The sequence below is a fragment of the Curvibacter delicatus NBRC 14919 genome, from assembly GCF_001592265.1.
Classification (GTDB): domain Bacteria; phylum Pseudomonadota; class Gammaproteobacteria; order Burkholderiales; family Burkholderiaceae_C; genus Hylemonella; species Hylemonella delicata.
This window is the reverse complement of record NZ_BCWP01000011.1, coordinates 1-98399: the sequence shown is the minus strand read 5'-3', so window position 1 is coordinate 98399 and position 98399 is coordinate 1. Positions and strand designations below refer to the sequence as shown.

The window sequence follows — 98399 nt, the reverse complement described above, 5'->3', positions numbered from 1 at the left end:
ACCAGATTCACCGCGTTGCTGGCGGTGATCTGCACGTTGCCGGCATTCGCATTACCCGCACCGGTGGTGACCAGCGTACCGGCGGAGGTGCTGGTGACGCTGGCGCCCGACAGCGTGATGCCGCCGGCCTGTGCCGTCACGGCAGCACCGAGGGCCAGCGTGCCCGCGCCGCTGGCGTCGGCATCCGCCTTCAGGTTGATGGCGCCAGTACCGGCCGTCGTCAAGGCGGCATTGATGTTGATGTTGTTGTTGGCCTCGAAGCTGACGCTTTTGCCGGCGGTCGCGGTAAACGCATTGCTGAGCGTGATGTCGTTGGTGGCCTGCAGCGTGATGTTGCCGGCCACGGCGTTCAGGGTGGCGACCGAGACCGTCTGCGTGCTGCCCGCTTGGGCGGCAAAAGTGCTGACATCGGCATAGGTGGCCGCCCCGGCGCTGCTGACGACGATGTTCAGCGGGTCGAGCAGCAAGGTGCCGGCCTGGCCCTGCGCGGCACTCAGGTCGGCCGCGCCCTCGAAGGCCAGCGACTGCTTGCCCGAGACTTCGACGAAACCGCCGTTGCCGCCCTCGGCGCCACCGCTGGCCTTGACCGTGCCATAGAAGCCGGTGGCCTGGTCCGACCAGACCACCACCTTGCCGCCATTGCCCGTGCTCGTGGCACTGGCGTCGATGACGGCATCGGGCGCCACCAGCGTCAGCGTGGCGTTCTGCTCCGACCCCCGACCCTGGTAGTTGCCGCCCACCAGCACGGTGCCGCCACCGGCCTGGCCGCTGGCGTCGATGCGGGCGCCGCTGTCCAACAGTACCGTGTCACCCAGCACCTGGATGGTGCCGCCTTGCTGATCCGGTGCCGTGCCGCTGGCATCCAGCGTGCCGGCCACGCGGGTGACGCCGCTGGCGCCACCGCTGAGGACGATGAGACCGTTGCGTTCAGTGGCCGACGTGGCCCGGATCACACCGCTGTGGTTCACCACTGTAGCCAGGGCGTCGCCCAGGGCGCTGGCCGCCATCACCACTTGGCCGCCCTCGGCCACGATCACGCCGCTGTTGGATGCGGCGGCCTTGACGGCTGCCGCGTCGACGGAGAACTTCACCAGCCCGCTGCCCGACGGGTCGAGCGTGATGCGCGAGCCGGCGCCCAAGGCGACCGAGCCCGCATGGGCCGTGATGCTGCCGGTGTTGCTCACCTGTGTGCCCAGCAACGCCACATAACCACCGCGTGCGGCCTGCAGACTGCCATGGTTGACCACGCTGCCCGCGCCGCTGCCACTGAAGACGTAACGGCCAGCAGAAAAATCTTCGTTGCTGATGGCCAGGCTGGAGGCCACCAGCCCGCCCACATTGACCTGCGCCGTCGGTGCAAACATCACGCCGGCGGGGTTGATCAGGAACACCTGGCCGTTGGCAGTGAGCGAGCCATAGATCGCCGTCGGATCCTGGCCGATGATGCGGTTGAGCGCCACAGCGGCGCTGTTCGGCTGTGCGAACTGGACCGACTGCCCGGCCCCGATGTTGAAGCTCTGCCAGTTCAGGATGGCCTTCTGGCTGCCCTGCGTAATCACCATGGACTGGGCATTCGGCGTGCTGGCGCTGGCTTGGCCGGAGACCACCTCCATGCCGTTGGGCAGCGCCAGGCTCTGGCCGGCATAAGGACTCAGCAGGGCCAGCAGCAGGCGCGGCAACCAACGCCCGGTGCGAATGCGGTAGGTGGCTGTCAGCCTGCGCGACAGCCGCACCACCACCGAGCGAACCGTGGTCGCTCGTCGCTGCTTCGTCGTCGAAGTCTGCCGGGTTGTTGCCATCGTCATCATGCCTAGAGCCACTTCTGAGCCGTCACCCAGACGCGCGGCGTCTGGTCGGCGTCGCCGGTGGTCGGCGCCGCCTGGGTGGTGCGCCAAGCCAGGTGGGCGCTGACGCGGAACTTGTTGCTGCGACCGGCCAGCACGCCGATGCCGGCAGCGCCCAGCACCTGAAGATTGCTGGCCGTTGACAGGCCGGCAGGATCCTGATGAAACTGGATGACGCCATGGTCGTAAAACAGCACCAGGCTGAGTGGTGCGCCGGCCAGCGCCACTGTGGCTGGCAGCTGATGCCGGTATTCCAGGTTGATGAGCGTGCCGCTGTCACCCACACCTTCACCGACCGGGTAACCACGCACACCGTTGGGCCCGCCGAGCGACATTTTTTCGGCCGAAGCCAGGTTCTTGCCGGCCTGTTGGCTCTGCAAATTCAAGTGCAGGCTCACCTCGCGGCTTAGGTAATCAATGCGCTGGTATTCCAGGTTGAGCTTGTCAAAGCTGCCACTGGCGCGCTCACCACCACTGCCTTGGTCGATGGCCTGCGTGCCGGCATCCATGCCCAGACGACCGGCCGTCCAGGTCAGCGCATAACTGTTGAAACTGCTGCTGCCGATCAGCGCGCCGACATGGTTACCCAACAGACCCAGTCGCGTCGCCACGATCTGTCGCTCGCTGTTGTTGTAGGGTGTGTTGACCAGGTCCTCAAAGCGTTTGTGTTCCAGCCCGATGACGCCGTAAACATTGTGCTGTCGTGCCCGTACCAAGGGATGAGTCAGCGACAGTCCGGTGATGTCGGCCTTGCCGCTGGCACCTAGCGCCGCAAACTGCCGTCCGAGTGCATAGCTGGTGTGTGCCGCGTTGACAGCCAGTCGCGTCCCGGCGGCGCCCACAGGCACCATGTAACCCAGGCGGTAAAGCTGACTGTTGCCGGCCTCCCCCTGCTGCAGACGCGCATTGAACACATCACCGCGCCCGAGGGCGTTGCTGACATTGAGGTCAACATGCAGCTGCGTGGCGGCCACCGAGCCGGAACCGTGGTTGTTGGCGCCGACGACGGCATCTACCTGCGTGCCGAGGGAACGCACCGTCACCGTCACATCCGCCTCACCCAGCTTCTCACCCGGTTCGACGCTGGCGCTGGCCTCCATGCCCGCCAGGTCACGCAGCAGCAGTACCGGTTTGTCCAGCAGGTACTCGGTGATCAGCATGCCCGGACGCAGGTTGTGCGCAAGCACCCGCCGGGCGTAGGACGCCGAGCCTTGCGTCTCGTCCAGCTGGACCCGCACCCGGCCAACCCGGGCCTCGATCACGGCAAAGGTCACCTCGCCACCGTTGGCCTGCAGCGCCTGCTCAGGCAGGTAGACCTCGGTCAGCAGATAACCTTGCTCGCGGTAGTACTTGCCGAGCCGGTTGGCCAGCTCATTCAGCCCTGTGAACGTGGTGGGCTGTCCCATGGCATCTGTCAGCAGGCCTGCCAGATGGGCTTGGTCGAAGACGGTGTTGCCGACAAAACGGAAGGCCCGCGGCGTGATTCGCAGCGGCACCGCCGCGAGCGGTGCCGACGGAAGCGGCGGCAGGACGATCGCAGGCGAGCCCGGCGCCGGCAACTGGGGCAGCTGGCTTTGTGGCTCCTGCAGGGAGCCAGCATCCGGCCTTGGCGCTTGCTGCGCCAAAGCTTCTGCCCTTCCCAACATGATCAGCGCAAGCAGCATGCCGCGCCGCAACAACGACGAACCCGTGTACTTCAAACCGGCCTTATGGTGTTTTTGATGCCAGTGTTTTGACTTGTAGGCATCAAAATGGCATATGGGCGCCTTGATGACGCCACGTATCCGCTTCCCCTGACCCCCGAATTGTCCGCTTTTCCTTGCAGATCATGGAGGTTTTGCTATCAACTTGTGAGCTATTCACAACGTGTTTGAAGCAAGTCAAATCTTAATGGGGTCATTTTTGCACTTGATCTCATATTTACCAATTTAAGATCACTGCCGACCCAATGCGCAAACGGCGAAGACTCGCCTGTTTGTTGCCATGAAGTCACTTCGGCCCGCAGGCGCCATCAATTGTGGACAATCATCATCCACCGACTTCTTTTCCTGATCGCGCGAACACCATGTCCTCGCCCCCATACCTGCAGCGCCGCCGGCAGCTTGCCAGCCAGCTCGGCCCTGATGCCGTGGCCATCGTGCCCACAGCGTCCGAACACCTGCGCAACCGCGACAGCGAGTTCCTGTTCCGCTTCGACAGCTACTTCCATTACCTGAGCGGTTTTGGCGAACCCAATGCCTGGCTGGTCATCACCAGCGACGGCCATACCACGCTGTTCTGCCAGCCGAAAGACCTGGAGCGCGAGATCTGGGACGGCATCCGCCTCGGCCCCGAGGCCGCGCCGGTAGCGCTTGGCGTGGACGCGGCCTTTGCCGTGACGGAGCTGGAGCAGCGCCTGCCGAAACTGCTGGAGAACAAGGCCACGGTCTGGTACCCGTTCGCAACCCACCAGGGGCTGGAGGGTCGCATCGACGGCTGGTTGAAATCGGTGCGCGCGCGTGCGCGCTTTGGCGCACAGTGCCCCGACACCCAGCGCGACCTGTGCAGCCTTCTGGACGAAATGCGCCTGATCAAGGATGCCCATGAGCAGGCCACCATGCGCCGTGCCGCGCAGATCAGCGCCGGCGCGCACATCCGCGCCATGCAGCTGTCGGCGCGCATGCTGCGCCAAGGCGAGGATGTGCGCGAGTACCACCTCGACGCCGAGCTGCTGCACGAGTTCCGCCGCCACGGTTCGCAGTATCCGGCCTATGGCTCCATCGTCGCCGCGGGCGCCAATGCCTGCGTGCTGCATTACCGCGCCGACGACGCGCCGATCCGCGACGGCGAGCTGGTACTGATTGACGCCGGCTGCGAACTCGACGGCTACGCCAGCGACATCACGCGCACTTTTCCGGCCAACGGCAAGTTCAGCGGACCGCAGCGCGCGCTGTATGACCTGGTGCTGGCGTCCCAGAACGCCGCGACGGCAGCCACCAAGCCGGGCGCCCGCTTCACCGACCCGCACGAGGCGGCCGTCAAGGTGCTGACGCAAGGCATGCTGGACCTCGGCCTGCTCGACAGGAACCAGGTCGGCACGCTGGATGACGCAATCCACCACCGCCACTACTTCGCCCACTACATGCACCGCACCAGCCATTGGCTGGGCATGGATGTGCACGACTGTGGCAGCTATGTCGAACCCTCCGAGCTCGGCGAGGTGAGCTCGCGGCACGATCCGCTCTCGGGCGAGGTCATCCAGAACCGCCCCAGCCGCATCCTGCGGCCCGGCATGGTGCTGACCCTGGAGCCCGGCCTTTATGTGCGACCGAGCGACCATATCCCCCGCGAGTTCTGGAACATCGGCATCCGCATCGAGGACGACGCCATCGTCACCGGCAACGGCTGTGAACTCATCTCACGCGATGTACCGGTCGATGCCGACGACATTGAAGCCCTGATGCGCCACTGACATGAAGCCCATGCCCTACCTCTCCTCCCTTCGCGCCTTGTGGTTCACCGCCTGCCTGCTGCTTGGCAGCCAGGTCCACGCGCAAGCCCCGCTGGTGATGGCCATCAGCGAGGGCACCTCCGGCGGCCTCGATCACGCCCAGGTCATTGCCAAGTACCAGGGCCTGGCCAATGTGATTGGCGGCGCGCTCAAGCTCAAGGTCAACGTGGTGTTCGCGCGCGAGTTTTCTTCCCTGGAGTCCGGGATGAAAAGCGGTCGTTTCGACTTCGTGATGGCTCGGCCGAGCGACTATCCGGCGCGGGCCATGCGCGACGATGGCTACAGTTATGTCGCTAGTGCCAAGCCGGACGGGCATTGCCTGATCATTGTGCCCAAGAACTCCGCCATCACCCAGCTCAACATGGCCCACGGCAAACGCTTTGCCATGCCGGAGCAGGTCTCTTACATGTCCCGTTTCTGTCGTGCCGAGCTGCGGGACCGGGGCTTCGACATGGCGCGCGAAAAAGTCCAGTACGTGCGTGAACAGGCAGCGGTCGGCTTCTACCTGGAGAACCAGTTCGCCGATGTCGGCGCCATTGCCTCCTATTCCGGCCTGGCCAAGAAGATGGAGAAAGACGGCTTTCGCCTGCTGCACAAGAGCGTGGCTCAGCCTTATTTCCCCTTGGTGGCCAACCGCACCATTCGCCCGGAGCAGATCAAGGCCATCCAAAAGGAGCTGTTGGCCCTGTCCTCCAGCGCCGAGGGCGAGGAGATTCTCAAACGCATCGGTATCGACAGTTTTGATACCGGGGCGCTGCAAAGCATGGCCGAACTCCTGAAATGGCTTGAGAAATAGCCAGGCGGCTTCGCCAAGGTATTCCCCCGCGCGCAGCACACCCAGAGCGGCACCTATCTGCCCGTTTGACAAAAGCAATTGGCTTTTTTGATAGTTAAAAACTACCATTGATCCCGTTCACATTGCTTTCGAATGAGGTTCATCATGGCCAACTTTGCCCTCGCCAACCTGGCAACGCTCAAGAAAACGGCAAGCTATTACGTCGTCCACATCACGGTGGCGGCTGTCGTGGCCTATTCGATCACCGGCGACCTGCTCATGGCGTTCACGCTGAGCCTGCTGGAGCCCACTGTGCAAGCCGTGGCGTTCTTCTGCCACGAAAAAGCCTGGGAACGCTGGGGCAGCAACAGGCCAAGGCCTCAAGCCGCAGCGGCATCTGGGTTGATGTGAGCCCGGCTCGCCCGCCTTGGGTTCATTCGTGCGTAAAAGTAAAAGGCGAGCGACCCGTTTGCACGGATTGCCTGCGTCGACCCGACACTTTCGAGGTCTACAATGCCAAGCCTTACAGAAGCTGACGGATTGGCTCACGGTTTGCTTTTTCCGCCAACCTGGTTGCAGCAGGAGACGATGCATGTCCAACACGACCCCGAAGTCGAACGATAAACGTGATGAGTTGCGCCGCGCCGCACTCGAGTACCACGAGTTCCCCACCCCCGGCAAGATTGCCATCGCGGCCACCAAGCAGCTGGTCAACCAGCATGACCTGGCCCTGGCCTATTCACCCGGTGTTGCCGCGCCCTGCGAGGAAATCACCCGGGATCCGGGCGCAGCCTTCAAGTACACCAGCCGTGGCAACCTGGTTGCCGTGATCACCAACGGCACCGCCGTGCTGGGCCTGGGCGACATCGGCCCGCTGGCTGCCAAGCCGGTGATGGAGGGCAAGGGCGTCCTGTTCAAGAAGTTCGCCGGCATCGATGTCTTCGACATCGAGATCAATGAGAAACAGGACCTGGACAAGCTGGTCGACATCATTGCCTCGCTGGAACCCACCTTCGGCGGCATCAACCTGGAAGACATCAAGGCGCCGGACTGCTTCTACATTGAGCGCAAGCTGCGCGAGCGCATGAAGATTCCGGTCTTCCACGACGATCAGCATGGCACCGCCATCGTGGTGGCGGCCGGCCTGCTCAACGGCCTGAAGGTCGTTGGCAAGGACCTGAAGAAGGTCAAGCTGGTCACCTCCGGCGCCGGCGCCGCTGCACTGGCCTGCCTGGGCCTGCTGGTCAAGCTGGGCATGCCGCGCGAAAACATCTTCGTCACCGACCTGGCCGGCGTGGTCTATGAAGGCCGCACCGAACTGATGGACGATGACAAGCGCCAGTTTGCCCAGAAGACGGAGGCACGCAAGCTGGCCGAGGTCATCGAGGGCGCCGACATCTTCCTCGGCCTGTCCGCCGGCGGCGTGCTCAAGGCCGACATGGTCAAGAAGATGGCGGCCAAGCCGATCATCTTCGCGCTGGCCAATCCGAACCCGGAAATTTCGCCGGAAGACGTCAAGGCGGTGCGTGATGACGCCATCATGGCCACCGGCCGGACCGACTACCCGAACCAGGTCAACAACGTCCTGTGTTTCCCCTATATCTTCCGCGGTGCACTGGATGCGGGCGCGTCCACCATCACTGATGAGATGGAAATTGCCGCCGTGAAGGCCATGGCCGAACTGGCACAGGCCGAACAAAGCGACGTGGTGGCGGCGGCTTATGCCGGGGAAAAGCTGGCTTTCGGTCCGGAGTACCTGATCCCGAAACCGTTCGACCCGCGCCTGATGATCATGATCGCACCGGCCGTGGCCCAGGCCGCCGCGGACAGTGGCGTGGCACAGCGTCCGATCAAGGACATGGACGCCTACCGCGAAAAACTGCAGAGTTTTGTCTACGCGTCCGGCACGATGATGAAGCCGATCTTCACCGCGGCCAAAAAAGCCACCAAGAAGCGCGTGGCCTATGCCGAGGGCGAAGAGGAACGCGTGCTGCGCGCTGCCCAGATCGTGGTCGACGAGAACCTGGCGCGCCCGACCTTGATCGGCCGCCCCGCCATCATTGCCCAGCGCATCGAGAAGTTCGGCCTGCGCCTGAAAGAGGGCCAGGACTATGACGTGGTGAATGTCGAGCAGGATCACCGCTACCGCGATTTCTGGCAGACCTACCATCGCCTGACCGAGCGCAAGGGCGTGACCATCCCGATCGCCAAGATCGAGATGCGCCGCCGCCTGTCGCTGATCGGCGCCATGCTGCTGCACAAAGGCGATGTGGATGGCCTGATCTGCGGCACCTGGGGCACCAACCCGATGCACCTGAACTACATCGATCAGGTGATCGGCAAGCGCGCCGGTGTCCATACCTACGCCTGCATGAACGGGCTGCTGCTGCCGGACCACCAGCTGTTCATCGTCGATACCCACGTCAACTACGACCCCACCGCCGAACAGCTGGCGGAGATCACCATCATGGCGGCCGAAGAAATGATGCGTTTCGGCATGCGCCCGAAGGCGGCGCTGCTGAGCCACTCGAACTTCGGCAGCAGCAACCAGCCCAGCGCGGTCAAGATGCGGCAGACGTTGGACCTGCTGCGCATCCAGGCCCCCTGGCTGGAAGCCGATGGCGAAATGCACGGCGACGTCGCTCTGGATGAGGTTGCACGGGCCGCGCTCATGCCCAACAGCCCCCTGGCCGGCAAGGCCAATCTGCTGGTCATGCCAAACATTGACGCCGCCAATATTGCCTACAACCTGCTCAAGACCGGTGCCGGCGGCAACATTGCCATCGGCCCGGTGTTGCTGGGTGCGGCCAAGCCGGTGCACATCCTGACGGCCAGCACCACGGTGCGTCGCATCGTGAACATGACCGCCCTGACGGTGGCCGACGCCAACGCCGCCCGTTGACCGTAAAAGGGCTAGTTGGCACCAACTAGCCCCTCTTTTTCATTTGTAAGAGGCTGCTCAAAACTTGAGCAGCCTCTTGCTTTTTGGAGCCCGATCTGCGACACTTACCGTCTTGAACTTTTCGGGTTTACCCGAAAGTAATGACAGGCTTTATTTCATGGCGCATAGCACAGGCTTCAAGTTAGTACTTACTGGCTTTTTGCTTGCGGCAGCTTTGGGGGGCCATCTAGCGCAAGCCAAAGGCCCCGCAACAGCTGATGCAGCCGTGACGGTGGCGCTGGCGGAATTACCCCGCCAGGGTGTGGAAACCTACCACCTGATTCATCAGGGGGGACCGTTTCCATACGAGAAGGATGGCTCCGTTTTTGGTAACCGTGAGCGCTTGCTACCAGCCAGCAAACGCGGCTATTACCGGGAATACACCGTCCCGACGAGGGGCTCGCGCGATCGGGGGATCCAACGGATTGTGTGCGGCGGCGCACCCAGGACACCTGATGCCTGTTATTACACGGCCGATCACTATGCGAGTTTTCGCCGGATCGTGCCGTAGTCAGAAGATTTGTGTTTTTCAAGAAAGTGACGCGGGGATGGAAACACCACTTCGTACTGTTAGAACCAACATCGTCCAGTCGATCCGGGCCTTCCGGGTCCAGGATTTGCAGGAAGCCGCCCAGGCCCTGGGCCACCACTTCCTCTATGCCAACTTGGCAAACGCCCAGTCCAAGCAGGACGTTCTCGACCTGATTGCCCAGCAGTTCATGCTGGCTGTCAATGTCGGCAAAAACTTCGATGCCCTGTACGACTGTATGACGGACCCGCTGCACAAGTCGGGCCCGCAGCCGGGCTTCATTGCCGTGCTGGAGCACATTCCGGCGAACGCCAAGTTCGACAAGGAAGCGCGCGAGCAGCTGCTCGACATCTTCCGCGACGCGGCCGATTACTGGAGCGACCGGAAGATTCCATTCAGGTGCTTCTATTCTTTTCTGTAGCCCGTTCTGCACAAACCAGCCAAGCAGAACGGGCGAACGAGGCTAACGCAGAAGGCGTGAAAAACGAAACCGTGGCCCCGGGCATTGACCTGGGTGAAGAGGGCGGCGAAAAAATGCCGACCGACAAACTGCTGGACGTATCGCCTTTGGCGTTGCGCATGAGCAGTCCCTTCAACGCGGGTTACTGGCTCGCGGCAGCGTAACAAGCTCCCCCTGAGCCGCGCCTACGGCGCGTCACCCCCCCAAGGGGGCGGTGCTGGCGGACCGGCAGAGCCGGATCCGCGGCGCCCCCGATTTAAGCCACTGCCAGCGCAGTGGCTTTTTTCATGCTGGCACGGTTTGCGCCAGGGCCACGTACTCGGCTACCGGCACTTCCTCGGCGCGGCGTTGCAGGTCGAAATTGCCGCTTTGGCCTTTCTCCTCCAACCAGCGGCCTAGTGTGTGACGCAGCAGCTTGCGGCGCTGGCTGAAAGCCACTTGCACGATCTCTTCCAGCCGCCGCACGTCCAGTTGCGGCGGCTCGGCGTAGGGCACCATGCGCACCACGGCACTGTCCACACGTGGCGGCGGATCAAAACTCTCCGGCGGTACGAACAGCACGTTCTCCATGGCATAGCGCCATTGCAGCATCACGCTGAGACGACCGTAGTCGGATGTCGCCGGCGCCGCCACCATGCGGTCAATCACTTCCTTTTGTAACATGAAGTGCTGGTCTTCCACCGCTGCCACATGGTCGAGCAGATGGAACAGGATGGGCGTGGAAATGTTGTAGGGCAGGTTGCCGACCACGCGCAGTTTCGCCGTGCCGTGCGCCTGGGCCAGTTGCGTGAAATCAACACGCAACACATCGGACTCGACCACGTCAAGCTGGGCGTGGGCACGCAGGCGCGCCGCCAGATCACGATCAAGCTCGATCACGATCAGGCGCCCCAGTCGCTCGACCAGCGGCTGCGTCAATGCCGCCAGGCCCGGACCAATCTCGACCATCACCTGGCCGGGACGCGGATCGATGGCACGCACAATGCCGTCGATGATGGCACCGTCGGACAGGAAGTGCTGCCCGAAACGTTTACGGGGAATATGTTTCATTGCAACGAGAACAAGGCCATGCCAGGCATAGAAGCCATGCTCACTGGGGTGGCTCGCGCATTTCGACGTAGGCACGTGCACGGATGTCGCGAACCCAGTTCTCGTAGGCTTCACCGAGTTTCTTCTCACGCAGCATGTTGCGGACCATTTCGCGTTGCTCGCGTTCGCTCAAGGTCGTGTTGCGCCGTTCCATCAACTGGATCAGGTGCACGCCGAAACGGGAAATCAAGGGCTCGCTGATCTGGCCAGGCGCCAACCGGTTCATGACCGCTTCAAACTCGGGTACAAACTGGCCCGGATAGGCCCAACCCAGGTCGCCACCCTGCTCCGCGCTGCCATCCTGGGAATTTTCGCGTGCCAGCGTAGCGAAATCGGTCTGCCCGGTCTGGATGCGACGGCGGAAATCATTGAGCTTGTCGCGCGCAGCCGCCTCACTCAGCTGTGCGCCCGGGCGCAGCAGGATATGGCGCGCCCGGCTTTGGGTGATCACCATCGGCGGCAAACCGGCATTGCGCTTCTCCACCAGCTTGAGAATGTGAAAGCCAGCGCCGGAACGCACCAGCCCCGAGATACCGCCGACCGCCAACGATCGTGTGGCATCCAGAAACAGCGGGGGGTAACGGTCTGCCGGTCGCAGACCGAGCTGGCCACCGTTCGTGCGATCGGCCGCATCGGACAGTTCACGCGCCAGTGTCCCGAAATCCTCACCGGCACGTGCCCGCTCCAGCGCCCGCTGAGCCTTGGCCTGCAAAGCCGCCACCTGGGTTTCGCTGGCGTTATCGGGCACCGCCACCAGCAGTTGCGCGATATTGATCAACTGATTCGCCGGCGCATTGCTGTTGGCCTGTTGCTCTTGCAGATACTGCTCCACCTCCAGATCGCTGACCCGCACCCGGGGTTCAACCTCACGTTCACGCAAACGAGTGAGCAGAAGCTGGTTGCGCAACTGGTCGCGAAACTGCTTGGGATCGATGCCGTCCTGGGCAATACGACGGCGCAGCTCCTCCACGCTCAGCTGATTTTGCAGTGCCACACTCTGCTCGGCCTGATCGACCGACGGCTCATCGACCTTGATGCCCGACTCACGCGCCAGCTGCAGCTGCGCTTTCTCGTTGATCAGACGTTCCAGCACCTGACGCGTGAGTTCCCGTGTGTCGGGCGGCACCTGGCGTTGCTGTGCATACTGCTGCTGCACACGCTGGACCTCGACTGCCACATCATGGTTGGTGATGGGTTCAGAGTTGACCACCGTGACAATGAAGTCAGCTTGACGGATGGCGCCCTGGGCTGCAGCAGGTACGGCACTCACCGTTGGCGCCGGTCGTGCAGCTGGCCGCAGCGCCTGCGCCTGAACCGGCAGGGCGGCGAAAATCAACAGACAGGCCGCACTCAGGGCCGAGACTCGAAGAATCATGATGGGTCAATCGTAATTGCTGAAACGGCTGGGGGAGCCGATCTGCTCACGCAGATTCTGGTACCGGGGAATATTTCTCACCAGTGTGGACATGGGGTCGATACCCACCCGGGAAAAACCGACGAACTCCAGTTGGAACATGATGCGTTCGTTGGTAGTCACCAGGCCTGTTTGCAGTCGTTCCAACACAATGCGCCCGAGCCAGCAGCCACCATCGTACTCAAAACCGACGATGGAATCGACCAGTTTCTTGTCCTGCTGGCTGTAGTTCAACCGGCCAACGCTGTACCAGCGGCCAGGTCCCTGGCCTTGGCCCTTGCCAAGATCCTGCCCTTTGTCACCCCAGAGATTGTTGAGCGGCCATTGCCAGCCGACATCGATCAGTTCGCTGACATCGCGCTGAAAGCGATAGGCCATGTTGAGCACGCGGTAGTTGCCGGGATGGTAACGCGCGCCAATTGTGGAGCGGATCGACTTCTCGCTGCTGGGGTTGTACTGAACGGTCGAATCAAACAGCCAGCGCTGATCCCAGTTAAAACCCGCCCCCAGCAGGATATCGCTCAGGCGCTCCTTGGCCGGTGTCCCGCCAGGCAAGGTGACAATCTGATCCGCGAAACGATAGCGCTGAGCAATGCCGAAACGTGCCGTTTCAGCGCCCGTTTCCGGATCCAGCAGACGCGTGGTGACGCCGGCGGTGAGCAGGTTGTTGTCCGAGATGCGATCATGGCCCACAAACGCGTTCTCGGTATAGATGCTGGCAAAGTTGAAGTCGTTGGCACCCGAATCGTAGTTGGGCAGGTAGCTCTGATCCACATAGGGCGTGTTCACATAGAACAGACGCGGCTCAAGGGTTTGGCGGAAAGCGCGCCCGAGGTAGCTGGCATCACGCTCGAACACCAAACCGCTGTCAAGGCTGAACGTCGGCACTGTGCGCGTGGCGGTGCTAGCCCCCGAGGTCAACATCGTGTCGAATTTATAAGAGGTCGAATGCAGTTGCAGCTTGGGGGTGATGAACCCCGCCGCACTGAGCCACGGCCGGCTGATCTGGCCCAGCAACACGGTACGCTGGCTGTTGGGTTGCCCGGTGAGTCGCCGGTCCGCCTCGAAAGCGGTGTAGTCACCGTCCAGAGAGACCTCGAAACCACCCGCATCCAGTTGCGCGTAACGCGCCGCCAGTTGCGGCAACCGATCATACGGTGGCGTAATCGGTGAGTCGGGGTCTTGCAACGTCTGCCACTTAAGCGTACGCAGAGTAGTACTGAAAAATCCGCGGCTCCAGCCGAGCGTGACATCATTGGGCAGCAACCGCTGCGTCAGCGACGTTGCCGCACGTGGAAAGTCACGCCAGTAGTTGTCGTCACTGACGCGATTCAGATTCAGGTTGATGCCGACACCGCCAATCAATGGAAGACCTAAGCCACCGGTGTGTGTGTAGGAATATCCCCAACGGTCGCTGTCGCGCAGTTTGTCACCTGGTAAGTAGTCAACACGCAGGCGCCCAGTGTAGGCAGGCTCCAGATAACGGAATTCACCCCCCATGTTGATGCCGCGCTTCAGCATGACCGTGGGATAGAGCGTCGCATCGCGGTTCGGCGCGATGTTCCAGTAATACGGTACCGTGAGCTCCGTGCCGCTGGTGCTGTCCACCCCATAAATAGGGGCCAGGAAGCCGGACTTGCGTTTCTCGCTCAGAGAAAAACTGACCGAAGGCACGGACAGGAATGTGACGCCTTTGAAGCTCAGTTTTGCATCTTCGGCTTCACCGACCTCTTCCTCGTTGTCGATGCGCAGCGTTGCAGCCCGCATCAGCCAGTCCGGCATCCAACTCGGTCCGGGCTTGCGCTGACAGGTCGTAAAGGTGGCATTCCGGATCACGGCCCGGCTTTCGTCCAGAAAGTCGGCGCGCTCCGCCTGACCATGCCCGCCGTTGCCCAGAAATTGGTAATCCGGCTGCGTAAAGAACCCTTCGAAGGCATCGACCTTGAGCTCCATCTGCGGGCCCTCGAACACACTGCCCCCGCGGTTGATGCGCACATTGCCGCGGGCCTTGGCCCGATCGTCGGGCTGGTAATACTCCAGCCGGTCGGCCCGGATCACGGTATCGCCGCGCCGCAGCTCCACGCGGCCTTCGGCGGTCATGTCCAGGTCCGGGCGGCCGCTCAGAAGGTCACTGAAGAGAAAGGTCGGCAAGCTGCTGCGCTGGGCCGACGGAATCTGCTCCTGCAGCCGGGGACTGCTGCGCAACTGGATGGACTCGTTCTGGGCAGGTGCCGTCTCCTGCGCCTGCACCAGGCCGGCCTGCAGCAAAGCCGCCGCCAGCAAGGCCAGCGGCGGCAACATGGTGCGGGGACCGGAGGTGGAGCAGGGCGCCCTGAGATTCAAATCACGCATCGGTCAACGTATCGGTGCATCGGGCGCATCGGGTATTCGGCAAATCGGAAAAGTCGGGCTTTGGCATGGACAGGCTTTGTAGAATGGATTATCCATGACCCCAACCGAAGCGCGCCCTGGCGCCACCCCCATGTCCGAAACCGCCATAACCTGGACGTCTCCCGAGCGCGAGACCGCCTTCCACCAATGGCTCGACACCCAGGCGGCACCCCAGCAGCTCCAGCCGGCCACACTGCGGCCGGCCTCGGCCGATGCCAGTTTCCGCCGTTATTTCCGCATTGACGCCGCCGAGGGCACCCGCATCATCATGGATGCGCCGCCCGAAAAGGAAAACTGCCACCCCTTTGTGCATGTCGCCGGCCTGATGCAAGAGGCCGGCCTGAACGTGCCGCAGATCCTGGCCTGGAACGAAGCGCAGGGCTTCATGTTGCTGTCCGACTTGGGCGGCCAGACCATGATGCAGGTGATCGATCGGGACCATGCCGCCGCCAATCTGCCTCTTTACCTGCAGGCGGTTGATGCCCTGGTCGCCTGGCAAAAAGCCTCCCGGCCCGGCGTGCTGCCTCCGTATGACGCGGCACTGTTGCGGCGTGAACTGGAACTCTTTCCCGACTGGTACCTGGCACGCCACCGCGGCGTGGCGGTGGAAGACAAGCTGCGGCAGACCCTCGATGCGATGTTTGCGCTCATCATCGAACGCAACCTGGCCTGGCCCAGTGTCTATGTGCACCGTGACTTCATGCCCAGGAACTTGATGATTCCCGCTGACGCCGGCGAACAGCGTCTGGGTGGAACACCGGAAACACGCCTGGGTGTGCTGGACTTCCAGGACGCCGTCTACGGCCCCATCACCTACGACATCGCCAGCCTGATGCGCGACGCCTTCCTGAGCTGGGATGAGGAGTTCGTGCTCGACGTCACCATCCGCTACTGGCAGAAAGCGCGCTCCGCGGGCCTGCCCGTGGGCGACGACTTCGGCGAGTTCTACCGTGGTGTCGAATGGATGGGCCTGCAGCGCCACCTCAAGGTGGCCGGCATCTTTGCCCGCCTCACCTTGCGCGACGGCAAGCCGCAATACCTGGCCGATGCGCCGCGTTTCATCCAGTACATCCGCGCCACCTGCGCGCGTTACATCGAACTCAAGCCGCTGCTGCGGCTGGTGGACGAGGTCGAAGGCATCACCGAGGCCAGCGGCTACGCCTTTGGCCGGGTTTAAGCAAAAACAACACCAAACCCTTGTCAAATATGCGCCAACCGCTCCTGAATTCATAGCAAATGCCGCGTTTCCACTGCCCCATGCCGCTGGCCAGCGGCGTCTTGCTCGAGCTGCCCGCCGGTGCGGCGCGCCATGTGCAGGTGCTGCGCCTGCAGCCGGGCACGGCCATCACGCTTTTCAACGGCGAAGGCGGTGAGTTCGAAGCCACCATCACGCGCATGGGACGCAGCGATGTGCAGGTGCAGGTCGGTGCCCACACCCCCGTGGAGCGGGAGACCGAGCGTGTCGTGCACCTGGCGCTCGGCGTGCCGGCCAACGAACGCATGGACTGGCTGGTGGAAAAAGCCACCGAACTCGGTGTCGCCAGCATCCAGCCACTGCTGGCCGAACGCAGCGTGCTCAAACTCAAAGGCGAGCGCGCCGAGAAGAAGCGCGCGCACTGGCAGGGCATTGCGGTGGCGGCCTGCGAACAGTGCGGCCGCAACCGCGTGCCCGAGGTGCGCGAGAGCCTGGCCTTGCCGGACTGGATCCGGACGCTGGGCCCCGGCGCCCGGTTCTTGCTGTCCCTGCAAGACGGCACCCAACCTCTGCAGCAAGCACTGGCTGCCGTAGACCCAGGGCCAGTGACCTTTCTCTCCGGCCCCGAAGGAGGCCTCACTGCGGCCGAAGAAGCCGCCGCCCTGGCGTGTGGTTTTGTGCCCGTCACGCTGGGCTCGCGCACGCTGCGGGCCGAAACCGCACCGCTCGCCGCGCTGGCGACGCTTACACTGGGCGCATGAACCGTCCTCTGCTGCTGCTGGCCATCTGCCAGGGCCTGTTTCTCACCAACAACGTGGTCTTCATCGCCATCAACGGCCTGGTCGGCCTGAGTCTGGCGCCACTGGGCTGGATGGCCACGCTGCCAGTGATGGGTTATGTGGTCGGCGGCGCCTTGAGCACCGGCCTGGTGGCGCGCACCCAGGCCCGCTACGGGCGGCAGGCCTCGTTCCAGATCGGCCTGGTGGTCGCACTGCTGTCAGCCCTGCTGTGCGCCTGGGCCGCCTGGCGCCATGATTTCTGGCTGCTGGTCGTGGCCACCGTGGTGGCCGGCTACTACAGCGCCAATGGCCAGCTCTACCGTTTTGCTGCCGCCGAACTGGCCGCGCCGGCCTACCGCGAAAAGGCGGTGTCGCTGGTGCTGGCCGGCGGCCTGATCGGCGCCATCATCGGCCCGAACCTGGCCAAGTACACCCGCAACCTGCTGACCACCCCTTTTGCCGGCGCCTACCTGGCGCTGGCCGCTGTGGCCGTGCTGGCCATGGGACTGATGGCCTTCGTGCGCTTTCCGGCTGTGCCGGCGGCACAAAAGAGCAGTGCCGGCGGGCGCCCCCTGCGCGAGATCGTGCGCCAGCCGCTGTTTTTTGTTGCCGCCGTCGGCGCGGCACTGGGTTATGGCGTGATGAACCTGCTGATGGCCGCCACACCGCTGGCCATGCAGGTGTGCGGTTTTCCCTTCGACGATGCGGCGCTGGTGCTGCAGTGGCACGTGATCGGCATGTTCGCACCGGGTTTTTTCACCGGCCACCTGATCAAGCGCTTCGGCACCCTGACCATCATGGGTGTTGGCGTACTGCTGAACGCGCTGTGCATCGCGATTGCGCTCACCGGTGTCGATCTGCACCAGTTCCTGGTCGCGCTCTTTCTGCTCGGGGTCGGCTGGAATTTCCTCTTCACCGGCAGCACCACGCTGGCGCTGCAGGCCTACCGCCCGGAGGAGAAAGACCGCGCGCAGGCCGCCATCAACTTCAGCGTGTTCGCCGTGATGGCGCTCACGTCGTTTGCTTCCGGCGCCCTGGTCACCACCCAGGGCTGGCAGCTGCTGAACCTCGGCTCACTGCTGCCGGTGGCACTCACCGGGGCGGCGCTGTTGTGGCTGGCGCTGCGGCGGCAGGCCGTGGCGCGAGGCTGAGGGAGTCCCGGCTCAAAAGCGGGCATCCAGCCAGCGCTTGAGCTGTTCGAACACCGGCTCACGTTCCAGCTCGTTGAAGATCTCGTGATAGGCCTGCTCAAAACAATGTGAGGTCACCACCCCGGCGGGGGCCGCGGCGGCAAAGTCGCGGCTGCCGGTCGGGCTGACCAGGTGGTCGTCCCCGGCATACAGCAACAGCGTCGGCACGCGCCATTGCGCGGCCAGCGCGCGGGTGGCACGCCCCGCCTCGACGATGAAATGCGCCAGCCGGCCCGAGATGCGGTCGTGGATCAATGGGTCCTGCTGGTAGGCGCGCACCACCGCCGCGTCGTGTGAAATCAGCCGGGGATCGAGGCCGTTGCGCACACACAGGTCGGGGACCAGGCGCGGCAGCACCGCGAGCAGCAGTTTCTGCCAGAAGCCCAGGCCCGGATCGAGCGCCGGCGAAGACAGCACCAGGCCCTCGACGGATCTTGGCTGGAGGGACACGAAACGCGCCGCCACCAGCCCGCCCAGACTGTGGCCCAGCAGGATCAGCGGCGTGGCCGGGTCCATGCGCGCACGGGTGCTTTCCAGCACATCGGCCAGATCGTCAAGCAAGCGCTGCTCATGCGGCAGGCTGCCGCGCACGCCGCTGGATTCGCCGTGGCCGTATTGGTCGTAACCCCGCACCGCAAAGCCCCAGTCATTGAGGCGCCGCGCCACGTGGTCATAGCGTCCGGCGTGCTCGGCCAAGCCGTGCACCAGCAGCACGACGCCGCGCAGATGGCGGCCATAAGCCAACGGCCAGTCCTGGATGGCGATGTTCTCGCCATCGCTGGCGACAAAGGTGGAGAGGGTGGATTCCGTCAAGCTTCGGCGCCTCAAGGCATCTGGGCGATCACCTGCGCCACCGCCGCCGTCAGCTTGCGGGCGTACGGCACGTGCAGAAACTCATTCGGGCCATGGGCATTGCTCTTGGGACCGAGCACGCCACAGACCATCATCTGCGCCTTCGGGAAGCCCTTGGACAGCATGTTCATCAGCGGAATGGTGCCGCCCTGTCCGATATAGCCGCAAGCAGCGCCGAAGTAGTTACGAGAGGCCGCCGTCAGCGCCTGCTCGAACCACGGCGTGGTTTCCGGGGCGTTCCAGCCGGTGGCTGAACTCAGGCCCTCGAAGGTCACGCGCGCCTGGTAGGGAGCGTTGTCCTCCAGCACGGCCTTGAGTTCCTGCACGGCTTGTGCGGCATCAACCAGCGGCGGCAAACGCAAGGACAGCTTGAACGCGGTGTAGGGCCGCAGCACATTGCCGGCATTCTGCAGATCCGGCAAGCCTTCCGCACCGGTCACGCTCAGCGTCGGCGCCCAGGTACGCGCCAGCAGGGCCTGCAGCGGGTCGGTGGTCATGGGCAGGGCCACGCGCGCATCGCCCCCGCAGTCGTAGTGCACCCAGGGGAAACGCCGGTACAGCTCCTCGCCCAGGATGGCCGCCGTGGCCTGCGCCTGGGCCAGGCGCTCAGCCGGCACCTCGCAGTGAAAACTCTGCGGCAGCAGGCGGCCGCTGGCGCTGTCCTCCAGCCGGTCCAACACGTGGCGCATGATGCGAAAGCTCGAGGGCACCACGCCGCTGGCGTCACCCGAGTGCACGCCTTCGCTCAGGATCTCCACTTTCAGCACGCCGCTGGCCATGCCGCGCAGGCTGGTCGTCAGCCAGAGCTGGTCGTAGTTGCCGGCACCGGAGTCGAGGCAGATCACCAGCCCGACATCACCCAGGCGGTTGTTGCCCGGCGCGCGCAGGGCATCGATATAAGGCAACAGGTCGTAAGAGCCGCTTTCCTCGCAGGTTTCGATCAGACCGACGATGCGCGGGTGCGCCACCTTCTGGCTTTTCAACGCCGCAATGGCGGCAATGCTGGCATAGACGGCGTAGCCGTCATCAGCGCCACCGCGACCATAGAGCTTGCCGTCCTCGTATTTCGGTGTCCAGGGGCCGAGGTCCTTGCGCCAGCCGCTGAATTCGGGTTGTTTGTCGAGATGGCCGTACATCAGCACCGTCTGGCTCGACACGGTTTGCGCACCTTCGCCCGTGGAGGCCGGCACTTCGAAAAACAGCACCGGTGTGCGCCCGGCCAGCCGGATCACGTCCAGCGTCAGCCCCTCGATCTTCTGCGCCTCGACCCAGGCGGCCGCGCTGCGCACCACGGTGTCGATGTAACCGTGCTCGGCCCATGACGGGTCGAACATCGGCGACTTGGCCGGGATGGTGATGTAGTCACTCAGCTGGCGGACGATGTCGCCATCCCAGGCCTGGCTGACCTCTTCCAGTACTCGCGTGCTGTCCAGCACGAATTGCGCAACTCGGTCATTCATTCCGACACTCCTCAGGAAGCGCGGAACACCTCCACCGCCCCGACCAGGCGCTGTGCCTGATCCTTCAGGCTTTCCGCTGCAGCTGCCGATTGTTCCACCAAAGCTGCATTTTGCTGCGTCATCTGGTCGAGCACATTGATCGCGCTGTTGACCTCGCCGATGCCGCTGCTTTGCTCGGTTGAGGCGGCCGTGATCTCGCCAATGATGTCGCTCACGCGGCGCACCGAACCGACGATCTCGTCCATCGTGCTGCCGGCGTCCTGCACCAGGCGCGAACCCGATGCCACCTTCTCCACCGAAGCGCCGATGAGCGCCTTGATCTCCTTGGCGGCCTCCGCGCTGCGGCCCGCGAGCGAACGTACCTCGCTGGCCACCACGGCAAAACCGCGGCCTTGCTCGCCAGCACGGGCTGCTTCCACCGCCGCATTGAGCGCCAGGATGTTGGTCTGGAAGGCGATGCCGTCGATCACGCCGATGATGTCATTGATCTTCTTCGAGCTGTGGTTGATCTCGTCCATGGTGACGACAACCTGGCCGACCACCTCGCCACCGCGGGCTGCTACTTCAGCGGCAGTGGCCGCCAGCTGGTTCGCCTGGCGCGCTGCATCGGCCGATTGCCGCACATTGCTGGTGAGTTCTTCCATGCTGGAAGCGGTGCGCTGCAGGTTGCTGGCGGTCTGCTCGGTACGCTGGCTCAGGTCCTGGTTGCCGGTAGCGATTTCGCTGCACGCCGTTTCAATGCTGTTGGTCGAGGCACGCACCGCCGAGACGGCCGAGTCCATCCGGGCCAGTGCCGCCTTGAGCGACAGCGCAGCCGGGGTATTGACCTCGATCTGGGCCACGTTGAGCGAAATGCCGTCGGGCCGGTCGACACCGCAGACCAGTTGACTCAGTTCCACGCCTTCGCGCGCGGTACGCCCCATGGCCACCGCCAGCACCACTTCCAGCGCGGTCTGGATCACCACATAAACAGCGTGCAGCACGATGATGCCGAAATCCGGCTGGGTCAGGCAGTAAAAGCCATACCCTGCGGCTTGCAGGCGATCGAATGCCACGTGATGCACCGCGAACAGAACAGCGGCCAGCAGAATGGGACGCCAGTCAAGGTAGACCAGCAACAGCGCCAGCGATACAAACACCCCGAAGTGGAATTCGAGCATGCCGCGTGCCAGCTGGATGTGCAGCTCGATCAAGGACGTCAGTACAAAGGTCAGAATCAGGCGCGAGGCAAGACTGCCGCGCAAGGTGGCATAGGCAAAGCCCGCCAGCGCCACCAGGACCGCGGTGGCCGTCAGCGCCAGGCCCGAATCGACAAACTGGAATCCCAGCACCACGGCCGCCAGGGCACTCAAGCCGATGGCCACCAGAATGGCCTTGTCCCCAAGCAGCGCCGGCTGGCTTACCTGCTTGGCGGGGGCTCGGGCAAACCCTGTTGTGATGGCATGTGTTGTCATGGTGAGTCCTGTTCAATGATTCCGTCTTGCTCGCTGGAGGTGAAAAAGCGCCATCGCACCGACGGGATGCAAGCGGCCACCCATCAACGAGTCGGGCCGTCCTATCGGACGCTATTCGTTGTCTGTCGCAAATGTATCATTTTTAACAATTACTTGTCAATTTACGTGATTTTGCTGATTTTGCCGAATGAAAAGGTTGGGCGGTACAGTCATCTCTGCTACCCGGCTGCAGAAAGCAAAGGGTAGATACTCGGACCATGCACCCGAATTTCCGCTCTCTTGCCACGCCGTCATCCGCTGCCGCTGATTCACCGGCCTATCGCAAAGTGGCCCTGGCGGCCTGCTTTGGCACCTTCATCGAGTGGTACGACTTCCTGACCTTCGCGACGTTGGCCGTCCATTTCGCCGTGCTGTTTTTTCCGGCCGATGATCCGGTCGCGGGACTGCTCTACAGCCTGGCCACCTTCGGCATGGGCATGGTGGTACGTCCGCTGGGAGCGGCGCTCTTTGGCTCCTTCGGCGACCGTTATGGGCGCCGAAAGGTGTTCATCGCCACCATCGGCATCATGGGCGCCGCGACTTTTCTGGTGGGTTTGCTGCCCTCCCACGCCCAGTGGGGCTGGGCTGCCACCGGCATGCTGCTGGCCCTGCGGCTGATTCAGGGGCTGGCCATGGGCGGCGAGATTGGCGGCGCCAATGTCTACCTGGCAGAACACGCCCCGGCCGGGCGCCGCGGCGCCCTGACCAGCGTGCTGCAATGGATGGGCGGACTGGGGATTCTGGCCTCCACCTTGCAGATCGTGCTGCTGCAGACCTGGCTGAGCGAGGCCGATTTCAAGGCCTGGGGCTGGCGCATCCCTTTCCTGCTCTCGGCGCTCTTGTTGCTGGCCAGCATGAAGGCGCGCCTGGCCCTGCATGAATCCCCGGTGTTCACCGAACTGAGCCGCCAGAACAACACGGCCAAGACCCCGTTGCTGGATTGCCTGCGCGACCGGCAGACACTGGGGCGCATGGCCCTGCTGTTCTTCTGCATCTCGGCCGGTGGCGGCCTGCTGTTCTTCTGCTCCCAGGTCTATGCCGCGGTCTATCTCAAGACCGTGGTGAAGATGAACCCGGTGCAGGTCGGCTGGGTCACCCTGGCCGCGACCCTGTGTCTGTTTCCCCTCACCTATGTCTGCGGGGCACTGTCGGACCGCCTGGGACGCCGGCCCGTGGTGCTGGCCGGGCTGTTGCTGGGGACGGCATCGATCCTGCCGGTCTACATCGGACTGCAGCAGTTGGCCCAGCAGCCGGTGCTGGTGTTCGTCCTGCTGCTGATCCCGGTGCTGGCCGTGGCCCTGGTGACAGGGCCGCAGACCGCCCTGTTGTCCGAACTGTTCCCGGCCCGTACGCGCTATACCGCCGTCGGGCTGCCCCACAACTTGGCGGCTGGCTGGATCGGCGGGCTCTCGCCCTACATGATGACGCTGATCGCCGACAAGTCCGGCAGCACCCTGCTGGGCCTGGTCTATCCGACCGCGCTGCTGTTCGTGGCGCTGGTGGTCGGCTACCGCTTCCTGCCGGAAACACGCGGCGCCGACCTCACGGCCTGAGCACACCGCCTCACCGTCAATAAGGTGCAGGCTGCAAAACCAGGGCACCCGCGGAACTGGCTCAGCTAGGCCGCCGGGTGCGCCCCCCTTGAGGGGGGATCGGCGCAGCCGCTCGGGGGGTGCTTCCTGTCAACGCGAGAACTTGAGCACCGCGGTGCTGGCCAGCAGGTTGGGCGCGAAGCGCACGGCACGGCCGTTGTGGATGCCGAAGCTGTCCAGGATCTTCAAGCCGTTGCGTTGCGCCAGCACCTCCAGATCCGCCTGGGTGCCGACGCGGATGTTGGGTGTGTCGTACCACTGGTAGGGCAGGCGACGCGTCACCGGCATGCGGCCGCGCAGCACGCTCAGGCGGTTCGGCCAATGGGCAAAGTTGGGAAAAGCTACGATGCCGGTTCGGCCCACGCGCGCCGTTTCACGCAGCACCACTTCGGCATTGCGCAGGTGCTGCAGCGTGTCGATCTGCAGCACCACATCGAAGCTCTGGTCGCCGAACATCGACAGGCCCTCATCCAGGTTGAGCTGGATCACGTTGACACCGCGCTGCACGCAGGCCAGGACGTTGGCATCGTCGATCTCGATGCCGTAGCCGCTGCAGCCACGCTCGGTCTGCAGATGCGCCAGCAGGGCACCATCGCCGCAACCGAGGTCAAGCACACGCGAGCCTTCGGGCACCAGTTTGGCGATGGCTTCCATTGTGCTGCGCTCAGACATGGTTGACCCCCACGCTTGCTACTGCGTCTGCCGCACTGCGCCCCGAGGGGACCTTCATCTCTCTCAGGATGCTATCAAAATAGGAGCTGACCACGCCCATATAACGCCGGTCATCCAGCAAAAAGGCATCATGCCCATGCGGCGCATCGATCTCGGCGTAGCTGACGTCGCGCCGGTTGTCGAGCAGGGCCTTGACGATCTCCCGGCTGCGCTGGGGCGAGAAGCGCCAGTCGGTGCTGAAACTCACCAGCAAGAACTTGCACTGCGCCACCGCCAGCGCCCGGCTCAGGTCGCCGCCATGCGCACGGGCCGGATCGAAATAATCCAGCGCCCGCGTGATCAGCAGGTAGGTGTTGGCGTCGAAGTACTCACTGAACTTGTCGCCCTGGTAACGCAGGTAGCTCTCGATCTGGAACTCGATGTCCTGCGTGGTGTACTGATAACCTTCGCGCGCCGCGCCGCCGACGGCACTACGGAGTTCACGGCCAAACTTCTCGTTCATCACGTCGTCGCTCAGATACGTGATGTGGCCGATCATGCGCGCGATGCGCAGGCCGCGTTTCGGAATGACGCCATGTTCGTAGAAATGACCGCCATGGAAATCCGGGTCGGTCACGATGGCACGGCGTGCCACCTCGTTGAAGGCAATGTTCTCGGCGTTCAGGTTGGGCGCGCTGGCGACCACCACGGCATGGCGCACACGCTGCGGGTACTGCAACGTCCACGACAGCGCCTGCATGCCGCCCAGGCTGCCGCCCATGACGGCGGCCAGGGTCTGGATGCCCAGGCCATCGAGCAGACGGGCCTGGGCGTTGACCCAGTCTTCAACGGTCACGACCGGGAAATCGGCACCGTACACGCGGCCGGTATCCGGGTTCACATGCATCGGCCCGGTGGAGCCGAAGCAGGAGCCGAGGTTGTTGACGCCGATGACAAAGAACTTGTTCGTGTCGACCGGCTTGCCCGGGCCGATCATGTTGTCCCACCAGCCTTCGCTCTTGTCCTGGCCCTCGTAGACACCGGCCACATGGTGCGAGGCGTTGAGCGCGTGGCAGATCAGCACCGCGTTGGACTTGTCGGCGTTGAGCGTGCCGTAGGTCTCGTAGGCCAGCGTATAGCCGCGAATGCTCGCGCCGCTCTGCAAGGGCAGGGCGGCATCAAACTGCATCGACTGGGGCTTGGCAATCAACATCGCTCAGTGCTTCAAAAAACAAAACCCGGCATAGCTTCAGCTCGGCCGGGTCTCAAATGAAAGAAACACTTGCCTCTTTAGCTGAACTTCGGAACTCCAGGGTTCCGGCGCCCGCAATCGGGTTCAAATCGGCGCTGGAGTTAGTATAAGTCCAAGTCCGGACGATCAGGAGAGCCCATGGCCAACACCAATGAACTGTATGGTTCCGATGCCTACGCCCCGAGCGAGATCGCCCAACGCATCGAGTCCATCGGCGTGACCAAGGCTCGCTTGGCCACATTGCCGCTGCTGATGCTGGGCATGCTGGCTGGTGCCTTCATCGGCCTAGGCGCCATGCTGTTCGTGCTGGTGAAGTCCGATGCCTCGCTGGGCTTTGCGGCCAGCGCCATCGTCGGCGGACTGGTGTTCTCACTCGGCCTCTTGCTGGTCGTGGTGGCAGGGGCCGAGCTGTTCACCGGCAACAACCTGCTGGCCATGGCCTGGGCCGATGGCCGCATCAGCAGCCTTGACGTACTGCGCAACTGGCTGCTGGTCTGCGTAGCCAATTTCATCGGCGCCGCCGGGCTGGCACTGCTGGTGTTCGCCAGTGGCCACACGGATCTGAATGGCGGCGCCATTGGCCAGCAGGTAGTGAAGATCGCGCTGGCCAAGCAGGATCTGTCGCCCATACAGGCCTTCTTTCGCGGTGTGCTGTGCAATGTGCTGGTGTGCATGGCGGTGTGGATGGCCATGGCCGGGCGCAGCGTGGTGGACAAGGCCGTGGCGGTGGTGCCGCCCATCATGGCTTTTGTGGCGGCCGGCTTCGAGCACAGCATTGCCAACATGTACCTGATGCCGCTGGCCATGCTGTTGCAGCAGTTCGGCCCGGCCCATCTGGCGGCCACTGCGCCGGTCACATGGAGCGGCATGCTGGGCAATCTGCTGCCGGTGATCGCCGGCAATCTGGTCGGCGGCAGCGTGCTGGTGGGGCTGACCTATTACGTCATCTACGGCCGCAAGGCCAAACAGGATCCCGCGTGACCTTTAGCCCCAGCCCAGCAGGGTGAGGCCGCCCAGCACGGCGAAGATGCCCGCACTGATCAGGTGCACCAGCCGGATCGGCACCCGGCGCGTCATGCGCTCGCCCAGCCAGACCACCGGCGCATTGGCCAGCATCATGCCCAGCGTCGTGCCCGCCACCACCCAGACATAGGCGTGGTACTGCGCCGCCAGCATGACGGTGGCGATCTGCGTCTTGTCACCCATTTCGGCCAGAAAAAATGCCACCAACGTGGTGCCGAACACACCCAGCCGCGGCGGCTGGCCGGTTTCGCCCTCATCGTCCATCTTGTCCGGAATCAGCATCCAGACCGCCATGGCGATGAACGAAGCGCCCAGCACCCAGCGCAGTACATCGGGCCCGAGCACGGTGGTCACCCAGGTGCCGACCGCCCCGGCCAGTGCATGGTTGGCCAGGGTGGCCACCAGAATCCCCAGCACGATCGGCCAGGGTTTGCGGAACCGGACTGCCAGGATAAGGGCCAGCAACTGGGTCTTGTCACCCATTTCGGCCAGGGTCACAATGCCAGTTGAAACAAGAAATGCTTCCATGGCGTCGATGGTAACGGGTCCGACACAGTGATCCACCGCACGTTCTGGTGCATGGACTGCACAGACGTGGCGCATATCTGGCTCGTTTTTTGCTTTATCTTGGTGCAATTCGGCAAACGCCGTTTTTTTGCACCAAAAACACGCATTTCATTACGAGGGGTTCTCATGGAAGCACTCAAACAGGGCGCGGATGTCCTGTTCATCCTGCTTGGCGCCATCATGGTTCTGGCCATGCACGCTGGTTTTGCATTTCTGGAGCTTGGCACCGTGCGGCGCAAGAACCAGGTCAATGCACTGGTCAAGATCCTGGTCGACTTTTCCGTCTCCACAGTGGTCTATTTCCTGTTCGGCTATGCGGTCGCGTACGGCACCAGTTTTTTCATCGGCGCCGAGCAACTGGTGGCCAAGAACGGTTATGAGCTGGTCAAGTTCTTTTTCCTGCTGACCTTTGCTGCCGCCATTCCGGCCATCATTTCCGGCGGCATTGCGGAGCGCGCCAAGTTCTGGCCGCAGTTGATCGCGACGGCCGCCATCGTCGGCTTGGTCTACCCCTTCTTCGAAGGCATTGCCTGGAATCAGCACTTTGGCGTTCAAGCCTGGATCAAGGCCCTCACTGGGGAGGAGTTCCACGACTTTGCCGGCAGCGTGGTGGTGCATGCCGTCGGTGGCTGGATTGCCCTGCCGGCCGTGCTGCTGCTGGGGGCGCGCAGCAATCGCTACCGCAAGGATGGCGCCATGTCGGCCCACCCGCCTTCCAGCATTCCTTTTCTGGCACTGGGCGCCTGGATCCTGGTGGTCGGCTGGTTCGGCTTCAACGTCATGAGTGCACAGACACTGGACAAGATCACCGGTCTGGTCGCTGTGAACTCCCTCATGGCCATGGTGGGCGGCACGCTGGTGGCGCTGCTGCTGGGCAAAAACGACCCCGGCTTCGTGCACAACGGTCCGCTGGCCGGCCTGGTCGCCGTGTGCGCCGGCTCCGACCTGATGCACCCGCTGGGTGCGCTGGTGGTGGGCGGCATCGCCGGCGCCATCTTTGTCGTCATGTTCACGCTGACCCAGAACAAATGGAAGATCGACGACGTGCTGGGCGTGTGGCCGCTGCACGGTCTGTGCGGCACCTGGGGCGGCCTGGCCGCCGGCATCTTCGGCAGCAAGACGCTTGGTGGGTTGGGGGGCATCACTCTCGGCGGCCAGTTCATCGGTACCGCCCTGGGGGTGGTGTGGGCGCTGGCAGGCGGGTTCGTCGTCTACGGGCTGCTCAAACTCACGCTGGGCTTGCGCTTGAGCCAGGAAGAGGAGTTCAACGGCGCCGACCTGTCCATCCACCGGATCGGTGCCACCCCGGACCGCGAAGCCAACTGGTAATCAGGGGGCGCTCATCGAAAATGAGCGCCTGTTGTGCGTTTGCAGCCATTTTTCATGGTTTGGGCGCATGGATTGGCGATTTATTTGAGTATTTTTCTTGGATTCGCGCATAATGGTTGCATATCGCCGTAAAACGGCGGTATGAATTTGCGGTGATTAAGTCGGTTTTGCGTCTGCTTTAAGTCTTCAATGGTTTGTTGCTCGCGGCTATCAGACTCCATCGCCTTACTTGAGTCTTTTTGAGGAGTCCCTTCATGGGCAACAAACTTTACGTGGGCAACCTGCCCTATTCTTTCCGCGACGACGACCTGCAGAAGGCCTTCAGCCAGTTCGGCACCGTCTCCAGCGCCAAGGTCATGATGGAGCGCGACACCGGCCGTTCCAAGGGCTTCGGTTTTGTCGAGATGGGCAGCGATGCCGAAGCACAAGCTGCGATCAGCGGCATGCACGGCCAGCAGCATGGCGGCCGTGGTCTGGTGGTCAACGAAGCGCGCCCGATGGAGCCGCGTCCCCCCCGTAGCGGTGGCTTCGGCGGCGGCAATGGTGGCGGCTACGGTGGTGGCGGTGGCGGCTACGGCGGCGGTCGTCGCGAAGGCGGCGGTGGTGGTTACGGCGGTGGCCGCAACTACTAAGCATCGATTCGCTGCTTGCATCCAAAAGGGCCCTTGTGGCCCTTTTTTCATGCCTGCCGCCCACCCACCCCCTAGCGCCAACCCCACTTGTGTGAAAAACATTTCTATGGCAAAAACCGAATCGCGGCGGCTAGGAGGCCTCGCACTGGATTGCGGTGATCTGTCGAATTCGCATCGTTGACTACACACTGATTGCGTTTCAGGGACTCCATCGCTCGTTTTTTAGTTTTTCAGGAGTCCCTGCATGGGCAATAAACTTTACGTCGGCAACCTGCCTTATTCGGTGCGAGACGAAGATTTGCAGCAAGCCTTCAGCCAGTTCGGCACGGTGACCAGCGCCAAGGTCATGATGGAGCGCGACACCGGCCGCTCCAAGGGTTTCGGCTTTGTCGAAATGGGCAGCGATGCCGAGGCACAAGCCGCCATCAATGGCATGAATGGCCAGCCACTGAGCGGTCGCAGCTTGGTGGTCAACGAGGCGCGCCCGATGGAGCCACGCCCCCCGCGCAGCGGCGGTTATGGCGGCGGCGGCGGTGGGGGTGGCTACGGTGGTGGCCGGCGTGAAGGCGGCGGCGGTGGTTACGGCGGGGGAGGTGGTGGCGGTTACGGCGGCGGCAACGAAGGTGGTGACGGTGGTTTCCGCAGCCCTTATGGCAACCCGCGCGGCGGTGGCGGTGGCCGGCGCGGTTACTGATCCGCGACGTCGTCAGGCATGACGTTGCCAGCAAGGCTCCTTCGGGAGCCTTTTGCTTTTTCAGCGGCCTGAACGGCGATGTTTGCGCGGCCGACCGGCCAGCAGACGGTCGAACCAGGCATTGGGCAACAAGCGCAGCAGTTTGGCCACCACACCCATCTGCCACGGGATCACGCGGTAACTTGCGCCGGCCTCGATCGTCCGGTAGGCGCGCTCGGCAAAGGCGTCGGCGCTCATCAGAAAGGGCATGGCATAGCGGTTCTGCCGTGTGAGCGGGGTGTCGATGTAGCCCGGACTCAATGTCACCACCTTCACGCCGCTGGCGCGCAGTTCGCCACGCAGGCTTTCGCAATAACTGATCACGCCGGCCTTGCTGGCACAGTAGGCACCATGCCCGGGCAGGCCGCGGATGCCGGATACGCTGGCCATGCCCACCAGCCGGCCGGAACCCCGCTGGACCATCGCATCAATGAAAGGATGGAAGGTGGCAGCCAAGCCGATGTTGTTGGTGGCCAGGATCTGCGCCATCACGTCCAGATCCGAGCGTTCGGCCGTGTCCATGCCGATGCTGATGCCGGCATTCGCTACCACCACATCGGGCACCCCCTGGGCCGCCAGGCAAGCACGCCCGGCCGCAACGATGCTGTTTATGTCCGCCACGTCGGCGCTATAGATTTGATAGCTGCTCGCGCTTATTCCAAGACGGTCGCACCACGATTTGATCTCCTGTGTGCGCCGCCCCACCAACGCCAGCCGGTAACCCGCCTGGTGAAACCGCTTGGCCAACGCCTGGCCAAGGCCGCTGGAGGCGCCGGTGATGAAGACCAGCTTGGGCATCCGGCTTATTTCTTGGGGTCCGGAACCAGCGTGCCGCGCACGCGGCCGCGCAACTGCATGATCTGATCGATGTTGTCGAACTCCATGCTGTTGGCCGTAAACCGGTCGTTGCCACGCGTCAACTCGACCGGCTTGTGCGATTTGACAATCTCGGTGTCCATGTAGGCATGCAGGAACTCCCCGTGGTAGCTCATGCGCGGGACCGTTTCGCCCGATTTTTCCACGAAGGCGTCGCGCACCACCAGGGCATTGCCGATGAGCTGCACCTCCGAGTTGTCGCTGTTGGTGAGCGCCTGGTTGGCGGTGGCCGTGGTGAGTCGCCCCTTGTCGCTGAAGGAGCGGATGCGTGCCTTGTCGATCTCCAGCGTATCGGTGTCCGGATAGTGACGCGCCTCGGTGCCGAAGATCTCGCTTTTCAGGCGGCCCGAGGCATCGAAGGTCTTGACCGAAAACTTCTGCATGAAGTAATCCGCCTCATGCCTGGGCGGCTGGTCCGGTGCGGGCGCCTCGAACACGGGCGTGCTGCGCACCAGCCAGTAGGTCCCGAGTGCCAGCACGCCCATCAGGATGATGGGCAGGTAGATCGACACGCGATCCCAGGCAGCGCGCAGCAAGCGGATCACTGCTGCCACTCCGCAAGCAGGTCCGCATAGCGGCCGCTCGCCACCAGAAGCACGTCGCAGAACTCGCGTGCGGCACCGTCTCCGCCACGGGCCCGTGTCACGTGGTGGGCCACGGCGCGTGCTTCCGCATGCGCATTGAGCGGCGCACAAGCAAAGGCGCAACGCTGCATGACGGCCAGATCGGGCCAGTCGTCGCCCATCGCGGCGGCCTGCGTCCAGTCCAGGCCGAGGGTCTGCAGGACCTGCTCTGCCGCCGGTCGCTTGGCCTCGGTACCAAAGTGCGCATGGACGATGCCCAGCGCCTGCAGGCGCACGCGCAAGGCCGGACTGTCACGCCCGGTGATCACCGCCGGCGTGATACCGGCACGCTGCAGCAATTTGAGGCCGTGCCCGTCAAGCGTGTTGAAACGCTTGAGCGTCTCGCCGGCCTCGGAGATATACAGGCCGCCATCGGTCAACACACCGTCGACATCAAAGAAGGCGACACGGATGCCCTGGGCCTTGAGCAACAGTTCGGGGGAGAAGTTCAGTGCCGGCGTCATCAGATCACCTTGGCTCGCATCAGGTCGTTGCTGTTCAGGGCCCCGCACAGGCGCCCCTCGGCGTCGACCACCAGGACGCTGGTGATGCGTCGCTGCTCCATCAGCTCGGCCGCCTCCACCGCCAACGCATCCGCGGTGATGGTGACTGGATCAGGGTGCATGAACTGCCCCGCGGAACCGGTGCGCAGATCCACGCCCTTTTCCAGCAGGCGGCGCAGGTCGCCGTCGGTGAAGATGCCCAGCACCCGGTCCTGTCCGTCGACGATCGCGGTGGCGCCCAGGCCTTTGGCGCTCATCTCACGCATCACCTCGCTGAAGCCTGCCGCCGGCCCCACCTTCGGCACCGCCTCGCCGCTGCGCATGACATCCTCCACCAGGGTCAGCAACTTGCGCCCCAGCGCGCCACCGGGGTGGGAGCGTGCAAAGTCTTCCGCCTTGAAGCCGCGTGCATCGAGCAGAGCGACCGCCAAGGCATCTCCCAGCGCCAGCTGGGCCGTGGTGCTGGCCGTCGGCGCCAGGTTCAGGGGGCAGGCCTCCTTCTCGACACCGCTGTCGAGCGCCAGGTCGGCATGCCGCGCCAGCGTCGAGTCCAGATGACCCGTCATCGCGATCAACGGAACCCCCAGGCGCTTGAGCACCGGCAGGATGGCGGTGAGTTCGTCCGACTCCCCGCTGTTGGAAATGGCCAGCACCAGGTCGGTGGTCTTGATCATGCCCAAGTCGCCATGGCTGGCTTCGGCCGGATGGACAAACATGGCGGGGGTCCCGGTGGAGGCCAGCGTTGCCACCATCTTGCGGCCAATGTGGCCGCTCTTGCCCATGCCCATGACCACCACGCGCCCCTCCACCCGCAGCATCAGCGCGACCGCCTTGGCAAAATCATCACCGATGCGCTGGCGCAGACCGAGCACGGCGGCCGCTTCGATCTCCAACGTTTCGCGGGCGAGCTGCAAGGCCTTGTCGGCGTCGAACGGCCGGTCCTGGGTTTTGGGTGGGGTCATGCTGTGATTTTATCGGGCAGGCCTGCGCTTGCTAGTATCCGGGTATGAGTGCACTTGAACTCACCCTGATCTACCTGCTGGCCGCCGTGCTCGGTGTTGTGGTGTTCCGCAGCCTGAAACTCCCCCCAATGCTGGGGTATCTGGTGGTTGGTGTTGTGATCGGCCCCAATACACTGGCGCTGGCACAGAATTCCGCGGGCGTGCGCCACCTGGCCGAATTTGGCGTGGTGTTCCTGATGTTCGCCATCGGTCTGGAGTTCAACCTGCCCAAGCTGCGCTCAATGCGCCGCCATGTGTTCGGCCTGGGTTTGCTGCAGGTGCTGCTGACCATGGTGCTCACCGTGCTGGGCGCTTTCGTGCTGAACTGGCTGCTGCCGTCGCTCTGGAAGATCAGCTGGCAGACGGCGCTGGCGCTCTCCGGCGTCATGGCCATGAGCAGCACCGCCATTGTGGTCAAGCTGATGGCCGAGCGCCTGGAGCTGGAAAGCGAGCATGGCAAACGCGTCATGGGCATCCTGCTGTTCCAGGATCTGGCCGTGGTGCCATTGCTGGTGTTGATCCCGGCCCTGGGCAGCCCGGCCAATGAGATGTTCACGGCCCTGGGTCTGGCCCTGCTCAAGGCCGTGGTGCTGCTGGCCCTGCTGCTGATGGGCGGCCAACGGCTGATGCGCTGGACCCTCACGCAAGTGGCCCCGCACAAGAGCAATGAGCTGTTCATGCTCACCCTGCTGCTGGTCACGCTCGGCCTGGCCTGGCTGACCGAACTGGCCGGCCTGAGCCTGGCGCTCGGCGCCTTCATTGCCGGCATGCTGATCTCGGAGACCGAGTACAAGCAGCAGGTGGAAACCGACATCCGCCCCTTCCACGATGTGTTGCTGGGGCTGTTTTTCATCACCATCGGCATGCTGCTGGACTGGCATATCCTTCTGCAGCGCTGGCCGCTGGTGCTGATGCTCATTGCAGCGTCCTTGCTGCTCAAGCTCTCGCTGATCACCCTGCTGACCCGCCTCATGGGCGCCTCCATGGGCGTGGCCTTGCGCACCGGCCTGTACCTGGCGCAGGCCGGAGAATTCGGTTTTGTGCTGTTGTCGCTGTCCCATGAAAAAGGCCTGCTGGACGCGGCCTTGCTCAACCCCATTCTGGCGTCCATGGTGCTGTCGATGTTGGCCACGCCATTCGTGATTGCCTACAGCAACCGGATCGTGATGAAGCTGGTGGCGAGCGAATGGCTGCAGCAGTCGCTGCAGATGACCAACATCGCCCGCAAATCCATCAACACCAGCAAACACGTCATCATCTGCGGTTACGGCCGTTGCGGCCAGAACCTGGCACGCATGCTGGAGGGCGAGAAGATTCCCTACATGGCCCTTGACCTCGATCCGGACCGCGTCCACCAAGCCGCCGCTGCGGGCAACAGCGTGGTTTTCGGCGATGCGGCTCGGCTGCAGGCGCTGAGTGCCGCCGGTCTGAGCCGGGCCAGCGCCGTCGTCATCACCTACCTGGACGTGCCGGGTGCCATGAAGGTGCTGGCCAATGTCCGCGCCCATGCACCGCAGGTGCCGGTCATCGTGCGGACGCAGGATGATCATGCGCTTGACAAGCTGCGCGCCGCCGGGGCCACCGAAGTCGTGCCGGAAGCCATTGAGGGTTCGCTCATGCTGGCCAGCCACGCCCTGGCGCTGGTGGGGGTGCCGATGCGGCGCGTGATCCGCATCGTGCAGGACCAGCGCGATGCACGCTACAACCTGCTGCGCGGCTATTTCCACGGCGCCGATGACAGTGCGGCGGACGAGGGCACGCAGGAGCGCCTGTCCAGCGTCACCCTGCCGGCCGCTGCCCGGGTCATCGGCCGCCCGCTCAGCGCTCTGGCGCAGCTGATACCCGATGTCCGTGTCGTCAACCTGCGCCGCCACAACGGCAAAAATCTGGCCCCCGCCCAAGAGCTGTTGTTGGAAAGCGGGGACACACTGGTGCTCTCGGGTCGAGCCGAGGCGCTGGCCATGGTGGAAGACCAACTGCTCAAAGGCTGATGCCGCGCTGCCTCGCGGCCAGGCACTCACAACCACGATTCACGACCCGATGATCTAGAGGTGACCCATGCAAGACCGCAACATCAACGACTACCTGCGCCGCCATATTCGCACCGTTCCCAACTGGCCCGCTCCCGGTGTGCAGTTCCGGGACATCACGCCGCTGCTGCAGGACCCGAAAGTGTTTCGCGTCATGGTCGACGCATTCGTGCACCGCTACATGGACGCGAGCATGCGACCCGATGTGGTGGCTGGTCTGGATGCGCGTGGATTCATCCTAGGTTCGGTCATTGCCTATGAACTGGCGGTCGGCTTCATCCCGATCCGCAAGAAAGGCAAACTGCCTTTCACCACCGTCGAAGAGACCTATGAGCTTGAATATGGCAGCGCCACGGTTGAGCTGCATACCGATGCCTTCAAGGCCGGCGACCGTGTTCTCCTGGTCGATGACCTGATCGCCACCGGAGGCACCATGCTCGCCGGCAAGAAACTGCTCGAGAAACTGGGCGCCCATGTCATGGAAGGGGCCGCCATTGTTGATCTGCCCGAGCTGGGCGGTTCGCAAAAGTTACGGGCAGCCGGTCTGCCGCTCTTCACCCTGGTTGACTTTGCCGGTTCCTGAAACGGCCGGCTCAGTTCAGATCGCCGTACTGGGTCCGGCTCAGTACCGGATAGGGGTCCTTGGCCACGATCACCTCGGTATCTTCAAAGCCGGACGGCTGTGTCGCCGCCATGCCAACCGCCAGTGCTTGCCTCAGCGCCGCCACCTCGTCTGCTCCGATGGGCTCAAAACGCGGCGTTGTTTTCACCGCCGAAGCCGCTGCGGGCGCCTTGGGTGCCATGCCCTTGAGGCGATCATTGACGCGCCAGTAGATGGCCGAAACCTGGATGTCGTGCTGTGCCTTGGCGTGCAGAACGATCTGCTTTTCCACTTCGCCCTGCCGGCGTGATTCCAAGGCCAGATCGCGCGCCAGATCAACCATGATGATGTACCGGCCGCCCTGCGGCTCCAGCGACAGTACTTTGAAGCTGTAGCTGGCCGTCAACACCCCTGCGTGGACCATCGCTTCACGGATCACGGCATACAGCAGCTCGCGCCGTTCCATGCGTTGTTGTCGGCGTCCCGTCGCACCGGGTTGCGGCCTGGTCCCCGCGCCTTCTGCCGGTGATGTCTTCTCTTGTGTTTTTTTAGCGAACCAGTTGGGGAGCCAGGGCATACGGTCTTTCATGTACTGCCGGACGCATGTCGTTCATCTGCGCCGGATCCTCAAGGCAGTTTAGTGGCCTCGCCCTGTTCCCGCAGCCCCTCTTACTTACCGATACAGAATTTGGAAAAAATAACGCCCAGCAAATCATCGGACGTGAACTCACCCGTGATTTCATTGAGGGCGTTCTGCCCCAAACGCAGTTCTTCGGCCAGCAGGTCAAGTGACTGTGCCTGAGCAGCCAGGTGCTGCGCCGCCATTTCCAGGTGTGCCTGCACGCGGTACAGGGCCTGGACGTGGCGTTCACGTGCGATGTACAGGCCTTCAGGTGCCGCCTGCCAGCCGGCAATCTCCAGCAGACGGCGCCGCAGCGCATCCAGTCCGATGCCGGTCTTGGCCGAGATGGCAAGGTCCTCCGGCGGAGGTGTTATACCGGCGGCATCAGTCTTGTTCCAGACATTGAGCACCGGCACCCGCACCGGCAGGTTGGCGGCCAGGGTACCGGCAATGGCTGCATCGGCGTCGCGGTAGCTTGGCGTTTCAGCACGTGTGAGATCGTGCAGGAACAGCACCGCATCGGCCGCTTCAATCTCTGCCCAGGCCCGGGCAATGCCGATCTTCTCCACCTCGTCGTCGCTGTCGCGCAGGCCCGCGGTATCGATGACGTGCAACGGCACCCCCTCGATCTGGATGGTCTGCTGCACCTTGTCGCGTGTCGTGCCCTCCACCGGTGTCACGATGGCCAGTTCGGCGCCCGCCAGGGCGTTGAGCAACGAGCTTTTGCCCGCGTTAGGCTGGCCCGCAATCACGACCTTGATGCCTTCACGCAGCAAGGCGCCTTGGCGGGCGTGCTGCAACACCGTCGCCAGTTGCTGTTGCAGCTTTGCCAGCTGTCCCTGCGCGTCTGCCTTACGCAAGAAATCAATTTCCTCTTCCGGGAAGTCCAGCGTCGCTTCCACCAGCATGCGCAAATGGATGAGGGCGTCCCGCAAGACATGGATCTCGCGCGAGAAATCCCCCGCCAACGATCGGCTGGCACTGCGCGCCGCGGCTTCAGTGCTGGCGTCAATCAGGTCGGCAATCGCTTCTGCCTGTGCCAGATCGATCTTGTCATTCAGAAATGCGCGTTCGGTGAACTCGCCTGGCTGGGCCACACGCAGACCGGGCAAGCGGGCCTGCCCTGTTGCAGGATCGGTCTCCATCGCAGCTTCCAGGCAGCGTGCCAATAACAGCTGCAGCACCACCGGGCCGCCGTGTGCCTGCAACTCCAGCACGTCCTCCCCGGTGTAGGAATGGGGGGCCGGAAAGTGGATCGCAAGCCCATGGTCCAGCGGCGCCCCTTGCCGATCCTTGAAGGGCAGATAGGTCGCATGCCGGGGACTCAAGGTGTTGCCGCACAAAGCCACGATCAGGCGTTCCAGATTCTGGCCACTCACGCGCACGATGCCGACGGCGCCGCGCCCTGGGGCCGTGGCAATGGCGGCAATGGGTTCCCGGTGTCGTGTGAGCATGGCGTCTGTTCTGGCTGGATGTAAAAGGGCCGCTTGCGCGGCCCCGGTGATCACTTGAACTTCGGCAAGTTGAACTGTGGCGGCACACCCATGCGCTTGTTGATGATCCACTGCTGGGCAATCGACAGGATGTTGTTGGTCAACCAGTACAGCACCAGGCCGGCCGGGAACGCAAAGAACATCACGCTGAAGACCAACGGCATGATCCACATCATCTTGGCCTGCATCGGGTCCGGCGGTGCCGGGTTGAGCGCCGTCTGCAACATGGTGCTCAGGGTCATGAGCAGCGGGAGGATGTAGTAGGGATCCTTGGCCGACAGATCGGTGACCCACAGGATCCAGGGCGCGTTGCGCATTTCCACGCTGGACAGCAACACCCAGTACAAGGCAATGAACACCGGGATCTGGATCATGATGGGCAGACAACCACCCATCGGGTTGACCTTTTCTTCACGGTAGATGCGCATCATCTCCTGCTGCATCTGTTGCGGGTTGTCCTTCAGGCGCTCACGCATTTCCATGATGCGCGGGTTGATCGCTTTCATCTTGGCCATGCTGGCATAGGCCTTGGCATTGAGCCAGTAAAAGGCGGCTTTCAGCAGCACGACCAGCGCCACAATGGACCAGCCCCAGTTGCCGATCAGATACTCCAGCTTGTCCAGCAGCCAGTAGAGCGGCTTGGCCAGAATCGTCAGCCAGCCATAGTCCTTCACCAGCTCCAGCCCTGGCGCCAGTGCCTCCAGCTTCTTTTCTTCCTGCGGACCGACAAATAAACGTGCTTCCACCGTCTTGCTGCTGCCCGGGGCCACGGCTTCCAGCGGGGTGATCATGCCGACGGCATAAAGGTTGGTGTCGACTTTGCGCATGAACAGATCGCGCTTGATGCCGTCCCCCAGCAACCAGGCACTGGCAAAGTAATGCTGCACCATGGCGACGTAGCCGTTTTCCGACTGCTTTTCGATCTCGACCTTGTTCTTCTCGATGTTGCTGAATTCCACTTTCTGGTATTTCTTGGCCTCGGTGTAGACAGCCGGGCCTGTGAATGTGGAATAGAAGGAAGAGTCTTCGCCGACCGGCTTGTTGCCATCGCGCACCAGTTGCAGGTACAGCTGTGGCGCCACGGGGGCCGGGCTGTTGTTCACGATCTCGTGCTTGACGCCCAATGCATAGCTGCCACGCTTGAGGGTGTAGGTCTTGACCAGCTTGACGCCGCCGACCTCGGGCGATTCGAACTTCACCACCAGCTCGTCAGCACCGTCCTTGAGTTCACGCTCGCCGGGCGCCATGGCCATCACGGTTTTGTGCGTCGGATAGGTACCCCCCGCTGCGCCAGCAATCAGGCCGGTCTGGGAAACATAAACACGGTCCTTGTTCTCATCCAGCAGCACGAAGTTCTTGCCGGTTTCCTTCAGGTCGCGGTGCTTGAGGAATTCCGACCGGACCAGCGAACCGCCTTCGGTATCGAAAGTCAGTTTCAGTACATCGGTACGAACCTCCACATGCTCGCGTGCCGCTGCAGGCTTGCTGCTGACCTCTGCAGCAATCTGGGCGCTACCCACAGGCGTCTGCACGACAGCCGCCTGCGCAGCGGCGCCCGTACTGGCGGCGGGTGCTGCTGCAACCGGGGGCTTGGACTTCGGAAAGAAGGTGGCCTGGTGGCCGTTATGGATTTGCCATTGATCCCACAGCAGGACCATGGAGAAACCAAAGATCACCCACAGGATGGTGCGGCGAATATCGTTCATGAAGACTTCTTTTGAGAGGGAAGGGGAAGCAAACGGGTCAGGAAACGAGGCCTTTCCTCCGGCACCGGATCGTGACCGCCAGCACACCAGGGATGACAACGCGCCAAGCGACGCAGCGTCAGATAACTTCCTGTCGCTGCGCCATGCTTTTCCAGCGCAGACAGAGCATACAGGGAACAGGTGGGCTCAAACCGGCAAGCGGATCCCAGCCACGGGCTCAGCAGCAGGCGATAGGCTCGAACCAGGGCCATCAATGCTGATTTCATGCTGCACGCCCCTTGACTTGAGAACTTGCGGCAAGACGGAACAATTGTTCGATCTCCATCCGGACTGCTTTTTTCAGTTCGTCCGAGCTAGCACTTTTAAAATGCGTACGGTCAAAAGCAGCTCGCAAGCGCACAACATGGGCCGCTTGAGGCAAGGAGGATTCGAAATGATCGGCAATGCTGTAAATCTGACGCTTGATCAAATTTCGGGTGACAGCACGCCGGGCCCATCGTTTGGGCACCATCGCCCCGATCCATGTGCGGTCGGGGCTGAAGAGCTCTGGTTTGGACGACAGCGTCAATGGTGACAGGCTGTCCGTCGCCATAACCGGTGCAGAACTGTGCATGGCGAAATGGGTCGTTCGTGAGACGGTACGACCTGCCAAAACGGCCTGAAACTGCTCTCGTGTTTTCAGCCGTTGCACGGAGCCTCGCGCGGGAATCGCGTCTCAGCTATGTGCTCAACGGCCGACGATCAGACCGCCAGGCGCTTGCGACCCTTGGCACGACGTGCATTGATCACTGCACGGCCACCGCGGGTCTTCATGCGGACCAGGAAGCCATGGGTACGCGCACGGCGAATTTTGGAAGGCTGGTAAGTGCGTTTCATTTTGAAATCCTTGGAGACTCAACTCAAAAATATGTGGCTGACTTGTACCGGCTTCGTCGACTACCATCTTCAAGCAGCCGCGCGCAATACATGCTCACATCACCCCGAACAGTCAGGGAAACCCAAGATTATCGCAAATTTTCTTAATCCTGGCAATGTCTTGCAGCGCTTTTATCGCGTAGCGTCACAAAGTCATGATGGATGAAAAAAATTGTGGATAAATTCTTGATAAATTACAATTCCGGGCATTACAAACAATAACTATCCACAGAAATCGCCACCCACCATGACAGAGGGACAATTCAACAGCCACCCTGGCTCTGTGGGCAACGAAGCAGGGCAAAGCCTGTGGCAGACCTGTGTCGATCATCTGGCACAAGAATTGCCGGAGCAGCAGTTCAACACCTGGATCAAACCGCTACTGGCCCATGTTGCGGACGACCTGTCCAAAGTCACCCTGTTTGTCGCCAACCGTTTCAAGCTCGACTGGGTCCGCGCACAGTACAGTGCTCGTATTGCTGCGTTGTTGGAAAAAATCTACGGCCAGCCTGTCTCTGTTGAGTTAGCGCTCACCCCCAGAGAAAATACCCAGAGAATCTCCAGTCCTGCCAGCCCTGTCGATTTCTATCCCGGGGAAGAAGTGCTTGCATCGGTTGAGGAAAAATCCCTTGGCAACAACCGAAATCGGCTCAACCCGGCCCTGACCTTCGACACGCTGGTGGAAGGCACGGCCAATCGCATGGCGCGGGCTGCCGCAATGCATGTGGCCAGCTCACCAGGCCAGCTTTACAACCCCTTGTTCATCTACGGCGGCGTCGGCTTGGGCAAGACCCACCTGATGCATGCCGTTGGCAACCGTCTGTTGGCCGAGCATCCCAACGCCAAAGTTCTCTACATCCATGCAGAGCAGTTTGTTTCGGATGTGGTTAAGGCCTATCAGCGCAAGACGTTTGATGAATTCAAGGACAAGTACCACTCGCTGGATCTGTTGTTGATTGACGATGTTCAGTTCTTTGCCAACAAGGAACGCACGCAAGAGGAATTTTTCAACGCCTTCGAAGCCCTGTTGGCCAAGAAATCTCACATCGTGATGACCAGCGACACCTATCCCAAAGGCCTTGCTGACATCCACGAGCGCCTCGTTTCACGTTTTGATTCCGGTCTGACCGTGGCGATCGAACCACCAGAACTCGAAATGCGGGTTGCGATCCTGATCAACAAGGCCCAGACCGAAGGCACCGAAATGCCGGAAGAAGTGGCTTTTTTCGTGGCCAAGAACGTCCGTTCCAACGTTCGAGAGCTGGAAGGCGCCTTGCGCAAGATCCTCGCTTATTCACGCTTCAACCAGAAGGAAATCTCCATTCAACTGGCACGCGAAGCCCTGCGCGATCTGCTGTCCATACAGAACCGCCAGATTTCCGTAGAGAACATCCAGAAAACGGTGGCCGACTATTACAAGATCAAGGTCGCCGACATGTATTCCAAGAAACGCCCAGCCAGCATTGCCCGACCGCGACAGATCGCCATGTACCTGGCCAAGGAATTGACACAGAAAAGCCTGCCTGAGATCGGTGAACTCTTTGGCGGTCGCGATCACACCACGGTACTTCATGCCGTGCGCAAGATTTCTGCTGAACGACAGCAGCTGACCGAACTGAACCAGCAGTTGCATGTGCTGGAGCAGACACTGAAGGGCTAGTCAGAGGAGGACATCTACTTGAAATCACAACAAAACAACAACACTGGGGATAGTTTCTGGACAACTGGCAAGTTATCCACAGAAAAAACCCGGAAGCCAAAGTTGTTCATGGTCAACCAATGCGTCAAAACATGACTGCACACAGTTTTCAATAGCAGCCAAGTCGTTGATAAAAAAAGGGAAAATGGCGATATCCACAGAAATGGACGCCCTTTAACTACTACTACTAATTTGAAATAGAGAAATTAAGGAAGAGGTTGACATGATCGTCCTGAAGGCAACTCAAGACAAAGTGCTCTCGGTGCTCCAATCGGTGGCAGGCATTGTTGAGCGTCGGCATACCTTGCCGATCCTCGCCAACGTGCTGATCCGAAAGACCGGAAGTGCCCTGCAATTCACCACCAGCGATTTGGAGATCCAGATCCGCACTACCGTGGATTTCGATGGTGATGCCGGTAATTTCACGACCACTGTGGGTGCACGCAAGCTGATCGACATTCTGCGCACCATGCCGGCAGATCAGACGGTTTCCCTCGAATCGGCCCAGGCCAAGCTGATTCTCAAAGGTGGCAAGAGCAAGTTCACGCTGCAGACCTTGCCTGCAGAGGACTTTCCGCTGGTCCAGGAGTCCGCCAGCTTTGGCCCCTCGTTCAGCGTGCCGCAGAAGACATTGAAGGATCTGCTCAGCCAGGTGTCGTTTGCCATGGCCGTGCATGACATCCGTTACTACCTCAATGGCATTCTGTTTGTGGCTGAAGGCAAGCAGCTGAGTCTGGTGGCTACCGATGGCCACCGGCTGGCATTTGCCTCGGCTACGCTGGATGTCGAAGTGCCGCGCCAGGAAGTGATCCTGCCGCGCAAGACGGTGCTGGAAATGCAGCGCCTTTTGAGCGATGCCGATGGTGCCATCGAGATGCAGTTCGCCAACAACCAGGCCAAGTTCAGTTTTGAAGGCATGGAGTTCGTGACCAAACTGGTGGAAGGCAAGTTCCCCGACTACAACCGCGTCATTCCGAAGAACCACAAGAACGGCATCACGCTGGGACGTCAGGCGCTGTTGGCCAGCTTGCAGCGCACGGCCATTCTGACCAGTGACAAGTTCAAGGGGGTACGCCTGAACATCGACCCGGGGACTCTGCGCGTGGCATCCAACAATGCCGAGCAGGAAGAAGCCGTGGATGAACTGGACATCGACTACAACGGCGACAGCATCGAGATCGGTTTCAATGTGACTTACCTGATCGATGCGTTGGCCAACATGGACCAGGACATGGTGAAGGTTGAACTGTCGGATTCCAACAGTTCGGCCTTGGTCACCATTCCGGAGAATGCGAATTTCAAGTATGTCGTGATGCCGATGCGCATCTGAAGCTGAGCAGGCAGCAGGCTGCAACCCGCCATGGACATTGGGTCCATCGCGGGTTTGGTCATTCAAGAGTTTGAGAAATCGATAGAGAAGTTAGTCATGACTGAAGAAAACAAGCCCAGCACCGAGACCTTTACCACTGTCCAGCCGGTGATCGATGCTCACCAGGCAGGTGCATCGGAAGGTTATGGTGAAGGCTCGATCCAGATTCTTGAAGGCCTGGAGGCTGTGCGCAAACGCCCGGGCATGTACATCGGTGACACATCAGACGGCACCGGTCTGCACCATCTGGTGTTCGAGGTCGTGGACAACTCGATCGACGAGGCATTGGCGGGGCATTGCGATGACATCGTGGTGACCATCCATTCCGACAACTCGATCAGTGTGACCGATAACGGCCGCGGTATCCCGACCGGCGTCAAGATGGACGACAAGCATGAGCCCAAGCGCAGTGCGTCGGAAATTGCGCTGACCGAGCTGCATGCCGGTGGCAAGTTCAACCAGAACAGCTACAAGGTGTCAGGCGGTCTGCACGGTGTGGGTGTGTCGTGCGTGAACGCATTGTCGAAATGGCTGCGTCTGACAGTGCGCCGCGAAGGCAAGGTCCATCAGCTGGAGTTCGCCCGCGGTTTTGTTCAGAACCGGGTGATCGAAAAAGTCGATGGTTTTGAAGTGTCACCCATGAAAGTGACCGGTTCGACCGAAAAACGCGGTACCGAGGTGCACTTCCTGCCCGATACCGAGATCTTCCAGCAGAACAACGAGTTTCACTACGAAATTCTGGCCAAACGTCTGCGCGAGCTGAGTTTCCTGAACAACGGGGTTCGCATTCGTCTGAAGGACGAGCGCAACGGCAAGGAAGATGACTTCTCGGGTGCCGGTGGTGTCAAGGGTTTTGTCGATTTCATCAACGCCAACAAGAAGGTGTTGCATCCCAATGCCTTCCATGCCATGGGCGAGCGCCCGGCCGACAGTTATGGTGGCATTCCCGGCACCAGCATCGGTGTCGAAGTGGCGATGCAGTGGAACGATGGCTACAACGAGTCGGTGCTGTGCTTCACCAACAACATTCCGCAGCGTGACGGCGGTACCCACCTGACCGGTCTGCGTGCGGCAATGACGCGCGTCATCAGCAAGTACATCGAGCAGAACGAACTGGCCAAGAAGGCCAAGGTGGATGTCTCGGGCGACGACATGCGCGAAGGCCTGTGCTGTGTGTTGAGCGTCAAGGTGCCCGAGCCCAAGTTCAGCAGCCAGACCAAGGACAAGCTAGTCAGCTCGGAAGTGCGTGCACCGGTGGAAGATATCGTGGCCAAGGCGCTGACCGACTACCTGGAAGAGCGGCCCAACGATGCCAAGATCATTTGCGGCAAGATTGTGGAAGCGGCACGTGCCCGTGAAGCGGCGCGCAAGGCCCGCGAAATGACACGCCGCAAAGGGGTGCTTGACGGCATGGGCTTGCCGGGCAAACTGGCGGATTGCCAGGAGAAGGATCCGTCACTGTGTGAGATCTACATCGTGGAGGGTGACTCTGCCGGCGGCTCGGCCAAGCAGGGCCGCGACCGGAAATTCCAGGCGATCCTGCCGCTGCGCGGCAAGATCCTGAACGTGGAGAAGGCGCGTTACGAGAAGCTGCTGACCAGCAATGAAATCGTGACGCTGATCACGGCCTTGGGCACCGGTATCGGCAAGGCGGCCGTCGAGTCCGGAAAATCCGGGGTAGATGACTTCAATGTCGACAAGCTGCGTTACCACCGCATCATCATCATGACCGATGCCGACGTGGACGGTGCCCACATCCGAACACTGCTATTGACCTTTTTCTATCGCCAGATGCCTGACCTGGTGGAACGTGGCCACATCTACATTGCCCAACCGCCGCTGTACAAGGTCAAGTCCGGCAAGGAGGAGCTCTATCTCAAGGATGCCAGTGCACTGGATGCTTTCCTGCTGCGTGTTGCCTTGGTCAACGCGTCGGTCCATACCGGCGGCGACAAGGGAACGGTCATCAGCGGCGATACGCTGGCAGAGCTGGCGCGCAAGCACCAGCTGGCCGAAGCGGTGATTGAACGCCTGCACAACTTCATGGATGCCGAAGCCTTGCGTGCCATTGCCGATGGCGTGAGCCTGAACCTGGACACCGTGGCTGATGCGGAAGCCTCGGCGGCGGCTTTGCAGGCCAAGCTGCCGACGGCGGAAGTGGCCGGCGAGTTCGACGCCCGCACGGACAAACCCATTCTGCGCATCAGCCGTCGCCATCACGGCAATGTCAAGAGCAGCGTCATCACGCAGGACTTCGTGCATGGTGCCGACTATGCGGCTCTGGCCGAGGCGGCAAATACCTTCCGCGGCTTGCTGAATGAGGATGCCAAGGTCACGCGCGGCGAGGGTGAAAAGCAGAAGGAAGAGAAGGTCAGCGATTTCCGTTCGGCCATGAACTGGCTGATTGCCCAGGCAGAAAGTTCCACGGCTCGCCAGCGCTACAAAGGCTTGGGCGAGATGAACCCGGCCCAGCTCTGGGAAACCACCATGGATCCGGCGGTTCGACGTCTGCTGCGGGTCCAGATCGACGATGCCATCGAGGCCGATCGTGTGTTCACCATGCTGATGGGTGACGAAGTGGAACCGCGCCGCGAGTTCATCGAGACCAATGCACTGCGTGCTGGCAATATCGACGTTTGAGTGGAATGAGCATGTCTGATACCTTGCCGGCCGGCCCCCAGTGCGGGCTGGAAAATACCTACCCGGATGGCAACAACTACATCTGTCCGGACTGCGGTTTCGAATGGCCCACGGTGGCTTCTGCCGATGAGGACGATATGGCCGAAGGCGGCGACGGCGTGGTTCGCGACGCCAATGGCAACCCATTGGTCGATGGCGATGCGGTCATCCTGATCAAGGACCTGAAGGTCAAGGGCTCGTCCATCGTGCTCAAGAAAGGCACCAAGGTCAAAAGTATTCGCCTGCCGGCTGGTGCCGGCGACCATGAGGTCGATTGCAAGACCGATCAGGGCGGGTTCATGCTCAAGGCCTGTTTCCTGAAAAAGGCCTGAGCTGCGGCCCGGCATGAGTGCCTTTGCCGTCATCGACTTCGAAACCACCGGCATGTCGCCCGACCTTGGTGACCGTGCCACCGAGGTGGCGATTGTGATGGTGGATGGGGGACGCGTGGTGGACCGTTTCCAGAGCCTGATGAATGCCGGTGTACGGATTCCGTCCTTCATCACCCAGCTCACCGGCATCAGCAACGCCATGGTGGCATCAGCTCCCGATGCGGCCGAGGTCATGGCCGAGGCCAGCCGTTTTGTCGGCACCACGCCGCTGGTGGCGCACAACGCGGCGTTTGACCGCAAGTTCTGGACGGCTGAATTGGCGCGGCTGGACCTGCCGGCACTACAACCCTTTGCCTGCACCCTGCTGGTCTCGCGCCGGCTCTACCCGCAGGCGCCTAATCACAAGCTGGGTTCACTGGTGGATTACCACCACCTGCCGCGCACCGGTGTCGCCCACCGGGCACTGGCCGATGCCGAGATGGCCGCGGCGTTGCTGGATCGCATCCTGCACGACCTGCGGGCCCGTTATGGCCTTGCCCGTCCGGACCATGCTCTCTTGATGACGTTGCAACGGACGGGCAAGGCGGCAGTTCCTGGGCTGCTGGCGCGCCTTGCACAGGCCTGAGTCGGCGGTGGTGCAAAACCAGAATTTGGCGGAACGCGGGACGACGACAAAGGGCGTTGTCGCCCGTATGCGATGCCCGCATAATCATTTCCAATCCCCGGCGAGCCAGTGCGGCCTTGCCGGGTAGCGATATCCGAACGGATGGCCATGACCGAAAAAAAACCTTTTGAGATTGCGCGCGAAACGCTCAAGCAGCTGACCGCCAAAAAGCTGCTGCCTACGCCGGTCAACTACCAGTCGATCTACAACGAGATTGCCGGCATACCGCTCATCCAGCCCTTTCCGGAAGAGCAGTTGCGCCTGATTGCACAATCCTTGCCAACCAAGAACCCGGGCCAGCAGAAGCAGAAGGGCTTGCTCGAATACGCCATCGGCCAGCGCAACTGGCCCGGCGTGCAGAGCGCCCTAGTGGGTTATGCCGGTTTTGCCTTGCCTGGGGGGACGCCCAGCGAATCGGCCCCCGAGCCGGTGGCGCCGATTGCCTCGGTTCCGGCGTTCACGGCCGAGTTCATGGAGCAGATTGCGCGCATGGTAGAGTACAGCCTGCCGGCGCTGGGCAATGATGATGCCCGATTCCAGGAACAGGTCGACAAGCTGTTGCAGACGCTGCGTGATCCGGCGGCGGATGTGATTGGCATCAAGACCCTGTTGGCCAATTTCAGCCATCGCCTGTCCTTTGCGGCCGAAGACCAGGCCGAGATCAAGAACACGCTGCTCAAGCTGCTCCATCTGATCATCGAGAACATTGGCGAGCTGAGCGTGGACGACAGCTGGCTCAAGGGCCAGACCGACGCGCTGATGGAAGCCGCTTCGCCCCCTCTGACACTGCGTCGTCTCGATGATGTGGAGCGTCGTCTCAAGGACGTGATCTTCAAGCAGACCGAGGCCAAGGGCCGGGCGCTGGAAGCACAGGAAGAGCTGCGCAGCATGCTGGCCATCTTCGTCGAGCGCCTGTCGCAGATGACGGAGTCGAGCAGCAGTTTTCACAGCAAGATGGAAGAGAGCGTGAGCCTGATTGAACAGGCCAAGAGCATCGAGGAGATTGCCCCGGTGCTCAAGGAGGTCATCGGTGCCACGCGGGCCATGGCGAATGAATCACTGACGGTGCGCGACGAACTGCAGGCCATGCGCGAGAAGACGCAGGCAACGGAAGCCGAACTGGTCAAGCTGCACCGGGAACTGGATCGTGTCAGTGCCCAGGCGCGGCATGACACGCTGACCGGGGCCCTCAACCGGCAAGGCCTGGACGAGGCGTTGCATCGCGAGGTGTCAGGCATGCAGCGGCGCGACAGCCCGCTGTGTGTGGCGCTGCTCGACATCGACAATTTCAAGAAGATCAATGACGAGCGGGGCCATGCGGCCGGCGATGCGGCGTTGACGCATCTGGCCACGGTGGCGCGCGAATGCATGCGGCCACAGGACTCGCTGGCGCGTTACGGCGGTGAAGAGTTTGTCATCCTGCTGCCTGATACGCCGCTGGACAAGGGGGTGGATGCCATGACGCGGCTGCAGCGTGAACTGACTCGCCGTTTTTTCCTTGACGGCAATGAGAAGATCCTGATCACCTTCAGCGCCGGCGTGGCGCAGTTTGAACGCGACGAGGCCGGGCTGGAGGCGATCCAGCGGGCCGACCGGGCCATGTACCTGGCCAAGCGCGCTGGCAAGAACCGCGTGATGGCGGCCTGAAACACGAGGGCAGACGTATGACTTACCTGATATTGGGCTTGGTGATTTTTCTGGGTGTGCACTCGGTCCGCATCGTGGCCGATGGCTGGCGCACCGATATGCGCGAGCGGCTGGGCGAAGGCACATGGAAGGGCGTGTATTCCCTGCTGTCGTTGGCCGGGTTGGTGCTGCTGGTCTGGGGTTTTGGCGTGGCGCGTGAGCAGCCGGTGGTGTTATGGACACCCCCCAATGGCATGCGTCATCTGGCGGGCCTGTTGACCTTGCTGGCGTTCGTGCTGTTCGCGGCGGCCTACGTGCCGGGCAACGGCATCAAGGCGCGCCTGCACCATCCGATGGCTGCCGGCGTCAAGGTGTGGGCCTTGGCGCACCTGCTGTCCAACGGCATGCTGGTGCATCAGATCCTGTTCGGCGCGTTCCTGCTCTGGGCCGTGGCCAGCTTTGCTGCGGCACGGCGGCGTGACCGCACCGCAGGAACCGTTTATGCGCCGGGCCAGACGCTGCCGACGGTGGTCACGGTCTTGCTGGGCGCGGCCGCCTGGGCCGCCGTGGCGTTCTGGCTGCACGGCATGCTGATCGGCATCCGGCCGTTGGTCTGACATCCCCCCTGTGGGGGACAACGCCAGTGGCCCGGCGGAGCCGGTTCCACGGCGTTTCCCGCCAAAGTCCTTGTGGTGGGCTCGGACGTCTATTTTTCGAGGACCCACTGGATGACGAACTTGGCGGCGAAGCCGACCATGCCGAACGCCAGGCCCAGGAACAGCACGAAGGTGCCGAAACGGCCGGCCTTGGATTCCCAGGCCAGGTGGCCGATGATGAACAGCATGTAGAGCATGAACGCCCCCACGCCGAAGCTCAGGCCGAAGGCGGCGATTTGTTCCTCGCTGTAGCCGAACATCAGCGTGCCTCCGTGCCGGTTGCCGCGGTGCGTTCCGGCAAGGCCGAGGCGTCCACTAGGTCGCGGTAGGCGTGCCAGCTGGCATGGCCCAGCATGGGGACCACGGCCACCAGGCCCAGCAGCACCGAGCACAGCCCCAGGAGCGAGAAGCCCATGATGAGGAAGGCCCACCAAGCCATGGGCCCGGGGTTGGTCAGCACGGTCTGCCAGCTGGTCACCACGGCTTGCAGCACACTCACGCGGCGGTCCAGCATCAGGGGCAGCGCAATCGCGCTGGAGGCGAAGATGGGGGCGGCCATCATGCCGCCCAGCGCAAGCCAGAGTTCGAACAGATAGTTGTCGTGCGCCAGCATGACATAACGCAGGAAGTCGAGTGGCCGCTCGATCGGGACCGGTGACAGCAGCGTGATGAGGGCAGCAGAGGTCAGCACCCAGCCGGTGCCGGCAAGGCCCAGCAGCAGCCCGAACTTCACCAGGCGCCAGTCCTTGCCGTCCGGGCTGTCGCCGTGACGGCGCCAGCTGAGCCAGGTCTGCAGCACGAGCCGGAAAGAGACGGGCTCACCGCGTTCGACGGCCCGGCTCAGCGCATACAGACCGGTGGCCAGCACGGGGGCCACCACCAGAAACCCCGAGAAGGCGCCGGCCAGCAGCCAGAACTGGTGACGCGCTGCGATCATCAGAAGCAGGCCAAAGACACACAGCGCCACCCCATGCACGAAGCTGACCCAGCCGCAACGCGCCATGTCGCGCCAGGCCAGGGCCAGCCAGCGCATCGGTTGATGGATTTCAATGGTGCGAACGGTGAGTGGCGCCTGTTGGTGCATCGGGTTGGGGTCAGGTTGGTTTCAGGACTCAGTCCTTGCGCGGGGGCCGGCGGTCGCCACGGTCACCAAAAGGGCGGCCGGTGTTGGCATCAAAGACTTTTTTCTGCTCGGCCGTGAGTGTGGCATAGAACGCGCGCGTGGCGTCATCACGCTTGTCCATCTCGGCTTCGCGTTGCTTGCGCAGTTCGCGCATCTTGTCCAGGCGCTCGGGCGTGGTGAGCTTGTCCAGTTCGGCGCGGCTGGGGTGCGGGCCGACAGCCGGCGGTTTCATGGCTGCAACATAGGCATTCCAGGCGCTGTCCTGCTCGGCGCTGAGCTTGAGCTTGGCCTTGAGGTCGGCGGCACGACGGTCCATGTGACGTTGCATGCGGGCTTGCATGCGGTCACGGAATTCGGGGTTGGCACTGGCGCTGGGGTTGCCCGCGCCCGGACCCGCCCCCGGACCTGGACCGGGTTGGGCCAGGGCGCCGAGAGCGACGGCCATCAGGCCAGCCAGCAGGACGGGTTTGAAGACGGATTTCATGGGCACTTCCTTTCAAAAAACCTGTCAGGACAACAGGTGAAACGCAGTCTGCGCGCGTCGTGTATCGGGGTCATGACGGCGTGCGAAGGCTTTGTAAAGTTCGGTGCAGTTGTGTGGACTCAGGCCAGACGGCCGCTGCGGAAATCCTCCACGGCGGTCATCAGTTCCTCGCGCGTGTTCATGACAAAAGGGCCGTACTGGGCAATCGGCTCGCCCAGGGGGCGGCCCGCGATCAGCAGGGCGCGCGCCGGCTCGCTGCCGGGGTCGGCCTGCAGCCGTACGCCGTCGCCGGCGTTTTCCAGAATCGCCATGCGGTGCAGGGGCACTGGTGTGGCCTTGTCGTCGCCGTCCACCACGTGCACGGTGCCGCGGTAGACATAGATGAAGGCGTTGTGGGTGGCTGGCAACGGCTGCGCGAAGGTCGCGCCGCCCGCCGGGAAGTGCAGGTCGAGGTACAGCGGGTCGGTCGGGTACTGCGCGGGTGGTCGCTGCATGGCGCCGGCCACGCCGTGGCTGTTGCCGGCAATCACGCGCACATGCACGCCGCCGCGCGCGTCATCGCCTTCGCCGGCCGGACTGGTGAATTCGGGAATTTCGCTGCTCTGGATGTCGCGGTACCCCGGCTGGCACAGCTTGTCCTTGCCCGGCAGGTTGAGCCAGAGCTGGAAGCCTTCCATCACGCCTTGCTCCTGTTCCGGCATTTCGCTGTGGATCAGGCCGCGACCGGCGGTCATCCATTGCACGCCGCCGTTTTGCAGCAGGCCTTCATGGCCGGCGCTGTCGCGGTGGCGCATGCGTCCGGCGATCATGTAGGTGATGGTTTCGAAGCCGCGGTGCGGATGGTCGGGAAAACCGGCGCCGTAGTCCTTCGGGTCGTCGCTGGCGAAGTTGTCCAGCATCAGGAAGGGGTCGAGTCGGTGTTGCAGGTCGTGCGTGAGCACGCGTGTGAGCTTGACGCCGGCGCCATCACGGGTGGGCTGGCCGGTGATGATGCGTTCGACGCGGCGCGGAGACTGGACGGATGGGGTGGTCATGGGAGCGGGTGGGCATGCGCCCGGATTTAGGGATCAAACAGGCCGTTGCCCCTCGTGGATCATGTGCCACCAGCTATTGAATTGATAGCAATCGGTGGCGCATGTGCGAATCACATCAGGACTTCGGTGCTTCCTTGACGCTGCAGGTGTTGAAGCCCAGCAGGGCATATGGCGGGCACCAGCCGAGCAGACCGGTGGCCAGCGGGACGATGCCCAGCCAGCCCCACCAGCCCACGGTGTTGGTGGCCGCCAGCGCAATCAGGACGACGCCAGCCACGATGCGGATGATGCGGTCAATGCCGCCGACATTGGATTTCATGGAGATACTCCTAGGGTGGATAAAAACATTATTGGGGGCTGATGCGGGTCCGTCAACCGGCCGGCTTGGCGCTCGCGGCATGGTGTGCCAGGTCGTCGAGGATCGGGCACTCGGGCCGCTCGTCGCCATGGCAGTGGTGCAGCAACTGGTTCAGCGTGCGCTGCATGGCCTGCATGGCTTCGATGCGTTGTGCCAGATCGACCACATGCTGTTGTGCGATGCGCTTGACGCTGGCACTGGCGCGGCGCCGGTTCTGCCACAGCGCCACCAGTTCGGCAATCTCGGCCATCGAGAAGCCGAGGTCGCGCGAACGTTTGATGAAACGCAGCGTGTGCACATCGGCCTCGCTGTACTGGCGGTAGCCGCTGTCGGTACGGGCCACCCGCGGGAGCAGGCCGAGAGACTCGTAATGGCGCACCATCTTGGCCGAGATGCCGGAGAGCTCGGCGGCCTGGCCGATGCTGACGGGCCATGGGAGCTCGTTCAGGGCGCGGGTCATGGCAGTCAGTTCTCAGGCGGTAACGGCGTAGCCCTCTTCGGCAATCGCCTTGGCCAGCGCATCGCGCGGTTGCTGCGACAGCACCTCGACCTTGTTCTGGCTGCGGTCGATCTTGACCTCGGCTTGCGGGTCGAGTTGTCGGATCGCTTGCGTGACGGCTTTTTCGCAGTGGCCGCAGGTCATGCCGGTGACTTCAAAGATCTGGTTCATGTGGACTCCTTCAGAAAACAGGTACAGCCTGATGGCTGACGCTCATCCTGAACCTTGCCACGGTGGGAAGGTCAAGGGCATTATGGCAACCTTGGCCGCAGAATGGTTGATTTAACGCAGGGCTTGACCCTCCCATCATGGCAAGGTTCAGAATCCACACATGAGCACCATCACCCCCCCACCCGCAATCCCTTCCCTGGACATTGGCATTGGCGGCATGACTTGCGCCTCCTGCGTGACGCGGGTGGAAAAGGCCTTGAAGAAAGTGCCCGGCGTGAAAGAGGCCAGTGTCAACCTGGCCACCGAATCGGCGCGGGTGAGCTTCGAGCCTTCCGAGCAGATGGAGGCGCGCCTGCGCCGTGCCGTGCGCGATGCCGGTTACGAGCCGCGCGCGGCGGATGCCCTGGAGCAGGAGGGGGATGCTTCGCCCTGGACCGGTTTTGCGCCGGTTGCCGTCGGCCTGCTGCTGTCGGCACCACTGGTCGTCCCCATGCTGGGCGATTTGCTGGGGCTGCACTGGATGTTGCCGGCCTGGGCGCAGTTCCTGCTGGCCACACCGGTGCAGTTCATCCTCGGCGCGCGCTTCTACAAGGCGGGCTGGCATGCACTCAAGGCCCTGACCGGCAACATGGATCTGCTGGTCGCCATCGGGACTTCGGCCGGTTGGGCGCTGTCAATGTGGCTGTGGCTCAGCGCCGAGCCGGGCGCCATGGTGCACCTGTATTTCGAAGCCTCGGCGGTGGTGGTGACGCTGGTGCTGCTGGGCAAATGGCTGGAGGCGCGGGCCAAGCGCCAGACCACCGCTGCCATCCGCGCCCTGCATGCCTTGCGACCCGAGGTGGCGCATCTGATCGGCCGCGAAGGCGAGGTGGATGTGCCGGTGGCCGAGGTACTGGTGGCCGACCGGCTGGTGGTCCGCCCGGGGGAGCGTTTCCCGGTCGATGGCACGCTGCTGGAGGGGCATACCCAGGTGGACGAGTCGATGCTGACCGGCGAGCCGCTGCCGGTGCCCAAGGACGTGGGCGCCAAACTCACCGGCGGCTCCATCAACGGCGAAGGCCGGGTTGTGATGCAGGTGGGTGCGGTGGGCAGCGAGACGGTGCTGGCGCACATCATCCGTCTGGTGGAGGATGCGCAGGCCGCCAAGGCGCCGATCCAGCGCCTGGTGGACCAGGTGTCGGCGGTGTTCGTGCCGGTGGTGCTGGCCGTGGCGCTCGTCACGCTGCTGGGTTGGTGGCTGACCGGCCACCCGTTCGAGCTGGCCTTGATCCGTGCCGTGGCGGTGCTGGTGATCGCCTGTCCCTGTGCCCTGGGTCTGGCGACGCCGGCCGCCATCATGGCCGGCACCGGCGTGGCCGCCAGGTTCGGCATCCTGATCAAGGATGCGCAGGCCCTGGAGTTGGCACACAAGGTGGACACCGTCGCCTTTGACAAGACCGGCACACTGACGGTCGGCCAGCCGCGCCTGACGGCGCTGGTGGTGGCCGAGGGCGTGGATGAAGCCACGGTGCTGCAGGCAGCGGCCAGCCTGCAAAGCGGCAGCGAGCATCCGCTGGCGCGCGCCGTGGTGGCGGCCGCGCAGGCGCGCCAGCTCAGCGTGGAGGCGCCGGACAACGTGCGTGCCGTGCCGGGCCGTGGCAGCGAGGGCGAGGTCGGGGTGAAGAGCTACCTGATCGGCAGTCTGCGCTGGATGGACGAACTGGGCGTGAGCCTGGGGGTGCTGGCGACCCGCGCGGCCGAGCTGCAGGCCCAGGGCGCCACAGTCTCGGCGATGCTGGAGCGCACGGCCCAGGGCTTGACCTTGCGGGCCCTGATGGCCTTTGGTGATGAACCCAAGCCGGGCGCCAAGGAGGCGCTGGCGGCCCTGCGGGCACGTGGCATCCGCACCGTGATGATCTCGGGCGACAACCGCGGTGCTGCCGAAGCCATGGCGCGCCGCCTGGGTCTGCGGCCGGAAGCCGGCGAGGTGCTGGCCGAGGTGTTGCCCGGCGACAAGGCGGCCAAGGTCGCAGAACTGAAAGCCGGGGGACATGTCATGGCCATGGTGGGCGACGGCGTGAATGACGCGCCGGCGCTGGCAGCGGCCGATGTCGGCCTGGCCATGGGCAACGGCACCGACGTGGCCATGCATGCGGCCGGCATCACGCTCATGCGGGGTGACCCGCTGCTGGTGGCGGCGGCGCTGGATGTCTCCGACCGGACAGTGGCCAAGATCCGGCAGAACCTGTTCTGGGCCTTCATCTACAACGTGGCGGGCATTCCGCTGGCCGCTTTCGGCTTCCTGAACCCGGTGGTGGCGGGGGCGGCCATGGCCATGAGTTCGGTCAGCGTGATGACCAACGCCCTGCTGTTGCGGCGCTGGCAACCACGGGGTCTGAATAGGTAAGCGCAAACTGAAGTATTCGCCGCCTAGAATGCCGTTTCGGTTTCATTTCATAACTAATGGATAACGGGACGGGTCATGATGTCGAAAATTTTTGAGTTGATGCGCCAATTCACCATCCGTTTTCGCATGCTCAGTGCGATCGTGGTGGTCATGTGTCTGCTGGGTCTGCTGGGCGGTGCCGGCATGCTGGGGATGTTCCGCATCCACAACATCGGCGAGCAGGAGGTCAACCAGTCGCATGCCGGGGTGGAGCGCCTGGGCAGCCTGCGTTATGAGATGAGCCTGGTGCGCCGGCATGAAAAGGACATGATCATCCAGTACGAGAAGCCGGAGGCGATCCAGCAGATCCGTGCCAAGTGGCTGGCCGACATGCAGAAGATTGAAAAGACGTTGACGGAGCTGCTGGAAAGCGCTTCCGACGCCGACAAGCCCCGGGTCCAGAAAGCGATGGAGCACATGAAGGCCTATCGCACCATGTTCGGCCAGGTGGCCGGGCAGCTGGAGGCCAGCGCCTACGAAACGGCCACCATTGCCAACCGCATGAGCGCGCGCGCCGTGGCCGAGTTCGAGCAAGCCGACAAGCTGCTGCAGCAAATCGACAACGCGTTGCGCGAGAACGCCCGCCTGGCCGTCGAAGGCCAAAGCGCGGCACTGAACCAGACGCTGTTCCTCTTCGCGGCACTCGTGGTGTTCGCGCTGGTCGTGGTGGTGCCGCTGACGCTGCTCAACATGCAGGCCATCTGCCAGCCGCTGGAACAGGCACGCGGCCTGGCCCAGGCGATTGCCAGCGGTGACCTGTCGCAGCAGATGCGGGTTGACGGCAAGGACGAGGTGGCCGACCTGCAACGCGCCCTGGAGGCCATGCGCTCCGGGCTGGGGCACATGGTGTCCCAGGTGCGGGATTCGAGCGAAAGCATTGCCACCGCCAGCCGCGAAATTGCCACCGGCAACCAGGACCTGTCCAGCCGGACCGAGCAGACCGCCAGCAATGTGCAGCAGACGGTGTCCTCCATTTCCAACCTGAGCGGCAACGTGCAGCACACCGCGGCTTCTGCGCAGACGGCCAACCAGCTGGCAGCCACCGCCTCGCAGGCGGCACAGCGCGGCGGCTCGGTGGTCGGGCAGGCGGTGCAGAGCATGCAAAGCATCTCGCAGGCCAGCAAGAAGATCGGCGACATCATCGGCCTGATCGACTCGATCGCTTTCCAGACCAATATCCTGGCGCTCAATGCCGCGGTGGAAGCCGCGCGTGCCGGTGAACAGGGCCGGGGTTTTGCCGTGGTGGCCAGCGAGGTGCGCTCCCTGGCGCAGCGCTCAGCGGCGGCGGCCAGCGAAATCAAGGGCCTGATCGACAACAGCGTGACGGCGGTGGATGGCGGTGTGCGCCTGGTGGAAGAGGCCGGTCGGGCGATGGAGGAGATCGTGGGCGGCGTCAAACGCGTGAGCGACACCATCGGCGAGATCACCGTCGCCTCGACCAGCCAGTCCGAAGGCATCGGCAACGTGAGCCAGGCCGTGAACGAAATCGACCGCATGACGCAACAGAATGCGGCGCTGGTGGAGGAGTCTGCCGCGGCGGCCGAATCCATGCGCGAGCAGGCGGACCGCCTGGCCCAGGTGGTGCGCCAGTTCCGTGTCGGCAACGAGGTTCAGGCCCTGCTGACGTGAGGATGTGAGCAAAGCTTGACGAAGGTCAAGCTTGCGGCAAAGCTGGCGTGACAAGCTAGGGTCAAACAGTTGCATTGACCTGAGGAGTGCCATCATGAGTCACGAAAGTATCCGCATCATCCATGACGAACATGCCGCCTTGGCGGCCATGTTGCAGTCCCTGCGCATGATGGTCCAGCGCGGACCTGCGAGCGAACCGGAGAACTTCTTCGATGTGTTGCGCGCCATGCTGTTCTACATCGACGAATTCCCCGAGCGGTTGCACCACACCAAGGAAACCGAACTGCTGTTTCCGCCGGTGCGGGCACGGGCGCCGCACCTGAAGGACACCCTGGACAAACTCGACAAGGACCACGCCCGCGGCGAAGAGGCGGTGCGTGAGCTGCAGCACCTGCTGCTGGCCTGGGAGTTGCTGGGCGAGTCGCGTCGCGCGGCCTTCGACGCGGCAGCCAAGCGTTACCTGGAGTTCTACCTCGAGCACATGCGGCTGGAGGAGACGGTGATCATGCCCGAGGCCGAGAAGGTGCTGACGGCGGAGGACTGGAAGGCGCTGGATGCCGCCTTTGCCACCAACTGCGACCCGCTGACCGGCAAGTACCCGCGCGACCCGGTTTATGACCGCCTGTTCACCCGCATCGTGATGCGGGCGCCCTCGCCGATCGGTCTCGGCGAGGGTTGAGCCGGTTCCGGGTCAGGGCCGGGTGGCTGGTTTTGCCAGTTGTTCGTCGACCTTGAGCTTGGAGAACCAGGCGACATAAAGCACCGGCAGCACCACCAGCGTGAGCAGGGTGGCCGTGACCAGGCCGCCAATCACCACGATGGCCAATGGGCGCTGGGTTTCCGAGCCGATGTCATGCGACAGCGCCATCGGCAGCAGGCCCAGGGCGGCCAGCATGGCCGTCATGAGCACGGTGCGCAGGCGCTGCATGGAGCCCAGGCGTGCCGCTTCCAGCACGGTATGGCCGGCATTGCGCAGCTGCTGGAACACCGAGAGCATGACCACGCCGTTGAGCACGGCCTGGCCTGACAGTGCGATGAAGCCGATGGCCGCCGATACCGACAGCGGAATCGAAAACACCCACAACGCAATAAAGCCGCCGATCAGTGCCAGCGGCACGTTGATCAGGATCAGTGCCGCCTTCTTGAACGAGCCGAAGGCGTCGAACAGCAGCACGAAGATCAGCAGCAGCGAGATCGGCACCACCACCGACAGCCGCTGCATGGCACGCTCCTGGTTTTCGAACTCGCCCGACCAGTTGACCGTGTAGTTCTCGGGCACCGTCACGTTTTTCGCCACGCGCGCCTTCATGTCCTTGACCACCGAACCCATGTCGCGGCCCTTGATGAACACGCCGATGGCCATGGTGCGCCGGCCGGCTTCGCGGGCAATGTTCATGGCGCCGGTGGTCTGGCGGATGTTGGTGACCGAGCCCAGGGTGGTGTAGCCGCCCGCGGGAATGGGCAGCGGCGTGCTCGGCAGGCTGGCGATGACGCGTTCATCGGCCGGCAGGCGCACGGTCACGGCAAACTTGCGCTCGCCCTCCCAGAGCTGGGTGGCGGCGCGGCCGGCCAATGCCGATTCGATCACGTCCTGCACGTCGCTCACGTTCAGGCCGTAGCGCGAGGCGCGTTCGCGGTCGATGTCGATCACCAGCTGCGGCAGGTCGCCCAGGCGGTCGACCTCGGCGCGCTGCACGCCCTGCACCTGGCGGAACTCGCGCCGCATGCCCTCGACCGTGCGTTGCAGCTCAGCCAGGTCGTCGCCTGCGACCTTGACCACGATCTGGCCCTTGATCTGTGAAATCGATTCGAGCACGTTGTCGCGGATCGGTTGCGAGAAGGCGGGGTCCACGCCCGGGATGACCGAGAGCTTGCGGTCCATCTCCTCGATCAGGGCCTCGCGTGTCATGCCTTTGCGCCACTCCTCCATCGGCTTCACGTCAACAAAGACTTCCGCCATGCTCAGCGTCTTGGGGTCGGTGCCGTCTTCCGGCTGGCCGGCCTTGGAAACCACGGTGCGCACTTCCGGCAGGGTCAGCAGCTGCTGGCGCGCCTTGCGCAGCACACGTGCGGCTTCTTCCTGCGACAGGCTGGCCGGCATGTCCCAGTTGACCCAGAAGGTGCCTTCGTTCAGCTCGGGCAGGAATTCGGAGCCGAGGCGCGCGGCCGCGACGATGGACAGCACGAAGCCGCCCAGCGCAATGGCCACCACCTTGCGCCGGTGCTCCAGCGCCCACAGCAACACCGGCTCGTAAAAGCGTTTGGCGGTGGCGACGACGCGGTTGTCGCCGTGCGGCAACTTCTTGCGCAGCATCCAGTAGGCCAGCAGCGGCACCAGGGTGAGCGAGAAGATCAGCGAACCGATCAGCGCCGTGGTGACCGACAAGGCCATGGGCTGGAAGATGCGGCCCTCATGGCGTTGCAGGGCAAAGATCGGGATGTGCGCCGCGATGATGATGAGCATGGAGAACAGCGTGGGCCGGCCGACCTCATTGGCCGCGTCGATGATGGCCTGGCGCCGTTCGCTCTCGGGCATGTTTTCGCCCTCTTTTTCCAACCGGTGCATGATGTTCTCGATCACGATCACCGCCCCGTCGACGATGATGCCGAAGTCCATGGCGCCGAGCGACAGCAGGTTGGCTGGCACCCCCATGACTTTCAGGCCGAGGAAGGTGGCCAGCAAGGCCAGCGGGATCACCACCACCACCGCCAGGCTGGCGCGCAGGTTGGAGAGGAACAGGTAGAGCACCAGCGAGACCAGCAGCGCGCCTTCCACCAGGTTGTGGAACACGGTGGTCATGGTCTTGCCCATCAGCCAGGTGCGGTCGTAGAAGGGCACGATCTGCACGCCGGGCGGCAGGCCGCGCTCGTTGAGCTGGGCGATCTTGTCCTTCACGCCCTTGAGCACGACGCTGGCGTTCTCGCCCTTGCGCATGATGACGATGCCGATCACCGCGTCGTCGTCGTCGTCCTGGCCGGTGATGCCCAGGCGCGGTACCGAGCCGAGCTTGATCTGGGCGACGTCACGGATCAGCACCGGGGTGCCGTTGCGCGAATCGAGCACGATGCGGCCGATGTCGTCGGCCGAACGCAGCAGGCCGATACCCCGGATGGCGAACTGCTGCGAGCCCTGGGCCACGTAGCTGCCGCCGGCGTTGGAATTGCCGCGCCCGAGCGCATCGAGCAGGTTCTGGAAGGTCAGCTTGTAGGCGCGCAGCTTGTCCAGGTCCGGCTGCACTTCATACTGCTTGATGAAGCCGCCCATGGCGACCACGTCGGCCACGCCCGGGACCTGGCGCAGCGCGCGCTCGACCACCCAGTCCTGCTGGGTGCGCAGGTCGGTGGTGGATTGGCCGTCGCCGCGCAGGCGGTAGCGCATGATTTCGCCCACCGGGGTAGCGTTGGGCGCAATGTTGGCCTGGGCCCCGGGCGGCAGATCGACCGAGTTCAGGCGCTCCATCACCTGCTGGCGCGCAATGTTGACGTTGGCGCTGTCGTCATAGGTGACCACGGTGTACGACAGGCCGAACTGGGTGTGCGAGAAGACGCGGATCGAGTTGGGCAGCCCGGCCAGCGCGGTCTCGATCGGCAGCGTGACCTGCTTTTCCACCTCCTCGGCGGCGCGTCCCGGGAACAGCGCAATGACGGTGACTTGGGTGTCGGTGACGTCGGGAAAGGCTTCGACCGACAGGTTCTTGAAGGCGATCACGCCCGCCATCACGAACAGCAGCGTGCCCAGGATGATGAACAGCGGCTGGTGCAGCGCGTATTGGATCAGGCGTTTCATTTCTGCGCCGCTCCGGTGTCGGCGGCAGCGCCGGGCGCTACAGATTTAGTAGCTGCTGCGGCAGCATTGTCGGGGGCTCTGGCCTCTTCTTCCGCAAGGCGCAGAAGACGTGCCAGCAGCAGGGCGTTTTCAACCACGACCTGCTCGCCGGCTTGCAGGCCTTTGGCAATCACGACCTCGCGCGGGCCTTCGTAGTCGAGTTCCACGGCGCGGCGTTCGAATTCGCCGGGGCGGGTTTGCACGAACACGGAATGGCGGGTGCCGCGCAGCAGCACAGCGACGGCAGGCACCACCACGCCGGATTCGAAGGTCCGCTCGAATTTGGCGGTGGCCAGCATTTCGGCCTTGAGGCGGCGGTCGGCATTGGCCACCACGCCGCGGATCTTGATGGTGCGGGTCAGGGGGTCGATGAAGTCGGACGTGGCGATGACCTTGCCTTGGAATGTCTGCCCGGGCAGGGACGGAATCGAGAGCTCGAAGGCCGTGCCGGGGTGCACGATGCCAACCTCCGATTCACGCGCATCGATCTGGATCCAGAGCGAAGAGGGATCGGTGACGACAAACAGCGCCGGCACGCCTGGGCCGGCCAGATCGGGACGCACCTCCTGGCCGGGGTTGAGGTTGCGCTCCACCACCACGCCGCTGATGCTGGCGCTCAGGGCCAGTTGCTGGTTGACGCCACTGCCGCTGCCGTACAGGCGGGTACGGGCCTGGGCGCGCGCGACTTCGGCCTGCGCGCGGTCAGCATCGGTTTCGGCCTGTTCCAGTTCCTTGCGCGCGACGATGCCGGCTTCGAACAGTTCGCGCTGGCGTTGCAGGGCCTTGTGTGTCAGGCGGGCATCGGCCTCGGCCTTGGCGGTTTCGCTTTGGGCCTGGCCGAAATCGGGCGAGGCCAGCAGGGCCAGCGGCGTGCCTGGCAGGACCTTCTGGCCGACGTCGGCCTTGATGCCCATGACGCGGCCTGCAAAGGCCGGGTAGATGCGCTGTGTGCGCTCTTCGTTCCATACCAGCTTGGCGGGCAACTCGACTGTCATGGCCTTGGCGGGTGCGGCGGCAGCGACGTGCAGCAGGTTGAGTTGCGGGTGACCGGCGGCAAAGCGCAGCTGGTTGTTCTGCACGATCGGTGCCGGCGCCTCCACCTTAGGGGCGGGGGCCTCGGTGCAGGCGCTCAGTCCCAGGGCAGAGAGGAGGAGGACGGGAAGAAAACGGTTCAGCATGGTTCAACAACGTCTGGAAGGGGACGGTATTCAGTTGGAAGGGGTGGGGGCCGCGGCCGTGGCTTCGGCCTGGGTGCGCAGCTGCCAGGCGCCGGCGGCCTTGGCATAGTCGGCGCGGGCCGTCAGAGCATCCAGCAGCGTGGCACGCAGGGTGCGCCGCGCGTCGAGCAGGTCGGTCAGCGACATGGCACCTTTGCTGTAGGCCAGCTCGGCACCCTCCGCCACCTTGCGCGCGCGCGGCAGGATGTCGACTTCGTAGGCCCGGGCGCGTTGGGCCGTGTTGAGCGCTTCCTGTTGCAGGCGCTGCAGTTCGGCACGGGCCTGGCGGCGGGTTCTTTCCAGCCCGTCCTGGGCCTGGGCCAACTGGGCGTTGGCGCGTGCGATCTCGCCCTGATAGCTGTAACCCCATTGCAGGGGCATCTGCATGCGCAGTTCGATCAGTGCGGTGGAGGTGCCGGGGTAATGGTCGTAGGAGGCACCCCAGGTGATGTCGGAGCGGCGCAGCGCCGTGCTGCCATCGAGCGCGGCTTGTGCGGCCTGTACCCGGGCCTGTGCGGCGCGCACGTCGGGGCGCGCGTCCACCAGGGTGTCCAGGCTGTTTGTCATGGGCATGTCGCCCGTCAGGGCGGGCCAGCCGGTCTGCGCCTGCAACTGCTCGGGCGGGGTCGGCAGGCCGGTGAATTGCCACAGCATGAGGGCGGCGCGCTGGCGATCCAGCTCGGCCAGCTGGACGTCGGAGCGCGCGCGCTGGGCCTCGATCTCGGTGCGGGCGGCATCCTGCGCTGCCAGATCGCCGGCTTGCACACGTTTCTGGGCGGTGATGGCGAGCTGGGCGGCGCTGCGCTCGATTTGCGTCACCTGGGTCAGGCGTTCCTGCGCGGCCAGCAGGTTGTAGAACCCCGCCTGCACGCCCAGCAGCTGCTGGGTGCGGATCTCGTCCAGGTCGGCCTGGGCGGCCGTGGCGGCGCGCTCGGCGGTCAAGGTGCGCAGTTCGCGCTTGTTGCCGCGTTCCCAGGTCCAGTCCAGGCCGATCGACTTGTCGACCCGCTTCTCGGTCATGAAGTTGCCTTCACCGATGCCGTTCTGCAGGTCCATCTGGCTCAGTTTGGTCGTCAGGACGGGCAGCGGTGCGCGGTTGGCGCTCACGATGTCGGCACGGGCGGCGGCCAGGGCATTGCGCGCCAGGGCGACGTCCAGGTTGTTGCGGGCGGCCTGCAGGGCCTGTTCCAGCGAGACCGTTGCGCTGGCGGGGGCCTGAGCCAGCGCGGGCAGCGCCAGCAGCAGGCTTGAAAGCAGAAAGAACTGTCGTATGCTCATGGACTGATTGTCGAAAGTGCCGACTGACCACGGGCTGACTTCCCGCTTGGTGAAAACGCGTAGAGCCCCCGTTGCTGGTGCTGCCTCCATGAGAATCCTGCTGGTCGAAGACGATGCCATCCTGCGCGATGTCATGCTGCACAGCCTGCGCGATGCCGGGCACCGGGTGGATGTGGCCGAAACCCTGGAACAGGCCCGCCATTTCTGGCAGGTCCAGCCCTTTGATGCCGTGCTGCTGGACCTGAACCTGCCCGTGACCGGCAGCCCCCACAGCGAGCATGGAAGCGGCCTGACCGTGCTGCGCGAAGCGCGCGCCCGCGGCGACCGCACGCCGGTGCTGGTGCTGACGGCAAGAAATCGGACCGAGGAACGCATTGCTGGACTCGATGCCGGTGCGGACGATTACCTCGGCAAACCGTTTGAGTTGGCCGAGGTCGAAGCGCGCCTGCGGGCCCTGGTGCGCCGCACCCAGGGCACGGAAGACCGCTTCGAGGTCGGCCGTCTGGCCCTGGACCGCAAGGCGCGCCGCTTTTCAATCGATGCGTCTTTGCTTGAGTTGCCGGCACGCGAGTTCGAGGTGCTGTGGGAGCTGATGACCCCGCCGGGCCGGGTGGTCAGCAAGCGGGTGCTGTCGGACAAGCTCTCCGACTTTGACGAGGCCCTGGCAGACAACGCGCTGGAGGCCTTCATTTCACGCCTGCGCAAGAAGCTGGCAGGCAGCGGGGCCGGTATCCGTACCTTGCGTGGCCTGGGGTATGTGCTGGAGCCAGTGTCGGGAGAGCCGGTTTGAACGCCGTGCCGGCCGCGGCTGAGGCCTTGTCGCGCAAGTCCTCGCTGCGGGCGCGGGTGGTGCGCCATGTGCTGTGGCCACTGGCCCTGACCTGGCTGCTGGGCACGGCACTCACCGTGGGCGTGGCCTACTATTTTGCGCAGAAGGCGTTTGACCGCGCCCTGCTTGATGATGCCTATGCCCTGGCCTCGCGCGTCAAGCTCCATGCGGATGATCTGGCGCTGGAGCTCTCGACCCGCGAGATGAGCGCGGTGCTGTTTGACCAGAGCGAAAACGTGTTTTTTGCCGTGCAGCGGCCGGATGGTTCGGTGATGGCCGGCCACCCCGGCCTGCATGCGCCCCGGCCCGAAGCGCCGGCCCGTACCCGCTTTTCCGAGATCAGCTACCAGGGCAAGAACTTGCGCAGCGTGGTGCTGCTGCGCAGCGAACCGGGTCCTTTTGTGGTGGTGGTGGCGCAGACCATGGGCAGCCGCGATGCCTTGCTGCACAACGTGCTCTTGTATTCCGTGGCACCGCAGGTGCTGCTGTTGCTGGTGTTGGCGGGTTGGTTGCGCCTCATCATCGGGCAGGAGTTGCGGCCGCTGGCCGAGTTGCAGCGCTCGGTCGAGCAGCGCGACGCGCTGGACCTGACGCCGGTGCCGGTGTCGGCCAGCTCCAGTGACATCGAGCACCTGGGCACAGCCATCAATGCCTTGCTGGCCCGCGTCAGCCACAGCATGCAGGCGCAGCGCGAGTTTTCCGGCAATGTGGCGCATGAACTGCGCACCCCGCTGGCCGGCATTCGCGCGCTGGCCGAATACGGCTTGGCACAGCAGGACCCGGCGCTGTGGCGTGAGCAGTTGCAGCGCATCGGCGCCAGTGAGGCGCGCGCCAGCCGTCTGGTCGAGCAGTTGCTGGCGCTGGCATTGGCCGAGGAGGCTGATGCAGGGGTGCAGAACGCGCCCGTGGCGCTGGACGAGGTGGTGCATGAAACAGTGTTGCGCTACATCCCGCGAGCCGATGCCGCCGGGGTGGACCTGGGGGTGCAAGGGCTGGAGCAGCGCTTGTGGGTGGCCGGCAATGTGGCACTGATTGAAGGGGTGCTGGGCAACCTGATCGACAACGCCCTGCGCTACGGTCGTGCGCCGCAGGGCCAGGACAGTTCGGTGACGGTGGTGCTGGCGAAGCAGGAGGGTGTGGTCACGCTGTCGGTGATCGACAATGGTCCGGGCCTGTCACCCGAGGAGCGCCGTCACCTGATGCAGCGCGGCGTGCGCGGGGTGCAGGCGGATCGGCTGGGGCAGGGGGCGGGCCTGGGCCTGGCCATCGTCGCCAAATTCGCAGCTGTGATGCATGCCGGGTTCGAACTCGGCGACGCGCCCAGCGGGCAGGGCCTGAGGGCGACGGTGAGTTTTCCCGTCGCCAGCGCAACCTAGAACTCGCTGTGCCAGCGCAGCGAGTAGACCTGTACCGGGCCCCGGTCCTGGTTGTAACCCGGGTTGCTGATGTGTTGCCAGCCGAGTGACACCGCCGATTGCACCTTGCCCACCCGCGTGCCCCACTCGGGCAAGGCCCAGCGGTACCAGGCTTCCTGCACGCGTTCCGGCGCGTAGTTGAGCCGGCCGTCACCCAGGAAAAAGCCCTGCCCCCGGCCTTCAGGTAATCGCGGTGCGGGTCGGAAATGTCGTTGATGGCCAGGGCCACACCCCAGCGGTCGGCACGGCGGCCCCAGGCGGCGCCGGTGAACTGCCCGCCGATGGCGGTCTGCCGGTCAATCTCGGTGAAAGCGTAGGTTTCCGTGCCGCCGTCGTTGGCGTTAAGGCGCAGGAACAGGCCGGCATCCTCGGCCAGCGGTGCCAGCAGGGTGAAACCCCAGCCGGTCTTGCTCTGTTCGCGCCGCACCTTGCCCACGTCGGGTGTTCCACCCAGGGCCAGCGCCTCGGCGTAGCTGCCCATCACGGCCTGGTTGCGGAACCACAGCGCACTGGCGCGCAACGGCCCGGCGGGCAGCTGCAGCGGCAGGTCGGATTCGATTTCCAGCTGGTCGCCATAACGGCGGCTCAGGTCGCTGTCCAGCGCCAGGCCATTGGATTCGACCGGTACGGCCGCGCGTGCGGCGCGCACAGCCCAGGTCGGCGTGCTGTATTCGAGCAGGATGGCGTTGCTGTAGCCGCGCGAGTCGGCAGCGTAGTCCCAGGCGCCGTGTGTCATGAAAGCCCAGTTGTGGAACTGGCTGCGCGGGTCCTTGGCGTAGGGGTTGGTGTCAAAGTAGTCGAGCAGCGAATAGTTGCCCACCACCAGCGTCCAGCGTCGCGCGCTGGCGCGGCCGCCGATCTCGTTGAAACCGGCTTCGATGGTCTCATCCTCGCCGCCGGCATTCCAGCGCTGCAGCAGGAACAGGCGGGCCCGGTAGGTATTGATTTCCGCCCCGGAGGTGCGTGCCAGCTCGCCGTTGGACAGGCCGCCGGCGCCGGTCAGGCGCGACAGCGGCTCACCTTTGGTGGACTCCGGATTCAGGTGCAGCTGGGCGCCTTGCCACAGGCGCAGGCCGATGTCGGCCGTGGCGGTGAGCGAATAGGAGCGCTCCTCCAGCGGGCTCATGCTGTTGGGCCCGTTGTAGGCCGCATGAAAAGCCGGTTTGGCCTGCCAGACGAAAGTGGTTTGGCCGTGAAACGACCACCGGGGCGCCTCGTCCGGCGTCTGTGCCTGCAAAGCGGTGCTGGCCGTTGCGAAGGCAACAGCAAGGGACGAGGCCGGCAGGAAGCGGCGGAGGCGGACGTTAAACATGGGAAACTTGAGCCTACCATGGGGGTATGACAGAGCCGCGTCATACCGCCAATGCTTAAGCAGGCCTTAATCGGAATGGATTAGAGTTGAAAGACGGTTATCCTTCGAACCGGGCCATTTTAAATCAGCCATGCTTTTTCCCCCCCGACTTTCCCGTACCACCCTGGGTGTTGCCAGCCTCCTCGTGGTCCTTGCTGGCCCCGTGGTGGCGCAGGATGCCACCAAACCCATTCCCTGGAACAAGAAGCTGGAAGCCGGTGCCGGCGTGAGCACGGTGCAAGTGCAGGCGCAAACCGGCGGGGGCGGTGCCGTGCTGCTGCAAGGCACGGTGGTGCTGCCGGCGCAGCAAAGCGATGTGGTCAGCATGCCGGTGGCCGGCGTGGTGCAAAGCGTGCTGGTGGCACCGATGCAGACCGTGCGCGCCGGCCAGCCGGTGGCGCGCATCATGAGTCCGGAACTGGCGCAGTGGCAACGCGAGTGGCTCATGGCCGATACGCAGGCCCGGCTGGCGCAGGGCAAGGCGCAGCGTGACGAACAGATGTTTGCGGACGGCATCGTGTCCGAGCACCGCCGCAATGAGTCGCGCGCCCAGGCCGAGATGGCAACACTGGCCGCACGCGAGCGCCGCCAGGCGCTGCGCCTGGCGGGTGTGGGCGAGGCCGCATTGGCGCAGGCGTCCAAAAACGCCGGTCTGTCGCCGCAGCTGACGCTGGTGGCGCCGGTGGCTGGCACGGTGCTGGAACAGATGGCCACCCCGGGCCAGCGGCTGGAAGCCGGCAGCCTGGTGGCGCACATTGCGCGCGCCGGCCAGCTGGCGATCGAATTGCAGGCCTCGCGCGAGCAGGCACAGGCGCTGCGTGTGGGGGATGCCCTGCAGGTGGACGGCTGCAAGACGCCGGCGCACATCACCGCGCTCTCGCCGCAATTGAGCAGCACGACACAGGGTGTGCAGTTGCGTGCTGAACTGACGGGGCGCGAGGACTGCCTGCGCATCAACCAGTTTGTGCACCTGCGCTGGCAGGGGACGGCAGTCTCTGCGGCAGGTGTCTTCAGCGTGCCGACGGCGGCCGTGGTGCAGCAGGGTGGCCGTCATTACGTGTTCGTGCGCCAGCCGCAGGGTTTTCGCGCCGTGGTCGTGACCATGGGCCCCGGGGGCGGCAGCGAGGTGCTCATCACCTCCGGACTCAAGGCCGGGGACGAGGTGGCGGTCAAGGGCGTGGCGGCCATCAAGGGCGCTTGGCTCGGTCTGGGCGCTGACGCTGGCGCGGGGCAGTGATGCTGGCACGTCTGATTGCTTTTGCGCTGTCGCAGCGGCTGCTGGTCCTGGTGCTGACACTGGGCCTGGTGGGCGCCGGCACCCTGGCGTTTCGCGACCTGCCGATCGACGCCTTCCCGGACGTCTCGTCGACCCAGGTCAAGATCATCCTGAAAGCGCCGGGCATGACACCGGCCGAGGTCGAGTCGCGTGTGGTGATCCCGATCGAGCAGGAACTGCTGGGCCTGCCGCACCAGACCATGCTGCGTTCGCGGAGCAAATACGCGATTGCCGACATCACGCTGGACTTTGCCGACGGCACCGACATCTACTGGGCACGCCAGCAGGTGAGCGAGCGCCTGAACGGCGTGATGGACCAGTTGCCGGCCGGCCTGTCCGGCGGGTTGGCGCCGATCACCACGCCGCTGGGCGAGATGTTCATGTTCACCATCGAGGGCGAGGCCACGCTGACCGAAAAGCGCACCCTGCTCGACACCGTGATCCGGCCGCAGCTGCGTGGCATTCCCGGCGTGGCGGACATCAACTCGCTGGGCGGCCATGCGCGCGCCTTCGAGGTGGTGCCGGATGTGGCGGCGCTGGCGGCGCGGCGCGTCTCGTTGGCGCAGTTGCAGGCTGCACTGGCGGCCAACAACCGCAATGACGGCGCCGGCCGGCTGGCCAGCGGTGAGGAGTCGCTGCTGGTGCGCAGCGACGGCAGCATCCGCACGCTGGACGATGTGCGCGCCATCGCCGTGCTCGAGCGCAACGGCCAGGCGGTGCGGGTGGGTGATGTGGCCGAGGTGCGCATGGGCAGCCTGACGCGTTACGGCGCGGTGAGCCAGGACGGCAAGCGCGAGGCGGTCGAAGGCCTGGTGCTGGGCCTGCGCGGCGCCAATGCGCAAAAGGTGGTGCGTGAGGTCAAGGCCCGGCTGGAGATCATCGGCAAGACCCTGCCACCCGGCATCACGGTCAAGCCCTTTTATGACCGCGGCAACCTGGTGGAGCGCGCGGTGAACACGGTGTCCAAGGCGCTGATGGAAGCCATCGTGCTGGTGCTGGTGCTGCTGCTGCTGTTCCTGGGCAATCTGCGCGCGGCACTGGTGGTGGCGCTGATCCTGCCGCTGTCCGCGTTGGGCACCTTCATCCTGATGCAGCAGTTCAACCTCTCGGCCAACCTGATGTCGCTCGGCGGGCTGGCGATTGCCATCGGCATGCTGGTCGATGCGGCGGTGGTGGTGGTGGAAAACCTGCAGGCACGGCCTTCGGCCGCCGGCAAGCTGCAGCTGCACGACGTGTTCCGTGCCGTGCAGGAGGTGGCGCTGCCGGTGACCTCGGGCATGTTCATCATCATGATGGTGTTTGTGCCGCTGCTGACGCTGCAGGGCCTGGAGGGCAAGATGTTTGCGCCGGTGGCGATCACCATCGTGTTTGCGCTGCTGACCTCGCTGTTGCTGTCGCTCACCGTCATCCCGGTACTGGCCTCGTTCTTCCTGAAGGGCGGGGACCATGCCACGCCGCGGCTGGTGCTCTGGCTGGAGCGCAATTATTCGCGCATGCTGGACTGGGCTCTCGGCCACAGCCGGCCGGTGGTGGGGGCTTCGGTGGCGCTGCTGGTGCTGGCGGTGGGCCTGTACACGCTGGTGGGCAAGTCCTTCATGCCCTCGATGGACGAGGGCGACGCCATTCTTCAGGTCGAGAAGCTGCCATCCATCAACCTGGAGACCTCGGTGGCGATGGACCAGGCGCTGCAGCGTCGTGTGCTGGCGGCGGTGCCGGAGGTCAGCAGCATCGTGGCGCGGGTCGGTGCCGACGAGCTGGGGCTGGACCCGATGGGCCTGAACGAGACCGACACCTTTCTGGTGCTCAAGCCCAAGGCCGAATGGCGTTTCGACAGCAAGGAGGCCGTGCTGGACGAGGTACGCAAGGTAGGCGCCGAGTTCGCCGGTATCAACCTGAGCTTCACCCAGCCGATCGAGATGCGTACCGCCGAGATGCTGTCCGGCGTGCGCGGCGACGTGGCGGTCAAGATCTTCGGCAGCGACCCGCAGGTGTTGAACCAGCTGGCCGAGCAGATGGTCAAGCTGCTCTCGGGCATCAGCGGCAGCGAAGACGTGATCACCGTGAAGAACGAGGGTGTGCAATATTTCCGCGTGGTCATCGACCGCGTGGCTGCCGGCCGCCTGGGGCTGTCGGTGGAGCAGATCCAGAACGACCTGCGCACGCTGGTGGAAGGCCTGCCGGTCGGCACGGTGCTGGTCGATGCCCGGCGGGTGCCGCTGCTGCTGCGCGGCCCGGCGGCGACGCAGATGACGCCCGCCACCTTTGCGCAGTTGCGCCTGCCGCTGGCTGACGGCCAGGCCATTCCCTTGAGCCATGTGGCCACGCTGGAGGTGGTCGACGGCCCGGTGAAGATCGAACGCGAGAACTCTTCGCGCATGGCGGTGGTGCGCGCCAATGTGCGCGACCGCGACCTGGTGGGCTTCGTCGACGAGGCCAAGGCGGCGGTGGCGAAGAACATCACGCTGCCGCCGGGGGTGCATGTCACCTGGGGCGGCCAGTTCGAGAACCAGCAGCGTGCCGCGGCCCGTCTGACCCTGGTGATCCCGGTGGTGCTGGGCCTGATCGTGCTGCTCTTGTTTGCCACCTTGGGCACGCTGCGTCAGGCGCTGCTGGTGTTTGCCAACATCCCGTTTGCCCTGGTGGGCGGTGTGGTGGCGCTGGCAGTCTCGGGCGAGTACCTGTCGGTGCCGGCCTCGGTGGGTTTCATCGCGCTGATGGGCATTGCGGTGCTCAACGGCCTGGTGCTGGTGACGCACTTCAACCAGTTGCTGGCGCGCGGCATGGCGCTGGAAGACGTGGTGCACCAGGGCGCGCTGCGCCGCCTGCGCCCGGTGCTGATGACGGCCAGCATCACCGCGCTGGGCCTGGTGCCGCTGCTGCTGGCCACCGGGCCGGGCTCCGAGATCCAGCGTCCGCTGGCGGTGGTGGTGATCGGCGGCCTGTTCAGTGCCACTGCGCTGACGCTGCTGCTGTTGCCCATTCTTTTCCGCCGCTTTGGCGTGGCGGTCAAATCATGAACCAAGATTCAAGCACTCCCACCGATGGCCCCTGGGCCGCAGACATCGATTGCCTGCTGACGCTGGCCATGCCGCTGGCGTTGGAAGAAGAAATGCTCGACCTGCTGCGCCAGCATGCGGACCTGGTGCCCGGTTTTTCCGTCATCCAGGGGCATGGCATCGGGATTCATGCGCCACTAACCACGGCCATGGAGCAGGTCCAGGGGCGTGCGCGCCGGGTCTTTGTGCACATGGTGATGCGCAGTGGTGATGTGGCGCCACTGGTGGCGCGTCTGCGCGAGGTGCTGCAATCGCCGCAGGTGTTTTATTGGGCAGTGCCCTTGCAGACCTTCGGGAGGCTGGCATGAAACGGTTGAATGTGAGCCGTCTCGCGCTGGGCACCCTGATCTGCAGCCTGGCCTTGGGCGCTTTGGCCAATGAGGCCGATGCCCTGGTGCCCAAGCTGTTGCTGCCGCCGGTGAACCCGACGCGCGAAGTGATTTCAAGCTTGCCACAGGTGCAGGCCGCGCGTGCCGGCATGGCGCTGGCGCAGGCGCGCAGCCAGCAGTTGGTCGCCGGTGTGCACGAATGGAACCTCAAGCTGGGTGCCCAGCGCCGCAAGGAAACCGTCGGGCCGGACTACGCCGAGAGCGATCTGGCACTGGAGCGCAGCATCCGCTGGGGCGGCAAGGCCCAGACCGACCGCGATCTTGGTGATGCCGGTGTCGCAGCCGGTCAGTCGGCTTATGCCGATGTCTGGCATGAGGCGGTGCGCGGTCTGGTCACGGCTTGGTACGGCTGGCAGCGCGAACGCAGCACGGCGGAGGTGCTGGCGCAGCAGGCGACGCTGGCGCAGGAGCAGTTGCAGGTGGCGACACGTCGCGTCAAGGCCGGTGATGCGCCGCGCATGGACCAGCTGATGGCGCAGGCCGAACATGATCGGGCGCAGGCGGCCGGGCAACTGGCCGTGGCGCGCGAGCAGATGCAGCGGCAGGAGCTGCAAAAGCGTTTTCCCGGTCTGGCTGTCGACAGTGTTCCGCTGGCCGCGACAACGGACGCGCCAGCCTTGCCCGGCCAGGCGCAGGACTGGCTGCAGCGCATCGTGAGCGACAACCACGAGATCGAACTGGCCGAGGCCGAGCTGAAGCAGGCACGGCTGCGCAGCGAACGCGCCCGGCTCGATACCCGTCCCGACCCGCTGCTGGGGGTGCGCGCGGCGCGTGAGCGCAGCGGGCAGGAAAACATCGTCGGGGTCTATGTGTCGATTCCGCTGCCCGGGGCCTACCGCGAGGGCGAACAGCGTGCCACGCTGGCGCTGGCCGATGCCGCCGAGCAACGATTGGCCCAGACGCGGCAACGGGTGGAAGCCACGGCCCAGCGCACCGTGCTGCAGGCCGTGAATGCCGTGGCCGTGGCGCAGCGGCAGGCGGCCGTGCAGCAGGCCATGGCCAGCGTGGCCCAGCTGGCCGTGAAGGCCTACAGCCTGGGCGAAGTGACGCTGACCGAAGCGCTGCAGGCGCGCCGCACGGCGCTGGAAGCGGCGCTGGCGGCGGATGCTGCGCGCTGGGATGCGCAGGCGGCCGTGACCCGCGTGCTGGTGGACGCGCACCGCCTGTGGGCCGCCGAGGAGGGCGGCCACTGAGCCGCCGGTCTCGCTCGGCCGCGGGTGATCAGGCCAGTGCCGGGTAGTCGGTGTAACCCTTCTCACCACCGCCATACAGCGTGGCGCGGTCTACCTCGTTGAACGGGCCGCCTTCGCGCAGGCGACGCACCAGGTCGGGGTTGGCGATGAAGGGCCGGCCATAGGCCACCAGGTCGGCGCCTTGCGACAGCGACTGTTCCGCCAGCGGGCGGTCGTAACCGTTGTTCACCATCCAGGCCGCCTTGCCGCCGGCGGCGCGGTAGGCTGCCAGCAGGGCGGCGTAGTCGAACGGCGTGTCGCCTTGCTGGTGGTCGCGCGGGCCCCCGGTGGCGCCTTCGATGATGTGCACATAAGCCAGGTCCAGCGGGGCCAGCGCGCGCACCACATGTTCGAACAGCGGTTGCGGCTTCGGGTCGCTGGCATCGTTGGCCGGCGTCACCGGCGACAGGCGCAGGCCGGTGCGCTGGGCACCGATCTCCTCGCAGACGGCCTGCATCACTTCGAGCAGCAGGCGGGCACGGTTCTCGATCGAGCCGCCGTAGGCATCGCTGCGCTGGTTGGAGCCCGAGCGCAGGAACTGATCCAGCAGGTAGCCGTTGGCACCGTGCACTTCCACGCCGTCGAAGCCGGCGGCGATGGCGTTGCGGGCGGCACGACGGTAGTCGTTGACGATGCCGGGCAGCTCGGCGAGTTCGAGCGCACGCGGGGCCGAGGTCTCGACGAAGGTCGGTACACCGTCCTTGATCAGCACGGTCTTGGTCTTGGCAGTGAGGGCCGAGGGCGCCACCGGCGCCTGGTGGTTCGGCTGCAGTTCGGTGTGCGAGACGCGGCCGACGTGCCAGAGCTGCATCACGATCTTGCCGCCGGCCGCATGCACGGCGGCGGTGACGGGCTTCCAGGCGGCGACCTGCTCGTCGCTCCAGATGCCGGGCACATCGGCATAACCCTGGCCCTGGTGGCTGATGGCGGTGGCCTCGGTGATGATGAGGCCGGCCGAGGCGCGCTGGGCGTAATAGGTGGCCATCAAGGCGTTGGGCAGGGCACCCGGGGCGCGGTTGCGCGTCAGCGGCGCCATGACGATGCGGTTGGACAGGGACAGGGCACCGGCCTGGACGGGATCAAACAGGGAGCTCATGGAGGCTTTCTTTCACATCGGGTTGAAACACGAGGCGTAGCGTACGGGCTCGCCGAAACCCTTGCCCATGACAGGCTGCTGTCTTTGTGACAGGCACCGCAGAGGGCGGACGCGACTTTCCCGCAGAATGCTGGACATCATGTCGCGCCATTCGCCGCTTTCTCAAGTCTCCCCCCTGTCGCTCATGGGACTGGCGTTGGCGCTCTCGCTGGCCGCCGCCGTCTCGCTGGGCATTACGCGTTTTGCCTATGGACTGTTGCTGCCGGTGATGCGCACCGACCTGGGCTGGAGCTACACCCTGGCCGGCGCCATGAACACCGCCAATGCGCTGGGTTACCTGCTGGGGGCCCTGGCCACACCGCGGCTGATGCAGCGCCTGGGCGCGGTGACCTTGCTGCTGGGTGGCGCCCTGCTGGCCAGCCTGTTCATGGGCCTGAGCGGCTTCTTCACCAGCGCGGCACCGCTGCTGCTGCAGCGCTTGCTAGCCGGGGTGGCGAGTGCCTTCATCTTCATCGCCGGCGGTTTGCTGGCGGCGCGCATGGGCGCTTTGCAGCCGCAACGCGGTGGTCTGCTGCTGGGGCTGTATTACGGCGGTACGGGTTGGGGCATCACGCTCTCGGCCTTGGCCGTGCCGCAGGTGCTAACGGCCGCCAGTGCCGTGCCGCACGGCTGGACCTGGGCCTGGTGGTTGCTGGCGGCTGTCTGTGGGCTGGCCACCGCGGTGTTGTGGTGGCCCGCGCGGCGGCTGCGCGCGTTGAGCCCGGCGCCTGTCGCGGGTCTGTCGGCACCGGCCGCCACGCCGTTCCATTGGCGTCCGCTGGCTTACGCGCTGGCCGGCTACGGTCTGTTCGGTGTCGGCTACATCGGCTACATGACTTTCGTGATTGCGCTGCTGCGCGAGCAGGGTGTGGCGCCCGGGGCCGTCACGGGCTTTTATGCGCTGCTCGGCTTGGCGGTGGTGGCCTCGGCCCGGCTGTGGGCCGGCCTGCTGGACCGCTACCGCGGCGGCCAGGCGCTGGCCATTCTCAACACGCTGCTGGGCGTGGCCACGGTGCTGCCGGCGCTCACCTCGTCCTGGGCCGTGGTGCTGGTCTCCGGCCTGCTGTTCGGCGGTGTGTTCCTGTCGGTGGTGGCGTCCACCACGGCGTTGGTGCGGCACAACCTGCCGGCCGAGCAGTGGGCGGCAGGCATCAGCGCTTTCACGATCGTCTTTGCGGCCGGTCAGATCATCGGCCCCACCATCGTGGGCTGGATTGCCGACGGCCCCGGTGGCCTGAGCCGTGGTCTGGTGTTCTCGGCGCTGGCCCTGTGGCTGGGGGCGCTGCTGGCCTGGCGCCAGCGCAGTCTGCCGCAGCCGGTTTGAGTGCCTGGGCCGTGCGGGGCGATGCCACAATGCCGGCATGAAACGCGCTGTCAAATGGATCGGGATCGCACTGCTGGTGCTGTTGTTGCTGCTGGCCGCCGGTGTGCTGGCCTTGCAGCGCTGGATTGGCACCGACGATTTCCGTCAACGCGTGGCGCAACAGGCCAGCATGGCGCTCGGCGTGGATGTGACGCTGGGCGCCATCGAGGTGGCGCTGTGGCCGCTGCCCGCTGTAGCGGTGGACCGCATTGCGGTACAGACCAGGCCGGCATTGACGGTGGAGCGCGTCGAGGTCCGCCCGGCATGGGCCGATCTGCTGCAGGGACGGGTGGCGCCGGCCACGCTGGTCGTGCGCCGCGCCGTGCTGCCGCAACCCGGCATCGATGCCTTGCTGGCTGCGATGCAGAAGGCCAAACCGAAGGATCAGCCGCAGGGTGATGTGCCGTGGCAGCTGCTGCCGCAGCGCACCGTGCTGGATGGCCTGACCTGGGTGGACGCCAAAGGGGCGGCCATCACCGTGCAGGCCGATGTCCGCCTGAGCCCGGATGTCTGGCCGCAGCAGTTCGATGCGCAGATCGAGCAGGGGCGGCTGCAGGGCAGCAAGCTCGTTTTGCAACGCGAAGCACAGGCCTTGGCCTGGGGTGTGGTCTTGCAGGTGGCCGGTGGCAGTGTCAAGGGCCGTCTGGAGTTGCAAATGCCCAGGGAGACGGGGGCTGAATGGGCCGTCAAGGCGCAGTTGCAGACGCGTGAGGTCGAGGTGTCACGCCTGACGACACCCGAGCCGACCCCGAAGTCGCAGGCGGCACAGCCGCTGAGCGGCAAGCTCGAAGCCAACACCAGCCTGAATGCCCGCACCCGCAAGCCCGCGGCGCTGCTGGAGGTGCTGCAGACGCAGTCGACCTTCACGGTGCGCAACGCGGTGGTGCACGGCATCGATCTGGCCCGCGCGGTCAAGACCGTGGGCATGAGCCGCGGCGGCGAGACACCGCTGGACACGCTGGCCGGTCAGGTGCGCACCCAGGGCCGGGCGATCGAGCTCAGCAACCTGGTGGCCAGCTCGGGCGTGCTCAGCGCCACCGGGCAGGTGAACGTGGCGCCGAGCCAGGCCTTGAGCGGGCGCATCAGCGTGGAGCTCGGCGGGGCGGTGGGCGTGCCGCTGGCGCTGGGCGGCACGGTGAGCGACCCGCAGGTGACGCTGACGCGCGGCGCCATGATCGGTGCGGCCATCGGCACGGTGCTGATGCCGGGTGTCGGCACCGGCACCGGGGCCAGCCTGGGCGACAAGGCCAGTGAGGGTTTCAAGAAGCTTTTCGGCAAGTAGGCCTTGCCATCATTGCGCCAAGTGCTATTAAAACAATAGCATTCAAAAACATCCCGGGCTCAGGTCTTGTAGCTGGGATCCATGCGGTCGAGTTTGCGCAGCAGCGCCGGCCAGGCCAGGTTGGCGCCCTGGCCGACGGTGACGGTCTTCATGGCGCTCGCCACACCCGTCAGGATCTGCGGGTTGATGTGAACCAGTTCACCACCGGCCTGGGCATCGAGCTGGATGCGGCAGGTGGCTTCGAAGATGTACATGTTCAGGAAAGCATCGGCAATCGTCCGGCCCACGGTCAGCAGGCCGTGGTTGCGCAGCATCAGGTAGTTGGCACGGCCCAGGTCGGCTTGCAGGCGCGGCTTCTCGTCGTCGCGCAGCGCCACGCCCTCGTAGTCGTGGTAGGCCAGTGAGCCGAGCACGAAGGTGGACTGCTGGCTGATCGGCAGCACGCCGCATCTCTGCGCGCTCACCGCCACGCCGGCGCGCGAGTGGGTGTGCAGTACGCAGCCGGCGTCCTCGCGTGCCTGGTGGACGGCGCTGTGGATGACAAAGCCGGCCGGGTTGACCGGGAAGGGTGAGTCGGACAGCTTGTTGCAGTGCTGGTCGACCTTGACTAGGCTGGAGGCCGTGATCTCGTCGAACATCAGCCCGTAGGGGTTGATGAGGAAGTGGTGCTCCGGTCCCGGGATGCGCGCGCTGATGTGGGTGAAGACCAGATCGCTCCAGCCGTAGGCGGCCACCAGGCGGTAGGCGGCGGCGAGGTCGCAGCGCAGCTGCCATTCATCGGCGCTGACGGCGTCTTTGAGTGAGGGAATGTGCATGGTGGGGTCTCCAGCGGATCTTGTGTTTGTGATCCGCAACTGTCCACCAAGGCGACGCAAAGATCAATGCGGCTGCAGTCGCGTCTGGGACGTCAGGCCCTGCTGGCGGAACTCGCTCGGGCTCATGCCGGTGTGTTCGCGGAACACGCGGCTGAAATGCGACGGGTTGTTGAAGCCCCAGGACAGCGCGATCTCGGTGATCGGGCGCGACTGCGCCATCGGGTGCTGCAGTTCGCGCAGGCAGGCGTCCAGCCGCAGGTGCTGGATGTAGCTGGCCAGCGTCTGGTCTTCTTCGGCAAAGGCGTTGTAGAGGTGGCGCTTGCTGCAGTTCAGGGCGTGGGCGATCTGCTCCACCGTCAGCTCGGGGTCGCGCAGGTGCAGCGCGACGTAGCCACGGATGCGGTCTTTCAGTACCTCGCGCTGTGTCTGCGCGGTTTCCTGGCCCGACAGCTCGATCAGGGACAGGCGCACCAGCTGGGCGATCAGTTCGCCGGCACCACGTGCGGCATCGGCGCTCATGTGCGGCAGTTCCTGGAAGGTGCTGCGCATGGTGGTCAGCGCCACGCGGGCGATGCCGCTGGCGCCGCCGACCGGGCGCGCCATCAAGGTGTCCAGGCGCAGGCCGCGTTCCACCATCTGTGCCTTGGGCAGCATGACGATCAGGTGCTCGACGCGCTCCGGGTTGGCCACGGCATAACTGCCGGTGGTGTCGTAGATGGTCCAGGCGCCGGGGGCGACCCAGGCCTGGCGGCCCATCTGCTCGACGCCGGCACGGCCCTTCATCGGCGCCACGATCTTGAGGTAACCCTCGTCGCTGGCGCGCACCATGTCCTGCGTGCGGACCACGCGGTGGCGGTTGGCTTCGAGCTTGGTGAGGATGATGTCGCCGGCGCGCGCCGAGGCCATGTGGCCGTCGAAGTCGGTGTCGCCGTAGAGGTCGGACTCCAGGCCGCCGAAATGTTTCCAGATCCACTCGCGCCATACCGGCGCGCGTTCACGCGGCGCGAAGTCATCCGTCGTGACGGACGTGGTCGCGGTCATACGGCGCTCCGTGGGATGGCGTGTGGGTGCATGGTCCCGCGATTATGGGCGTTGCACCAAATTCAGAGGAGGTGTGTGGACAAGGGTTAACCCTGACTTGCTTGCGTGAACCGTCAACAACTTTGTGCACGTTCAGCAAAGCCGTTTCCGGTGCGGTTTCCTAACATGGCCGGTCCAATTCCCGAAAGCCCACTTTCACTGGAGACAACATGGTTCAACAATCAAAACGTACCCTGCTCAAAGGCGCCGCCGCCGCTGTTGGCACCGCCACCTTTGCCCCGCAGCTGCTGGCGCAGCAAAAGCCCGTGCGCATCGGCTACGCCATCGCCCGTACCGGCCCGTGGGCGGGTGGCGCGCAAGTCAGCCAGGAACCGAACTTCCTGCTGTGGGCCGAGCAGCAGAATGCGGCCGGTGGTCTGGACGTCAAGGGCGTGCGCCGCCCGATCGAGCTGGTCAGCTCAGATGACCGCAGCGACATCGAAACCTGCGTGCGCTCCTACGAGAAGCTGATGGGCAGCGACAAGGTCGACCTGATCCTGCCGCCCTGGGGCTCCAACGCCAACTTCGCCATTGCCCCGCTGGCCAACCGCTACGGCTACCCGATGCTGGCGCCCACCGCCTTGTCGCGCAAGCTGGTCGACATGCGCCTGCCGTACTTCTTCTCGCTGCTGCAGCAGCCCGACAAGATGATGGGCGCATTGGTGGACATGCTCAAGGCCAATGGCGTGAAGACCATTGCCATCGTCTACATGGACGACCTGTTCGGCCTGGAGAATTTCGCCGCGCTCAACAACGCCTTGAAGGGCAGCAACATCCAGGTGGTGGAGCGCAAGGGTTATCCGCTGGGCGTGAAGGACCTGTCGCCGGTGCTGCGCGGCATCAAGGACCTCAACCCCGATGCCTTCATCGGCATCACCTACCCGCCGGACACCATCCTGGCCAGCAAGCAGGCGAAGGAGATCGGCTTCAACCCGAAGTTCTTCTACGCCTCGGTCGGCACCGCCTTCCAGCTCTACAAGAACGTGATGACACCGGCCGGCGCCGAAGGCGTGCTGGGCATGGGTTCGTGGAACGGCAAGACCAGCGCGGCAGCCAAGGCCTACTTCGATGCGCATGCCAAGAAGTTCGGCGGCAAGGAGCCGGATCGCTGGGCCAGCGGCCACTGCTGGGCCGGCCTGGAGATCCTGACCGAATCCGTGGCCAAGGTCGGCCTGGACCGCAAGGCCTTGCGCGACCACATTGCCAAGAACGAGTTCAAGACCATCCTCGGCAACATCCATTTCGAGGGCAGCGAGGTCTCGGTGCCTGGCACGGTCGGCCAATGGCAGAACGGCGAGTTCGAAGTGGTGTGGCCGGCCAAGCTGGCGACCGCCAAGCTCAATCCGAGCAAACCGGTCTGGAAGTGATCGGTATCCCCCCTGAGTCGGCCTGACGGCCGCCTTCCCCCCGCAAGGGGGACGCCACCTGCGGCCCGGCGAAGCCGGTTCCGCGGTGGCCCCCGATGATGGCCCTCGCTGTTGTTGCGGGTTTTCTTCAATTTCCTGATACCCAATGTCATTCACTGCCTGGTTAGAACTGATCGCCTCCGGTCTCATCACCGGGGGCATCTACGCGCTGGTGGCGCTCGGACTGAACCTGCAGTACGGGCTCATGCGCATCCTGAACATCGCGCACGGCGAGTTCCTGATGATCGGTGCCTACATCACCTGGATGGCGCAGGACGCCCTGGGGGTGTCACCGCTGTTGATGGTGCCGGTGTCCTTTCTGCTTCTCATGGGGCTCGGCCTGGTGCTGCACCGGCTGTGCTTCCGCCGCCTGACGGCGACCTCGCCCAACCTCGACGTCTTCGAGGCGCGTGGCCTGATGGTGGCTTTCGGTCTCATGTTCCTGGCGCAGAACTTCGCTTCCTTCATGTGGGGCGGTGAGCTGCGCGGCTACGACTACCTGACCGACTCGGTGAAGATCGGTGAGGCCCAGTTCGCCGGCAACAAACTGCTGGTGTTCGGGCTGGCGCTGGCCTTCAGTGCGGCGCTGATCGTGCTGATGCGCATGACCCTGCTCGGCAAGGGCGTGCGTGCGCTGATGCAGTCGCCCATCGGCGCACAGCTGGTCGGCATCGACACCCAGCGGCTGCACCCGCTGATGTTCGGCATCGGCCTGGGGCTGTCGGGCATTGCCGGCAGCCTGCTGTCCATGGCCTACACCATCACGCCCTCGATGGGCGAGCCCTACACCGTGACGGCGCTGATCGTCATCACCCTGGGCGGCTTTGGCAGCATGAGCGGCGCGCTGGCCGGCGGTCTGCTGCTGGGCGTGATCGAGGCGCTGGGCATGCACTTCACCAGCCCCTCGCTCAAGGCCCTGCTGTCCTACAGCGTGTTCATTGCGGTGCTGCTGCTGCGGCCCGAAGGTCTGTTTGCGCGCAAGGGGAGGAAGGCATGAACTCGAAGCAGATCCTCATCCGTGACCTGCTGGTCCTGCTCGCCATCACCGGCTGGGCGCTCGCACTGCCGCACTACGGCAGCGAGTTCGTGGTGTCCATGGCGCTGACCTGCCTGATGTACGTGGCCCTGTCGTCCAGCTGGGGCCTGTTCTGCGGCAGCACGCGCTACATGTCGCTGGCCACCTCGGCCTTCTTCGGCATCGGCGCCTACACCAGTGCCATCTTCCTCGGCCAGTTCTCCTGGATCGAGGCCATCCTGCTCGGCGCCGGCCTGTCGGCCGGGGTGGCAGTGGTCATGGGCCTGGCGGTGCTGCACTTGCGCGGCACCTACTTCGCGGTGCTGACTTTCGGCATGACCGAGCTGATCATGCACGCCGTGACTTTCTTCGAGAAGCGTTTCTCCGGCACGGTGGGCCGTGTGCTGACCGTGATCCCGGAGCCCGACACGATCTACCTGACCGTGCTGGCCTTGGCCATGCTGGCGGTGCTGGCGTCCATCGTGCTGCGCCGCACCCGCTTCGGGCTGGCGTTGCTGGGCATCGGTGCTGACGAGCAGCGTGCCCAGACGCTGGGCGTCAACACGCGGCTGATCAAGACCGCCGGCTTTGCGCTCACCGCCGCCTTTGCCGGTGCCGTGGGCGCTGCCATGGCGGTGCGCTGGACCTACATCGACCCGCACACGGTGTTCAACCCTTTCATCGGTTTCCAGACCGTGCTGATCGCCCTGATCGGCGGTGCCGCCACGTTGTGGGGGCCGTTGATTGCCGCCATCGTGTTCAGCGTGCTGGCCGAGACGCTGCGCCTGCAGTTCCCGCAGATCTACATGATGTCGCTGGGTATCTTGCTGATCCTGTGCGTGCTGTACCTGCCGGGCGGCCTGGCTTCGCTGCGCTGGAGCACCTTCGGTGACTGGTGGCGCAACAGCCGCCAGTCGGTGCGCGCGCTGGGCGGGAAGGAGCGCAAGCATGTCTGACATTTTTCTCGAAGCCCGTGACATCACGGTGCGTTTCGGTGGCCTGGTGGCGGTGGATGCGGTGAGCGCCACCTTCCGCGCCGGCGAACTGGTCGGCATCATCGGCCCCAACGGCGCCGGCAAGACCACGTTCTTCAATGCCATCTCCGGCGTGATCCCGCCCACCTCGGGCCAGCTCATCGCCGGCGGCCGCAGCCTGGCCGGCAAGCCACCGCATTTTTACGCCGCCGCCGGTGTGGCGCGCACCTTCCAGACACCGCGTGTGTTTGCCGACATGACGGTGACCGCCAACATCGACTTCGGCCTGAAGTTCGCCGGTCGCCAGCGTGAAGGTTCTTGGCATCTGCGTGACGCCACCAGCATCCTGGAGCTGATTGGCCTGGTCCATCTGGCAGAGCTGCCGGCCGCGGCCATCACGCCCTCGCAGCAGCGCGTGCTGGAGATCGGCATGGCGCTGGCCACCCGACCGCGCATGTTGCTGCTTGACGAGGTGGCCGCCGGCCTGACCGAAATCGAGGTCGACAACATGGCGCAGCTGATCCGGCGCATGCGCGACGAGCTGGACCTGACCGTGGTCTGGATCGAGCATGCGGTGACCACGCTGCTGAAGTACGTGGAGCGTGTCATCGTGCTGCACCAGGGCCGCAAGATTGCCGATGGTGTGCCCGATGAGGTGGTGCGCAATGCCGAGGTGGTCGAGGCCTACCTGGGCGACGAGATGGAGCAAACCGCATGATGTGGTACGACCCAAGCCCCTTTGTGCTGGGCGGCAGCCCGCAGGCCCACTTGAAGATCAAGGGCCTGAGCGCCGGTTATGGCGCCTTCCTGGTGCTGCGTGACCTGACGCTGGAGATCAAGCCCGGCCTGACTGTCATCCTCGGCCCCAACGGCGCCGGCAAGACCACGCTGCTCAAGGCGCTGTCCGGCCTGATCGCGCGTCAGGGTCAGGTGCTGCTCAACGGCGAGCCGCTGCCGACCAAGACCAACGAAATCGTGCAGCGCGGCATGGCGCTGGTGGCTGAAGGGCGACAGCTGTTTCCGCAGATGACGGTGACGGAGAACCTGGAGCTGGGCGGCTGGTTGTGCCCGAAGGCCGAGCGCGTGCGCCGGCTGGAGCAGGCCTTCAACGACTTTCCCAAGCTGCGCGAACGCGCCCACCAGCTGGCCGGCACCATGAGTGGCGGCGAGCAGCAGATGGTGGCGGTGGCGCGCGCCATGATGAGCGCGCCCCGCCTCTTGATGCTCGACGAGCCCTCGCTCGGCCTGGCACCGAAGATGGTGGACGAGCTGCTGGCGATTGCCCGTCGTATTGCCGATGCCGGCACCACCGTGCTGATGGTGGAGCAGAACGTCAAGAAGGCGCTGGCCGTGGCCGATCGTGCTTATGTGCTGGAGCGCGGCGTGCTGGTGGCCAGCGGGCCGGCCAGGCTGCTGGCGCGCTCCAGTGTCATCCGCGAGGCCTACCTCGGCGCCGGCAAGAAGGACGGTACATCCCCATCGACCCCGGCCACGCAGCGTCCTGCGGTGGCCGCCTGACCTGTTTTTTCCGATCCATTACCTGAAGGAGTCTCCCCCATGTCCGACATGTCCATGCTTATCAACGGTCTGAAGGTCAGCGCCGAAAACCATGCCATGTTCGAGCGCCGCAACCCGCTCGATGGCAGCGTCGCCACGCGCGCCCCGGCCGCTTCGCCGGCCGATGCCGTGATGGCGGTGGAAGCCGCCGCCGAGGCGTTCAAGAGCTGGAGTCAGACCGGCCCCAGCGAGCGCCGTGCCCTGTTGCTGAAAGCGGCTGACGCTCTGGAAGCCAAGACGCCGCAATTCATCGAGGCTGTGGCCGCCGAAACCGGTGCCTCCGGCATGTGGGCCGGCTTCAACGTGCACCTGGCTGCCGGCATGATCCGCGAAGCGGCGTCGCTCACCACCCAGATCAGTGGCGAGGTGATTCCGTCCGACGTGCCGGGCAGCCTGGCCATGGCGGTGCGCCAGCCCGCTGGCGTGGTGCTCGGCATGGCGCCGTGGAACGCGCCCGTCATCCTGGGCGTGCGTGCCATCTGCGTGCCGCTGGCCTGCGGCAACACGGTGGTGATGAAGGGCTCGGAAAACTGCCCGCACACCCATCAGCTGATCATTGAGGCCTTCCAGGACGCCGGCTTTCCGCCCGGCGTGGTCAACTACGTCACCAATGCCCCGGCCGATGCGGCGGCCGTGGTGGAGGCCATGGTGGCGCACCCGGCGGTGCGCCGCGTGAACTTCACCGGCTCCACCCGCGTGGGCAAGATCATCGCCATGACCTGCGCCAAATACCTGAAGCCGGTGGTGCTGGAACTCGGTGGCAAGGCGCCGATGGTGATCCTCGACGACGCCAACATCGACGACGCGGTGAACGGTGCGGCCTTCGGCTGTTTTGCCAACAGCGGCCAGATCTGCATGTCGACCGAGCGCATCATCGTCGACCAGAAGATTGCCGACGAGTTCGTCAGGAAGTTCGTCGCCAAGGCCAGCGCACTGCCGCTGGGTGACCCGCGCAAGCCGGAGCCGGTGGTGCTGGGGTCGGTGATCGGCATGAGCACGGTGGAGCATTGCAACGCCTTGATCGACGATGCGCTGGCCAAGGGCGCCAAGCTGCTGTGCGGCGGCAAGGCCGAGAACACGCTGATGCCGGCCACGCTGCTGGACCACGTGACACCGGCGATGCGGATCTACGCGGAAGAGACCTTCGGCCCGGTCAAGGCCATCGTGCGCGTCAGCGGCGAGGACGAAGCCGTGGCCTGTGCCAACGACAACGAGTACGGCCTGTCGTCGGCCGTGTTCGGTGGCGACATCGCGCGTGCCTTCAATGTGGCGCGCCGCATCGACTCCGGTATCTGCCACGTGAACGGCCCCACCGTGCACGACGAGGCGCAGATGCCGTTCGGTGGTGTCAAGGGTTCGGGCATCGGCCGTTTCGGCGGCAAGGCCGGTATCCACGAGTTCACCGAGCTGCGCTGGATCACGATGCAGACCACACCGCGCCACTACCCCTTCTGAGGCGGTCGGGGCTAAGCCGCGAGATCGGCGGCCCCGTCCTCGTGGTAGATCTCGGCGGCATTCTTGCCGCCTTTTTTGACCTTGTACATGGCCTGGTCGGCATGCTCGGTGAGCGTGGCGGCATCCTGGCCGTGTTCCGGGTACAGCGCGATGCCAATGCTGAGCGAGACACGGGCGGTGGCACCTTCCGCCAGCGGGATCGGCTCACGCGCGATGGCGCCGATCTTTTCCGCCAGGACCCAGGCGTGGTGTTCGTCGGTGACATCCGGCAGCAGGACCACGAATTCATCACCGCCGATGCGGGCCAGGGTGTCGGAGGCGCGGATGCAACGCTGGATACGCCGTGCCATGGTTTGCAGCACGAGATCACCGGCGTCATGGCCATGCGTGTCGTTGACCAGCTTGAAGCCGTCAATGTCCATGAACATCAGCGCCAGCGCCTCGTGGTTGCGCTGCGCGACCAGCAGGCTGTGCTCCAGCCGATCGGCCAGCAGGGTGCGGTTGGGCAGCCCGGTCAACTGGTCATGGTGGGCACCGTGCTTGTAGCTCTCTTCCAGTTGCTTGTGGTGTGTGATGTCCAACCGGGTGCCGCACATCATCAAGGGCTTGCCGTCGGGCGTCCGGCTGGCGAGCTGGCCGCGGTCGAGCACCCAGATCCAATGGCCATCCTTGTGGCGCATGCGCGCTTCGCATTCGTAGTATTCGAGCTGACCATCGAAATGCTGCTGCAACAAGGCTCTGGAGGTTTTCAAATCGTCCGGATGGGTGCGATCGGTCCAGGTCTCGATGGAGGTGGGTTCGAGTTCTGACAGCCCGTAGCCGATGAGCTGGGCCCAATGCGCGTTGTACGTGGTCTCGCCGGTCTGCACGTTCCACTCCCAGGTGCCGGCGTGTGTGCCGGCGATGATGGCAGAGAGCTTGGCCCGCTCCTGCACCAGCGCGTCGTTCATCTTGATGGCCATGGCGATGGCCCGCTCGCGCCGGGTGACCAGCACCTGGATCAGAAGGGCGAGCACCAGACTCATCAGCACGCCGCCCAGACCCAGCAGTGCGGGCAGGCGGGTGTCGATCCGGGACAGCATCAGATCGGATGCCCGCATGTGCAGTGTCCAGGTGTGCCCCATCTGGTGCAGGGTCTGTACGGTTTCGTAGATGGCCGAGGGTTTGTCCTTCGGGTCACGCCAGGTGGCCTGCTCGGTGTGCATCAGGTTGGCGGGTGTGGCGTCGGTCCCGTCATAGATGTCGATCAGCAGGTTGCCGGCGCGCTCGCCATAGATGCCGGTCAGGAAGTCGTTCATGCGAAACGGCGCATAGACCCAGCCCACCAGGTGGGCGCGGCGTTCCTCGACGCCGGTGAGCGGCATCCCTTCCCGGTAGAGCGGGGCGTAGACCAGAAAGCCGGCTTGTTCGTCCTGGCCGGTTTCCTGAACCAGGCGGACCTTGCCCGACAGGCTCATCTCGCCAGTGTCGGCGGCCCGCTGCATGGCCAGGCGGCGCACCGGCTCGGCATACATGTCGTAGCCGATCGCGCGCAGGTTGCGACCCAGCGCAGGGGCAATGTAGACAATCGATGAGTAGAGTGGCCGCTCACCTCCGGGCCGGATGGTGTAGTCCGCCACGCCTTCACGCCGGACTGATGCGATGTGCGCCTGCAGTTCCTGGGGCCGGATCAGGCGCGCAAACCCGACGCCCTGGATGCCGGTGTGGTCGGTGCCAACGCCTTGCTGGTCGATGAATTTGTGGAACTGTTCCCGGCTGACCTGTGGCTGTGTTTTCAGCAGCCCGCCCGTGGCGCGCAGGATCTGCAGGTAAGTGCCCATGCGGGCCTCGATCATTTCGACCGCCTTGCGCACCTCGGACTGGAAGATGGCGCTTTGCTGCGCCTCCAGGTTTTCCCGGTTTTCCAGGTACACCACGCCACTGAGCGCCACGCCCACGGTCAGCACCAGCCAAGGCAGCCCGCGCCAGAGCCGGGCCTTGACCGCCACGGGCAGGGTTGTGTCGGGCGGGTTCATGAGGTGGGCTATCGGGGGTGTTGAGTTGGTTGGTTTTGTGATTATTTCATTTTTATCTTATTTTGTCATCGCTTCATGTCCATCGGGCTGGGTTGCCCGTTCGAGCTGGTTCAGGAAATGCAGTGCCTGGGCTGAGTCCTGGCCGCACATGGCTGGGGTGGGTTGGAGGCTGCTGCAGACGGCCGGCCGTTCGGGGTGGCCGAAGATCTGGCAGCGGTTGGCGCTGTCGAGCTGGATGCAGCGCACACCGGCCGGTTTGCTGATGCCGTTGATCACGGGCATGCCGGGAATCGGGCTGGAAATGGAGGGGGCAATGCAGCAGGCGCCACAGCCAGGACGGCAATCCATGTGATTTGCTATTGAATTTGTAGCGCTTGGCGCAGATGGCACTTGGCCGAGGGGCGGATTTATAGCCCCAATTGTCGCGTAAATCGGCCCGGCCGGCTAAAATTGCGGGTTCTTTCCCCTGCGCGGACCGCCTGACGGTCACCCCCTGCACCATGTTGTACCCACAAGAATTCGATGTCATCGTCGTCGGCGGCGGCCATGCCGGCACCGAAGCCGCGCTCGCGGCCGCCCGCATGGGGTGCAAGACCCTGCTGCTGAGCCACAACATCGAGACCCTGGGCCAGATGAGTTGCAACCCTTCCATCGGCGGCATCGGCAAGGGCCACCTGGTGAAAGAGGTGGACGCGCTGGGCGGTGCCATGGCGATTGCCACCGACGAAGGCGGCATCCAGTTCCGCATTCTCAACAGCTCCAAGGGCCCGGCGGTGCGCGCCACCCGCGCCCAGGCCGACCGCATTCTCTACAAGGCGGCCATCCGCCGCCGGCTGGAAAACCAGCCCAACCTCTGGCTGTTCCAGCAAGCGGTAGACGACCTCATGGTGGAAGGCGACCGGGTGGTGGGGGCGGTGACCCAGGTCGGCATCCGCTTCCGCAGCCGGACCGTGGTGCTGACCGCGGGCACCTTTCTGGACGGCAAGATCCACGTCGGTCTGAACAACTACGCGGCTGGCCGCGCTGGCGACCCGCCGGCAGTGTCGCTCAGCGCCCGCCTCAAGGAACTGAAGCTGCCGCAAGGCCGGCTCAAGACCGGTACCCCGCCGCGGCTGGACGGCCGCAGCATCGACTTCTCTAAATGCACCGAGCAACCCGGCGACGGCATGCCCGGCGGCATGAACGAAGGGCAGGGCGTGCCGGTGTTCAGCTTCATGGGCAGTGCGGCCATGCACCCGCAGCAGCTGCCGTGCTGGATCACCCACACCAACGAGCGCACCCACGAGATCATCCGCTCCGGCTTTGACCGCAGCCCCATGTTCACCGGCAAGATCGAAGGCGTCGGCCCGCGTTATTGCCCGAGCGTGGAAGACAAGATCAACCGCTTCGCCGACAAGGACAGCCACCAGATCTTCCTGGAACCCGAAGGCCTGACGACGAACGAGTACTACCCCAATGGCATCTCCACAAGCCTGCCGTTCGACATCCAGTACGAACTGGTACGCAGCATGAAGGGGCTGGAAAACGCCCACATCCTGCGCCCGGGCTACGCCATCGAGTACGACTACTTCGACCCGCGCGAACTGAAAAGCAGTTTTGAAACGCGGCAGATCGGTGGCCTGTTTTTTGCCGGCCAGATCAACGGCACCACCGGCTATGAAGAGGCGGCGGCCCAGGGCCTGTTCGCCGGCATCAACGCCGCGCTGCAGTGCCGGGGCGACGCGCCGTGGCTGCCGCGCCGCGACGAGGCCTACCTGGGCGTGCTGGTGGACGACCTGATCACCAAGGGTGTGACCGAGCCCTACCGCATGTTCACCAGCCGGGCCGAGTTCCGCCTGCAGCTGCGGGAAGACAACGCCGACATGCGCCTGACCGAAGCCGGCCGCCAGATGGGCCTGGTGGACGACGCCCGCTGGGATGCCTTCTGCCGCAAGCGCGATGCTGTTTCACGTGAAACAGAACGCCTGAAATCCACCTGGGTCAACCCGCGCAGCCTGCCGGCTGCCGAGTCCGAGCGGGTGCTGGGCAAGGCCATCGAGCGCGAGTACAACCTGTTCGACCTGTTGCGCCGGCCGGACGTGAGCTACGCCAACCTGATGTCCATGGATGGCGGCAAGTACGCCAAGGCCCCGGCCAATACCGATCCGGCAGCGCCGGCCGTGGCCGACGTATCACGTGAAACACTGGGTGAGTTGTATGCGCCAGTGGTGGAGCAGGTGGAGATCGCGGCCAAGTATTCCGGCTACATCGACCGCCAGAAAGACGAGGTCGAACGCGCCTCCTATTACGAAGGCCTCAAGCTACCGGCCAGCCTGGACTACATGCAGGTCTCGGCGCTGTCGATCGAGGCGCGGCAGAAGCTGCAGAAGCACCGGCCGGAAACCCTGGGCCAAGCCTCGCGCATCTCCGGCATCACGCCGGCCAGCATCTCGCTGCTGCTGATTCACCTGAAGAAGGGTGGCTTCAAAGGTTTTGCCGCATTGCCGGCGGAAGCGGCCGAGGCATGAGAGATGTCCTGCAGAGCACCCTGAAAGAGGGGGTGCAGGCACTCGGCCTGACATTGAGCGAAGCGCAGCTGACCCAACTGCTCGACTACCTGGCCCTGATCCAGAAATGGAACAAGGTCTACAACCTGACCGCCGTGCGGGACCCGGCCGAGATGCTGACGCACCACCTGCTCGACAGCCTGGCCGTCATCCGGCCCTTGCGCCAGCAGCTGCAGGGCAGGGCGCCGGCCGATGGCGCCGGCTTCAAGCTGCTCGACGTCGGCGCCGGCGCCGGTCTGCCGGGGGTGGTGATTGCCATCTGCTGCCCGGACATCGCCGTCACCTGCGTCGACACCGTGGCCAAGAAAGCGGCTTTTGTTCAGCAGGTGGCGGTGGGGCTCAAGCTGCCCAACTTGCGCGGCCTGCATGCCCGGGTTGAGACCCTGACCGACGGTTACGACGTGGTCTGCTCCCGTGCCTTTGCCTCGCTGGTGGACTTCACCAACTGGTCGCGCAGCGCGCTGGCGCCGGCCGGGTTCTGGCTGGCCATGAAGGGCAAACAACCGGCCGACGAGCTGGCCCAGCTGCCGGCCGACGTGGCTGTGTTTCACGTGGAACAACTGGCCGTGCCCGGGCTGGGTGCCGAGCGCTGCATCATCTGGATGCGCCCGCAGGCTTGAGGCCGGGGGCGGTTTGGGTGGCGGGGAATCCACCAGCCGCGACCGCCCGGGCGGGGGCGCTAACCTAACGTAAACTCAGGCCTTCGGTTTCCTGGAATTCCCCCATGTTTGGTGTCGCGGACTACGGCGCATTTGTCGCCACGGTCATCATTTTTCTGCTGATTCCCGGCCCGGGCAACCTGGCCCTGATCACCTCCACCGGCAAGGGCGGGGTGCGCGGCGGGCTGGCGGCGACCCTCGGTGTGATCCTGGGCGACCAGCTGCTGATGTGGGCCGCGGTGGCCGGCGTGTCGGCGCTGCTGCTGGCCTACCCGACGGCCTTCCATGCCGTGCAGTGGCTGGGCGCCGCCTACCTGGCCTGGCTGGGTGGGGTGATGCTGCTGGCCAAACCCGGCGCTGCACCGGTGCTCAACATCAAGGCCGGCCACTACCTGCGCCAGGCCATGATGATCACCCTGCTCAACCCGAAAGCCATCGTGTTCTACATGGCCTTCTTCCCGCTCTTCGTTGACCCGGCCCGGCACCAGGGCCTGCCGACCTTCAGCTTCATGGCGCTGACGATTGCCGTCCTGACCTTTCTCTACGGCCTGACCATGACGCTGCTGACGCACCATCTGGCCGGTCATCTGCGCGCCAACCCGCTGGTCGGCCGTGTGCTGGAAAAACTGGCTGGCCTGTGCCTGCTCGGTTTCGGCCTGCGACTTGCTTTCACCAAATAAAAGACTTCCACATCACGGGACACCACATGGCCAAAATTTTCTGCGTTGCGAACCAAAAAGGCGGCGTCGGCAAGACCACCACCACGGTCAACCTGGCGGCCGGCCTGGCCAAGATCGGTCAGCGTGTGCTGATGGTGGACCTCGATCCGCAGGGCAATGCCACCATGGGCTCGGGGGTCGACAAGCGCCAGCTCAAGCTGAGTGTCTACGACGTGCTGCTGGAGTCGGCCTCCATTCCCGAAGCACGCGCCAAAAGCGAGAAACTTGCTGAAGGCGGTTGTAGTTACGATATCCTGGGCGCCAACCGCGAGCTGGCCGGTGCCGAGGTTGAACTGGTGGAGGTGGAGCGGCGAGAGAAGCGCCTGAAAGAGGCGCTGGCCGCAGTGGATGCCGAGTACGACTTCGTGCTGATCGACTGCCCGCCCAGTCTCTCGATGCTCACCCTCAACGGCCTGTGCAGCGCGCACGGCGTCATCGTGCCGATGCAGTGTGAGTACTTCGCGCTTGAAGGCCTGACCGATCTGGTCAACACCATCAAGCAGGTGCACGCCAACCTCAACAAGGATCTGCAGATCATCGGCCTGCTGCGTGTCATGTTCGACCCGCGCATCACACTGCAGCAGCAGGTGAGCGACCAGCTCAAGGCCCACTTCGGCGACAAGGTGTTCAACACGGTCATTCCGCGCAACGTGCGCCTGGCAGAAGCGCCCAGCTACGGCGTGCCGGGTGTGGTGTTCGACCCCTCGTCCAAGGGGGCGCAGGCTTTTGTCAGCTTCGCCGAGGAAATGGTCGAGCGCATCAAGGGTATGTGATTTTTAAGCGAAATGCAGCCCTAAGCCTTGCCGTCATTGCGCCAACAGCTATCAAAATCATAGCAATTGAAGTCTGCCAACGTCCTCATCCTGCCCGGCTGGCAGAACTCCGGCCCCGCGCACTGGCAAAGCCGGTGGGAGGTCGCGCACGGCTACACGCGTGTGCAAGAGCACGACTGGGAACGCCCCTTGCGCGGCGACTGGTTGATGCAGCTGGAAGAGGCGGTGCTGCGCTGTGACGAACCGGCCGTGCTGGTGGCGCACAGCCTGGGCTGCATCCAGGTCGCGGCCTGGGCGGCGCATTCACAGAACGCGCAGCGCGTGAAGGCGGCACTGCTGGTGGCGCCGGGCGACGTGGAACGCGAGGCCATGCGGCCGCTGCTGCCCAGCTGGTCGCCTATCGCGCGTCAGCCGCTGCCGTTCAAAACCATTCTGGTGGCCAGCCGCGACGACGTGCACTGCACTTTTGAGAAAGCCGACAGCCTGGCGCGCGACTGGGGTGCCGAACTGCTGGACCTGGGCAATGCCGGCCACATCAACGCCGACTCGGGTCTGGGCGACTGGCCGCAGGGCCAGGCGCTGCTGCGCCGGCTGACCGATTTAAATTAGAAGAGGAAAAGAGGACCGTCATGGTGACCAAAAAACCCAAAGGCCTGGGCCGTGGACTCGAAGCCCTGCTGGGCCCCAAAGTGGACGAAGCCGCCGAGGCCGCCGCTGCCGCTGCGGCCGGCGCCAACGCCGGCCAGCCAGCCTCGCTGTTGTTGACCGACATGGTGCCTGGCATGTACCAGCCGCGCACGCGCATGGACGAGGGCGCGCTGTACGAACTGGCAGAGTCCATCAAGGCGCAGGGCATCATGCAGCCGATCCTGGTGCGCAAGCTCCATGACGGCCCGAACGCCGGCAAGTTTGAGATCATCGCCGGCGAACGCCGCTTCCGCGCCTCCAAGCTGGCCGGGCTGGACAGCGTGCCGGTGCTGGTGCGCGACGTGCCGAACGAAGCCGCCGCTGCCATGGCGCTGATCGAAAACATCCAGCGTGAAGACCTCAATCCGCTGGAAGAGGCCCAAGGCCTGCAACGCCTCATCAAGGAGTTTGGGCTCACCCACGAACAGGCGGCACAAGCCGTCGGCCGCTCGCGGAGCGCCGCCAGTAACCTGCTGCGCCTGCTGAACCTGGCCGAGCCGGTGCAGACCATGCTGATGGCGGGCGACCTCGACATGGGCCACGCCCGCGCCCTGCTGGCGCTGGACCGTGCGGCCCAGATCACCGCCGCCAACCAGATCACCGCCAAGAAGATGTCGGTGCGCGAGGCGGAGAACCTGGTGAAAAAACTCGGTGCCGAGTTCTCCCTCACGCCGCAGAAACCGGGCAAGGAAAAGTCGCGCGACCTCAAGCGCGTGGAAGAAGAGCTGTCCGACCTGCTGACCGCCGAGGTCGAAGTGCGCGTCAAGAAGCGCGTCAAGCGCCATGGCCGCGTGGAAGAGATGGGCGAGCTCAGCATCCAGTTCGGCTCGCTCGACGAACTCAACGGCCTGATCGATCGCCTGCGCGGCAACGGCCACTGAGCCAACCCGGCCCCAACATGCTGGCCCGTCTGCCCTGGCCCCTGCCGGCCCTGCTGGCGTGGGGGCTGGCGTGGCTGCTGTTCGTTCTGTCACTGCGCGCGGGTCTCAACGCGGTGCTGGCACTGGCGCTGGCCTCCGCTGCCGGTGTGCTCCTGAGCGTACTGGGCGCCAGCTGGTGGCGCCGCCTCATCATCGGCCTGGGTTTTCCGCTCTCGGCCTTGCTGGCTGGCGGCCTGGCCCTGCCGGCCTGGGGCTGGCTGCTACCGCTGGCGCTGCTGGCCCTGATTTACCCGCTCAACGCTTGGCGCGATGCACCGCTGTTTCCCACCCCGGCCGATGCCCTGAATGACTTGCCCGGTGTTGCTCCGCTGGAACCCGGCGCACGCGTGCTGGACGCCGGTTGCGGCCTCGGCCACGGCCTACAGGCGCTGCGCCAGGCCTACCCCTTGGCCGAACTGCACGGCATCGAATGGAGCTGGCCACTGCGTTTTCTTTGCGCGCGCCGCTACCCCTGGGCGACGGTGGTGCGGGGCGATATCTGGAAAGCGGACTGGTCGGGTTACGGCCTGATTTACCTGTTCCAGCGCCCCGAGAGCATGCCGCGCGCCATCGAAAAGGCACGAGCCGAACTCAAGCCCGGGGCGTATCTGGTGAGTCTGGAGTTTGAGGCGGTGGGCCTGACGCCGCTGGCGAAGCTGGAGGGGGCGCAGGGGAAGCTGGTGTGGGTGTATCAGTTTGAGCAGACGTCGTAATTGGCTACGAGAGACTGACAAGATGATCGAGTCAATCTATTGGAAAGAAGAGCTCAGACGAATAGCACAAAGTATTCGACGTGTTTCAAAACCGGCGAGATGGAGTGAACGATCTCACTGCATCATTGAACGAGACTTAATGATTGGCTTCTTTATCTTGAGAAGACTAATTGAGCTGCACAAAGTCTCCACAACAACCAGCCAGAGGACTCTCAACGTGTTTGCATATAAAGCACGTGGGAAGAAGGTCACTAAGCTAAACGGCCATGATCTACCAGATGTGTACGAAATGGAAGAAGAGGTCGCGAAGCTAAAGACAGCAACCTACATGGCAAATCAATTCATACACGCGTATACGAGTCTTGTTGAAAGGGATGAAACCAGAAACTGGAGTGATGTGTATGTGGTGTCAGACTATGACAAAAATGATCTCATATGGAGAGTACCGCTTACAGAAGTCAGAGACTTATTTCTTAAGGCGGCAGACGACTATCCACGAGTTATGAGTTTTGAATTTAATGAAAAGCGTGGCGACTACGACATAAAGACAAACTAATAAACGAGCAAGTCGAACCACAGTCATGACATTGGCACGAGTGATTCTTCTCACCGCATTGGTGTTGCTCGCTTTCGCCGGCAACTCCCTGCTGCTGGCCTCCGCCGCCATTCTGGGCGGTGTTGCCCTGGTCATTCGCCAACGGGCACAATAACGACGGGCATACCCGCTCACCTACCTGAGAACTCAGCCTTCATGAACTCGCTACGTCGTCTCTTTGCCCAGATCGCCCTCGTGCTGAGCGCAGCGCTGCTGGCCGCCTGCGGAACCCCCACGGTCCATCAGAACGAGAAATTTGCCCAGCAGAGCCCGTACTTCCGTCACTACGGGCAGGCTGAAGGCGTAGCCTGCGTGGCGGCCCGGCGTGCGCTGCTGAGCCAAGGGTACCGCATCGACATGACCATGGACCTGAACCTGAAGGCCCACAAGGACTTCCAGCCGGACACCGATGTGAATGTGGTGATCGATTTCGACGTGACCTGCATCGCCAAACCCGACGGCAGCGGCTCCACGGTCTACGTCAATGCGGAAGAGTCCACCTACAACCTGAAAAAAACCTCCGGCGCTGCCAGCCTGAGTGTGCCCGGCGGCGGCATTGCCATGCCCTGGGGCAAGACCACAGATCACCTCATCAAGGTGGCCGGCAAGACGATTGTCGACGAGCAGTTCTACAAGCGTTTCTTTGACCTGTTGGCTTCGCAACTGGGCAAATAAGGGTCAGCCCCGCAAGCGGTGTGCCCGACGGCATGGTGCTTGGCAGCGGTAGCCAGATCCAGAGATTCCTCAGTCATGAACCACAGCATCACCTTCTTCGACCAGCAGTTCAGCCAGGGCGCCACGCCGCAGGCGCTGGCACTCAATCCGTTCGAGACGCTGACCTTGCCCCACCTGCGCGGTGAGGTGCTGGACTTCGGCAGCGGCATGGGCAACCTGGCGTTTGCGGCCGCGCGACAAGGCTGCCGCGTGACGGCGCTCGACGCCAGCCAGGCGGCGGTGGCCCACATGCAGCAGCGGGCGACGGCGGAGGCGCTGCCGGTGCGGGCGGAACTGGCCGACTTGCGCCAGTACCTGATCGGTGCCGACTATGACGCCATCGTCTCCATCGGCCTGCTGATGTTTTTCGATTGCGTCACCGCACGCAAGGTGCTGGCTGAGTTGCAGCAGCATGTGCGGCCCGGCGGCATTGCGGCGGTCAATGTGCTGATTGAAGGCACCACCTACCTGGACATGTTCGAGCCGACGGAGCATTGCCTGTTCGGGGCCGCCGAGTTGTTGCAGTGCTTTGACGGCTGGGACATTGTGCTGAACGAGCTCAGCACATTCGAGGCGCCCGGCAACACCGTGAAACGGTTTGCCACCGTCATCGCGCGCAAACCGGCCTAGCGGGCGCGGCGCGCTGATCAGAGCGCGAAGATCTTGCCCGGGTTCATGATGTTCTTCGGGTCCAGCGCGCGTTTGATGGTGCGCATCATGTCCACCGCACCGCTGCCGGCTTCAGTCAACAGGAAGTCCATCTTGTGCAGGCCCACGCCGTGTTCGCCGGTGCAGGTGCCGCCCAGTTGCAGCGCACGCGTCACCAGTTGATGGTTCAGCGCTTCGGCCGTTTCGCGCTCTTGCGGGTTGTCGGGGTCGATCAGGTAACCGAAGTGGAAGTTGCCGTCACCGACATGGCCGACCAGGAAGTAGGGGATGCCGCTGGCATCGGCCTCGGTCACCGAGTCGAGTAGGCAATCGGCCAGGCGCGAGATCGGCACGCAGGTGTCAGTGCTGATGGCGCGGCAGCCCGGTTTGCTCTGGATGGCGGCAAAGTAGGCGTTGTGCCGCGCGGTCCACAGGCGGGTGCGTTCCTCCGGCGTGGTGGCCCATTCGAAGGCGTTGCCGCCGAACTCGCTGGCAATCTCCTGCACCGTCTCGGCCTGTTCCTTCACGCCGGCCGGCGAGCCGTGGAACTCCATCAGCAGCATGGGCTCTTCACGCAGGCTCAGCTTGGCATAGGTGTTGACCATGCGCACGGTGTGGGCGTCGATCAGTTCCACGCGGGCGATCGGAATGCCCATCTGGATGATCTGGATGGTGGTGCGCACGGCGGCCTCGATGCTCGGGAACGAGCAGATGGCGGCTGAGATCGCTTCCGGTAGCGGGTAGAGCCTGAGTGTGATCTCGGTCATCACGCCCAGCGTGCCTTCGCTGCCCACCAGCAGGCGCGTCAGGTCGTAGCCGGCGCTGCTTTTCTTGGCGCGTGTGCCGGTGCGGATCACCTCACCGCTGGCGGTCACCACTTCCAGCGCCAGCACGTTCTCGCGCATGGTGCCGTAGCGCACGGCGTTGGTGCCGCTGGCACGGGTGGCGCTCATGCCGCCGATGCTGGCGTCGGCACCGGGGTCGATCGGGAAAAACAGGCCGGTGCTTTTGATCTCGTCATTGAGTTGCTTGCGCGTCACGCCCGGCTGCACGGTGACGGTCAGGTCTTCGGCATTGACCGAGAGCACCTTGTTCATGCGTGACACGTCGATGCTGATGCCGCCCTGCACCGCCAGCAGGTGGCCTTCCAGCGAAGAGCCGACACCGAAGGGGATGACCGGCATGTTGTGCTGGCTGGCCAGCTTCACGGCGTCTGACACATCGGCCGTGCTCTCGGCAAACACCACGGCGGCCGGCGGTGGTACGGAGTACACCGATTCATCGCGGCCATGCTGTTCACGCACCACCAGCGCGGTGGAGCAGCGCTCGCCGAACCGGGCCTTGAGTGCTTCGACCAGGGCCGGTGGCACCTCGCGCTGGTGGATCTCGGGCAGCAGGTGGGCGGCTTGAGCAGGGGCGTTCATGAAGTCTCCAGACGGGCAGACCCAGCCAGGACAGCGGCTGGGGAATAATCGAACTTTCAGCGCCTGAAACCTTCAGGCGCGGTCAACCCACATTTTGATCCAAGGTTGCCATCATGGGAAATCGCCTCACGCAAATCGCCACCCGCACCGGGGACAACGGCACCACCGGCCTGGGCGACAACCAGCGCGTCTCCAAGAACAGCCTGCGCGTGCATGCCATGGGTGAAGTGGATGAACTGAACTCGCACATCGGCGTGCTGCTGTGCGAGGAGATGCCGGCCGATGTACGCGTGCTGCTGGTGGAGATCCAGCACCAGCTGTTCAACCTGGGCGGTGAGCTGTCCATCCCGGGGTACGAGCTGCTCAAGCCCGAGGCGGTGCTGGCACTGGACGAGGCCCTGGCCACTTACAACGCGCAATTGCCGCGCCTGCAGGAGTTCATCCTGCCCGCCGGTTCACGCGCTGCCGCACTGGCGCATGTGTGCCGCACCGTGGCGCGCCGCGCCGAGCGCGCGGTGGTGGCGCTGGGCAGCGAAGAGGCCATCAAGGAGGCACCGCGCCAGTACCTCAACCGGCTGAGTGATCTGATGTTCGTGCTGGCGCGCGTGCTCAACCGCATGAACGGCGGAGACGACGTGTACTGGAAGAGCGAGCGGCTTGGGCAGTCCAACGGAAGCTGAGAGATCAAATAAAAAGAAGGGAGACAAGATGGGCAAGAAGCCACGTGGCCGAACGTTGGCTGAATTTCAGCCACTGCAACCGGCGGAGAAACTGCTCCTAGGGGCATGTGCCGATGGCTTATTAGCTGAGATAGGTCAAGACCGTCCGACGGAACGAACAGACGACAACGCGGTGCGCGCGGAATTCTTGCGCTTCTTGGTACTTGGCGGCGATGACGACGCGCCAGTGCATGAGCAAGGGGTTCGGCTGCAAGGGGCCTGGGTAGAAGGAGTGCTCAATCTAAGTAACGCGCTGATCCCGTTCGGTTTGAGTTGCTTGAAGTGCTATTTCGAGCAGCCGCTCGAGTCCATGGGGTCGAGGTTTCAAGGGCTTGTGAGTTTGTCGGGGAGTTACTTGCCCGGATGGTGGGCAGACCGCGCCAACCTCAATGGCAGCGTGTTTCTGCGCGATGGGTTCAAGGCCTCAGGGGAAGTGCGCTTGCTGGGCGCTCAGATTGAAGGAAACGTCGATTGTTCCAAGGCCGAGTTCGAGGGCAAGGAGGGCGATGCCTTGTCC

Annotated in this window: 91 protein-coding genes and 1 pseudogene; 54 read left to right on the top strand and 38 right to left on the bottom strand. The window is 64.2% G+C overall.

The window, feature by feature from the left end:
• Nucleotides 1–1808 (bottom strand): two-partner secretion domain-containing protein (locus CDE01S_RS07410; protein WP_157077067.1); only part of this gene is annotated, 1808 nt, incomplete at its 3' end.
• Nucleotides 1809–1810: 2 nt separating this feature from the next.
• Nucleotides 1811–3544, bottom strand: coding sequence for a ShlB/FhaC/HecB family hemolysin secretion/activation protein (locus CDE01S_RS07405; RefSeq protein ID WP_157077066.1), 1734 nt, complete (start codon nt 3542–3544; stop codon nt 1811–1813).
• Nucleotides 3545–3909: 365 nt separating this feature from the next.
• Here CDE01S_RS07405 and CDE01S_RS07400 point away from each other — a divergent pair, with 365 nt between their 5' ends.
• From CDE01S_RS07400 to CDE01S_RS18460, 7 genes are all read left to right on the top strand, one after another.
• Nucleotides 3910–5295 (top strand): aminopeptidase P N-terminal domain-containing protein, encoded by a 1386-nt coding sequence (locus CDE01S_RS07400; protein WP_066705470.1) that lies wholly within the window; start codon nt 3910–3912, stop codon nt 5293–5295.
• A gap of 10 nt (nt 5296–5305) precedes the next feature.
• Nucleotides 5306–6130 (top strand): phosphate/phosphite/phosphonate ABC transporter substrate-binding protein, encoded by an 825-nt coding sequence (locus CDE01S_RS07395; protein ID WP_066705483.1) that lies wholly within the window; start codon nt 5306–5308, stop codon nt 6128–6130.
• Between the two features lie 144 nt (nt 6131–6274).
• On the top strand, nt 6275–6520 hold the full coding sequence (locus CDE01S_RS07390) for a DUF2061 domain-containing protein (protein WP_174525454.1): 246 nt from the start codon (nt 6275–6277) through the stop codon (nt 6518–6520).
• 181 nt (nt 6521–6701) lie between these two features.
• A complete protein-coding gene (locus tag CDE01S_RS07385; protein ID WP_066705466.1) occupies nt 6702–9011 on the top strand; it encodes an NADP-dependent malic enzyme in 2310 nt (769 codons plus the stop codon).
• A gap of 157 nt (nt 9012–9168) precedes the next feature.
• Nucleotides 9169–9561, top strand: a complete 393-nt coding sequence (locus CDE01S_RS18150; RefSeq protein WP_084382797.1) for a guanyl-specific ribonuclease — start codon at nt 9169–9171, stop codon at nt 9559–9561.
• Nucleotides 9562–9598: 37 nt separating this feature from the next.
• On the top strand, nt 9599–10000 hold the full coding sequence (locus CDE01S_RS07380; RefSeq protein ID WP_066705464.1) for a barstar family protein: 402 nt from the start codon (nt 9599–9601) through the stop codon (nt 9998–10000).
• A 56-nt stretch (nt 10001–10056) separates the two neighbouring features.
• The gene (locus CDE01S_RS18460) at nt 10057–10203 is read left to right on the top strand and encodes a hypothetical protein (RefSeq protein WP_157077065.1); all 147 of its coding nucleotides are present in this window, start codon (nt 10057–10059) and stop codon (nt 10201–10203) included.
• Between the two features lie 121 nt (nt 10204–10324).
• Here the strand turns inward: CDE01S_RS18460 and rsmA are convergent, their stop codons facing one another.
• The 3 genes from rsmA to CDE01S_RS07365 are packed head-to-tail and all read right to left on the bottom strand — an operon-like array spanning nt 10325 to nt 14894.
• A complete protein-coding gene (rsmA, locus tag CDE01S_RS07375; RefSeq protein WP_066705461.1) occupies nt 10325–11089 on the bottom strand; it encodes a 16S rRNA (adenine(1518)-N(6)/adenine(1519)-N(6))-dimethyltransferase RsmA in 765 nt (254 codons plus the stop codon).
• Between the two features lie 40 nt (nt 11090–11129).
• A complete protein-coding gene (locus CDE01S_RS07370) occupies nt 11130–12503 on the bottom strand; it encodes a peptidylprolyl isomerase (protein ID WP_066705457.1) in 1374 nt (457 codons plus the stop codon).
• 6 nt (nt 12504–12509) lie between these two features.
• Nucleotides 12510–14894, bottom strand: a complete 2385-nt coding sequence (locus tag CDE01S_RS07365; protein ID WP_084382796.1) for an LPS-assembly protein LptD — start codon at nt 14892–14894, stop codon at nt 12510–12512.
• A gap of 94 nt (nt 14895–14988) precedes the next feature.
• On the opposite strand from CDE01S_RS07365, the gene CDE01S_RS07360 reads away from it, so the two are divergent.
• From CDE01S_RS07360 to CDE01S_RS07350, 3 genes are read left to right on the top strand one after another with little or no spacing between them, the layout of a single operon-like run.
• Nucleotides 14989–16110 (top strand): aminoglycoside phosphotransferase family protein, encoded by a 1122-nt coding sequence (locus CDE01S_RS07360; RefSeq protein ID WP_066705453.1) that lies wholly within the window; start codon nt 14989–14991, stop codon nt 16108–16110.
• Nucleotides 16111–16169: 59 nt separating this feature from the next.
• Nucleotides 16170–16889: a 16S rRNA (uracil(1498)-N(3))-methyltransferase gene (locus CDE01S_RS07355; RefSeq protein ID WP_066705451.1), complete on the top strand. Its 720-nt coding sequence runs from the start codon at nt 16170–16172 to the stop codon at nt 16887–16889.
• Nucleotides 16886–18058: an MFS transporter gene (locus tag CDE01S_RS07350; protein WP_066705449.1), complete on the top strand. Its 1173-nt coding sequence runs from the start codon at nt 16886–16888 to the stop codon at nt 18056–18058. Before CDE01S_RS07355 ends, CDE01S_RS07350 begins: the two co-directional genes overlap by 4 nt.
• A 12-nt stretch (nt 18059–18070) precedes the next feature.
• Here the strand turns inward: CDE01S_RS07350 and CDE01S_RS07345 are convergent, their stop codons facing one another.
• The 3 genes from CDE01S_RS07345 to CDE01S_RS19165 are packed head-to-tail and all read right to left on the bottom strand — an operon-like array spanning nt 18071 to nt 21863.
• Nucleotides 18071–18910, bottom strand: a complete 840-nt coding sequence (locus CDE01S_RS07345) for an alpha/beta hydrolase (RefSeq protein ID WP_084382795.1) — start codon at nt 18908–18910, stop codon at nt 18071–18073.
• An 11-nt stretch (nt 18911–18921) separates the two neighbouring features.
• Nucleotides 18922–20409, bottom strand: coding sequence for a M20 family metallopeptidase (locus CDE01S_RS07340; RefSeq protein WP_066705447.1), 1488 nt, complete (start codon nt 20407–20409; stop codon nt 18922–18924).
• Nucleotides 20410–20420: 11 nt separating this feature from the next.
• Nucleotides 20421–21863: a methyl-accepting chemotaxis protein gene (locus CDE01S_RS19165; protein ID WP_066705446.1), complete on the bottom strand. Its 1443-nt coding sequence runs from the start codon at nt 21861–21863 to the stop codon at nt 20421–20423.
• A 257-nt stretch (nt 21864–22120) separates the two neighbouring features.
• On the opposite strand from CDE01S_RS19165, the gene CDE01S_RS07330 reads away from it, so the two are divergent.
• Nucleotides 22121–23455, top strand: a complete 1335-nt coding sequence (locus CDE01S_RS07330; RefSeq protein WP_066705444.1) for an MFS transporter — start codon at nt 22121–22123, stop codon at nt 23453–23455.
• Between the two features lie 129 nt (nt 23456–23584).
• Here CDE01S_RS07330 and metW read toward each other — a convergent pair whose 3' ends face one another.
• Together metW and metX are read right to left on the bottom strand one after the other, a co-directional pair.
• Nucleotides 23585–24166: a methionine biosynthesis protein MetW gene (gene metW / locus CDE01S_RS07325; protein WP_066705442.1), complete on the bottom strand. Its 582-nt coding sequence runs from the start codon at nt 24164–24166 to the stop codon at nt 23585–23587.
• The gene (metX, locus tag CDE01S_RS07320) at nt 24159–25358 is read right to left on the bottom strand and encodes a homoserine O-succinyltransferase MetX (protein ID WP_066705440.1); all 1200 of its coding nucleotides are present in this window, start codon (nt 25356–25358) and stop codon (nt 24159–24161) included. Before metX ends, metW begins: the two co-directional genes overlap by 8 nt.
• A gap of 177 nt (nt 25359–25535) precedes the next feature.
• Between metX and CDE01S_RS07315 the strand changes: the two genes are divergently transcribed.
• Nucleotides 25536–26378 (top strand): formate/nitrite transporter family protein, encoded by an 843-nt coding sequence (locus tag CDE01S_RS07315; RefSeq protein ID WP_066705439.1) that lies wholly within the window; start codon nt 25536–25538, stop codon nt 26376–26378.
• Between the two features lie 3 nt (nt 26379–26381).
• Here the strand turns inward: CDE01S_RS07315 and CDE01S_RS07310 are convergent, their stop codons facing one another.
• Nucleotides 26382–26948: a TMEM165/GDT1 family protein gene (locus tag CDE01S_RS07310; protein ID WP_066705438.1), complete on the bottom strand. Its 567-nt coding sequence runs from the start codon at nt 26946–26948 to the stop codon at nt 26382–26384.
• A gap of 165 nt (nt 26949–27113) precedes the next feature.
• Between CDE01S_RS07310 and CDE01S_RS07305 the strand changes: the two genes are divergently transcribed.
• The 3 genes from CDE01S_RS07305 (at nt 27114) to rbp (CDE01S_RS07295) (ending at nt 29642) form a co-directional block, all read left to right on the top strand.
• Nucleotides 27114–28316: an ammonium transporter gene (locus tag CDE01S_RS07305; RefSeq protein WP_066705437.1), complete on the top strand. Its 1203-nt coding sequence runs from the start codon at nt 27114–27116 to the stop codon at nt 28314–28316.
• Between the two features lie 254 nt (nt 28317–28570).
• Nucleotides 28571–28948 (top strand): RNA-binding regulator, encoded by a 378-nt coding sequence (gene rbp, locus CDE01S_RS07300; protein ID WP_066705436.1) that lies wholly within the window; start codon nt 28571–28573, stop codon nt 28946–28948.
• 244 nt (nt 28949–29192) lie between these two features.
• The gene (gene rbp, locus CDE01S_RS07295) at nt 29193–29642 is read left to right on the top strand and encodes an RNA-binding regulator (protein WP_066705435.1); all 450 of its coding nucleotides are present in this window, start codon (nt 29193–29195) and stop codon (nt 29640–29642) included.
• A gap of 60 nt (nt 29643–29702) precedes the next feature.
• Here rbp (CDE01S_RS07295) and CDE01S_RS07290 read toward each other — a convergent pair whose 3' ends face one another.
• From CDE01S_RS07290 to CDE01S_RS07275, 4 genes are read right to left on the bottom strand one after another with little or no spacing between them, the layout of a single operon-like run.
• On the bottom strand, nt 29703–30479 hold the full coding sequence (locus tag CDE01S_RS07290; RefSeq protein WP_066705434.1) for an SDR family oxidoreductase: 777 nt from the start codon (nt 30477–30479) through the stop codon (nt 29703–29705).
• Between the two features lie 5 nt (nt 30480–30484).
• Nucleotides 30485–31102, bottom strand: a complete 618-nt coding sequence (gene lptC, locus CDE01S_RS07285) for an LPS export ABC transporter periplasmic protein LptC (protein WP_066705433.1) — start codon at nt 31100–31102, stop codon at nt 30485–30487.
• On the bottom strand, nt 31099–31644 hold the full coding sequence (locus tag CDE01S_RS07280) for a KdsC family phosphatase (protein WP_066705431.1): 546 nt from the start codon (nt 31642–31644) through the stop codon (nt 31099–31101). Before CDE01S_RS07280 ends, lptC begins: the two co-directional genes overlap by 4 nt.
• Complete coding sequence (locus tag CDE01S_RS07275; protein WP_066705430.1) at nt 31644–32645, bottom strand: KpsF/GutQ family sugar-phosphate isomerase; 1002 nt, start codon at nt 32643–32645, stop codon at nt 31644–31646. Before CDE01S_RS07275 ends, CDE01S_RS07280 begins: the two co-directional genes overlap by 1 nt.
• A gap of 44 nt (nt 32646–32689) precedes the next feature.
• On the opposite strand from CDE01S_RS07275, the gene CDE01S_RS07270 reads away from it, so the two are divergent.
• A complete protein-coding gene (locus CDE01S_RS07270; RefSeq protein WP_066705428.1) occupies nt 32690–34675 on the top strand; it encodes a monovalent cation:proton antiporter family protein in 1986 nt (661 codons plus the stop codon).
• A gap of 67 nt (nt 34676–34742) precedes the next feature.
• Nucleotides 34743–35297 carry an adenine phosphoribosyltransferase gene (locus CDE01S_RS07265; protein WP_066705427.1) on the top strand — a complete coding sequence of 185 codons (555 nt, stop codon included), beginning with the start codon at nt 34743–34745 and terminating at the stop codon, nt 35295–35297.
• Between the two features lie 10 nt (nt 35298–35307).
• On the opposite strand, the gene CDE01S_RS07260 is transcribed toward CDE01S_RS07265, so the two are convergent.
• From CDE01S_RS07260 to rpmH, 6 genes are all read right to left on the bottom strand, one after another.
• Entirely contained in the window at nt 35308–35781 is a 474-nt protein-coding gene (locus CDE01S_RS07260) for a hypothetical protein (protein ID WP_066705425.1), read from the bottom strand.
• A 203-nt stretch (nt 35782–35984) separates the two neighbouring features.
• On the bottom strand, nt 35985–37391 hold the full coding sequence (gene mnmE, locus CDE01S_RS07255; protein WP_066705424.1) for a tRNA uridine-5-carboxymethylaminomethyl(34) synthesis GTPase MnmE: 1407 nt from the start codon (nt 37389–37391) through the stop codon (nt 35985–35987).
• Between the two features lie 50 nt (nt 37392–37441).
• Nucleotides 37442–39136 (bottom strand): membrane protein insertase YidC, encoded by a 1695-nt coding sequence (yidC, locus tag CDE01S_RS07250; protein ID WP_066705422.1) that lies wholly within the window; start codon nt 39134–39136, stop codon nt 37442–37444.
• Entirely contained in the window at nt 39133–39402 is a 270-nt protein-coding gene (gene yidD / locus CDE01S_RS18145) for a membrane protein insertion efficiency factor YidD (protein ID WP_084382793.1), read from the bottom strand. Before yidD ends, yidC begins: the two co-directional genes overlap by 4 nt.
• Nucleotides 39399–39827, bottom strand: coding sequence for a ribonuclease P protein component (locus tag CDE01S_RS18140; RefSeq protein WP_084382792.1), 429 nt, complete (start codon nt 39825–39827; stop codon nt 39399–39401). The genes yidD and CDE01S_RS18140 overlap by 4 nt, the downstream gene beginning before the upstream one ends.
• 50 nt (nt 39828–39877) lie before the next feature.
• A complete protein-coding gene (gene rpmH / locus CDE01S_RS07245; RefSeq protein WP_006299042.1) occupies nt 39878–40012 on the bottom strand; it encodes a 50S ribosomal protein L34 in 135 nt (44 codons plus the stop codon).
• 286 nt (nt 40013–40298) lie between these two features.
• On the opposite strand from rpmH, the gene dnaA reads away from it, so the two are divergent.
• The 7 genes from dnaA to CDE01S_RS07210 all read left to right on the top strand — a co-directional run bounded on the left by dnaA (nt 40299) and on the right by CDE01S_RS07210 (nt 49037).
• The gene (gene dnaA / locus CDE01S_RS07240) at nt 40299–41711 is read left to right on the top strand and encodes a chromosomal replication initiator protein DnaA (protein ID WP_066705421.1); all 1413 of its coding nucleotides are present in this window, start codon (nt 40299–40301) and stop codon (nt 41709–41711) included.
• 262 nt (nt 41712–41973) lie between these two features.
• Nucleotides 41974–43080: a DNA polymerase III subunit beta gene (gene dnaN, locus CDE01S_RS07235; RefSeq protein WP_066705419.1), complete on the top strand. Its 1107-nt coding sequence runs from the start codon at nt 41974–41976 to the stop codon at nt 43078–43080.
• A gap of 96 nt (nt 43081–43176) precedes the next feature.
• Nucleotides 43177–45759: a DNA topoisomerase (ATP-hydrolyzing) subunit B gene (gene gyrB / locus CDE01S_RS07230; protein WP_066705417.1), complete on the top strand. Its 2583-nt coding sequence runs from the start codon at nt 43177–43179 to the stop codon at nt 45757–45759.
• 11 nt (nt 45760–45770) lie between these two features.
• Nucleotides 45771–46130 (top strand): zinc ribbon domain-containing protein YjdM, encoded by a 360-nt coding sequence (locus tag CDE01S_RS07225; protein WP_066705482.1) that lies wholly within the window; start codon nt 45771–45773, stop codon nt 46128–46130.
• A gap of 13 nt (nt 46131–46143) precedes the next feature.
• The gene (locus CDE01S_RS07220; RefSeq protein ID WP_066705416.1) at nt 46144–46755 is read left to right on the top strand and encodes a 3'-5' exonuclease; all 612 of its coding nucleotides are present in this window, start codon (nt 46144–46146) and stop codon (nt 46753–46755) included.
• 147 nt (nt 46756–46902) lie between these two features.
• On the top strand, nt 46903–48441 hold the full coding sequence (locus CDE01S_RS07215) for a GGDEF domain-containing protein (RefSeq protein ID WP_066705481.1): 1539 nt from the start codon (nt 46903–46905) through the stop codon (nt 48439–48441).
• Between the two features lie 17 nt (nt 48442–48458).
• A complete protein-coding gene (locus CDE01S_RS07210) occupies nt 48459–49037 on the top strand; it encodes an NnrU family protein (protein WP_066705414.1) in 579 nt (192 codons plus the stop codon).
• Nucleotides 49038–49126: 89 nt separating this feature from the next.
• Here CDE01S_RS07210 and CDE01S_RS07205 read toward each other — a convergent pair whose 3' ends face one another.
• The 7 genes from CDE01S_RS07205 to CDE01S_RS07175 form a co-directional block, all read right to left on the bottom strand.
• Entirely contained in the window at nt 49127–49336 is a 210-nt protein-coding gene (locus CDE01S_RS07205) for a DUF2788 domain-containing protein (RefSeq protein ID WP_174525453.1), read from the bottom strand.
• The gene (locus CDE01S_RS07200; RefSeq protein ID WP_439648668.1) at nt 49336–50109 is read right to left on the bottom strand and encodes a DUF2189 domain-containing protein; all 774 of its coding nucleotides are present in this window, start codon (nt 50107–50109) and stop codon (nt 49336–49338) included. The genes CDE01S_RS07205 and CDE01S_RS07200 overlap by 1 nt, the downstream gene beginning before the upstream one ends.
• Before the next feature lie 79 nt (nt 50110–50188).
• A complete protein-coding gene (locus tag CDE01S_RS07195; RefSeq protein WP_066705410.1) occupies nt 50189–50683 on the bottom strand; it encodes a Spy/CpxP family protein refolding chaperone in 495 nt (164 codons plus the stop codon).
• 119 nt (nt 50684–50802) lie between these two features.
• A complete protein-coding gene (locus CDE01S_RS07190) occupies nt 50803–51717 on the bottom strand; it encodes a pirin family protein (protein ID WP_066705409.1) in 915 nt (304 codons plus the stop codon).
• A gap of 115 nt (nt 51718–51832) precedes the next feature.
• Nucleotides 51833–52036: a YgaP family membrane protein gene (locus CDE01S_RS07185; protein ID WP_066705407.1), complete on the bottom strand. Its 204-nt coding sequence runs from the start codon at nt 52034–52036 to the stop codon at nt 51833–51835.
• A 52-nt stretch (nt 52037–52088) separates the two neighbouring features.
• On the bottom strand, nt 52089–52535 hold the full coding sequence (cueR, locus tag CDE01S_RS07180) for a Cu(I)-responsive transcriptional regulator (RefSeq protein ID WP_066705405.1): 447 nt from the start codon (nt 52533–52535) through the stop codon (nt 52089–52091).
• 12 nt (nt 52536–52547) lie between these two features.
• Complete coding sequence (locus CDE01S_RS07175) at nt 52548–52745, bottom strand: heavy-metal-associated domain-containing protein (RefSeq protein ID WP_066705400.1); 198 nt, start codon at nt 52743–52745, stop codon at nt 52548–52550.
• 160 nt (nt 52746–52905) lie between these two features.
• Between CDE01S_RS07175 and CDE01S_RS07170 the strand changes: the two genes are divergently transcribed.
• The 3 genes from CDE01S_RS07170 to CDE01S_RS07160 all read left to right on the top strand — a co-directional run bounded on the left by CDE01S_RS07170 (nt 52906) and on the right by CDE01S_RS07160 (nt 57478).
• Nucleotides 52906–55131 (top strand): heavy metal translocating P-type ATPase, encoded by a 2226-nt coding sequence (locus tag CDE01S_RS07170; RefSeq protein ID WP_066705398.1) that lies wholly within the window; start codon nt 52906–52908, stop codon nt 55129–55131.
• 75 nt (nt 55132–55206) lie between these two features.
• Entirely contained in the window at nt 55207–56799 is a 1593-nt protein-coding gene (locus CDE01S_RS07165) for a methyl-accepting chemotaxis protein (RefSeq protein WP_066705397.1), read from the top strand.
• Nucleotides 56800–56893: 94 nt separating this feature from the next.
• Nucleotides 56894–57478: a hemerythrin domain-containing protein gene (locus CDE01S_RS07160; RefSeq protein ID WP_066705395.1), complete on the top strand. Its 585-nt coding sequence runs from the start codon at nt 56894–56896 to the stop codon at nt 57476–57478.
• 12 nt (nt 57479–57490) lie between these two features.
• Here CDE01S_RS07160 and CDE01S_RS07155 read toward each other — a convergent pair whose 3' ends face one another.
• From CDE01S_RS07155 to CDE01S_RS07145, 3 genes are read right to left on the bottom strand one after another with little or no spacing between them, the layout of a single operon-like run.
• Nucleotides 57491–60586, bottom strand: coding sequence for an efflux RND transporter permease subunit (locus tag CDE01S_RS07155; protein ID WP_066705393.1), 3096 nt, complete (start codon nt 60584–60586; stop codon nt 57491–57493).
• Nucleotides 60583–61803, bottom strand: a complete 1221-nt coding sequence (locus CDE01S_RS07150; RefSeq protein ID WP_066705391.1) for an efflux RND transporter periplasmic adaptor subunit — start codon at nt 61801–61803, stop codon at nt 60583–60585. Before CDE01S_RS07150 ends, CDE01S_RS07155 begins: the two co-directional genes overlap by 4 nt.
• A gap of 30 nt (nt 61804–61833) precedes the next feature.
• A complete protein-coding gene (locus CDE01S_RS07145; RefSeq protein ID WP_084382791.1) occupies nt 61834–63120 on the bottom strand; it encodes a TolC family protein in 1287 nt (428 codons plus the stop codon).
• A gap of 88 nt (nt 63121–63208) precedes the next feature.
• Here CDE01S_RS07145 and CDE01S_RS07140 point away from each other — a divergent pair, with 88 nt between their 5' ends.
• Nucleotides 63209–63910 (top strand): response regulator transcription factor, encoded by a 702-nt coding sequence (locus CDE01S_RS07140; protein WP_066705389.1) that lies wholly within the window; start codon nt 63209–63211, stop codon nt 63908–63910.
• A 5-nt stretch (nt 63911–63915) separates the two neighbouring features.
• Nucleotides 63916–65325: a sensor histidine kinase gene (locus tag CDE01S_RS07135; protein WP_066705476.1), complete on the top strand. Its 1410-nt coding sequence runs from the start codon at nt 63916–63918 to the stop codon at nt 65323–65325.
• 268 nt (nt 65326–65593) lie between these two features.
• Here the strand turns inward: CDE01S_RS07135 and CDE01S_RS18135 are convergent.
• Nucleotides 65594–66490 (bottom strand): annotated as a pseudogene (locus tag CDE01S_RS18135) (carbohydrate porin); the annotation flags it as partial.
• Nucleotides 66491–66806: 316 nt separating this feature from the next.
• Here CDE01S_RS18135 and CDE01S_RS07130 point away from each other — a divergent pair.
• From CDE01S_RS07130 to CDE01S_RS07115, 4 genes are read left to right on the top strand one after another with little or no spacing between them, the layout of a single operon-like run.
• Nucleotides 66807–67952, top strand: a complete 1146-nt coding sequence (locus CDE01S_RS07130) for an efflux RND transporter periplasmic adaptor subunit (RefSeq protein WP_084382790.1) — start codon at nt 66807–66809, stop codon at nt 67950–67952.
• Nucleotides 67952–71008 (top strand): efflux RND transporter permease subunit, encoded by a 3057-nt coding sequence (locus CDE01S_RS07125; RefSeq protein WP_066705388.1) that lies wholly within the window; start codon nt 67952–67954, stop codon nt 71006–71008. The genes CDE01S_RS07130 and CDE01S_RS07125 overlap by 1 nt, the downstream gene beginning before the upstream one ends.
• On the top strand, nt 71005–71355 hold the full coding sequence (locus CDE01S_RS07120) for a DUF3240 family protein (RefSeq protein ID WP_066705386.1): 351 nt from the start codon (nt 71005–71007) through the stop codon (nt 71353–71355). The genes CDE01S_RS07125 and CDE01S_RS07120 overlap by 4 nt, the downstream gene beginning before the upstream one ends.
• Nucleotides 71352–72629 (top strand): TolC family protein, encoded by a 1278-nt coding sequence (locus CDE01S_RS07115; protein ID WP_084382789.1) that lies wholly within the window; start codon nt 71352–71354, stop codon nt 72627–72629. Before CDE01S_RS07120 ends, CDE01S_RS07115 begins: the two co-directional genes overlap by 4 nt.
• A gap of 28 nt (nt 72630–72657) precedes the next feature.
• Here the strand turns inward: CDE01S_RS07115 and CDE01S_RS07110 are convergent, their stop codons facing one another.
• Nucleotides 72658–73764: an alkene reductase gene (locus CDE01S_RS07110; protein WP_066705383.1), complete on the bottom strand. Its 1107-nt coding sequence runs from the start codon at nt 73762–73764 to the stop codon at nt 72658–72660.
• Between the two features lie 139 nt (nt 73765–73903).
• On the opposite strand from CDE01S_RS07110, the gene CDE01S_RS07105 reads away from it, so the two are divergent.
• Both CDE01S_RS07105 and CDE01S_RS07100 read left to right on the top strand, forming a co-directional pair.
• Nucleotides 73904–75127 (top strand): YbfB/YjiJ family MFS transporter, encoded by a 1224-nt coding sequence (locus tag CDE01S_RS07105; RefSeq protein ID WP_066705473.1) that lies wholly within the window; start codon nt 73904–73906, stop codon nt 75125–75127.
• Between the two features lie 37 nt (nt 75128–75164).
• Entirely contained in the window at nt 75165–76448 is a 1284-nt protein-coding gene (locus CDE01S_RS07100) for a hypothetical protein (RefSeq protein WP_066705381.1), read from the top strand.
• Between the two features lie 59 nt (nt 76449–76507).
• On the opposite strand, the gene CDE01S_RS07095 is transcribed toward CDE01S_RS07100, so the two are convergent.
• Both CDE01S_RS07095 and CDE01S_RS07090 read right to left on the bottom strand, forming a co-directional pair.
• Nucleotides 76508–77263 carry a class II aldolase/adducin family protein gene (locus tag CDE01S_RS07095; protein WP_066705379.1) on the bottom strand — a complete coding sequence of 252 codons (756 nt, stop codon included), beginning with the start codon at nt 77261–77263 and terminating at the stop codon, nt 76508–76510.
• Between the two features lie 63 nt (nt 77264–77326).
• Complete coding sequence (locus CDE01S_RS07090) at nt 77327–78304, bottom strand: AraC-like ligand-binding domain-containing protein (RefSeq protein WP_066705377.1); 978 nt, start codon at nt 78302–78304, stop codon at nt 77327–77329.
• Between the two features lie 209 nt (nt 78305–78513).
• On the opposite strand from CDE01S_RS07090, the gene CDE01S_RS07085 reads away from it, so the two are divergent.
• The 6 genes from CDE01S_RS07085 (at nt 78514) to CDE01S_RS07060 (ending at nt 84750) form a co-directional block, all read left to right on the top strand.
• Entirely contained in the window at nt 78514–79710 is a 1197-nt protein-coding gene (locus CDE01S_RS07085; RefSeq protein WP_066705375.1) for an amino acid ABC transporter substrate-binding protein, read from the top strand.
• A 145-nt stretch (nt 79711–79855) separates the two neighbouring features.
• Nucleotides 79856–80746 carry a branched-chain amino acid ABC transporter permease gene (locus CDE01S_RS07080; RefSeq protein WP_066705373.1) on the top strand — a complete coding sequence of 297 codons (891 nt, stop codon included), beginning with the start codon at nt 79856–79858 and terminating at the stop codon, nt 80744–80746.
• Nucleotides 80743–81720: a branched-chain amino acid ABC transporter permease gene (locus CDE01S_RS07075; RefSeq protein ID WP_066705368.1), complete on the top strand. Its 978-nt coding sequence runs from the start codon at nt 80743–80745 to the stop codon at nt 81718–81720. Before CDE01S_RS07080 ends, CDE01S_RS07075 begins: the two co-directional genes overlap by 4 nt.
• Entirely contained in the window at nt 81713–82456 is a 744-nt protein-coding gene (locus CDE01S_RS07070; RefSeq protein ID WP_066705367.1) for an ABC transporter ATP-binding protein, read from the top strand. The genes CDE01S_RS07075 and CDE01S_RS07070 overlap by 8 nt, the downstream gene beginning before the upstream one ends.
• Nucleotides 82453–83256: an ABC transporter ATP-binding protein gene (locus CDE01S_RS07065; protein ID WP_066705365.1), complete on the top strand. Its 804-nt coding sequence runs from the start codon at nt 82453–82455 to the stop codon at nt 83254–83256. Before CDE01S_RS07070 ends, CDE01S_RS07065 begins: the two co-directional genes overlap by 4 nt.
• A 39-nt stretch (nt 83257–83295) precedes the next feature.
• Entirely contained in the window at nt 83296–84750 is a 1455-nt protein-coding gene (locus tag CDE01S_RS07060) for an aldehyde dehydrogenase (protein ID WP_066705363.1), read from the top strand.
• Between the two features lie 11 nt (nt 84751–84761).
• On the opposite strand, the gene CDE01S_RS07055 is transcribed toward CDE01S_RS07060, so the two are convergent.
• Nucleotides 84762–86765 (bottom strand): CHASE domain-containing protein, encoded by a 2004-nt coding sequence (locus CDE01S_RS07055; RefSeq protein WP_066705362.1) that lies wholly within the window; start codon nt 86763–86765, stop codon nt 84762–84764.
• A 57-nt stretch (nt 86766–86822) separates the two neighbouring features.
• Complete coding sequence (locus CDE01S_RS07050) at nt 86823–87113, bottom strand: YkgJ family cysteine cluster protein (RefSeq protein ID WP_066705360.1); 291 nt, start codon at nt 87111–87113, stop codon at nt 86823–86825.
• 152 nt (nt 87114–87265) lie between these two features.
• Between CDE01S_RS07050 and mnmG the strand changes: the two genes are divergently transcribed.
• From mnmG to CDE01S_RS07000, 11 genes are all read left to right on the top strand, one after another.
• Nucleotides 87266–89272 (top strand): tRNA uridine-5-carboxymethylaminomethyl(34) synthesis enzyme MnmG, encoded by a 2007-nt coding sequence (gene mnmG, locus CDE01S_RS07045; RefSeq protein WP_066705358.1) that lies wholly within the window; start codon nt 87266–87268, stop codon nt 89270–89272.
• Nucleotides 89269–89931 carry a 16S rRNA (guanine(527)-N(7))-methyltransferase RsmG gene (gene rsmG, locus CDE01S_RS07040; RefSeq protein WP_066705357.1) on the top strand — a complete coding sequence of 221 codons (663 nt, stop codon included), beginning with the start codon at nt 89269–89271 and terminating at the stop codon, nt 89929–89931. The genes mnmG and rsmG overlap by 4 nt, the downstream gene beginning before the upstream one ends.
• 104 nt (nt 89932–90035) lie before the next feature.
• On the top strand, nt 90036–90650 hold the full coding sequence (locus CDE01S_RS07035; RefSeq protein ID WP_066705355.1) for a LysE family transporter: 615 nt from the start codon (nt 90036–90038) through the stop codon (nt 90648–90650).
• A 26-nt stretch (nt 90651–90676) separates the two neighbouring features.
• A complete protein-coding gene (locus CDE01S_RS07030) occupies nt 90677–91462 on the top strand; it encodes a ParA family protein (protein ID WP_066705354.1) in 786 nt (261 codons plus the stop codon).
• A gap of 66 nt (nt 91463–91528) precedes the next feature.
• Complete coding sequence (locus CDE01S_RS07025; protein WP_066705353.1) at nt 91529–92071, top strand: RBBP9/YdeN family alpha/beta hydrolase; 543 nt, start codon at nt 91529–91531, stop codon at nt 92069–92071.
• Between the two features lie 20 nt (nt 92072–92091).
• Nucleotides 92092–93030 (top strand): ParB/RepB/Spo0J family partition protein, encoded by a 939-nt coding sequence (locus CDE01S_RS07020; protein WP_066705351.1) that lies wholly within the window; start codon nt 92092–92094, stop codon nt 93028–93030.
• Nucleotides 93031–93047: 17 nt separating this feature from the next.
• Nucleotides 93048–93782, top strand: coding sequence for a class I SAM-dependent methyltransferase (locus tag CDE01S_RS07015; RefSeq protein WP_066705350.1), 735 nt, complete (start codon nt 93048–93050; stop codon nt 93780–93782).
• 22 nt (nt 93783–93804) lie between these two features.
• On the top strand, nt 93805–94338 hold the full coding sequence (locus CDE01S_RS07010) for a hypothetical protein (protein WP_157077064.1): 534 nt from the start codon (nt 93805–93807) through the stop codon (nt 94336–94338).
• Nucleotides 94339–94363: 25 nt separating this feature from the next.
• Complete coding sequence (locus tag CDE01S_RS19160) at nt 94364–94492, top strand: hypothetical protein (protein WP_281179351.1); 129 nt, start codon at nt 94364–94366, stop codon at nt 94490–94492.
• Nucleotides 94493–94533: 41 nt separating this feature from the next.
• Nucleotides 94534–95052, top strand: coding sequence for a DUF2242 domain-containing protein (locus CDE01S_RS07005; protein ID WP_066705346.1), 519 nt, complete (start codon nt 94534–94536; stop codon nt 95050–95052).
• Nucleotides 95053–95127: 75 nt separating this feature from the next.
• Nucleotides 95128–95721 carry an SAM-dependent methyltransferase gene (locus tag CDE01S_RS07000; protein ID WP_066705341.1) on the top strand — a complete coding sequence of 198 codons (594 nt, stop codon included), beginning with the start codon at nt 95128–95130 and terminating at the stop codon, nt 95719–95721.
• A 17-nt stretch (nt 95722–95738) separates the two neighbouring features.
• Here the strand turns inward: CDE01S_RS07000 and CDE01S_RS06995 are convergent, their stop codons facing one another.
• Nucleotides 95739–97163, bottom strand: coding sequence for an FAD-binding oxidoreductase (locus CDE01S_RS06995; RefSeq protein ID WP_066705339.1), 1425 nt, complete (start codon nt 97161–97163; stop codon nt 95739–95741).
• 113 nt (nt 97164–97276) lie between these two features.
• On the opposite strand from CDE01S_RS06995, the gene CDE01S_RS06990 reads away from it, so the two are divergent.
• Together CDE01S_RS06990 and CDE01S_RS06985 are read left to right on the top strand one after the other, a co-directional pair.
• Complete coding sequence (locus tag CDE01S_RS06990; protein ID WP_066705338.1) at nt 97277–97843, top strand: cob(I)yrinic acid a,c-diamide adenosyltransferase; 567 nt, start codon at nt 97277–97279, stop codon at nt 97841–97843.
• A 28-nt stretch (nt 97844–97871) separates the two neighbouring features.
• Nucleotides 97872–98399: hypothetical protein (locus tag CDE01S_RS06985; protein ID WP_218016505.1), on the top strand; the 528-nt coding region annotated here is incomplete at its 3' end.

Excerpts from the sequence above, each read along its gene's own strand:
- CDE01S_RS19165 (WP_066705446.1), bottom strand. The coding sequence starts at position 21,863 with ATGACAACACATGCCATCACAACAGGGTTTGCCCGAGCCCCCGCCAAG.
- CDE01S_RS07270 (WP_066705428.1), top strand. The coding sequence starts at position 32,690 with ATGAGTGCACTTGAACTCACCCTGATCTACCTGCTGGCCGCCGTGCTC.
- CDE01S_RS07095 (WP_066705379.1), bottom strand. The coding sequence starts at position 77,263 with ATGCACATTCCCTCACTCAAAGACGCCGTCAGCGCCGATGAATGGCAG.
- CDE01S_RS07120 (WP_066705386.1), top strand. The coding sequence starts at position 71,005 with ATGAACCAAGATTCAAGCACTCCCACCGATGGCCCCTGGGCCGCAGAC.
- CDE01S_RS07035 (WP_066705355.1), top strand. The coding sequence starts at position 90,036 with ATGTTTGGTGTCGCGGACTACGGCGCATTTGTCGCCACGGTCATCATT.
- CDE01S_RS07200 (WP_439648668.1), bottom strand. The coding sequence starts at position 50,109 with ATGCGCTGGCTGGCCCTGGCCTGGCGCGACATGGCGCGTTGCGGCTGG.
- CDE01S_RS07225 (WP_066705482.1), top strand. The coding sequence starts at position 45,771 with ATGTCTGATACCTTGCCGGCCGGCCCCCAGTGCGGGCTGGAAAATACC.
- CDE01S_RS07190 (WP_066705409.1), bottom strand. The coding sequence starts at position 51,717 with ATGACCACCCCATCCGTCCAGTCTCCGCGCCGCGTCGAACGCATCATC.
- CDE01S_RS07085 (WP_066705375.1), top strand. The coding sequence starts at position 78,514 with ATGGTTCAACAATCAAAACGTACCCTGCTCAAAGGCGCCGCCGCCGCT.
- CDE01S_RS07220 (WP_066705416.1), top strand. The coding sequence starts at position 46,144 with ATGAGTGCCTTTGCCGTCATCGACTTCGAAACCACCGGCATGTCGCCC.
- CDE01S_RS07360 (WP_066705453.1), top strand. The coding sequence starts at position 14,989 with ATGACCCCAACCGAAGCGCGCCCTGGCGCCACCCCCATGTCCGAAACC.
- CDE01S_RS07155 (WP_066705393.1), bottom strand. The coding sequence starts at position 60,586 with ATGAAACGCCTGATCCAATACGCGCTGCACCAGCCGCTGTTCATCATC.
- CDE01S_RS19160 (WP_281179351.1), top strand. The coding sequence starts at position 94,364 with ATGACATTGGCACGAGTGATTCTTCTCACCGCATTGGTGTTGCTCGCT.
- CDE01S_RS07115 (WP_084382789.1), top strand. The coding sequence starts at position 71,352 with ATGAAACGGTTGAATGTGAGCCGTCTCGCGCTGGGCACCCTGATCTGC.
- CDE01S_RS07070 (WP_066705367.1), top strand. The coding sequence starts at position 81,713 with ATGTCTGACATTTTTCTCGAAGCCCGTGACATCACGGTGCGTTTCGGT.
- mnmG (WP_066705358.1), top strand. The coding sequence starts at position 87,266 with ATGTTGTACCCACAAGAATTCGATGTCATCGTCGTCGGCGGCGGCCAT.
- mnmE (WP_066705424.1), bottom strand. The coding sequence starts at position 37,391 with ATGCTCACACGACACCGGGAACCCATTGCCGCCATTGCCACGGCCCCA.
- rbp (WP_066705436.1), top strand. The coding sequence starts at position 28,571 with ATGGGCAACAAACTTTACGTGGGCAACCTGCCCTATTCTTTCCGCGAC.
- CDE01S_RS07130 (WP_084382790.1), top strand. The coding sequence starts at position 66,807 with ATGCTTTTTCCCCCCCGACTTTCCCGTACCACCCTGGGTGTTGCCAGC.
- CDE01S_RS07205 (WP_174525453.1), bottom strand. The coding sequence starts at position 49,336 with ATGTTCGGCTACAGCGAGGAACAAATCGCCGCCTTCGGCCTGAGCTTC.
- rsmG (WP_066705357.1), top strand. The coding sequence starts at position 89,269 with ATGAGAGATGTCCTGCAGAGCACCCTGAAAGAGGGGGTGCAGGCACTC.
- CDE01S_RS07055 (WP_066705362.1), bottom strand. The coding sequence starts at position 86,765 with ATGAACCCGCCCGACACAACCCTGCCCGTGGCGGTCAAGGCCCGGCTC.
- CDE01S_RS07050 (WP_066705360.1), bottom strand. The coding sequence starts at position 87,113 with ATGGATTGCCGTCCTGGCTGTGGCGCCTGCTGCATTGCCCCCTCCATT.
- dnaA (WP_066705421.1), top strand. The coding sequence starts at position 40,299 with ATGACAGAGGGACAATTCAACAGCCACCCTGGCTCTGTGGGCAACGAA.
- CDE01S_RS07395 (WP_066705483.1), top strand. The coding sequence starts at position 5,306 with ATGCCCTACCTCTCCTCCCTTCGCGCCTTGTGGTTCACCGCCTGCCTG.
- CDE01S_RS07065 (WP_066705365.1), top strand. The coding sequence starts at position 82,453 with ATGATGTGGTACGACCCAAGCCCCTTTGTGCTGGGCGGCAGCCCGCAG.
- CDE01S_RS07100 (WP_066705381.1), top strand. The coding sequence starts at position 75,165 with ATGAAACGCGCTGTCAAATGGATCGGGATCGCACTGCTGGTGCTGTTG.
- CDE01S_RS07010 (WP_157077064.1), top strand. The coding sequence starts at position 93,805 with ATGATCGAGTCAATCTATTGGAAAGAAGAGCTCAGACGAATAGCACAA.
- CDE01S_RS07290 (WP_066705434.1), bottom strand. The coding sequence starts at position 30,479 with ATGCCCAAGCTGGTCTTCATCACCGGCGCCTCCAGCGGCCTTGGCCAG.
- CDE01S_RS07160 (WP_066705395.1), top strand. The coding sequence starts at position 56,894 with ATGAGTCACGAAAGTATCCGCATCATCCATGACGAACATGCCGCCTTG.
- CDE01S_RS07315 (WP_066705439.1), top strand. The coding sequence starts at position 25,536 with ATGGCCAACACCAATGAACTGTATGGTTCCGATGCCTACGCCCCGAGC.
- CDE01S_RS07110 (WP_066705383.1), bottom strand. The coding sequence starts at position 73,764 with ATGAGCTCCCTGTTTGATCCCGTCCAGGCCGGTGCCCTGTCCCTGTCC.
- cueR (WP_066705405.1), bottom strand. The coding sequence starts at position 52,535 with ATGACCCGCGCCCTGAACGAGCTCCCATGGCCCGTCAGCATCGGCCAG.
- CDE01S_RS07400 (WP_066705470.1), top strand. The coding sequence starts at position 3,910 with ATGTCCTCGCCCCCATACCTGCAGCGCCGCCGGCAGCTTGCCAGCCAG.
- CDE01S_RS07355 (WP_066705451.1), top strand. The coding sequence starts at position 16,170 with ATGCCGCGTTTCCACTGCCCCATGCCGCTGGCCAGCGGCGTCTTGCTC.
- CDE01S_RS07275 (WP_066705430.1), bottom strand. The coding sequence starts at position 32,645 with ATGACCCCACCCAAAACCCAGGACCGGCCGTTCGACGCCGACAAGGCC.
- CDE01S_RS07105 (WP_066705473.1), top strand. The coding sequence starts at position 73,904 with ATGTCGCGCCATTCGCCGCTTTCTCAAGTCTCCCCCCTGTCGCTCATG.
- rpmH (WP_006299042.1), bottom strand. The coding sequence starts at position 40,012 with ATGAAACGCACTTACCAGCCTTCCAAAATTCGCCGTGCGCGTACCCAT.
- CDE01S_RS07140 (WP_066705389.1), top strand. The coding sequence starts at position 63,209 with ATGAGAATCCTGCTGGTCGAAGACGATGCCATCCTGCGCGATGTCATG.
- CDE01S_RS07385 (WP_066705466.1), top strand. The coding sequence starts at position 6,702 with ATGTCCAACACGACCCCGAAGTCGAACGATAAACGTGATGAGTTGCGC.
- rbp (WP_066705435.1), top strand. The coding sequence starts at position 29,193 with ATGGGCAATAAACTTTACGTCGGCAACCTGCCTTATTCGGTGCGAGAC.
- dnaN (WP_066705419.1), top strand. The coding sequence starts at position 41,974 with ATGATCGTCCTGAAGGCAACTCAAGACAAAGTGCTCTCGGTGCTCCAA.
- gyrB (WP_066705417.1), top strand. The coding sequence starts at position 43,177 with ATGACTGAAGAAAACAAGCCCAGCACCGAGACCTTTACCACTGTCCAG.
- CDE01S_RS07350 (WP_066705449.1), top strand. The coding sequence starts at position 16,886 with ATGAACCGTCCTCTGCTGCTGCTGGCCATCTGCCAGGGCCTGTTTCTC.
- CDE01S_RS06990 (WP_066705338.1), top strand. The coding sequence starts at position 97,277 with ATGGGAAATCGCCTCACGCAAATCGCCACCCGCACCGGGGACAACGGC.
- CDE01S_RS07080 (WP_066705373.1), top strand. The coding sequence starts at position 79,856 with ATGTCATTCACTGCCTGGTTAGAACTGATCGCCTCCGGTCTCATCACC.
- CDE01S_RS07175 (WP_066705400.1), bottom strand. The coding sequence starts at position 52,745 with ATGAACCAGATCTTTGAAGTCACCGGCATGACCTGCGGCCACTGCGAA.
- CDE01S_RS07380 (WP_066705464.1), top strand. The coding sequence starts at position 9,599 with ATGGAAACACCACTTCGTACTGTTAGAACCAACATCGTCCAGTCGATC.
- CDE01S_RS07000 (WP_066705341.1), top strand. The coding sequence starts at position 95,128 with ATGAACCACAGCATCACCTTCTTCGACCAGCAGTTCAGCCAGGGCGCC.
- CDE01S_RS07260 (WP_066705425.1), bottom strand. The coding sequence starts at position 35,781 with ATGGAACGGCGCGAGCTGCTGTATGCCGTGATCCGTGAAGCGATGGTC.
- CDE01S_RS07170 (WP_066705398.1), top strand. The coding sequence starts at position 52,906 with ATGAGCACCATCACCCCCCCACCCGCAATCCCTTCCCTGGACATTGGC.
- metX (WP_066705440.1), bottom strand. The coding sequence starts at position 25,358 with ATGTTGATTGCCAAGCCCCAGTCGATGCAGTTTGATGCCGCCCTGCCC.
- CDE01S_RS07365 (WP_084382796.1), bottom strand. The coding sequence starts at position 14,894 with ATGCGTGATTTGAATCTCAGGGCGCCCTGCTCCACCTCCGGTCCCCGC.
- CDE01S_RS07125 (WP_066705388.1), top strand. The coding sequence starts at position 67,952 with ATGCTGGCACGTCTGATTGCTTTTGCGCTGTCGCAGCGGCTGCTGGTC.
- CDE01S_RS07330 (WP_066705444.1), top strand. The coding sequence starts at position 22,121 with ATGCACCCGAATTTCCGCTCTCTTGCCACGCCGTCATCCGCTGCCGCT.
- CDE01S_RS07305 (WP_066705437.1), top strand. The coding sequence starts at position 27,114 with ATGGAAGCACTCAAACAGGGCGCGGATGTCCTGTTCATCCTGCTTGGC.
- CDE01S_RS07185 (WP_066705407.1), bottom strand. The coding sequence starts at position 52,036 with ATGAAATCCAATGTCGGCGGCATTGACCGCATCATCCGCATCGTGGCT.
- rsmA (WP_066705461.1), bottom strand. The coding sequence starts at position 11,089 with ATGAAACATATTCCCCGTAAACGTTTCGGGCAGCACTTCCTGTCCGAC.
- yidC (WP_066705422.1), bottom strand. The coding sequence starts at position 39,136 with ATGAACGATATTCGCCGCACCATCCTGTGGGTGATCTTTGGTTTCTCC.
- CDE01S_RS07015 (WP_066705350.1), top strand. The coding sequence starts at position 93,048 with ATGCTGGCCCGTCTGCCCTGGCCCCTGCCGGCCCTGCTGGCGTGGGGG.
- CDE01S_RS07390 (WP_174525454.1), top strand. The coding sequence starts at position 6,275 with ATGGCCAACTTTGCCCTCGCCAACCTGGCAACGCTCAAGAAAACGGCA.
- CDE01S_RS07340 (WP_066705447.1), bottom strand. The coding sequence starts at position 20,409 with ATGAATGACCGAGTTGCGCAATTCGTGCTGGACAGCACGCGAGTACTG.
- CDE01S_RS18150 (WP_084382797.1), top strand. The coding sequence starts at position 9,169 with ATGGCGCATAGCACAGGCTTCAAGTTAGTACTTACTGGCTTTTTGCTT.
- CDE01S_RS06995 (WP_066705339.1), bottom strand. The coding sequence starts at position 97,163 with ATGAACGCCCCTGCTCAAGCCGCCCACCTGCTGCCCGAGATCCACCAG.
- metW (WP_066705442.1), bottom strand. The coding sequence starts at position 24,166 with ATGTCTGAGCGCAGCACAATGGAAGCCATCGCCAAACTGGTGCCCGAA.
- CDE01S_RS07075 (WP_066705368.1), top strand. The coding sequence starts at position 80,743 with ATGAACTCGAAGCAGATCCTCATCCGTGACCTGCTGGTCCTGCTCGCC.
- CDE01S_RS07150 (WP_066705391.1), bottom strand. The coding sequence starts at position 61,803 with ATGCTGAACCGTTTTCTTCCCGTCCTCCTCCTCTCTGCCCTGGGACTG.
- CDE01S_RS07310 (WP_066705438.1), bottom strand. The coding sequence starts at position 26,948 with ATGGAAGCATTTCTTGTTTCAACTGGCATTGTGACCCTGGCCGAAATG.
- CDE01S_RS07165 (WP_066705397.1), top strand. The coding sequence starts at position 55,207 with ATGATGTCGAAAATTTTTGAGTTGATGCGCCAATTCACCATCCGTTTT.
- CDE01S_RS07370 (WP_066705457.1), bottom strand. The coding sequence starts at position 12,503 with ATGATTCTTCGAGTCTCGGCCCTGAGTGCGGCCTGTCTGTTGATTTTC.
- CDE01S_RS07195 (WP_066705410.1), bottom strand. The coding sequence starts at position 50,683 with ATGAAATCCGTCTTCAAACCCGTCCTGCTGGCTGGCCTGATGGCCGTC.
- CDE01S_RS07005 (WP_066705346.1), top strand. The coding sequence starts at position 94,534 with ATGAACTCGCTACGTCGTCTCTTTGCCCAGATCGCCCTCGTGCTGAGC.
- CDE01S_RS07030 (WP_066705354.1), top strand. The coding sequence starts at position 90,677 with ATGGCCAAAATTTTCTGCGTTGCGAACCAAAAAGGCGGCGTCGGCAAG.
- CDE01S_RS07060 (WP_066705363.1), top strand. The coding sequence starts at position 83,296 with ATGTCCGACATGTCCATGCTTATCAACGGTCTGAAGGTCAGCGCCGAA.
- CDE01S_RS07215 (WP_066705481.1), top strand. The coding sequence starts at position 46,903 with ATGACCGAAAAAAAACCTTTTGAGATTGCGCGCGAAACGCTCAAGCAG.
- CDE01S_RS07090 (WP_066705377.1), bottom strand. The coding sequence starts at position 78,304 with ATGACCGCGACCACGTCCGTCACGACGGATGACTTCGCGCCGCGTGAA.
- CDE01S_RS07145 (WP_084382791.1), bottom strand. The coding sequence starts at position 63,120 with ATGAGCATACGACAGTTCTTTCTGCTTTCAAGCCTGCTGCTGGCGCTG.
- yidD (WP_084382793.1), bottom strand. The coding sequence starts at position 39,402 with ATGAAATCAGCATTGATGGCCCTGGTTCGAGCCTATCGCCTGCTGCTG.
- CDE01S_RS07280 (WP_066705431.1), bottom strand. The coding sequence starts at position 31,644 with ATGACGCCGGCACTGAACTTCTCCCCCGAACTGTTGCTCAAGGCCCAG.
- CDE01S_RS07020 (WP_066705351.1), top strand. The coding sequence starts at position 92,092 with ATGGTGACCAAAAAACCCAAAGGCCTGGGCCGTGGACTCGAAGCCCTG.
- CDE01S_RS07210 (WP_066705414.1), top strand. The coding sequence starts at position 48,459 with ATGACTTACCTGATATTGGGCTTGGTGATTTTTCTGGGTGTGCACTCG.
- CDE01S_RS07265 (WP_066705427.1), top strand. The coding sequence starts at position 34,743 with ATGCAAGACCGCAACATCAACGACTACCTGCGCCGCCATATTCGCACC.